This is a genomic window from Janthinobacterium sp. GW823-FHT06H09 (genome assembly GCF_058794735.1).
Genome location: NZ_JBXAHC010000011.1, coordinates 57590 through 169950 on the forward strand (window position 1 = coordinate 57590; position 112361 = coordinate 169950).

The 112361-nt window shown below is 63.3% G+C and carries 115 protein-coding genes (1 of these 115 cut by a window edge); 70 read left to right on the forward strand and 45 right to left on the reverse strand.

The window, feature by feature from the left end; genetic code table 11:
- Window positions 1–33: 33 nt before the first annotated feature.
- Window positions 34–4254 carry an ATP-dependent RNA helicase HrpA gene (gene hrpA, locus AC1Q6X_RS19565; protein WP_492498189.1) on the reverse strand — a complete coding sequence of 1407 codons (4221 nt, stop codon included), beginning with the start codon at window positions 4252–4254 and terminating at the stop codon, window positions 34–36.
- 57 nt (window positions 4255–4311) lie between these two features.
- On the opposite strand from hrpA, the gene argA reads away from it, so the two are divergent.
- Window positions 4312–5622 (forward strand): amino-acid N-acetyltransferase, encoded by a 1311-nt coding sequence (gene argA, locus AC1Q6X_RS19570; RefSeq protein ID WP_046685875.1) that lies wholly within the window; start codon window positions 4312–4314, stop codon window positions 5620–5622.
- Window positions 5623–5666: 44 nt separating this feature from the next.
- Here argA and kdsA read toward each other — a convergent pair whose 3' ends face one another.
- A complete protein-coding gene (kdsA, locus tag AC1Q6X_RS19575; protein WP_034750794.1) occupies window positions 5667–6512 on the reverse strand; it encodes a 3-deoxy-8-phosphooctulonate synthase in 846 nt (281 codons plus the stop codon).
- A gap of 219 nt (window positions 6513–6731) precedes the next feature.
- Between kdsA and AC1Q6X_RS19580 the strand changes: the two genes are divergently transcribed.
- Both AC1Q6X_RS19580 and AC1Q6X_RS19585 read left to right on the forward strand, forming a co-directional pair.
- Entirely contained in the window at window positions 6732–7004 is a 273-nt protein-coding gene (locus AC1Q6X_RS19580; RefSeq protein WP_034750797.1) for an oxidative damage protection protein, read from the forward strand.
- 171 nt (window positions 7005–7175) lie between these two features.
- Complete coding sequence (locus tag AC1Q6X_RS19585) at window positions 7176–7700, forward strand: DUF6622 family protein (protein WP_492498190.1); 525 nt, start codon at window positions 7176–7178, stop codon at window positions 7698–7700.
- A 36-nt stretch (window positions 7701–7736) separates the two neighbouring features.
- Here AC1Q6X_RS19585 and rpiA read toward each other — a convergent pair whose 3' ends face one another.
- On the reverse strand, window positions 7737–8414 hold the full coding sequence (rpiA, locus tag AC1Q6X_RS19590; RefSeq protein WP_492498191.1) for a ribose-5-phosphate isomerase RpiA: 678 nt from the start codon (window positions 8412–8414) through the stop codon (window positions 7737–7739).
- Between the two features lie 208 nt (window positions 8415–8622).
- Between rpiA and AC1Q6X_RS19595 the strand changes: the two genes are divergently transcribed.
- The 23 genes from AC1Q6X_RS19595 (at window position 8623) to AC1Q6X_RS19705 (ending at window position 28679) form a co-directional block, all read left to right on the forward strand.
- Entirely contained in the window at window positions 8623–8991 is a 369-nt protein-coding gene (locus AC1Q6X_RS19595) for a response regulator (protein ID WP_070222443.1), read from the forward strand.
- 2 nt (window positions 8992–8993) lie between these two features.
- Entirely contained in the window at window positions 8994–9620 is a 627-nt protein-coding gene (locus tag AC1Q6X_RS19600) for a chemotaxis protein CheC (protein ID WP_070222465.1), read from the forward strand.
- Between the two features lie 5 nt (window positions 9621–9625).
- Window positions 9626–10585: a GGDEF domain-containing protein gene (locus tag AC1Q6X_RS19605; RefSeq protein ID WP_070222467.1), complete on the forward strand. Its 960-nt coding sequence runs from the start codon at window positions 9626–9628 to the stop codon at window positions 10583–10585.
- Window positions 10586–10734: 149 nt separating this feature from the next.
- On the forward strand, window positions 10735–12402 hold the full coding sequence (locus tag AC1Q6X_RS19610) for a sensor histidine kinase (protein ID WP_139142972.1): 1668 nt from the start codon (window positions 10735–10737) through the stop codon (window positions 12400–12402).
- The gene (locus tag AC1Q6X_RS19615; RefSeq protein ID WP_070222441.1) at window positions 12399–13100 is read left to right on the forward strand and encodes a response regulator; all 702 of its coding nucleotides are present in this window, start codon (window positions 12399–12401) and stop codon (window positions 13098–13100) included. The genes AC1Q6X_RS19610 and AC1Q6X_RS19615 overlap by 4 nt, the downstream gene beginning before the upstream one ends.
- A 252-nt stretch (window positions 13101–13352) precedes the next feature.
- On the forward strand, window positions 13353–13499 hold the full coding sequence (locus AC1Q6X_RS19620) for a hypothetical protein (RefSeq protein WP_157814672.1): 147 nt from the start codon (window positions 13353–13355) through the stop codon (window positions 13497–13499).
- Between the two features lie 75 nt (window positions 13500–13574).
- Window positions 13575–13748 (forward strand): Flp family type IVb pilin, encoded by a 174-nt coding sequence (locus AC1Q6X_RS19625; RefSeq protein WP_070222439.1) that lies wholly within the window; start codon window positions 13575–13577, stop codon window positions 13746–13748.
- A gap of 94 nt (window positions 13749–13842) precedes the next feature.
- Window positions 13843–14016 carry a Flp family type IVb pilin gene (locus AC1Q6X_RS19630; protein WP_230520798.1) on the forward strand — a complete coding sequence of 58 codons (174 nt, stop codon included), beginning with the start codon at window positions 13843–13845 and terminating at the stop codon, window positions 14014–14016.
- Window positions 14013–15083: a phosphatase PAP2 family protein gene (locus AC1Q6X_RS19635; RefSeq protein WP_492498192.1), complete on the forward strand. Its 1071-nt coding sequence runs from the start codon at window positions 14013–14015 to the stop codon at window positions 15081–15083. The genes AC1Q6X_RS19630 and AC1Q6X_RS19635 overlap by 4 nt, the downstream gene beginning before the upstream one ends.
- On the forward strand, window positions 15080–15667 hold the full coding sequence (locus tag AC1Q6X_RS19640) for an A24 family peptidase (RefSeq protein ID WP_492498193.1): 588 nt from the start codon (window positions 15080–15082) through the stop codon (window positions 15665–15667). The genes AC1Q6X_RS19635 and AC1Q6X_RS19640 overlap by 4 nt, the downstream gene beginning before the upstream one ends.
- A 40-nt stretch (window positions 15668–15707) precedes the next feature.
- The gene (locus AC1Q6X_RS19645; RefSeq protein WP_070222435.1) at window positions 15708–16328 is read left to right on the forward strand and encodes a methyltransferase family protein; all 621 of its coding nucleotides are present in this window, start codon (window positions 15708–15710) and stop codon (window positions 16326–16328) included.
- A gap of 31 nt (window positions 16329–16359) precedes the next feature.
- Window positions 16360–17706, forward strand: coding sequence for a DUF8689 domain-containing protein (locus AC1Q6X_RS19650; RefSeq protein ID WP_230505643.1), 1347 nt, complete (start codon window positions 16360–16362; stop codon window positions 17704–17706).
- Complete coding sequence (cpaB, locus tag AC1Q6X_RS19655) at window positions 17703–18551, forward strand: Flp pilus assembly protein CpaB (protein WP_058049598.1); 849 nt, start codon at window positions 17703–17705, stop codon at window positions 18549–18551. Before AC1Q6X_RS19650 ends, cpaB begins: the two co-directional genes overlap by 4 nt.
- Before the next feature lie 22 nt (window positions 18552–18573).
- Window positions 18574–20175: a type II and III secretion system protein family protein gene (locus tag AC1Q6X_RS19660; protein WP_070289156.1), complete on the forward strand. Its 1602-nt coding sequence runs from the start codon at window positions 18574–18576 to the stop codon at window positions 20173–20175.
- A gap of 9 nt (window positions 20176–20184) precedes the next feature.
- Entirely contained in the window at window positions 20185–20469 is a 285-nt protein-coding gene (locus tag AC1Q6X_RS19665; RefSeq protein ID WP_070222427.1) for a hypothetical protein, read from the forward strand.
- A gap of 46 nt (window positions 20470–20515) precedes the next feature.
- Entirely contained in the window at window positions 20516–22066 is a 1551-nt protein-coding gene (locus tag AC1Q6X_RS19670; protein WP_492498194.1) for a pilus assembly protein TadG-related protein, read from the forward strand.
- 7 nt (window positions 22067–22073) lie between these two features.
- On the forward strand, window positions 22074–22541 hold the full coding sequence (locus AC1Q6X_RS19675) for a TadE/TadG family type IV pilus assembly protein (protein WP_492498195.1): 468 nt from the start codon (window positions 22074–22076) through the stop codon (window positions 22539–22541).
- Between the two features lie 10 nt (window positions 22542–22551).
- Window positions 22552–23070 carry a TadE/TadG family type IV pilus assembly protein gene (locus AC1Q6X_RS19680; RefSeq protein WP_492498196.1) on the forward strand — a complete coding sequence of 173 codons (519 nt, stop codon included), beginning with the start codon at window positions 22552–22554 and terminating at the stop codon, window positions 23068–23070.
- A gap of 36 nt (window positions 23071–23106) precedes the next feature.
- Window positions 23107–24258: a CpaE/TadZ family protein gene (locus tag AC1Q6X_RS19685; protein WP_492498197.1), complete on the forward strand. Its 1152-nt coding sequence runs from the start codon at window positions 23107–23109 to the stop codon at window positions 24256–24258.
- Window positions 24259–24311: 53 nt separating this feature from the next.
- Window positions 24312–25679, forward strand: a complete 1368-nt coding sequence (locus AC1Q6X_RS19690) for a TadA family conjugal transfer-associated ATPase (RefSeq protein WP_070222417.1) — start codon at window positions 24312–24314, stop codon at window positions 25677–25679.
- A 10-nt stretch (window positions 25680–25689) separates the two neighbouring features.
- The gene (locus AC1Q6X_RS19695) at window positions 25690–26664 is read left to right on the forward strand and encodes a type II secretion system F family protein (protein ID WP_492498198.1); all 975 of its coding nucleotides are present in this window, start codon (window positions 25690–25692) and stop codon (window positions 26662–26664) included.
- A 19-nt stretch (window positions 26665–26683) separates the two neighbouring features.
- Window positions 26684–27631 (forward strand): type II secretion system F family protein, encoded by a 948-nt coding sequence (locus AC1Q6X_RS19700; protein ID WP_070289152.1) that lies wholly within the window; start codon window positions 26684–26686, stop codon window positions 27629–27631.
- A 13-nt stretch (window positions 27632–27644) separates the two neighbouring features.
- The gene (locus tag AC1Q6X_RS19705) at window positions 27645–28679 is read left to right on the forward strand and encodes a LytR C-terminal domain-containing protein (protein ID WP_492498199.1); all 1035 of its coding nucleotides are present in this window, start codon (window positions 27645–27647) and stop codon (window positions 28677–28679) included.
- A gap of 8 nt (window positions 28680–28687) precedes the next feature.
- On the opposite strand, the gene AC1Q6X_RS19710 is transcribed toward AC1Q6X_RS19705, so the two are convergent.
- From AC1Q6X_RS19710 to edd, 3 genes are all read right to left on the reverse strand, one after another.
- Entirely contained in the window at window positions 28688–29200 is a 513-nt protein-coding gene (locus AC1Q6X_RS19710) for a Rhs element Vgr protein (protein ID WP_492498200.1), read from the reverse strand.
- Between the two features lie 62 nt (window positions 29201–29262).
- Complete coding sequence (gene eda / locus AC1Q6X_RS19715) at window positions 29263–29892, reverse strand: bifunctional 4-hydroxy-2-oxoglutarate aldolase/2-dehydro-3-deoxy-phosphogluconate aldolase (protein ID WP_071075891.1); 630 nt, start codon at window positions 29890–29892, stop codon at window positions 29263–29265.
- Window positions 29893–29895: 3 nt separating this feature from the next.
- On the reverse strand, window positions 29896–31809 hold the full coding sequence (gene edd, locus AC1Q6X_RS19720; RefSeq protein ID WP_492498201.1) for a phosphogluconate dehydratase: 1914 nt from the start codon (window positions 31807–31809) through the stop codon (window positions 29896–29898).
- A 337-nt stretch (window positions 31810–32146) separates the two neighbouring features.
- Between edd and pgi the strand changes: the two genes are divergently transcribed.
- Both pgi and AC1Q6X_RS19730 read left to right on the forward strand, forming a co-directional pair.
- On the forward strand, window positions 32147–33811 hold the full coding sequence (gene pgi / locus AC1Q6X_RS19725) for a glucose-6-phosphate isomerase (protein ID WP_492498202.1): 1665 nt from the start codon (window positions 32147–32149) through the stop codon (window positions 33809–33811).
- A gap of 14 nt (window positions 33812–33825) precedes the next feature.
- On the forward strand, window positions 33826–34722 hold the full coding sequence (locus AC1Q6X_RS19730) for an SMP-30/gluconolactonase/LRE family protein (RefSeq protein ID WP_492498203.1): 897 nt from the start codon (window positions 33826–33828) through the stop codon (window positions 34720–34722).
- 128 nt (window positions 34723–34850) lie between these two features.
- Here the strand turns inward: AC1Q6X_RS19730 and AC1Q6X_RS19735 are convergent, their stop codons facing one another.
- Entirely contained in the window at window positions 34851–35804 is a 954-nt protein-coding gene (locus tag AC1Q6X_RS19735; protein ID WP_070222400.1) for a chemotaxis protein, read from the reverse strand.
- Window positions 35805–35976: 172 nt separating this feature from the next.
- Between AC1Q6X_RS19735 and AC1Q6X_RS19740 the strand changes: the two genes are divergently transcribed.
- The 3 genes from AC1Q6X_RS19740 (at window position 35977) to AC1Q6X_RS19750 (ending at window position 38824) form a co-directional block, all read left to right on the forward strand.
- A complete protein-coding gene (locus tag AC1Q6X_RS19740) occupies window positions 35977–36270 on the forward strand; it encodes a hypothetical protein (RefSeq protein WP_162995756.1) in 294 nt (97 codons plus the stop codon).
- Between the two features lie 96 nt (window positions 36271–36366).
- Window positions 36367–37839, forward strand: a complete 1473-nt coding sequence (gene zwf, locus AC1Q6X_RS19745) for a glucose-6-phosphate dehydrogenase (protein ID WP_046685898.1) — start codon at window positions 36367–36369, stop codon at window positions 37837–37839.
- 130 nt (window positions 37840–37969) lie between these two features.
- A complete protein-coding gene (locus tag AC1Q6X_RS19750; RefSeq protein WP_034750862.1) occupies window positions 37970–38824 on the forward strand; it encodes an SIS domain-containing protein in 855 nt (284 codons plus the stop codon).
- Window positions 38825–38967: 143 nt separating this feature from the next.
- On the opposite strand, the gene AC1Q6X_RS19755 is transcribed toward AC1Q6X_RS19750, so the two are convergent.
- The 8 genes from AC1Q6X_RS19755 to AC1Q6X_RS19790 all read right to left on the reverse strand — a co-directional run bounded on the left by AC1Q6X_RS19755 (window position 38968) and on the right by AC1Q6X_RS19790 (window position 47443).
- Entirely contained in the window at window positions 38968–39432 is a 465-nt protein-coding gene (locus AC1Q6X_RS19755) for a DUF3304 domain-containing protein (RefSeq protein WP_492498204.1), read from the reverse strand.
- Window positions 39433–39530: 98 nt separating this feature from the next.
- A complete protein-coding gene (locus AC1Q6X_RS19760; protein WP_492498205.1) occupies window positions 39531–40118 on the reverse strand; it encodes a DUF3304 domain-containing protein in 588 nt (195 codons plus the stop codon).
- Window positions 40115–40315: a hypothetical protein gene (locus AC1Q6X_RS19765; RefSeq protein WP_492498206.1), complete on the reverse strand. Its 201-nt coding sequence runs from the start codon at window positions 40313–40315 to the stop codon at window positions 40115–40117. The genes AC1Q6X_RS19760 and AC1Q6X_RS19765 overlap by 4 nt, the downstream gene beginning before the upstream one ends.
- Window positions 40312–40932, reverse strand: a complete 621-nt coding sequence (locus tag AC1Q6X_RS19770; RefSeq protein ID WP_492498207.1) for a DUF3304 domain-containing protein — start codon at window positions 40930–40932, stop codon at window positions 40312–40314. Before AC1Q6X_RS19770 ends, AC1Q6X_RS19765 begins: the two co-directional genes overlap by 4 nt.
- Window positions 40933–40999: 67 nt before the next feature.
- Entirely contained in the window at window positions 41000–43165 is a 2166-nt protein-coding gene (locus AC1Q6X_RS19775) for a phospholipase effector Tle1 domain-containing protein (protein WP_492498208.1), read from the reverse strand.
- Between the two features lie 6 nt (window positions 43166–43171).
- Complete coding sequence (locus AC1Q6X_RS19780; RefSeq protein ID WP_492498209.1) at window positions 43172–43627, reverse strand: DUF3304 domain-containing protein; 456 nt, start codon at window positions 43625–43627, stop codon at window positions 43172–43174.
- Between the two features lie 38 nt (window positions 43628–43665).
- Window positions 43666–44595: a DUF4123 domain-containing protein gene (locus AC1Q6X_RS19785; protein ID WP_492498210.1), complete on the reverse strand. Its 930-nt coding sequence runs from the start codon at window positions 44593–44595 to the stop codon at window positions 43666–43668.
- 13 nt (window positions 44596–44608) lie between these two features.
- On the reverse strand, window positions 44609–47443 hold the full coding sequence (locus tag AC1Q6X_RS19790; RefSeq protein ID WP_492498211.1) for a type VI secretion system Vgr family protein: 2835 nt from the start codon (window positions 47441–47443) through the stop codon (window positions 44609–44611).
- Window positions 47444–47617: 174 nt separating this feature from the next.
- Here AC1Q6X_RS19790 and tal point away from each other — a divergent pair, with 174 nt between their 5' ends.
- Complete coding sequence (gene tal, locus AC1Q6X_RS19795; RefSeq protein ID WP_086140119.1) at window positions 47618–48553, forward strand: transaldolase; 936 nt, start codon at window positions 47618–47620, stop codon at window positions 48551–48553.
- Window positions 48554–48707: 154 nt separating this feature from the next.
- Here tal and AC1Q6X_RS19800 read toward each other — a convergent pair whose 3' ends face one another.
- Window positions 48708–49559: a hypothetical protein gene (locus AC1Q6X_RS19800; protein WP_121670240.1), complete on the reverse strand. Its 852-nt coding sequence runs from the start codon at window positions 49557–49559 to the stop codon at window positions 48708–48710.
- Between the two features lie 204 nt (window positions 49560–49763).
- On the opposite strand from AC1Q6X_RS19800, the gene AC1Q6X_RS19805 reads away from it, so the two are divergent.
- From AC1Q6X_RS19805 to AC1Q6X_RS19815, 3 genes are all read left to right on the forward strand, one after another.
- A complete protein-coding gene (locus AC1Q6X_RS19805; RefSeq protein ID WP_492498212.1) occupies window positions 49764–50837 on the forward strand; it encodes a patatin-like phospholipase family protein in 1074 nt (357 codons plus the stop codon).
- A gap of 122 nt (window positions 50838–50959) precedes the next feature.
- Window positions 50960–52693 (forward strand): methyl-accepting chemotaxis protein, encoded by a 1734-nt coding sequence (locus AC1Q6X_RS19810; RefSeq protein WP_070222396.1) that lies wholly within the window; start codon window positions 50960–50962, stop codon window positions 52691–52693.
- Window positions 52694–52859: 166 nt separating this feature from the next.
- A complete protein-coding gene (locus AC1Q6X_RS19815; protein WP_070222394.1) occupies window positions 52860–54035 on the forward strand; it encodes a tetratricopeptide repeat protein in 1176 nt (391 codons plus the stop codon).
- On the opposite strand, the gene hemW is transcribed toward AC1Q6X_RS19815, so the two are convergent.
- The 3 genes from hemW to rph all read right to left on the reverse strand — a co-directional run bounded on the left by hemW (window position 54032) and on the right by rph (window position 56755).
- Window positions 54032–55306, reverse strand: coding sequence for a radical SAM family heme chaperone HemW (gene hemW / locus AC1Q6X_RS19820; protein WP_070222392.1), 1275 nt, complete (start codon window positions 55304–55306; stop codon window positions 54032–54034). The two genes, AC1Q6X_RS19815 and hemW, sit on opposite strands and share 4 nt — an antisense overlap.
- On the reverse strand, window positions 55303–55887 hold the full coding sequence (gene rdgB / locus AC1Q6X_RS19825) for an RdgB/HAM1 family non-canonical purine NTP pyrophosphatase (protein WP_070222390.1): 585 nt from the start codon (window positions 55885–55887) through the stop codon (window positions 55303–55305). The genes hemW and rdgB overlap by 4 nt, the downstream gene beginning before the upstream one ends.
- 139 nt (window positions 55888–56026) lie before the next feature.
- Window positions 56027–56755, reverse strand: a complete 729-nt coding sequence (gene rph / locus AC1Q6X_RS19830) for a ribonuclease PH (RefSeq protein WP_492498213.1) — start codon at window positions 56753–56755, stop codon at window positions 56027–56029.
- 302 nt (window positions 56756–57057) lie between these two features.
- Here rph and AC1Q6X_RS19835 point away from each other — a divergent pair, with 302 nt between their 5' ends.
- Together AC1Q6X_RS19835 and AC1Q6X_RS19840 are read left to right on the forward strand one after the other, a co-directional pair.
- The gene (locus tag AC1Q6X_RS19835) at window positions 57058–57948 is read left to right on the forward strand and encodes a YicC/YloC family endoribonuclease (protein WP_070289142.1); all 891 of its coding nucleotides are present in this window, start codon (window positions 57058–57060) and stop codon (window positions 57946–57948) included.
- 3 nt (window positions 57949–57951) lie between these two features.
- On the forward strand, window positions 57952–58278 hold the full coding sequence (locus AC1Q6X_RS19840; RefSeq protein ID WP_070222386.1) for a hypothetical protein: 327 nt from the start codon (window positions 57952–57954) through the stop codon (window positions 58276–58278).
- Window positions 58279–58293: 15 nt separating this feature from the next.
- Here AC1Q6X_RS19840 and AC1Q6X_RS19845 read toward each other — a convergent pair whose 3' ends face one another.
- Window positions 58294–58704 (reverse strand): DoxX family protein, encoded by a 411-nt coding sequence (locus AC1Q6X_RS19845; RefSeq protein WP_071650226.1) that lies wholly within the window; start codon window positions 58702–58704, stop codon window positions 58294–58296.
- Between the two features lie 199 nt (window positions 58705–58903).
- Here AC1Q6X_RS19845 and gmk point away from each other — a divergent pair, with 199 nt between their 5' ends.
- The 3 genes from gmk to AC1Q6X_RS19860 all read left to right on the forward strand — a co-directional run bounded on the left by gmk (window position 58904) and on the right by AC1Q6X_RS19860 (window position 62169).
- Window positions 58904–59542: a guanylate kinase gene (gene gmk, locus AC1Q6X_RS19850; RefSeq protein ID WP_080753685.1), complete on the forward strand. Its 639-nt coding sequence runs from the start codon at window positions 58904–58906 to the stop codon at window positions 59540–59542.
- A 58-nt stretch (window positions 59543–59600) separates the two neighbouring features.
- Window positions 59601–59804, forward strand: a complete 204-nt coding sequence (gene rpoZ / locus AC1Q6X_RS19855) for a DNA-directed RNA polymerase subunit omega (protein WP_010400723.1) — start codon at window positions 59601–59603, stop codon at window positions 59802–59804.
- An 82-nt stretch (window positions 59805–59886) separates the two neighbouring features.
- Window positions 59887–62169 (forward strand): RelA/SpoT family protein, encoded by a 2283-nt coding sequence (locus AC1Q6X_RS19860; protein ID WP_099408924.1) that lies wholly within the window; start codon window positions 59887–59889, stop codon window positions 62167–62169.
- 100 nt (window positions 62170–62269) lie between these two features.
- On the opposite strand, the gene AC1Q6X_RS19865 is transcribed toward AC1Q6X_RS19860, so the two are convergent.
- Window positions 62270–62914, reverse strand: a complete 645-nt coding sequence (locus tag AC1Q6X_RS19865) for a transposase (RefSeq protein WP_492498214.1) — start codon at window positions 62912–62914, stop codon at window positions 62270–62272.
- A gap of 71 nt (window positions 62915–62985) precedes the next feature.
- Window positions 62986–63552 carry a transcription elongation factor GreB gene (gene greB, locus AC1Q6X_RS19870; protein WP_070222382.1) on the reverse strand — a complete coding sequence of 189 codons (567 nt, stop codon included), beginning with the start codon at window positions 63550–63552 and terminating at the stop codon, window positions 62986–62988.
- 115 nt (window positions 63553–63667) lie between these two features.
- Here greB and AC1Q6X_RS19875 point away from each other — a divergent pair, with 115 nt between their 5' ends.
- The 4 genes from AC1Q6X_RS19875 (at window position 63668) to AC1Q6X_RS19890 (ending at window position 68226) form a co-directional block, all read left to right on the forward strand.
- A complete protein-coding gene (locus AC1Q6X_RS19875; protein WP_070222380.1) occupies window positions 63668–64255 on the forward strand; it encodes a hypothetical protein in 588 nt (195 codons plus the stop codon).
- A gap of 17 nt (window positions 64256–64272) precedes the next feature.
- Entirely contained in the window at window positions 64273–65775 is a 1503-nt protein-coding gene (locus AC1Q6X_RS19880) for a sensor histidine kinase (protein WP_492498215.1), read from the forward strand.
- A gap of 30 nt (window positions 65776–65805) precedes the next feature.
- Window positions 65806–66453: a response regulator gene (locus AC1Q6X_RS19885; protein ID WP_034753998.1), complete on the forward strand. Its 648-nt coding sequence runs from the start codon at window positions 65806–65808 to the stop codon at window positions 66451–66453.
- Between the two features lie 201 nt (window positions 66454–66654).
- Entirely contained in the window at window positions 66655–68226 is a 1572-nt protein-coding gene (locus AC1Q6X_RS19890; protein ID WP_070222378.1) for a diguanylate cyclase, read from the forward strand.
- 59 nt (window positions 68227–68285) lie between these two features.
- Here AC1Q6X_RS19890 and AC1Q6X_RS19895 read toward each other — a convergent pair whose 3' ends face one another.
- Complete coding sequence (locus AC1Q6X_RS19895) at window positions 68286–68975, reverse strand: DNRLRE domain-containing protein (RefSeq protein ID WP_492498216.1); 690 nt, start codon at window positions 68973–68975, stop codon at window positions 68286–68288.
- Between the two features lie 576 nt (window positions 68976–69551).
- On the opposite strand from AC1Q6X_RS19895, the gene AC1Q6X_RS19900 reads away from it, so the two are divergent.
- The 8 genes from AC1Q6X_RS19900 to AC1Q6X_RS19935 all read left to right on the forward strand — a co-directional run bounded on the left by AC1Q6X_RS19900 (window position 69552) and on the right by AC1Q6X_RS19935 (window position 77475).
- A complete protein-coding gene (locus AC1Q6X_RS19900) occupies window positions 69552–71021 on the forward strand; it encodes a flagellin N-terminal helical domain-containing protein (RefSeq protein WP_492498217.1) in 1470 nt (489 codons plus the stop codon).
- An 84-nt stretch (window positions 71022–71105) separates the two neighbouring features.
- Window positions 71106–71468 (forward strand): flagellar protein FlaG, encoded by a 363-nt coding sequence (locus AC1Q6X_RS19905; protein WP_492498218.1) that lies wholly within the window; start codon window positions 71106–71108, stop codon window positions 71466–71468.
- A gap of 231 nt (window positions 71469–71699) precedes the next feature.
- Complete coding sequence (gene fliD, locus AC1Q6X_RS19910; protein ID WP_492498219.1) at window positions 71700–74375, forward strand: flagellar filament capping protein FliD; 2676 nt, start codon at window positions 71700–71702, stop codon at window positions 74373–74375.
- A gap of 21 nt (window positions 74376–74396) precedes the next feature.
- Window positions 74397–74843 carry a flagellar export chaperone FliS gene (gene fliS / locus AC1Q6X_RS19915; RefSeq protein WP_230502636.1) on the forward strand — a complete coding sequence of 149 codons (447 nt, stop codon included), beginning with the start codon at window positions 74397–74399 and terminating at the stop codon, window positions 74841–74843.
- 3 nt (window positions 74844–74846) lie between these two features.
- Window positions 74847–75173, forward strand: a complete 327-nt coding sequence (locus AC1Q6X_RS19920; protein WP_070222370.1) for a flagellar protein FliT — start codon at window positions 74847–74849, stop codon at window positions 75171–75173.
- A gap of 26 nt (window positions 75174–75199) precedes the next feature.
- Window positions 75200–76384, forward strand: a complete 1185-nt coding sequence (gene fliK, locus AC1Q6X_RS19925; RefSeq protein ID WP_492498220.1) for a flagellar hook-length control protein FliK — start codon at window positions 75200–75202, stop codon at window positions 76382–76384.
- A complete protein-coding gene (locus AC1Q6X_RS19930) occupies window positions 76377–76703 on the forward strand; it encodes an EscU/YscU/HrcU family type III secretion system export apparatus switch protein (protein WP_035821344.1) in 327 nt (108 codons plus the stop codon). Before fliK ends, AC1Q6X_RS19930 begins: the two co-directional genes overlap by 8 nt.
- 25 nt (window positions 76704–76728) lie before the next feature.
- Window positions 76729–77475 carry a flagellar brake protein gene (locus tag AC1Q6X_RS19935; protein WP_083287058.1) on the forward strand — a complete coding sequence of 249 codons (747 nt, stop codon included), beginning with the start codon at window positions 76729–76731 and terminating at the stop codon, window positions 77473–77475.
- A 139-nt stretch (window positions 77476–77614) separates the two neighbouring features.
- Here AC1Q6X_RS19935 and fliE read toward each other — a convergent pair whose 3' ends face one another.
- Window positions 77615–77956 (reverse strand): flagellar hook-basal body complex protein FliE, encoded by a 342-nt coding sequence (gene fliE / locus AC1Q6X_RS19940; RefSeq protein WP_070222365.1) that lies wholly within the window; start codon window positions 77954–77956, stop codon window positions 77615–77617.
- A 289-nt stretch (window positions 77957–78245) separates the two neighbouring features.
- On the opposite strand from fliE, the gene fliF reads away from it, so the two are divergent.
- The 13 genes from fliF to fliR all read left to right on the forward strand — a co-directional run bounded on the left by fliF (window position 78246) and on the right by fliR (window position 89563).
- The gene (fliF, locus tag AC1Q6X_RS19945) at window positions 78246–79961 is read left to right on the forward strand and encodes a flagellar basal-body MS-ring/collar protein FliF (RefSeq protein ID WP_070289137.1); all 1716 of its coding nucleotides are present in this window, start codon (window positions 78246–78248) and stop codon (window positions 79959–79961) included.
- Window positions 79954–80952: a flagellar motor switch protein FliG gene (gene fliG, locus AC1Q6X_RS19950; RefSeq protein WP_034754023.1), complete on the forward strand. Its 999-nt coding sequence runs from the start codon at window positions 79954–79956 to the stop codon at window positions 80950–80952. The genes fliF and fliG overlap by 8 nt, the downstream gene beginning before the upstream one ends.
- A 43-nt stretch (window positions 80953–80995) precedes the next feature.
- Window positions 80996–81697 (forward strand): flagellar assembly protein FliH, encoded by a 702-nt coding sequence (locus AC1Q6X_RS19955; protein WP_070222451.1) that lies wholly within the window; start codon window positions 80996–80998, stop codon window positions 81695–81697.
- An 89-nt stretch (window positions 81698–81786) separates the two neighbouring features.
- Window positions 81787–83103: a flagellar protein export ATPase FliI gene (gene fliI, locus AC1Q6X_RS19960; protein WP_227742184.1), complete on the forward strand. Its 1317-nt coding sequence runs from the start codon at window positions 81787–81789 to the stop codon at window positions 83101–83103.
- 32 nt (window positions 83104–83135) lie between these two features.
- On the forward strand, window positions 83136–83576 hold the full coding sequence (fliJ, locus tag AC1Q6X_RS19965; RefSeq protein ID WP_492498221.1) for a flagellar export protein FliJ: 441 nt from the start codon (window positions 83136–83138) through the stop codon (window positions 83574–83576).
- 19 nt (window positions 83577–83595) lie between these two features.
- Window positions 83596–84888 carry a flagellar hook-length control protein FliK gene (locus AC1Q6X_RS19970; RefSeq protein WP_492498222.1) on the forward strand — a complete coding sequence of 431 codons (1293 nt, stop codon included), beginning with the start codon at window positions 83596–83598 and terminating at the stop codon, window positions 84886–84888.
- 186 nt (window positions 84889–85074) lie between these two features.
- The gene (gene fliL / locus AC1Q6X_RS19975; protein WP_070220126.1) at window positions 85075–85587 is read left to right on the forward strand and encodes a flagellar basal body-associated protein FliL; all 513 of its coding nucleotides are present in this window, start codon (window positions 85075–85077) and stop codon (window positions 85585–85587) included.
- A gap of 6 nt (window positions 85588–85593) precedes the next feature.
- A complete protein-coding gene (gene fliM / locus AC1Q6X_RS19980) occupies window positions 85594–86580 on the forward strand; it encodes a flagellar motor switch protein FliM (protein ID WP_070220128.1) in 987 nt (328 codons plus the stop codon).
- 50 nt (window positions 86581–86630) lie between these two features.
- Complete coding sequence (gene fliN / locus AC1Q6X_RS19985; protein WP_070220130.1) at window positions 86631–87065, forward strand: flagellar motor switch protein FliN; 435 nt, start codon at window positions 86631–86633, stop codon at window positions 87063–87065.
- Window positions 87062–87640 (forward strand): flagellar biosynthetic protein FliO, encoded by a 579-nt coding sequence (gene fliO / locus AC1Q6X_RS19990; protein WP_492498223.1) that lies wholly within the window; start codon window positions 87062–87064, stop codon window positions 87638–87640. The genes fliN and fliO overlap by 4 nt, the downstream gene beginning before the upstream one ends.
- Entirely contained in the window at window positions 87630–88406 is a 777-nt protein-coding gene (gene fliP / locus AC1Q6X_RS19995; protein WP_070220134.1) for a flagellar type III secretion system pore protein FliP, read from the forward strand. The genes fliO and fliP overlap by 11 nt, the downstream gene beginning before the upstream one ends.
- 10 nt (window positions 88407–88416) lie before the next feature.
- Window positions 88417–88686, forward strand: coding sequence for a flagellar biosynthesis protein FliQ (gene fliQ / locus AC1Q6X_RS20000; RefSeq protein ID WP_034754044.1), 270 nt, complete (start codon window positions 88417–88419; stop codon window positions 88684–88686).
- A 16-nt stretch (window positions 88687–88702) separates the two neighbouring features.
- A complete protein-coding gene (fliR, locus tag AC1Q6X_RS20005; protein ID WP_070289132.1) occupies window positions 88703–89563 on the forward strand; it encodes a flagellar biosynthetic protein FliR in 861 nt (286 codons plus the stop codon).
- Here the strand turns inward: fliR and AC1Q6X_RS20010 are convergent, their stop codons facing one another.
- Window positions 89564–90217 (reverse strand): LysE/ArgO family amino acid transporter, encoded by a 654-nt coding sequence (locus AC1Q6X_RS20010; protein ID WP_070289131.1) that lies wholly within the window; start codon window positions 90215–90217, stop codon window positions 89564–89566.
- Between the two features lie 73 nt (window positions 90218–90290).
- On the opposite strand from AC1Q6X_RS20010, the gene AC1Q6X_RS20015 reads away from it, so the two are divergent.
- Window positions 90291–91193, forward strand: coding sequence for a LysR family transcriptional regulator ArgP (locus AC1Q6X_RS20015; RefSeq protein ID WP_492498224.1), 903 nt, complete (start codon window positions 90291–90293; stop codon window positions 91191–91193).
- A gap of 9 nt (window positions 91194–91202) precedes the next feature.
- Here AC1Q6X_RS20015 and AC1Q6X_RS20020 read toward each other — a convergent pair whose 3' ends face one another.
- The 13 genes from AC1Q6X_RS20020 to flgB all read right to left on the reverse strand — a co-directional run bounded on the left by AC1Q6X_RS20020 (window position 91203) and on the right by flgB (window position 104062).
- Window positions 91203–92462, reverse strand: a complete 1260-nt coding sequence (locus AC1Q6X_RS20020) for an MFS transporter (RefSeq protein ID WP_492498225.1) — start codon at window positions 92460–92462, stop codon at window positions 91203–91205.
- A gap of 48 nt (window positions 92463–92510) precedes the next feature.
- Complete coding sequence (locus AC1Q6X_RS20025; protein ID WP_070220143.1) at window positions 92511–92954, reverse strand: MarR family winged helix-turn-helix transcriptional regulator; 444 nt, start codon at window positions 92952–92954, stop codon at window positions 92511–92513.
- A gap of 168 nt (window positions 92955–93122) precedes the next feature.
- A complete protein-coding gene (flgL, locus tag AC1Q6X_RS20030; RefSeq protein WP_070220145.1) occupies window positions 93123–94364 on the reverse strand; it encodes a flagellar hook-associated protein FlgL in 1242 nt (413 codons plus the stop codon).
- 51 nt (window positions 94365–94415) lie between these two features.
- Window positions 94416–96383 (reverse strand): flagellar hook-associated protein FlgK, encoded by a 1968-nt coding sequence (gene flgK, locus AC1Q6X_RS20035; protein WP_070220147.1) that lies wholly within the window; start codon window positions 96381–96383, stop codon window positions 94416–94418.
- Between the two features lie 88 nt (window positions 96384–96471).
- Complete coding sequence (flgJ, locus tag AC1Q6X_RS20040; protein WP_099408912.1) at window positions 96472–97398, reverse strand: flagellar assembly peptidoglycan hydrolase FlgJ; 927 nt, start codon at window positions 97396–97398, stop codon at window positions 96472–96474.
- A 10-nt stretch (window positions 97399–97408) separates the two neighbouring features.
- Window positions 97409–98524 carry a flagellar basal body P-ring protein FlgI gene (locus AC1Q6X_RS20045; RefSeq protein WP_070220151.1) on the reverse strand — a complete coding sequence of 372 codons (1116 nt, stop codon included), beginning with the start codon at window positions 98522–98524 and terminating at the stop codon, window positions 97409–97411.
- Between the two features lie 2 nt (window positions 98525–98526).
- Window positions 98527–99177, reverse strand: a complete 651-nt coding sequence (locus AC1Q6X_RS20050) for a flagellar basal body L-ring protein FlgH (protein ID WP_070220153.1) — start codon at window positions 99175–99177, stop codon at window positions 98527–98529.
- A gap of 50 nt (window positions 99178–99227) precedes the next feature.
- Window positions 99228–100010 (reverse strand): flagellar basal-body rod protein FlgG, encoded by a 783-nt coding sequence (gene flgG / locus AC1Q6X_RS20055; RefSeq protein WP_070220155.1) that lies wholly within the window; start codon window positions 100008–100010, stop codon window positions 99228–99230.
- 60 nt (window positions 100011–100070) lie between these two features.
- Entirely contained in the window at window positions 100071–100814 is a 744-nt protein-coding gene (locus tag AC1Q6X_RS20060; protein ID WP_034787153.1) for a flagellar basal body rod protein FlgF, read from the reverse strand.
- 75 nt (window positions 100815–100889) lie between these two features.
- Window positions 100890–102437 (reverse strand): flagellar hook protein FlgE, encoded by a 1548-nt coding sequence (locus AC1Q6X_RS20065; protein ID WP_070312132.1) that lies wholly within the window; start codon window positions 102435–102437, stop codon window positions 100890–100892.
- A gap of 54 nt (window positions 102438–102491) precedes the next feature.
- A complete protein-coding gene (locus AC1Q6X_RS20070) occupies window positions 102492–103190 on the reverse strand; it encodes a flagellar hook assembly protein FlgD (protein ID WP_070220159.1) in 699 nt (232 codons plus the stop codon).
- Window positions 103191–103205: 15 nt separating this feature from the next.
- On the reverse strand, window positions 103206–103607 hold the full coding sequence (gene flgC, locus AC1Q6X_RS20075; RefSeq protein ID WP_034754081.1) for a flagellar basal body rod protein FlgC: 402 nt from the start codon (window positions 103605–103607) through the stop codon (window positions 103206–103208).
- 2 nt (window positions 103608–103609) lie between these two features.
- Window positions 103610–104062: a flagellar basal body rod protein FlgB gene (flgB, locus tag AC1Q6X_RS20080; RefSeq protein WP_070220161.1), complete on the reverse strand. Its 453-nt coding sequence runs from the start codon at window positions 104060–104062 to the stop codon at window positions 103610–103612.
- Window positions 104063–104252: 190 nt separating this feature from the next.
- Between flgB and flgA the strand changes: the two genes are divergently transcribed.
- From flgA to AC1Q6X_RS20100, 4 genes are all read left to right on the forward strand, one after another.
- Window positions 104253–104948 (forward strand): flagellar basal body P-ring formation chaperone FlgA, encoded by a 696-nt coding sequence (gene flgA, locus AC1Q6X_RS20085; RefSeq protein WP_070220163.1) that lies wholly within the window; start codon window positions 104253–104255, stop codon window positions 104946–104948.
- Window positions 104949–105059: 111 nt separating this feature from the next.
- On the forward strand, window positions 105060–105368 hold the full coding sequence (flgM, locus tag AC1Q6X_RS20090) for a flagellar biosynthesis anti-sigma factor FlgM (protein WP_034754089.1): 309 nt from the start codon (window positions 105060–105062) through the stop codon (window positions 105366–105368).
- A gap of 8 nt (window positions 105369–105376) precedes the next feature.
- On the forward strand, window positions 105377–105844 hold the full coding sequence (locus tag AC1Q6X_RS20095) for a flagella synthesis protein FlgN (protein WP_070220165.1): 468 nt from the start codon (window positions 105377–105379) through the stop codon (window positions 105842–105844).
- A 428-nt stretch (window positions 105845–106272) separates the two neighbouring features.
- Complete coding sequence (locus tag AC1Q6X_RS20100; RefSeq protein ID WP_070220166.1) at window positions 106273–106836, forward strand: FxDxF family PEP-CTERM protein; 564 nt, start codon at window positions 106273–106275, stop codon at window positions 106834–106836.
- 117 nt (window positions 106837–106953) lie between these two features.
- On the opposite strand, the gene AC1Q6X_RS20105 is transcribed toward AC1Q6X_RS20100, so the two are convergent.
- The 7 genes from AC1Q6X_RS20105 to flhF all read right to left on the reverse strand — a co-directional run.
- A complete protein-coding gene (locus tag AC1Q6X_RS20105) occupies window positions 106954–107811 on the reverse strand; it encodes a hypothetical protein (RefSeq protein ID WP_492498226.1) in 858 nt (285 codons plus the stop codon).
- 71 nt (window positions 107812–107882) lie between these two features.
- Window positions 107883–108245, reverse strand: a complete 363-nt coding sequence (locus tag AC1Q6X_RS20110; RefSeq protein ID WP_099408905.1) for a translation initiation factor Sui1 — start codon at window positions 108243–108245, stop codon at window positions 107883–107885.
- 71 nt (window positions 108246–108316) lie between these two features.
- Window positions 108317–109105 (reverse strand): flagellar motor protein MotD, encoded by a 789-nt coding sequence (motD, locus tag AC1Q6X_RS20115; RefSeq protein ID WP_070312174.1) that lies wholly within the window; start codon window positions 109103–109105, stop codon window positions 108317–108319.
- A gap of 5 nt (window positions 109106–109110) precedes the next feature.
- Window positions 109111–109857: a flagellar motor protein gene (locus AC1Q6X_RS20120; protein WP_046685945.1), complete on the reverse strand. Its 747-nt coding sequence runs from the start codon at window positions 109855–109857 to the stop codon at window positions 109111–109113.
- Complete coding sequence (locus tag AC1Q6X_RS20125; RefSeq protein WP_010400804.1) at window positions 109839–110570, reverse strand: RNA polymerase sigma factor FliA; 732 nt, start codon at window positions 110568–110570, stop codon at window positions 109839–109841. The genes AC1Q6X_RS20120 and AC1Q6X_RS20125 overlap by 19 nt, the downstream gene beginning before the upstream one ends.
- A gap of 45 nt (window positions 110571–110615) precedes the next feature.
- A complete protein-coding gene (locus AC1Q6X_RS20130) occupies window positions 110616–111479 on the reverse strand; it encodes a MinD/ParA family ATP-binding protein (protein ID WP_070220170.1) in 864 nt (287 codons plus the stop codon).
- Window positions 111472–112361, reverse strand: the 3' portion of a protein-coding gene (gene flhF, locus AC1Q6X_RS20135) for a flagellar biosynthesis GTPase FlhF (protein WP_070220172.1). Its footprint extends 439 nt past the window's final position; only the last 890 of its 1329 coding nucleotides appear in the window; its start codon lies beyond the right edge, outside the window; it ends in the stop codon at window positions 111472–111474. Before flhF ends, AC1Q6X_RS20130 begins: the two co-directional genes overlap by 8 nt.

Consider the following 112361-nt stretch of genomic DNA (forward strand, 5'->3'; position numbering starts at 1 on the left):
ATTACGCGCGCCCTGCGGACGCGCTAATCCGACCTACCGCTGCATCGATTCCCACACCTTCTGCAAACGCTTGGCAGACACGGGCATCGGCGTGCGCAATTCCTGCGCAAACAGCGACACGCGCAGCTCTTCCAGCATCCAGCGGAACTCGACCAGTTTCGGATCCGTGTTCTTGCCGGCCTGGCGGTCCTTGGCCTGGCGCAAGTACGGCGCGGCGGCCGATTGCCATTCGGCCATCAACTTGGTGTCGCGTGCGGGGTCGGCGCGCAGTTTTTCCAGGCGTACATTGATCGCTTTCAAATAGCGGGGGAAATGCGCGAGCTGCGTGTACTCGTTTTCCGTCAGGAAACGTTTATGCACGAGGCCCTGCAGCTGCGACTGGATATCGCTGGCCGCCGCTGCGGGAATATTTTGCAGCCGCTTGGGCAAGCCGTGAAATTCCGTCAGCACTTGCGACAGCAAACGGGCGATTTCATTGACCAGCAAGACCAGGCGCGACTTGCCTTCCGCCTGTCGCTTGGCAAACGAGGCGGCGTCCAGCGGCAGCGGATCTTGCAGGCAGGCGATGTCGAGCGCCTTGTTGATGATTTGCTCGCGCAACTCTTCCTGCGAACCCAGGGCCATGAATTGCATGCCCATCTGCTGCAAGCCGGGAATGCTTTTCTCGACGTACTTGATCTGCTCCTTCATTTGCAGCGCAAATAAACGGCGCAAACCGATCTTGTGCGTACGCGCGGCCACGGTCGGGTCGTCAAACACTTCCAGGTCGCAATGCGTGCCCTTGTCGACGAGGGCGGGGAAGCCGATCAGGGTCAGCTTGCCCTGCACGATTTCGAGCAGTTCCGGCAATTCGCCGAAGGTCCAGGCCGTCAAGCCCATGTGCTGCGAGACGGTGGCATTGCCTGACGCCGGCGCGGCCGCAGCGGCAGTAGCCGCCCCCTTGCCCGCAGCGGCGCCCTGGGCTTGCGCCTGCAGCCGCGACGCCACTTGCGCGCCCGCCACCTTGGCACCGGGCGTGCCCGTGCCGGAAACGCCCGACACTTCGGCCAGCTTCTGGAAACTCTGGCGCGCCTGGCCGCCGAATTCCGCCTGCAGGGTGGCCAGGTTGCGGCCCATGTCCAGTTGGCGGCCATGCTCGTCGATCACCTTGAAATTCATGAAGTGATGGGCCGGCAGGGTTTCCGGCTTGAAGTCCGTCGTCAGCACATTGATCGTGATCTGCGTGCGGATATCGAGGATGATGGCATCGATCAAATCACCGCGGCCGAACACGCCCGCTTCATGCACGCGCTCGCAGAATTTCGCCGCATAGTCAGGCAGCGGCACGCAGTGGCGGCGCAGCTTTTGCGGCAGGGATTTTAATAACAGATGCACTTTTTCCTTCAGCATGCCCGGCACCAGCCATTCGCAGCGCTCGCGCGGCAACTGGTTCAGCGCGTACAGGGGCACGCTCAAGGTCACGCCATCGCGCACGCTGCCCGGCTCGAAGTGGTACGTCAGGCCCATTTCCAGGCCCGTCACGGACATGGTTTTCGGGAACAGGTCCGTCGTCACGCCGGCCGCCTCGTGGCGCATCAGCTCTTCGCGGTTCAAATACAGCAGCTTCGGGTTCTCGCGCGTGGCCTCTTTATGCCACTTCTCGAAACCGGCGCCATTGCACACGTCCGCCGGCAGCAGCTTGTCGTAGAAGGCGGCGATCAGTTCATCGTCGACCAGCACGTCCAGCCGGCGCGATTTGTGTTCGAGGTTTTCGATATCCTTGATCAGTTTATGGTTATGCGCAAAGAATGGCGCGCGCGTGTCGAAGTCGCCGCCGACGAGCGCGTCGCGGATGAAGATTTCGCGCGCTTCTGGCAAGTTGAAATTGCCGTAGTTGATGCGGCGCTGGCTGTACACCACCAGCCCGTACAAGGTAGCGCGTTCGGACGCCGTCACCTGCGCCGAGCGTTTTTCCCAGCGTGGCTCGCCCCACGATTTCTTCAGCAGGTGCTCGCCCACTTTTTCCAGCCACTCGGGCTGGATCTGCGCCACGCAGCGCGCATACAGCCGCGTCGTGTCGACCAGTTCGGCCGCCATGATCCACTTGCCCGGCTTTTTCAGCAGCGAGGAACCGGGCCAGATATGGAACTTGATGCCGCGCGCGCCCAGGTAGCCGGCGCCCGGCTCGTCCTCGCCCTTGAAACCGATATTGCCCAGCAAGCCAGTCAGCAAGGCCATGTGCAGGTTGTCGTAGGTGGCGGGCGCTTCGTTCAGGCGCCAGCCCTGCTCCTTGACGATGGTCAGCAGCTGCGAGTGCACGTCGCGCCATTCGCGCAAGCGCATCTGCGACAGGAAATTCGTGCGGCAATTGTCCTGCAACTGGCGGTTGGTTTTCTTGTGCTCGATGGCGGACTCGAACCAGCGCCAGATCTTCAGGTAGCTGAGGAACTCCGACTTTTCATCGGCAAACTTCTTGTGCGCCTCGTCGGCCGCCTGCTGGTGCTCCATCGGGCGGTCGCGCGGGTCTTGCACGGACAGGGCCGAGGCGACGATCAGCACTTCCGTCAGACACGCGTTATCGAGCGCGGCCAAAATCATGCGGCCCACGCGCGGGTCCAGCGGCAGCTTGGCCAGCTTGTTGCCCAGCGGCGTCAGTTTATTGACTTCATCGACGGCACCGAGTTCCTGCAGCAGCTGGTAGCCGTCGGCCACCGCGCGCGCCAGCGGCGGCTCGATGAAGGGGAAGGTTTCCACGTCCGTCAGGTGCAGGGACTTCATGCGCAGGATGACGGCGGCCAGCGAGGAGCGCAGGATTTCCGGCTCCGTGAATTTCGGCCGCAGCAGATAATCCTGCTCTTCATACAGGCGGATGCAGACGCCATCGGCCACGCGGCCGCAGCGGCCGGCGCGCTGGTTGGCGGCCGACTGGGCGATCGGCTCGACCTGCAGCTGCTCGACCTTGTTGCGGTAACTGTAGCGTTTCACGCGCGCCAGGCCCGCGTCGACCACGTAGCGGATGCCGGGCACGGTCAGCGAGGTTTCCGCCACGTTGGTGGCCAGCACGATGCGGCGCGCATTGCTGGTCTTGAAGACCCGCTCCTGCTCCTCGGCCGACAGGCGGGCGAACAGGGGCAAAATCTCCACGTGCGGCGGATGGTGCTTGCGCAGCGCTTCGGCGCAGTCGCGGATTTCGCGCTCACCGGGCAGGAACACCAGCACGTCGCCGGAGCCGATGCGGCACAGTTCTTCCACGCCATCGACGACGGCATCCATCAGATCGCGCTTTTCGCGCGCGGCGGCGGTACGCTGGCCCGGCTTGTCGGCGTTCGCGCCGGCACCCGGCATGGCCACCTGTTCGCGCTCCACGGGACGGTAGCGCACTTCCACCTGGTACAAGCGGCCCGACACTTCGATCACGGGCGCCGGTTTTTCCGGCGTGCCGAAATGGCGTGAGAAGCGCTCGGCATCGATGGTGGCCGAGGTGATGATGATCTTCAGGTCGGGCCGGCGCGGCAGCAGCTGCTTCAGATAACCAAGCAGGAAGTCGATGTTCAGGCTGCGTTCGTGCGCTTCATCGATGATGATGGTGTCGTAGTTTTTCAACAACGGATCGGTCTGCGTCTCGGCCAGCAGGATACCGTCCGTCATCAGCTTGACGGACGCGCCACGGCTCAGGGTATCGGTAAAGCGCACCTTGAAACCCACGGTTTCGCCCAGCGGCGTGCCCAGTTCCTGCGCGATGCGCTTGGCCGTCGACGAGGCGGCGATGCGGCGCGGCTGCGTGTGGCCGATCATGCCCTTCTGTCCCCGTCCCAGTTCCAGGCAAATCTTCGGCAACTGCGTCGTCTTGCCGGAACCCGTCTCGCCCGAGACGATGATGACCTGGTTTTCCATCAGCGCCTTGGCGATTTCTTCGCGCCGGCCCGAAACGGGCAAGTCTTCCGGATAGGTAATCGGTGGCAGCGGATTGCGGAAGGCCTTTTCCGCCTCGCGCGCGGCGCGCGCTGCGTCACGGCTCTCGCGGCTCTCGCGCTCTTCGCGGCTGGCCTGGTCATTGCGCGGCGCCTGCCCCTCGCGCGGCGGACGCGGCGCGCGCTGCTGCTGTTGCTGTTTCTGCTGTTCCGCGCGCGGCGCTTGCGGCCTTTGCTGGCTCACGGGCGGGCGCTGGCGGCCCTGCGCGGGCGCGGGCGCGGCGGCAGGCGTGGCAACACCCCCGCTGGCGGGCGCATTTGCAACGTTGGAAGGAGGGGAAGACTTATTGCTGGCTGAAGACATTGTTTTTTTACAGGTATTTTAAGCGCGCACATCGCGCAGCGAATTATAATGCGCTTAATGGAAAACCCTACCCAATTCGTCCAATGGCTGCGCTCCGTCGCGCCCTACATCCACGCCTTTCGCGGCAAGACCTTCGTGGTCGCCTTCCCCGGTGAACTCGTCAGCGCCGGGGCGCTGCAGGTGCTGGCCCATGATTTGTCCCTACTGCATGCGCTGGACATCAATGTCACCGTCGTCTACGGCTCGCGGCCGCAGGTGGCGGAACAACTGGCCTTGCGTAACGTCGAAGGCCGCTTCCACAACGGCGTGCGCATCACGGATATCGCCGCGCTGGAATGCGCAAAGGAAGCGGCCGGCGAGCTGCGCCTCGATATCGAGGCCGCGTTCAGCCAGGGCTTGCCGAACACGCCCATGTCGCATGCGGCCATCCGTATCATTTCAGGCAACTTCATCACGGCGCGCCCGCTGGGCGTGATCGATGGCGTGGACCTGGAACTGACGGGCATCACGCGCAAGGTCGACGCCGAAACCATCCATTCCATCCTCGGTTCGGACGGCCTGGTGCTGCTCTCGCCGCTGGGCTTCTCGCCCACGGGCGAAGCGTTTAATCTCACCATGGAAGACGTGGCGTGCAGCGCCGCCATCGCCCTGCACGCGGACAAGCTGATCTTTATTACCGAAACGCCGATGATGGAAGACGCCACGGGCGTGGAAATCCGCGAACTGTCGTCGCACCAGGCCGAAGCCGTGCTGATGGCGGGCTTCCTGCCCGACGCCACGGCGTTCTACCTGAAGCATTGCGTCAAGGCTTGCCACAACGGCGTCGAGCGCTCGCACATCGTGCCGTTCTCGATGGACGGTTCGGCCCTGCTGGAATTGTTTACCCATGATGGCGTGGGCACGATGATCAGCCATGAAAACCTGGAAAGCCTGCGCCAGGCCACCATCGAAGACGTGGGCGGCATCATCAAACTGATCGAACCGCTGGAAGCGGACGGCACTTTGGTCAAGCGGGGCCGCGAGCTGATCGAGCGCGAAATCGATTATTTCTCCGTCATCGAGCATGATGGCGTGATCTTCGGCTGCGCCGCCCTGTACCCGTTCCCCGCGCAAAAGATGGCGGAAATGGCCTGCTTGACGGTCAACCCGGAAGTGCAAGCCCAGGGCGACGGCGAGCGCATCCTGAAACACATGGAAAACCGCGCGCGCGCCGCCGGCCTGAACAAACTGTTCGTGCTGACCACGCGCACCTCGCACTGGTTCAAGAAACGGGGCTTCGTGCCGGCCACCGTCGACGATTTGCCGAAGGACCGCCAGCATATGTATAACTGGCAGCGCAAGTCGCAGGTGTTGATCAAGACACTGTAAAACTGAAAAAGCCCGGCATGCCGGGCTTTTTCACATTGGGATCGTTATTTGATATTCAGCGGCGCAAACGACTTGACCAGATCGTCGAGCGCCTTCAACTGCGCCAGGAACGGCTCCAGCTGGTCCAGCGGCAAGGCGCTGGGGCCGTCGCAGCGGGCATTGTCCGGGTCCGGATGGGCTTCCAGGAACAGGCCGGCGATGCCGACGGCCAGGCCGGCGCGGGCCAGGTCGGCCACCTGCTGGCGGCGGCCGCCCGAAGCGGCGCCGCCGGGATCGCGCTGCTGCAGGGCGTGGGTGACGTCAAAGATGATGGGCAGGTCGTCGCAGGTCTTTTTCATGACGCCAAAACCCAGCATGTCGACCACCAGATTGTCGTAGCCGAGGCAAGTGCCGCGGTCGCACAGGATCAATTGGTCGTTGCCCGCTTCCTTGAATTTCTCGACGATATTGGCCATCTGGCCTGGGCTCAAAAATTGCGGCTTCTTGATGTTGATCACTTTACCCGTTTTCGCCAGCGCCACGACGAGGTCCGTCTGACGCGCCAGGAAGGCGGGCAGTTGCAGCACGTCGACCACTTCGGCCACCTGCTGCGCCTGCCATGGCTCATGCACGTCGGTAATCACGGGTACGCCGAACGCCGCCTTGACGTCCTGGAAGATGCGCATGCCTTCTTCCAGGCCCGGTCCCCGGTAGGAATGGATCGAGGAACGGTTGGCCTTGTCGAAGCTGGCCTTGAACACATAGGGAATGCCCAGTTTTTGCGTGACGCGCACATATTCTTCGCAGGCGCGCATGGCAAGATCACGCGATTCGAGCACGTTGATGCCGCCAAACAGCGCGAAGCTGCCGGTATTGCTGACATCGATGCCATGGACTTTCACTGAGGTCATAGGGATTCCATATTGGTTAATTGTTACTACTTGCTTGGAAGAGGCGCAGCCAGCGGCTGGCGCGATAAGGCATCTTACTAGCTAGGGCGGCGCAGATCAAATTTGATCATGCGCAAGGGCACGGCAAACGGCGTGTCGCCAGGCCGCGACGGCCCCGCGAGGGCAGGCGCAAAGTGCCTTATAATCACGCTTTATCTCTACACTGATTCAGGAGCACAGATGGCCCGCACGATCCACTGCATCAAACTCAACAAGGAAGCCGAAGGACTGGATTTCCCGCCGTACCCGGGCGAACTGGGCAAGAAGATTTACGAATCCGTGTCGAAGGAAGCATGGGCCGCCTGGCTCAAGCACCAGACCATGCTGGTCAATGAAAACCGTTTGAACCTGGCCGACGCGCGCGCCCGCAAATACCTGGCCACGCAGATGGAAAAGCATTTCTTCGGCGATGGCGCCGATGCCGCCATGGGCTACGTGCCGCCAACGGAATAAGTTTTATCGCTTGCCCGTGGCCGCCGCGTCACGGGCAGTTTCACCTGCGTTTCACGCCCTCCTCCGCCGTTTCACGGCACCGCCTCCCCGTTTCGTCGCACACCGCTCGCCGCCCATGCCGCCCGCTGGCACAGTACGTCCATCGACAACCTCACTCCAAAGGCGGACACCATGTTGCAGCACATCTTCAGCCACACTCCCCTCTACGTCTGGGCCATCCTGGGCTTCCTCGTCTACCGGGGCGTGCTGGCCAGCCGCGCACGCGAAGTGACCTTGCGCAAGCTGTGCATCATTCCCCTGGTCATGCTGGCCCTGTCCCTGAGCGGCGTGCAGGGCAGTTTCGGCCTGGCCGGCGTGGCGCCGTTCGCCTGGGCCGCCGGCGCCCTGGCCGGCGCGGCGCTGGCATGGACGCTGAGCGATGCGCGCAAGATCGTCGCCATACCCGAGCGGGCCAGCGTGCAGCACCCCGGCAGCTGGGTGCCGTTGATGCTGATGATGAGTATCTTTTGCATGAAGTATGCGGTGGCCGTGACCCTGGCCATCGCGCCGGCCTACGCCCATGCGACCGGCTTCATCGTGCCCGTCTGCCTCGCCTACGGCTGCTTCAGCGGCATCTTCCTTGGCGGCTTGCTGCGCACCGTGGCCGTGTACCGCCAGGCACACATGACAAGCGGCCCGCAAGGGGCCGCCGTGTAAGACAAGTGCAAATGCCGGCGAACGCCGGCTATCACCTTAGTACGCCAAAGTACGCACGCCTTCCGGCATGCCCAGCAAGCAAACGTTGGCACCGCGCACAGCGAACAGGCCAACGGCGATGACGCCGACGATCTGGTTGATCTGCTGTTCCAGCGCCACCGGGTCGGCGATCTGCAAGCCCAGCACGTCGATGATCTCGCCGCCGTTGTCGGTGATGAATGCTTCCGTGCTGCCAGGCTTCAGGCGCAAGCGGGGCGTGCCGCCCAGCGCGGCCAGCTGGCGCGAGACGGCGGCGCGCGCCATCGGCACCACTTCCACCGGCAGCGGGAAGGCACCGAGGGTCTCGACGAGCTTGGAGCCGTCGGCGATGCAGACGAACTGTTTCGCGACGGACGCGACGATCTTTTCGCGCGTCAATGCCGCGCCGCCGCCCTTGATCATGGCGCCGCTGGCCGTGATCTCGTCGGCGCCGTCGATGTAGACGGCGATCGACTCGACGTCGTTCAGGTCGAAGACGGAAATGCCATGACCGGCCAGGCGCGCGGCCGTCGCTTCGGACGACGCGACCGCCCCCTTGATGCGGTCCTTGATCTTGGCCAGTTCATCGATGAAAAAGTTGGCGGTGGAACCGGTGCCGACACCGATGATTTCACCGTCCACCACATAGTTAATGGCGGCGCGGGCTACGGCTTGCTTCAATTCGTCTTGGGTCATGGCAAAAAAAGGCTAAAGTGAGGAATGCCGCTATTTTAACGGATTGCCGGCCCGGCCAGCCGGCCATGATGACGGACCTGGCGACGGGATACAACAGGCAAGTGGAAAAGACTTGCCCCAAGGCAATTGCCCAGCCAATTACTCTCTATGCCCTCTAAAATATGCGAAAATGGAACGATTGACCGATATGACGTTTCAGGAATAGCACATGAATCACAGTAAGCAGGTACTTGTTGTCGATGACAGCCGGGTTTCACGTCTGATGTCGCATCAGTTCATCCTCAGCAAACATGCCGACTGGCAAGTGATTGAGGCGGCGACGGGTGAGGAAGCCCTGGAAAAAGTCAAGACTGTCAGCCCTGTGCTGATATTACTGGATGTCAACATGCCCGGCATGGGCGGTGTGGCGGCGGCGGAACAATTGCGCGCGCTGTGCCCCCAAACGCACATCGTTCTCGTCACGGCGAACGTGCAAAACGCCATCCGCAACCGCGCCATCGAACTTCGTGTCGGCTTCATGGAAAAACCGATCACGGAAACCCGCATCCACCAGCTGATCGAGTCACTGGGACTGTGAGCATGGTCAATCTCTCCGAACTGGAAAACGATGCCCTCGTGGAGATATTCAACATCGGGGTGGGCCATGCGGCCGCCGCGATGAGCGAGATCGTCAATGAAGAAGTCACCATGTCGGTGCCGTCGATCACTTTCCTGAACCGTGCCGATGCGGCTGCATTGCTGGGCAGCAAGAAGGATGGCGAACGCATCTGCGGCGTCAGCCAGCATTACGATGGCGCCTTCGCCACCGAAGCCATCCTGATGTTTCCCGAAGATAAAAGCCTGGAAATCGTGCGCCTGATGGTGGGCGACGCCATGCCGCTGCAGGAACTGACGGAGATGGAACAGGAAGCGATGAGCGAAATCGGCAACATCATCCTCAATTCCTGCGTAGGGACTTTGGCCAACCTGTTCGACAGCGAACTGCATGGCTCGCTGCCCCTGTACCACGTGGGTACCAGCGCGGAAATCCTGTCTTCGTTCGGCGGCCACGATGACGAGGCCGTCGTACTGATGCTGCATATCGACTTCGTGCTGTCCAAGCACCAGATCCACGGTTATGTGGCATTCGTGCTCGACCTGTCCGCCCTGCACGACCTGAAGCAGCAGGTCAGCCACTATCTGGCCAAGGTCCTGGGACAGGCGTGACGATCATGCCCGATGCCTTACACCGACTCGCCCTGCTCGAGAGCATACTCGGCGCCGTCAACCTGGGCGCCATCGTGCTCGACGAGCAGCACCGCATCGTGCTGTGGAACCACTGGATGGCGCGCCACTCGGCATGCCAGGCCGACGCCGTGCTGGGCCAGGATTTCTTCACCGTCTATCCGGAACTGCGCCACAAGCGCATCGATTCGGCCATCACCCAGGCCCTGCGCGACAATTTCCAGTCGCTGCTGTCGCAAACCCTGCACAAGGCGCCGTTTCCCCTGTACACGCATGGCGCGGCCGAAGGCCGGGAGCGCATGCAGCAGGCGATCGCCGTCACGCCGATCAATTTGCCCGATTCGCCGCGCCACTGCCTGATCCAGATCAATGATGTCACCATCGCCGTGGGCCGCGAAAAGCTGCTGCGCGAACAGACCATGGTCTTGCGTTCGCAAACCTTTGCCGACGGCTTGACGGGCATCGCCAACCGCCGCCACTTCGACGTGGCGATCGAGAAGGAAATGCGGCGCGCCATGCGCACGGGCAGCCCCCTGTCGCTGCTGATGATCGATATCGATCACTTCAAGGACTACAACGACCATTACGGCCACCAGCAAGGTGATGATTGCCTGATCCGCGTCGCGGCCGAACTGGCCGCCATGCTGCAGCGCCCCACAGACTTGCTGGCGCGCTATGGCGGCGAGGAATTTGCCGCCATCCTGCCCGACACGGACGCGGCGCAGGCGCTGCGCATGGCCGAGGTAATCCGCCAGCACGCGGCCGGACTGCGCATTCCGCATGCCAAGACGGGCAATGAGGTCAAGCACATCACGGTCAGCATCGGCATCGCCACCCAGCACCCGCAGCAGCAGCCGACCATCTCCGCCCTGATCGGCGCCGCCGACCGCGCCCTGTACCTGGCCAAGGGCGCCGGGCGCAACCGCGTGATGGTGCAGCCGCTGTAAAAAAAGCAACGCAGGGCAAAGGATTCCAGTAGACATCTTTATGGCGTGTGCGTAGACTCGTCATTGATTGCAGCAACAATAACAAGAATTTATCTGTGGTATCTATCCCTGCGCATGGCTCACCATGCGGGACACGGCCAGGAGCGCTTGTGAATCTCGATCCTCCCCTCAGATCCGGCTTGCCGGGTGCCGGCATGGATACGACCATGGTCAACGGCATGCGCCTGCTGCTGTCGAGCGCCACCTTGCTGACCCTGTTCATCGACCCCGAAAGCGCCGGCAAGCTGAGCAAGATTACCTGGCTGATCTTTTCCGCCTACACCATGCACAGCCTGCTGCTCTATGTGCTGGCCGTGCTGGGCTTCAGCCTGCCCCAGGACATCTTGCTGTACTGGCTCGACGTGGCCTGGTATGCGCTGATCGTGTTTTCCACCAGCAGCCACAACAATTTATTCTTCCTGTTTTTTTTCTTTGCCATCCTGACCTCGTCGTTCCAGCGGGGCTTCGAGGAAGGCGCGCGCGTGACCCTGGCCTCGGCCGGCCTGTTCGCCGCCACGGCCCTGTTCGGCGAATCGGATGCGGAGCTGTCGCGCCTGCTGCTGCGTACCACCTTCCTGCTGGCGCTCGGCTACATGATCGCCTACTGGGGCGGTTCGGCCATCACGCAGCGCAGCCACCTGGCGCTGCTGCGCGATGTCAGCCAGCTGTCCAATCCGCGCTTTGGCGTCGACCAGACCATTACCTCCGTGCTGGAAAAAACCCGCAGTTATTTCAACGGCCGCAGCTGCCTGCTGATCATGCAGGACAAGGGCACGCGGGTCTGGTCGCTGCGCAGCGTGCTGCAAACGGCAACGGGCGTCGTGCACACCAGCTCGCTCCTCAGCGATGACGCGGCCAGTCCCCTGCTCGCTTTCCCGCACGATAAAATCGCCTTGTACAACCAGCCCGCCGGCCGCTGGCTGCCGTGGACAGGCGGCGCGCGCATGCTCGATCCCGACAGCGGACGCTGGCTGCGGCACGACGACGCGGCAGGCGACCGCCTGGCCGAGCTGCTCGAAGCGCACGCCTTCATCAGCGCACCGCTGCCCCTGCGCAATGGCAAGGGCCGCATCTTCATCGTCTCCGCCACCAGCATGAGCAAGACGGACGCCCTGTTTCTCAGTCATATCGGCGCGCAGGCGTTTCCCGTCATTGAAAACATCGACCTGCTCGACCGCCTGGCGTCGCAGGCGGCCTCGCGCGAGCGCGAAAAGATCGCCCGCGACCTGCATGACACGGCCGTGCAGCCGTATATCGGCCTGCGCCACGGCCTGGCCGCCCTGCGCAACGAAGCCACGCCCGGCAACCCGCTGCTGCCCGAACTGGAAAAACTGATCATCATGTCGGGCCAGGTGATCGCCGACCTGCGCAGCTACGCGCGCACGTTCAAGAACGGCCAGGTGCAAAGCGAGCCGGAACTGCTGGTCGCGCTGCGCCGCCAGGCCACGCAGATCCGCGAATTCTATGGCATCGACATCGCCCTGCAAATCGAAGGCGACCTGCACATCAACGACCGCCTGGCGGCCGAGGTGTTCCAGATCGTCAACGAAGGCATGAGCAATATCCGCAAGCATACGTCGGCGCGCCACGGCGCCGTCAAGCTGACCTGCGTGCAGGGCGCGCTGCACATCAGCATCGACAACGAATGCGCCGCCGCGCACGTCCCCGATTTTCTGCCCGACTCGCTGGCCGAACGGGCAGCTGCCCTGGGTGGCACCGCCCGCGTCACGCATGGCATGCTGGGCAACACCTCCGTGCAGATCGAGATCCCCATATGAACGACTTACGCTACACGCCCCCGGCCAGCCATGTCATCAGCGTCATGCTGGTGGACGATCACAAGACCATGCTGTGGGGCCTGGAGCGGCTGATCGGCGGCGAGCACTCGGGCATGCGCGTGGTCGCCACGGCGTCCGACAGCGCCGAGGCGCTGGAGCAGGCGAAGGCGCTGCAACCGGATGTGATCGTGCTGGACCTGGACCTGGGCGGCATCAGCTCGCTGGCCATCCTGCCCGCGCTGGCGCAGTGCGGCAGCACGCGCGTGCTGGTGCTGACGGCCAGCCACGACCAGGCCGTCCTGGACCAGACGGTGCTGAAAGGCGCGCGCGGCATCGTCAGCAAGGATGCGCCGGCGGAGATGGTGCTGAAGGCCATCGAAAAGGTATACCAGGGCGAGCTGTGGCTGGAACACGCGATGCTGGGACGCATGCTGACGCAGCTGACCCAGCCCGGCGGCGGCTCGGCGCAAGCCATCGCCATCGCCAGCCTGACCCTCAAGGAAAGAAAGATCATCGCCGCGCTGGTGCACGGCAGCGGCACGCCGGCCAAGCTGCTGGCGGACCAGCTTTTCATCTCCGAACACACCCTGCGCAACCACCTGACGTCGATCTACCGCAAGCTGGGCGTATACAACCGCCTGGAACTGTACGCCTACGCCACCAAGCACCAGCTGGGCCAATTGCCGCCCGGCGCCTGACGCCGCCGTCCCCCGGCACGGCCACGGCCCGGCCGCGCACTCCCTCCGCCGCCCCCTTCGCCAGCCACCGGCCCGGCCTGCGCCCGCGCGCTCGCACGCCAGACTCGACCATGACAATTGTCACGAAAAAAACAAGCAATTCCTCCTTGCAATAAAAGGATGTTCTTCTGATGTAGATCAAGGTGCCAACTTCTATAGTGGTTTTACCGGAGTGCAAATCACCGCGCGGCCCACCACGACACGGAGCACAGCATGCGCCTTGACAAGTTTCTTCCGACAGCCCTGATCACCTATTTGCAGGGCAAGGAAAAGGCTGCGTTCTACCGCTATGCCCTGGTGGCGGCCCTCATGGCGGTGGTGTGCATCATCGGACTGCTCGCACTGGGCGAAAGCCCATGAGAGCGTAGCAACAGGAAGCAACACCGCCATGCCGTTTTACCCACCGCCGTAGCTTAACCACCACCAGGAGTTGTCATGAACCTCATCAAAAACTTTATCCGCGAAGAAGATGGCGTCACCGCAATCGAATATGGCCTGATCGCCGCCCTGATCGCCGTGGTGATCATCGCCGCCATCACCATCGTCGGCACGCAGCTGAAAAAAACCTTCAGCACCATCGGCACCAAGCTGACCACCGCCAATGCCTGACGCGGTGCCGTCCGGGCCGGCCCAGCGCCAGCCCGGACTACGCTTCCCCATACTCCCGGCACGCCCACCTTGATACCGCCTAGCGAGGCCCATCGTGAAATCTTTCTTCAGCCGTTTATCCGACGAGTCCGCCGTTACAGCGATCGAATACGCGTTGCTGGCGGGCCTGATCGCGGCAGTGCTGGTGGTCACGATCACCGTGCTGGGTGACCAGGTCAAGCTGCTGTTTGTCTACGTCAAGGACCAAGTGGTCCTGGCCCTGTCATGAACACCCTGCGCGCCTCGCTGCGCACCCACCGCGCCCTGCTGGTGATCGTGCTGCTGTACGCCGCCGCCACGACCTTGCTGGCCGGCGGCCTGCCCAGCGCATCGGAGATCCTCAACGTGCTGGCCGGCTTCTTCGTGGCCATCCTCACGGGTCCCGTCTTCATCCTGTGCGGTTACACCATCCACGTCATGGTGATGAAACGCCCGCACCGCCTGTGCCACTATCTGTACCACGATCTGCGCCGCTACCTGAGCAACGAACGCCTGCTGCACGCGCTGCCGGCCATGCTGCTGATTCCCGTCTTCGCCTCCAGCTTCACCGTCTTCAAGGGCGCCATTCCGCGCCTGCATCCCTACACCTGGGATGCCACCCTGTCCGCCTGGGACATGGCGCTGCATGGCGGCATGGCCCCATGGGAAAGGCTGCAGCCGCTGCTGGGCCACCCGCTCGTCACGGGCTTGCTCAACTTCAGCTACCACTTCTGGTTCTTCCTGTTCTACGCCATCCTGTACTGGCTGATCCTCGACACGCGCCGCCCGCTGCTGCGCATGCAGTTCCTGCTCAGCTTTGCGCTGACCTGGATCGCCCTGGGCAGCATCCTGGCCGTGCTGTTTGCCTCGGTCGGTCCCTGCTACTACGGCCACCTGCACGCCAGCGATCCGTATGCGCCGCTGATGGCCTACCTGCATGACGCCAACCAGCACGTTCCCGTCTGGGCCCTGCAGGTGCAGGACATGCTGTGGCAAGGCTATCAAAGCAAGGGCGCGAACGGTGAACTGGGCATCTCCGCCATGCCCAGCATGCATGTGGCCACCGCCGTGCTGATGGCCATCATGGGCTGGAAGGTCAGCCGCGCCGCAGGGATCGCCCTGTCCGCCTTCGCCGTGCTGATCCTGCTCGGCTCCATCCACCTGGGCTGGCACTATGCGCTCGACGGCTATGTGGGTGCGGCCGGCGCGGCGCTGGTGTGGCGCCTGGTGGGACGGCTGCTGGGCAGCCAGGCCGCGGCACCGGCCATGCACATGGCCACGGCGCCCTGCATGAGCAAGGAAGGACTGACGTCATGAACGCCCACCTGCCCATGCTGCTGTGCCTGGCCATGCTGGCCACCCTGCTCGCCAGCGCCCTGTGGCACGACCTGCGCACGCGCCGCATCCCGAACCGGCTGGTGCTGTGGGGCACGCTGACGGGGCTGATCCTCAACGGCTTCGTGCCATCGGGCGCCGGCCTGTTCGACGCCTCCTTCGGCGGCCTGGGACTGCTGCAGGCGCTGGCCGGCGCCGCCGCCGGACTGGCCCTGTTGCTGCCCATGTATCTGCTGCGCGCCCTGGGCGCCGGCGACGTCAAGCTGATGGCCATGTGCGGCGCCTTCCTCGGTCCCGACGCCGTGCTCGAAGCGGCCCTGCTGACCTTCCTGTGCGGCGGCGTGCTGGCCCTGGCCGCCGCGCTGGCCGGCCAGCGCCTGCGCCAGGTGCTGAAAAATACCTGGCACATGATGCTGGGCGCGCTGCTGCACAGCCTGGCCGGCGGCGCCGCCACGATCGCCGAACCGCCGCCGGCCACCGGCAAGCTGGCCTACGCCTTCGCCATTGCCAGCGGCACCGGCTTGCAGGTCTTCCTGCAATACACCCACCTGTGGAGCCTGCGCTGAAACGCGCCGCTCCGACGACCAGCCACCATAGGACCCGACCATGGACACCCTCGCCACCCTCTGCCACTCGCGCCACGCCAGCCTGTTCACCAGCATCGCCATGGCTTGCCTGTGGACGTTCTTTGCCAGCGCCCACGTGGTGGGATTCCTGCACAGCGGCGACTGGAGCTATCTGCTGTTCTGCGCCGCCGAAACCCTGGCCGCCCTGTTCTTCATCGTGCGTTCGGCCCCCGTCAGCGTCTCCACCGATGCGGGCGACTGGCTGCTGGCCATCGGCGCCACCTTCGCGCCCTTCCTTCTGTCCCCCGCCGACATGGCCATCTGGCCCGGCGCGCGCTACCTGCTGGCCGTCGGCAGCCTGCTGCAGATCGCCGGCCTGCTGTCGCTGAACCGCAGCTTCGGCCTGGTGGCGGCGCAGCGCGAGATCAAGACGGGCGGCGTCTACCGCGTGATACGCCATCCGCTGTATGCCAGCTACCTGATTTCCCTGAGCGGCTACCTGCTGGCCAACACTTCGCCCGCCAACACCGTCATCTATGTCGCGACGATGGGCATGATGGTGATGCGCCTGCTGCGCGAAGAGCGTTTCCTGTCCGCCGACGTGCGCTACCGCGTCTACATGCGCCAGGTGAAGTACCGCCTGCTGCCCTTCATCTTCTGATATCCGGCCATCCGAGCGAGGAGTATCCATCATGCCTGACACCTATCCAGAACGCAGCGACGGCGGCGGCGCCGAACCGGCGGCCAAGCGCGCGCCACGCACGGTCGAGGAAACGGGATTGCCCTTCCTGTTCCTGGTCGAACTGCTGGTCAAGATACTCTTCCTGCGCGGCCAGATCGGCCTGCCCGCCCTGTCGACGCACGTGAAACTGGGCGCCGGCGTGCTCGAACCGCTGCTCACCTTCATGCGCGCCGAAAAGCTGTGCGAAGCGCGCCGCAACGGCGGCAGCGGCACCGACGCCGACCTGTATTACCTGCTGGGCGACCAGGGCCGCCTGCGCGCCGCCGAATACATGCGCCGCAACGCCTACAGCGGTCCCGCCCCCGTCACCCTGGCCGATTACAGCAACCAGGTGCTGGCGCAAAGCGTGGCCGACATGCATGTCACGCGCGACGACGTGCAGCGCGAATTTCGCGACGTGGTGGCCAGTTCGGCCGTGCTCGACCAGCTGGGCGCAGCCATGAATTCCGGACGCGCCCTGTTCTTTCACGGCCCCGCCGGCAGCGGCAAGAGCTACCTGGCCGAGCGCCTGAACGGCTTGCTCAGCGGCGCCATCGCTCTGCCCCATGCCGTGATGGTCGACGGCGAAGTGCTGCCCTTCCTCGACCCCATGCTGCACACCCTGTCAAACAAAGGCCGCGTGCCATCCGACCCGCGCTGGGTGCGCGCCGAACGCCCCGCCGTGCTGACGGGCGGCGAGCTGACGCTCGACATGCTGGACCTGCAATTCGACCAGGGCACCCGCCTTTACCAGGCGCCGCCGCACCTGAAGGCCAACAACGGCATCTTCATCATCGACGACCTGGGCCGCCAGCGCTGCTCGCCCGTGGAACTGATGAACCGCTGGATCGTGCCGATGGCGCGCCACATCGATTACCTGTCGCTGCACACGGGCTACAAATTCCCCGTGCCCTTCGACGTCATCGTCGTGTTCTCGTCGAACCTGGCGCCGCAGCAGCTGGCCGACGATTCCTTTCTGCGCCGCATCGGCTACAAGATCCATGTGGGCCCCCTGAGCGCCTACCACTACCTGGCCGTGTTCCGCAGCACCTGCGCCCAGCTGGGCATCAATTTCGACGAAGCCTCCTACACCTACCTGCTGCACCTGCATAGCCTCTACAAGCGGCCCTTGCTCGCCTGCTATCCGCGCGACATCCTCGCGCAGGTCTGCGACCAGGCGCGTTATGAAGACCACCCGGCACAACTGTCTCCGGAAGTCCTGTTCTGGGCATGGCAAAACTATTTCGGCAGCGATAACGACCTCGCAAGCACACACACCGGACCGGCAGCGGTCCAGCACAAAGGGGAAGCAAAATGAGAAACGCACGCGCTCTGACGATGATGGCCATTGCGGTCATCCTGGCGTTCGCCGCGGTCATCGTGGCCGCGCGCTGGATCAATGCCCAAGCCTCGGGCAACATCAACAAGGTGGCCGTGGCCCAGGTCGACATCAGCCTGGGGGCGCGTCTCACGCCCGACATGGTGCGCATGGTCGACTGGCCATCGAACGCGCTGCCGCCCGGTGCCATCAACGATCCGAAACTGCTGGAAACGCGCGTCACGCGCACCAGCATCCAGCACGGCGAACCGATCATGGAAGGCAAGCTGGCGCCTCCCGGCACGCAAGGCGGCCTGTCGGCCGTCGTCGCCGAGGGCAAGCGCGCCATGACCGTGCGCGTCAACGACGTGGTGGGCGTGGCCGGCTTCGCCCTGCCCGGCAACTTCGTCGACATCCTCGTCAACACCCAGGGCGAAGGGGCCCGCAAGACGCCGGACCGCGATCCGAACATTTCCAAGATCGTGCTCGAACGCATCCTCGTGCTGGCCATCGCCCAGGAATCGAGCCGCGACGACACCAAGCCCAAGGTGGTCAACGCCGTGACCCTGGAGCTGACGCCGGACCAGGCTGAAAAACTCGACCTGGCGCGCAGCGTGGGCACCCTGTCGCTGGTGCTGCGCAATCAGATCGAGGACAAGCCCGTCAACACGGAAGGCGCCACCAAGTCCAGCTTGCTCGATGAAAAGGTCGCCATGGCCGCCCCCGCCGCCATGGTGCAAGCCAAGCCGCTGCCACGCCGCCGTCCCGCCGCCGCACCCGCGCCTCAGGCCGGTCCACGCGTCGATGTCATCAAGGGGCTGGAACGCAGCTCCCAACAATTCTAACCTGCACCAGAGGAGTCACGCCATGAGCACATATTGCACAGCAAGCGGAAGCCGGGTACTGAGCCTGGCGCTTGCCCTCGCCATGATCGGCGCCCTGGCGCCCCAGGCACGCGGCGAACCCGTCGCCGCTGCCGCCACCGCCGCCGGCACCGACACGGGCGCCGCCAGGAGCAGCCGGGCCGCCGCCCGGCCCAGGGCCACGCCGCCGCAAAGCGAATCGCGCGCCGGCCGCACCGAAATGGCGCCGCAAATGAGCCTGGCCGAAGGCAAGTCGACCCTGATGCGCCTGCCGTTCGCCGCCAGCCGCATGTCCGTCGGCGACCCGCGCATCGCCGACGTCATCCTGCTCAATCCCAACGAGGTGTACCTGCTGGGGCGTTCCGTCGGCACCACCAACCTGATCCTGTGGAACAAGAGCAATGACGCCACCATCATCGACCTGGCCGTCGGCATCGACAGCAGCAGCCTGCAGGCACGCATGGCCGAACTGTTGCCGAACGAAAAGATCCACGTCACGGTGGCGGGCGACACCCTGATCCTGTCGGGCATGGTCAGCGACGTCGTCAAGGCCGACCAGGCCCTGTCGCTGGCCAACGCCTATGTGCAGCGCAGCGCCCGCAGCGGCGCGGCCAGCTCCGGCGCCGCGCCAGCCGCAGGCGCGGGCGCCGCCGCTGCCGCTCCCGCCGCCACGCCCGATGCGGCCGCACCGCGCGTGATCAACCTGCTGTCGATCGCCGCGCCGCAGCAGGTGATGCTGGAAGTGAAGGTGGCCGAAGTGTCGAAGGTGCTGGTCGACCAGCTGGGCGCCAGTCTGGGCATCAACAAGACCATCGGCAGCTGGTCGTATTCGCTGCTGTCCAGCCTTCTCAGCAACAATCCCAGCGGCTTGAGCGGCGCCAGCAAGAACAACTTCTTCAACCTCGACGCGCAAAAACGCGATGGCCTGATCAAGGTGCTGGCCGAACCGAACATCATGGCCATCAGCGGCCAGGAGGCCAGCTTCCTGGCCGGCGGCAAAATCTTCATCCCCGTCAGCCAGAGCAACAATAACGGCGTGCCCACCATCACGCTGGAAGAGAAGGAATTCGGAGTGGCCGTGAAATTCACGCCCACCGTGCTCGATGGGGGGCGCATCAACCTGAAGGTGGCGCCGGAAGTGTCGGACCTGAACAAGGACGGCATCGGCATCACCGCCACCGGCATCTCGGCCACGGCCATCCTGCCCTCGTTCACGACGCGGCGCGCCACCACCACGGTGCAGCTGTTCGACGGCCAGAGCTTCGCCATCGGCGGCCTGATCAAGAACAACGTGACCAGCAATATCAAGGCCCTGCCAGGCCTGGGCGAAGTGCCCGTGCTGGGCGCCCTGTTCCGCAGCACGGACTTCCAGACGGACCGTTCGGAACTGGTCTTCATCATCACGCCGCACCTGGTCAAGCCGCTGCCGGCCGACTACAAGCTGCCCACCGACGGCTACATCCAGCCGACGCGCGGCGACATGTTCATGCAGGGAAAAATGGAAGGCAGCGCGCCCACTCCTGCTGCCGCCCCCGCAGCGCCGGCAGCGCCCATGCAGCCGCAAGCGGCCGCGCCCCAGTCCGCCGCCGGCTTCGACCTCAAATAGGAGAACACCATGAAAACCGCACATTGCCTGCCTTGCGCCACCCTGCTGTCGCTATTGCTGTTAGCCGGCTGCGCCGCCACCACCACGCCCGTGCTCGATTCGCACTTCGGCGAATCGGTGGCCCTGCTCAAGGCACAGCAGATCATGTATCCGGACGCCTACCGCAACATGGACCCCGTCAGCGGCATCGACGGCAAGGCCGGCGCGAGCGCCTACCAGCGCTACCAGAAATCGTTCGCCGCGCCGGAACCGCAGCCGAATGTCTTCACCATCGGCGTGGGCGGACGCCAGTAGGCGCCAGTTTCGCGACGCACTCCCCCCAGGCCACCAGGAGACAGCCATGAAGACCGCATTTCGCAGGCACGACAAGCAGCACGGCGCGATCGCCATCGTGCTGGGGCTGACCCTGGTGGTGCTGTTCGCCATGGGCGGCCTGGTGCTGGACCTGGGCCACCTGTACATCGCCAAGACGGAACTGCAGAACGGCGCCGACAGCGCCGCCCTGGCGGGCGCCGTGGAACTCAATCAAAGCGCCGCCGGCATCGACAACGCGCAGACGAAGGCCATCGCCATCGCGCAAAAGAACCGCTACGATTTTTCCACCGCGCTGACCATCACGGCCGCCAACATCAGCTTCGGCCCCAGCCCGGACGGTCCCTGGTCGTCCGGCGCCAGCGCCCGCACCAGCCCGCAAGGAATGACCTTCATCCAGGTCGACACGGGCAGCAAGACCTTCGCCACCTACCTGATGGGCATCGCCGGCATCGCCAGCACCAGCACCTCGGGCGTGGCCGTGGCGGGCCGCTTCGTCAACGACGTCACGCCGATCGGCGTGTGCGCCGTCGATCCGGCCAACAAGACGGCGCAATACACGTATCCGGCCGCGCCGGCCGGCACGGGCCTGACGGAACTGGTCGAATTCGGCTTTCGCCGCGGCGTCACCTACAACCTGTTCGGCCTCAATCCGCTGGGCGGCCCGTCCGATCCCTACCTGATCAACCCCGTCGACGCGCCGCCCGGCAGCTGCAGCGCCTCGCACGCGAGCGCCGCCTCCACCGCGCCCTTCATGTGCACGGGCAGCAGCGCCGTCATCACCAGCGGCACGGGCCAGGTCTACACGAACACGGGGCTGACGGCCTCGCTGGCCGCCTCGCTCAATTCGCGTTTCGACGACTACGGCGGGCCATCCGTGTGCGACCCCGCGACGGCGCCGCCCGACACCAACATCAAGGAATATCCGTGCGTGGGCGCCGCCTCGCCCTGCGCCGCCACTGCCGCCAACTCGCCGCCCACCGGCTGGATGCAGCCGGGCGCCAGCACCTTGCCCAGCCAGCAGCCGGTCAGCCTGGCCGGCAACAAGCCGAATTACCAGCTGCCGTCGGCCGGTCCCGTCCCGGCACCGTCGGCCACGTTCGCGCAGTTCGCCGGCTACGGCGTGCTGTGGTCCTACGGCCCCGCCTACCAAAGCAATGGCGCCACCCCGGCCAAGGCCGGCACGGCCTACAGCGTCGCGGACGGCAACGCCAACCCCATGTACAGCACGGCCAAGGCGAATTACTTCGACACGGCCAGCTACCCCGTCAGCGCCGGCGCCGGCTTTCCTGCCGGCACGCCGCCTGCGCCATACAACCAGACCAGCGGCCCCACGTTCCAGGCGCCATCGGTGGCCCATCCGGGCCAGCGCAACCGCCGCATCCTCAACGTGGTGCTGGTCGACTGCCGCACGGCGCCCGTCGGGCCGGCTTCGTGCGGCACCATGAACGCGGTGGGCATCGGCAAATTCTTCATGACGATGAAAGCCGATTTCAGCGGCGGCACCAAGCGCCTCGACGTCGAGTTCGCGGGCCTGATCGAGCCCGTGCCGAATTCCGAAATCAAACTCTACAAGTGAGGCGGCCATGCGCATCCACCTTTCCCCACTCAAACAGCGCGGCGGCGCCGCCGTCGAATTCGGCATCGTGCTGGCACTGCTGATCACCCTGCTGGCCGGCATCTTCGGCTTCGGCCGCGCTTTTTGGTACTACGACGCGCTGAACAAGGCCACGCGCGACGCGGCGCGCAACATGTCCGTCAAGGCCAAGGCCGGCATCGCCTCGCAGGGCGTGCCGGCGGCCAAACAGACGGTGGCCGATGCGGCCGTCAGCGCCGGCATCAGCGACTTCACCACGGCCAACGTGACGGTCACCTGCCTGGACGCGGCATTCAACGACAGCAACTGCACCGACGGCACGGCGCCGGGCGGCATCCGCGTCGAAGTCGTCAACTACACGCTGTCGGTGGGCCAGTACCTGCCCTTCGTGATCGGCGCGGCCAGCACCTATGCCACGCCGCTCGCACCGCGCACCACCATGCGCTACATGCTGTAAGGAGAACGCCATGCGCCACCGCCCTTCATCGTCTCCTCCAGCCGGGCGCCAGCGCGGCGCCGCCGCCGTCGAATTCGCCCTGGTGTCGCTGCTGTTTTTCACCCTGCTGTTCGGCATCCTCGAATTCGGCCGCATGCTGTACCTGTACAACACGGTGCAGGAAGTGAGCCGCCGCGCCGCGCGCGAAGCGGTGGTGCGCTGGATCGACCAGACGGACGCCGTCAAAACCCTGGCCCTGTTCGGCGGCACGGCCCTGCCGGCCGCGCCCGAACTGACGGCTGCCAACATCACCATCCGCTACCTGAACAAGAGCGGCGCCGAAGTGACCTTGCCGCCGACTGACCCGGGCGACAACCTGTCGGCCTGCGGCGACATCACGCGCACGGCCAGCTGCATCGACAGCGTGCGCGTATCGATCGACAACGTCAGCTACACGCCGATGGTCAGCCTGTTCGGCTTTCTGAATATCGCCGTGCCCGCCTCGGTGGTGGTCATGCACGCCGAAAGCCTGGGCTTCCAGATCAACTGAACGCCTTTACCGAATGCCTTTACCGGGGAGTACCAAGTGAATATCGTCATCGTCTCGAAGAATGAAGCCCAGCTCAAGCGGCTGACCCGTTTGCTGCGCGAACGCAGCGCGGCCGACCGCGTCTCGCTGCTGGCGAGCATACCGGATGTGTTCGACAACGGCGTCACGCCGGACTTGCTGCTGCTGGAGCAGGAGCAGACGGGCGAGGCGGAACTGGAGCGGCTCGAACTGCTGGGCGGGCGCCATCCGAACCTGGCCATCATCGTGCAATGTCCGCAGCAAAGTCCGCAATTCCTGCTGCGCTCGATGCGCGCCGGCGTGCGCGAAGTGCTGCAGCCCGACGACGACGCGGCCCTGTGCGCCGCCTTGCGCCGCATCGAGGACAAGCTGCAGAAACAGGTCACGCGCAAGGGCCAGGTGCTGGCCTTCGTCTCGTGCAAGGGCGGCAGCGGCGCCACCTTCATCGCCGCCAACCTCGGCTACGCGCTGGCCGCCGGCGAACAGCGCAAGGTGGCGCTGTTCGACCTGAACCTGCAGTTCGGCGACGCCGCCCTGTTCGTCTCGGACCACAAGCCGGCCACCACCCTGTCGCAGCTGTCGCAGCAGATCGTGCGCCTCGATGCGTCGCTGCTCAGCGCCAGCATGATCCAGATCACGCCCGCCTACAGCGTGCTGGCCGCCGCCGACGACCCGGCCCATGCGGCCGACGTCGAGGCCGACCATATCGACCGGCTGCTGACCCTGGCGCGCAGCCAGTACGACTACATCCTGCTCGACGTGGGACGCGGACTCGACCCCGTCAGCGTGCGCGCGCTGGACCGGGCCGACCTGATCTTCCCCGTGCTGCAGGCAACCTTGCCGTATGTGCGCGACGGCAAGCGCCTGCTCGACGTGTTCCGCAGCCTCGGCTACCGCGAAGACAAGGTCCGCCTGATCCTGAACCGCTATGCCAGCAGCGACAGCATCCGCGTGGCCGACCTGGAAGCGGCGTATGGCAAGCACGTCTACAAATCCATCCCCAACCACTATGAAGCGGTGGCGGCCTCCGTCAGCCAGGGCGTGCCCATTCTGAAGCTGACGCCGCACAACGCCGTCTCGCGCGCCCTGCAGGAACTGGCCGCCAGCCTGGCAGGCGAAACCCCGCCCGCCGCGCAAAGCTGGGTTTCGCGGCTGCTCGCGCGCGCCTGAGGCTCCAGCCTGATCCTCGAGCCTGATACCGCCCCACTCACCGGAGACCGACCATGACTGCCGAAAAACTCACCCTGCGGGACCGCCTGGGCTATGCCCAGGATGACGCCAGCCTGAATGACGATGCCGCGCACCAGGGCGCAGCGAGCCACAGCTACCAGCAGCTCAAGCACCGCACCCACCAGGCGCTGCTCGACCGCGTTGACCTGGAGGGCATGCAGCGCCTGTCGCGCGAGCAGATCCGCGAAGAGCTGAAAATCCTCGTCAGCGACGTGCTCACGGAAGACAATGTGGTGATCAACGAGCTGGAACGGCGCTCGCTGATCCGCGACATCCAGGACGAGGTGCTCGGCTTCGGCCCGCTCGAACCGCTGCTGGCCGACCCCGGCGTGTCCGATATCCTCGTCAACACCTACCGCCAGGTGTATGTCGAGCGCCATGGCCGCCTGGAGCTGAGCGACGTCTGCTTCACCGACGACGCCCACCTGATGAAGATCATCGACAAGATCGTCTCGCGCGTGGGCCGGCGCATCGACGAATCGAGTCCCATGGTCGATGCGCGCCTGCCCGACGGTTCGCGCGTGAACGCCATCATCCCGCCGCTGGCCATCGACGGCCCCGTGATGTCGATCCGGCGCTTCTCGGCCCAGCCGCTGCGCCTGGCCGACCTGCTGCTCAAGCACAGCCTGACGGAGGAAATGAGCACCACCCTGCAGGCGCTGGGCAAGGCCAAGGTCAACATCCTGATCTCGGGCGGCACGGGCAGCGGCAAGACCACCATGCTCAATGCGATTTCCGGTTTCATCAGCACGGCCGAACGCATCGTCACCATCGAGGACGCGGCCGAACTGCAGATGCAGCAGCCGCACGTGGTACGCCTGGAAACGCGGCCCGCGAACATCGAGGGCAAGGGCGAGGTAACGCAAAGGGCGCTGGTGCGCAACGCGCTGCGCATGCGCCCCGACCGCATCATCCTGGGCGAGGTGCGCGGCGCCGAGGCGCTCGACATGCTGGGCGCGATGAACACGGGCCACGAAGGCTCGATGGCCACCATCCACGCCAACACGCCGCGCGACGCGCTGACGCGGCTGGAAAACATGATCAGCATGGCCTCCGCGGCCCTGCCCGTGAAAGCCATGCGCCAGCAGATCAGTTCAGCCATCAGCGTGGTGGTGCAGGTATCGCGCCTGACGGACGGCAAGCGCAAGGTCACGTCGATCCAGGAAATCACGGGCATGGAAGGCGAGATGATCACCATGCAGGAAATCTTCACCTTCCGCCAGACGGGCATCGGCGAGGACGGCACGGTGCAGGGGCATTTCCATGCCAGCGGCGTGCGGCCGCGCTTCCTGGAACGCCTGCGCGCCTTCGGCATCAGCCTGCCGGAAACCCTGTTCGATCCCGCCCGCCAGTACCATTAAGGGGAGCATCATGGACTATCTCTATTACGTATTCGCCATCCTCACCTTCATCGCCGTGGTGCTGCTGATCGAGGGCGTGTACCTGGCATGGAACACCTCGCGCGGCCCGGAAGCGGAAAGGGTCGCGCGCCGCCTGCGCATCATGTCGGCCGGCGCGCATGGCGACACGAGCAGCTCGATGATCAAGAAGCGCCTGCTGAGCGACACCCCCGCCCTGCAGCGCGTGCTGCTCAGCGTGCCCCGCGTGCATGCGCTCGACCGCCTGCTCGAGCAGTCGGGCCTGAGCTGGAGCGTGGCCAGCTTCGCCGGCGTGATGCTGGCCACGGCCGGCGCCGCATTTTTGCTGCTCAGCTACCTCAGTGTGCCGTGGCTGCTGCTCCTGCCGCTGGTGGCGGGCGCGGCCCTGCTGCCGCTGCTGGTGGTCTTGCGCGCCAAGGCCAAGCGCCTGCAGCGCATCGAGCAGCAATTGCCCGACGCGCTGGATCTGATGGCGCGCGCGCTGCGCGCCGGCCACGCCTTCCCCACGGCCCTGAAAATGGTCGGCGATGAAATGAACGCGCCGCTGGCCGTGGAATTTCGCGCCACCTTCGACGAAGTCAATTTCGGCATCGCCATGCAGGACGCCCTGATGAACCTGGCCACGCGCGTGCCCAGCACGGACTTGCGCTACTTCGTCATCGCCGTGCTGATCCAGCGCGAAACGGGCGGCAACCTGGCCGAACTGCTCGACAGCATCAGCCGCATCATCCGCGAGCGCATCAAGCTGCTGGGACAGGTGCGCGTGCTGTCGGCCGAAGGCAAGCTGTCGGCCTGGATCCTGTCGCTGCTGCCCTTCGGCGCGGCGGCCATGATCCACCTGACCAATCCGCAGTTCCTGGAAATGCTGTTCGTCGACCCGGGCGGACGCAAGATGCTCGCCGGCGCCCTGGTGATGATGGTGTGCGGCATCCTGGTCATGCGCAATATCATCCGCATCCGCGTCTGAGCCCGCAAGGAGAACCCTCATGAATCCCGTGCATATCGCCTTTCTCGCCCTGCTCTTCATTGCCGTCTTCGGCACCGTGCTGGTGGCCATGCGCAGCTTTGCGCCCGATCCCTTGCGCCAGCGCATGGACAACGCCACCGGCAAGAGCGCGGCGGCGCCCGGCGCATCGGCGCCCAGCCCCTGGCTGGCGCGCATGGTGCGCCTGAGCGGCCCCCTGGCCAAACTGTCGCTGCCCGAGCAGGGCTGGGAAGGCTCCGTGATGCGCCGGCGCTTCATGAATGCCGGCCTGCGCCAGGCGTCGGCGCCCATCCTGTTCTTTTCCGCCAAGACCATGCTGGCCATCGGCCTGCCCCTGCTGCTGTTCCTGGGGCTGAGCGCCTCGGGCAGCCAGATGGCGGGCAAGGCGCTGCTGTTCTGGCTGCTGATCGTGGCCGCCATCGGCTACTACCTGCCCAATATCGTGCTGGCGCAAATGATCAAGCGGCGCCAGCGCGATATCTTCGAAAGCTTTCCCGACGCGCTGGACCTGATGACGGTATGCGTGGAAGCGGGCCTGGCCATGGATGCGGCGCTGGCCCGGGTGGCGGCCGAGATCGCCCTGAAAAGCGCCGTGCTGGCCGAGGAATTGCACCTGGTGATGCTGGAACTGCGCGCCGGCAACACCAAGGAACGGGCGCTGCGCAACCTGGCCCTGCGCACGGGCGTCGAGGATGTCGACGCGCTGGTGGCCATGCTGATCCAGGCCGAGCGCTTCGGCACCAGCATCGCCGCCTCGCTGCGCGTGCAGTCGGACCAGCTGCGCACCAAGCGCCGCCAGATGGCCGAGGAAGAAGCGGCGAAGATCGCCCTCAAGCTGCTGTTCCCGCTGATCTTTTTCATCTTCCCTTCGCTGCTGGTCGTCCTGATGGGGCCAGCCTTCCTGCAAATTTACCGCGTGCTCCTGCCCAGCATGGGCAGCGGCAGCTGACCGGAGAACCGCCATGCCACAGCACACCACCCTGATGCTCATGCTTGCCTGCGCCGGCCTGCTGCCCGCCTGCGGCCACCTGCCCGGTCCCGCCAGCCAGCACAGCCAGGCCAATCACGCCGCCCCGCCCCGGGCGCGCGGCGATGACAGCCCCGCCGCCCGCAGCGCCGCGTTCTGCAAGCTGGGCAAGCGCATGCAGGAACTGGGCGATCCGCGCGCGGCGATGGCCGCCTACCGCGAAGCGCTGCTGCTTGAGCCCGACTCGGCCGATGCACGCAATGGCGCCGCCGTGCTGCACGCGCAGCTGGGCCAGCTGGACACGGCGCGCACCATGCTGCAGGCGCTGGCGCAAGAAGCGCCGACGGCCCGGACCTACAACAACCTCGGCTACGTGCTGTACCTGCAGGGCGATTACGCCCAGGCGGCCAGCGTGCTGCGCCAGTCGCTGCAGCTCGACAATGGCCAGCAGCCGGCGCGCGCCAACCTGGATCTCACCATCGCGGCGCTGGCGCGCAGCATAGCGACGGTCGATGCGGCCGATGCCACCGCGGACGCCGTCGCGCCCGATCTGGCGCCGGCGCCCAAGCCGGCGGCACCGGCCAGCCGCCTGCAGCTGACGCAGTCGCAGCCGAATATCTTCACGCTGAGCTGGCGCGACACGCCCGTGGCGCCACGCGCCGCGCCGGCCGCCGTGCCCGCCCTGGCGAAGCAGGCGACGCCCCTGCCACGGCTGGAAGTCATCAACGGCAATGGAGAAACGGGGATGGCGGCGCGCATGCGCGGCATGCTGGGCGGCATGGGCATCAGCGTGCTGCGGCTGGGCAACCAGCGGCCGTACGGCATCCAGGCCAGCAGCATCGTCTACCGTCCCGGCCATGCGCAGGCGGCCGCCGCCCTGGCGCTGGCCTTGGGCGGCATGCCGCAACTGCAGGCGGCCGGCGACAGCGGCATCGGCGCGGGCGCCGACCTGCGTTTATTGCTGGGCAAGGATGCGGCGGCCAGCCTGCGCGCACCGGACGTGCGCCTGGCATCGAACACGGCACCGTAGGAGTGGCGTCAGCGTGGCAGCAGGCGGCGGTCGGCGGGGTCGATCAGGAAGCCCTGCAGGATATCCTGCAGCTGCGGCAGTTTCGCCACGTAGGCGGGAATGCCCAGCTGGCGCGCGCCGAAGTAGTGGGCAATGATGTCGCCCTGCTGCTCCATGTTGAAGTCGGACAGGACGCCGCCTGCCTGCGCATCGTAGCGGTAGGCGCGCTGGGCGATGTAGCCGCCGCGCAGCGCCAGCAGCACGCCATGCAGCAGCACGCCGTAGCCGAGCTGGTACTGCCACACGTGCACCATCTCGTGGATGAAGAACAGCTTGCCGCTGTTGCCTTCGCGGGAAAAATCGTCGCGGTACTGGGCCGGCATGAAGTGCAGGCTGCCGCGCGGCGTCATCGCCGTGTTCTGGTCCTGCAAGCCGAACGGCAGGAAGGAGCCGCGCACGACGCGCACGCGCGCGTAGTCGATGGCGCCCTGGAAGACGCTGCGGGCCATGGCGGTTTCGCCGATGGTGAGGGGGCGGCGCAAGACTCGCATAAGAAGAAGAGAAGAAAGCGCGGCAAGCGTAAAGCCTGCCGCGCCAGTACCGCTTAAGCCAATCGAAGACCGCTGGCAGCCTTGGCGATTTCCGTGATGCGGTCCCAGTTACCGGCCGCAATCGCGTCTTTCGGCGTCAGCCACGAGCCGCCCACACAGGCGACGTTCTTGCACGCCAGGAACTGCGACGCCGTCTCTTGCGAGATGCCGCCCGTCGGGCAGAACGTGATGTCCGGCAGCGGGCCGTAGATGGCGTTGAGCATGCCGATGCCGCCCGCCGGCACGGCCGGGAACAGTTTCAGCTGCTGGAAGCCGTTTTCACGCGCCGCCATCACTTCGCCTGGCGTCATCACGCCTGGCAGCAAGGGCAGGCCGCTGCTTTTCGCCGCCGCCACCAGGGCGCTGGTCAGGCCCGGCGAAACGCCGAAGACGGCGCCCGCATCACGTGCCTGGGCGAATTCCTCGGGACGGGTCAAGGTGCCGACGCCGACGATGGCGCCCGGCACGGCCGACATGGCGCGGATCGCTTCGAGGCCGTGCTTGGTGCGCAGCGTCACTTCCAGCACGCGGATGCCGCCCGCCACCAGCGCGCGCGCCAGCGGTACGGCGTGTTCAGGATCGTCGATCGCAATCACGGGGATCACGCTCGAGGTGCGCATAATTTCCAGTAGTGTCATGGTCATCTCTTATTTCCTAGCCAAAAAGTCTTCATCGGAACCCGGTACGGTATCGCCGACATTGTCGGCGTCGTGCAAGGCGACGGTGGTGGGAATCGGCGACGGCAGGCCGAAGGTGGTGGCACCTTCTTCCGCCGCGCTGACGGTGGAACGGAACATGGAAAACAGCTCGCGGCCCATGCCGACGTGGTTCGGCGACAGGTCGGCCGTGACCAGCGCACGCGCGTGCCAGACGTCGGCCGGCACCAGCGCCTCCAGTACGCCCGTAAAGGCGTCGAGGCGGATGATGTCGCCGTCGCGCACGAGGCCCAGGGGGCCGCCGGCGAGGATTTCAGGCGAGACGTGGATGGCGGCCGGCACCTTGCCCGACGCGCCCGACATGCGGCCATCGGTGACCAGCGCCACGTGGCGGCCCGCATCCTGCAGGTTGGCCAGCGCCGGGGTCAGCGCATGCAGTTCCGGCATGCCGTTGGCGCGCGGACCCTGGAAGCGCAGCACGGCGACGAAATCGCGGTCCAGCGTGCCGGCCTTGTAGGCGGCCATGAAGTCTTCCTGCGAATTGAATACCAGGGCCGGCGCTTCGACCGTGCGGTGCTGCGGCTTGACGGCCGACACCTTCATCACGGCGCGGCCCAGGTTGCCCGCCACCAGGACCATGCCGCCGTCCGGCGCGAAAGGATTGCTGGCCGGGCGCAGCACGTTTTCGTCGGCGCTGGCGGCCGGTGCATCTTTCCAGAAGACCTTGCCGTCTTCGCCGAGGAACGGCTCCATGCAGTGCGCGCGCAAGCCGTGGCCCAGGATGGTGTTGACGTCGTCGTGCAGCAGCCCCGCGTCCAGCAATTCGCGGATCAGATAACCGGTGCCGCCGGCCGCGTGGAAATGGTTCACGTCGGCGTCGCCGTTCGGGTAGATGCGCGTAAGCATCGGCACGATGGCCGACAGTTCATTGAAATCGTTCCAGTCGATGACGATGCCGGCCGCCTTGGCGATCGCCACCAGGTGCAGGGTGTGATTGGTCGAGCCGCCCGTGGCCAGCAAGCCCACGACGGCGTTGACGATACATTTCTCGTCGACGATATGGCCGACTGGCAAGTAGCTGGCGCTTTGCGCCGTGATGACGGCCGCGCGCTGGGCGGCGGCCCTGGTCAGCGCATCGCGCAGCGGCGTGTTCGGCGTGATGAAGGCGGCGCCCGGCAAATGCAGGCCCATCACTTCCATCAGCATCTGGTTGCTGTTCGCCGTACCGTAGAAGGTACAGGTGCCGGCGCCATGGTAGGCTTTCGACTCGCCTTCGAGCAAGTCTTCGCGCGTGGCCTTGCCTTGTGCATACAGCTGGCGCACCTTGGCTTTTTCCTGGTTCGACAGGCCCGACGTCATCGGACCGGCCGGCACGAAAACGGCCGGCAAGTGGCCGAAGTGCAGCGCGCCGATCAACAGGCCCGGCACGATCTTGTCGCATACACCCAGGTACAGGGCCGCGTCGAACATATTGTGCGACAGCGCCACGGCCGTCGACATGGCGATGGTGTCGCGCGAGAACAGCGACAATTCCATGCCCGGCTGGCCTTGCGTCACGCCATCGCACATGGCGGGCACGCCGCCGGCGAACTGGGCGACGGCGCCCACTTCGCGCACGGCTTGCTTGATGATCTGCGGGAAGCCTTCGAAGGGCTGGTGCGCCGACAGCATGTCGTTGTACGAGGACACGATGGCCACGGACGGCTTCTTGTACTCCTTCAGCGACAGCTTGTCGTTGGCGGGAAAGGCGGCAAAGCCGTGCGCCAGGTTGGTGCACGACAGGGCGCCGCGCTGCACGCCCTGGATGCGGGCCGCATCCAGATGCGCCAGATAGGCGCCGCGCGATGGCCGGCTGCGCGCGATGATGCGCGCTGTTACGGATTCGACTACTGGATGCAGCGCCATATGGATTTCCTTAAAAATGAGTATTTCGTGAAATTTTACTACAAAACGGTGAAGAAGAAGCACTCTTGCATGGGCCGACCACACAAATAAGCCACGGATTGCGGCGTATCAAGGCAAGCCCGGCAAATATCGCGTATCGGCAGCTGTCAACATAGCTCTTATATGGCACGGGTGCAATCACTAAAAAAAGCACAACAAAAATCGGCCTCACGTCACAAACTGTAGTGAAATTACGTTTTTCTGATGTATTATTCTCATACCAATGCCGGACCCGCTGTTCGCCACCACGAACGCGCCGCGCTCCTTTCAACCGAGACAAGCACCCAAGCCGACCGCCATGCGCCAGCCAGCACCTACTCCTGCCATCACCGCCACCGCCAGTTTCCAGTCCCTGCAAGCGCATAGCGCCAGCCTGCGCGAAGTGCATCTGCGCCAGCTGTTCGCCGCCGACCCCGCACGTTTCTCGACGATGACGGTCGATGCGGCCGGCCTGCTGCTCGATTACTCGAAGAACCGGGTCGACGCCACCGCCATGGCGCTGCTGATGGACCTGGCCCGCGAGCGCGGCGTGGAAGCGCAGCGCGAAGCCATGTTCACCGGCGAGAAAATCAATCTTACCGAACATCGGGCCGTTCTGCATACCGCCTTGCGCGCGCCGCGCGGCACCAGGCTGATGGTCGATGGACAGGATATCGATACCGACGTGCAAGATGTACTGCAGCGCGTCAAGGCATTTACGGACAAGGTCCGCAATGGCAGCTGGCTCGGCTACACGGGCAAGCCGATTTGCGACATCGTCAATATCGGCATCGGCGGCTCGGACCTGGGGCCGAAAATGGCGTGCCTGGCGCTGCGCTCGTATGCCAACCCGGGACTGGAAATGCACTTTGTTTCCAACGTCGACGGTCACGACATGGAAGCGACCCTGTCGAAAGTCGATCCGGAAACCACCCTGTTCATTGTTGCCTCGAAAACCTTTGTTACCGCTGAAACCATGCTCAACGCCAACACGGCGCGCGCCTGGTTCCTGCTCGAAGGCGAAGAAAAGGATCTGGCGCAACACTTTGTGGCCGTCTCGACCAACACGCAAGCCATCGTCGACTTCGGCATTTCGCCGGACAATATGTTCCCGTTCTGGGACTGGGTCGGCGGCCGTTATTCCGTCTGGTCCTCGATCGGCCTGGCCGTGGCCCTGTCCGTCGGTTTTGAATATTTCAGCGATTTCCTCGCCGGTGCGCATGCGATGGATCAGCATTTCCGCCAGGCGCCCCTCGAAGACAACATGCCCGTCGTGCTGGCCATGGTCGGCTTCTGGAACCGTCAGTTCCTCGATTGCGGCTCCGTTTCCATCGCACCGTATCACCAGGACCTGAGCCGCTTCGCCGCCTACCTGCAACAGCTGGACATGGAAAGCAACGGCAAGCGCGTCACCAAGGATGGCGTGCCCGTCGACGTGCCGACCGGCCCCGTCATCTGGGGCGATTGCGGCACGAATGCCCAGCACGCGTATTTCCAGCTGCTGCACCAGGGCACGGACATCACACCCATCGACTTCATCGCCGCCCTGCGCGCCACGCACGATTTGCCGGGCCACCACGATGCCCTGCTGGCCAACTGCTTCGCCCAGTCGGAAGCCTTCATGACGGGCAAGACGGCCGAGGAAGTGCGCCTTGACCTGCAGGCGCAGGGCTTGCCGGAAAGCGAAATCGAAGCGCTGGTGCCGCACAAGACTTTCCCCGGCAACCGCCCCAGCAACACCATTTTGATGGACCAACTGACCCCGACCACCCTGGGCGCCCTGATCGCCTTGTACGAACACAAGACCTTCGTGCAGGGCGTCTTGTGGAACGTCAACAGTTTCGACCAGTGGGGCGTGGAACTGGGCAAGGTGCTGGCCAAGAAAATCCAGACCGAACTGACGGGCGAAGCCCGTCCCGACCACCACGACAGCTCGACCAATGGCTTGATTGCCTTGGCGAAAGCCGCCAAGGCGGCGTATTAACTTAATTGAGGTTTATGAATATTTACGAAATCAAAGTAGTCAGCGACAAGGCCATGCAAGTGGGCGAATGCCCGCTCTGGCATGGCAAGGAAGCGGCCCTGTACTGGGTCGACATCGATGGCCGCGCCGTGCACCGGCTGCACCCGGCCAGCGGCAAGCATGCGCAGTGGACCATGCCGACGGAACCGTCGGCGCTGGCCATCAACGCCGGCGACGGCCTGATCGTCGCCCTGCGCAGCGGCTTTGCCCACCTCGACACGAAGACGGGCAGCCTGGCGCACATCGCGCCGGCGCCGTTCGACATGGCCACCACGCGCTTCAACGACGGCAAGGTTGACCCGGCCGGCCGCTTCTGGGTCGGCACGATTTTCGAGCCGCGCAACACTGACGCAGCAGAAATGTTCGTGCTGGAAAAGGGACAAGTGCGCAAGGTCTGGTCGGGCGGCATGACCGTGTCGAACGGCCTGGGCTTCAGTCCCGACGGGCGCACCATGTATCACTCGGATACCACCACGCACCGCATCGACCGTTTCGACTTCGATGCGGCCACGGGAGCCATTTCCGCGCCACAACCGTTCCAGCGCTTTTCCATGGACAAGAAAGCGTTCGATTACGGCGGGCGTCCCGATGGCGCGGCCGTCGACAGCGAAGGCAATTACTGGTCGGCCATGTTTGAAGGCGGCAAGATCTTGCGCTTCGCCCCCGATGGCCATTTGCTGGGCGAAATTACCGTGCCCGTGCGCTGCCCCACCATGGTGACGTTCGGCGGCCCCGACCTGCGCACCCTGTACATCACCAGCGCCAGCCACAACCGCTCGGCAGCAGAAATCGCCGACTACCCGTTGACGGGTCACGTGCTGTCCGTGCGCGTGGACGTGGCAGGCCAGCCGGAAACGCCTTACCAGGCGTAACACGGTCAGGTATGAAAAAGCGCCGGCACCCGCGAGGGTCCGGCGCTTTTTTAACGCTCACGTAGGTCGGATTAGCGGGGCAAGGCCCCGCGTAATCCGACAACAGTGTTGGCCATGGTGCCGTCGGATTACCGCGACAGCACCTTGCGGATGGTTTCCGCCAATTCAGCCGCCACGAACTTGGCCACATATCCATCGGCGCCCACGCCCTTGACGTGGTCTTCGTTGGTCGAGCCCGTCAGCGACGAGTGGATCACCACGGGAATGTTGGAGAAGCGGCCATCGTTCTTGATGTTGCGCGTCAGGGTAAAGCCGTCCATTTCCGGCATTTCCAGGTCGGTCAGCACCAGCGCGACCTTGTCTTTCGCCGTCTTGCCTTCCGTGGCCGCCTGGGCCGAGATCGCTTGCAGGCGCTCCCACGCTTCCTTGCCCGTCTTGGTCATGATGAAAGGCACGCCCATCGCTTCGAGGCCCTTTTCGATCAACGAGCGGGCCAGCGAGGAATCGTCGGCCGCGAGAATCACGGCGCCGGCCGGCAAGCGCACTTGCGGGCCGATGCTGTTTTCGTCCACGTCCGGGTCGCCCGACGGCAGCACGTTGCGCAGGATTTGCTCCACGTCCAGCACTTGCGCCAGGCGGGTCTTGTCCGTGTCGCCATCGAGGCGGGCGATGCTGGTGACGAGGCCGCCGCCGACGCTCGATTCGGCCGACAAGACCTGATTCCACTCGAGGCGCACGATTTCATCGACCTCTTCCACGGCAAACGCCTGTGTCGAGCGGGCAAATTCCGTCACCATCAGGATCTTCAAGCCGCTGCTCTTGCAACCGACCGCCATCGGCAAGTCGATCACGGGAACGATCTGACCACGGATATTGACCACGCCCAGCATGTGCGGGTGCGAACCAGCCACCGCCGTGATGGCCGGCATTTCCATGATTTCACGGACTTTGAACACATTGATGCCGAACAGTTCGCGGCTGGCCGAGTGATCACTGGTCCCCAGCTTGAACAGGAACAGTTCGAATTTGTTATTGCCTGTCAGGCTGGTGCGTTCATCGACATCTTGCTGCATTGAATTCATTGTGTCCCCTTGAGCCGTCTTGTAAAGTTAAGTCGCCCGCCCCTGATGCTGCGGACAGTGCGGACTGCACGTCGCATGGACGCCGGACGGCGGGTTTGGGGCATGGCCGGCGCTAACGGTGCAGTGTATATCGTACAACTTCATACAACCAATAGTTGCTATCGATTCGAGCTTGAATTATACGTTTTTTTACTTTCTTCAAAGCTACTTTACGCTGCCAACGGCGATCCTGACAGCATTTCTTGATTTCCTTGTTGCTACAGCGCAAATGATGACGGAGAGAATCGAAAATTTCCCTGGCAACCATGGTTGCTTTGCAAAGCCGATAACCAGCATGACGCTGCGCCGGCGCCGGCGAACGGCATATAATGGCCATGCCGGCATCGCAGGCAGGCATACCGGGCAAAATGGCGACGGCAGCGGATGGAATGTAGTAAAATTTCTTGCAATTGCCTGTTCTACGTAGTAAATTTACACCATCGATTATAGTAGCGACAGACTGGCACTTCCGGTCGGCTTTCTCCCCGCTCCGGCCCTTTTACTTTTGCGACGACACTCACTTATGGCACTTACCGATTTTGACCTGGTCCTGTTTGGCGGCAGCGGCGATTTAGCAATGCGCAAGTTGTTGCCTGCAATGTATGCGCGCGACGTCGCGAACGATTTGCCGCCGACGGCGCGCATCATCTGTGTGGGCCGCCAGGACAGCGGCCAGGATGCCTTCCTGAAAATGGTGGAGACCAATTCGCGTCCCCACATCAAGGCCAGCACCCTGAACGCCGCCACCTGGAGCAAGTTTTGCGCGCGCATCGTGTATGTGTCGCTCAACGCCAGCGATGCGGCCACGTACGCGCCGCTGGTCGAAGCGCTGCGCGGCGACGCCGACCTGACGCGCGTGTACTACCTGGCCACGCCGCCGCACCTGTTCGCCCTCATCTGCGACAACCTCGAAGACAACGGCCTGGTCACGCCGAATTCGCGCGTGGTGCTGGAAAAGCCGCTGGGCCGCGACCTGGCCAGCGCCAAGCAGATCAATGCCGAAGTGGGCAAGGTCTTCCAGGAATCGCAGATCTACCGTATCGACCATTACCTGGGCAAGGAAACCGTGCAGAACTTGCTGGCCCTGCGCTTCGGCAACATCCTGTTCGAGCCGCTGTGGCGCCGCGAATGGATTTCCGACGTGCAGATCACCATCGCCGAAAAGCTGGGCGTGGGCAACCGCATGGGTTACTACGACACCTCGGGCGCGCTGCGCGACATGCTGCAAAACCACTTGCTGCAACTGCTGTGCATCGTCGCCATGGAACCGCCGACCTCGATCGCGCCGGACGCCGTACGCGATGAAAAGCTGCAAGTGCTGCGCTCGCTGAAAAAATTCACACCGACCACCCTGGCGCAAAACATCGTGCGCGGCCAGTACCGCGCCGGCCACGTCGACGGCGCCACCGTGCCGAGCTACCGCGACGAACCCGATGCGCCGGAACATTCGCGCACCGAAACCTTCGTCGCGCTGAAGGCGGAAATCGACACCTGGCGCTGGGCCGGCGTGCCGTTCTACCTGCGCACGGGCAAGCGCATGGCCGACAGCCTGGCCGAGATCGTCGTGCGCTTCAAGCAAATTCCGCATTCGATCTTCAACCAGCCGACGTCGAGCTTCCAGCCGAACTGCCTGGTGATCCGCTTGCAGCCGGACGAAGGCTTGCGCATGAATTTGATGGCGAAAACCCCGGGCGACGGCATGCGTTTGAAACCGGCGGAACTGGAACTCGATTTCCGCGAATCGTTCAAGACCCCGCGCATGGACGCCTACGAGCGTTTGCTGCTCGACGTCCTGCGCGGCCAGCTGACCCTGTTCATGCGCGGCGACGAACTGGAAGCGGCCTGGGAATGGGTCGAGCCGATTCTCGACAGCTGGGAACAGAACGACAGCGCGCCGATTCCGTACACGGCCGGCACCTGGGGCCCGGCGGCCGCCAGCGCCCTGATCGGCCGCGATGGCTTGCAGTGGCGTGAAGAGGCCTTGCCAGAGGACTGAAGCCGTTAAGATTTGGCTTAACCCTGAACGGCGAAATACTGGGGTCGGACCCTGAGGGTCCGACCCCGGAACTTTGCTTTTGGGGTGAAAAGGACGCAAACTTACGGCATTACTGCCAGAAGATCAATCAATGCTACTCGATTCCATCCGCACCCAGCTCGATTCGCTCTCCAAGTCGGAGAAAAAAGTCGCGCTGGCCGTGCTAGACCAGCCCAACCAGACGGTCAGCCAGAACATCACGGCGCTGGCGAAAAGCGCGCAGGTGTCGGAACCGACCGTGGTGCGCTTTTGCCGCACGCTGGGCTATGACGGCTGGCATGAATTCAAGCTGAAACTGGCGCAGGGCCTGGCGCTGGCCATGCCGGGCGCGAACGAGCAGCCGGCGCAGGACGATCTGGCAGCCGACCTGGTGAATAAAATCTGCAGCCGCTCGATCAATACCCTGCTCGACCTGCGCAACAACCTGAATCCGGAAGCGATCCAGCGCGCGCTCGACATCCTGTCGCGCGCCAGCAAGATCGAATTCTATGGCCAGGGCACGTCGGGCATCGTGGCGGCCGACGCGCAGCACAAGTTCTTCCGTTCGGGCGTACCGACGGTCGCCTACAGCGACCCGAACATCCACAGCATCGCGGCGGCCCTGCTGCGCGGCGGCGACTGCCTGGTGGCCATCTCGCAGCGCGGCAACAGCCCCGCCCTGGTGCGCTCCGTGAAACTGGCGCGCCGCGGCGGCGCCGACGTTGTCGTGCTGGCCCCATCGGGCACGCCGCTGGCCGACCTGGCCACCGTGCTGATCCCGATCGACCTGGTCTTCAACACCGACCCCTACACGCCCATTTCAGCGCGCCTGGCCTACCTGGTGGTGATCGACGTGCTGGCCGTGGGCCTGGCCCTGCAACGGGGACCGGAATTCCGCAAGAAGATGCAGAATGCGCAAAAGGCGCTGCAGGAATTCGACATGCAATTCGATTCCTTCATCGGCTGATCCTCCATGGGCGCCAGCCACGCTGGAGCCGCTCCTTATCCGAACATCTCCATTGGACCAGGATGTCTCTTCCTTGATCTCACATGGGGAACCGGTACACGCGGCAGCCTTTGCATCGCAAGACCGTCCCATCATCCGTGTCTCTAAGAATTGGGATCCTTTGGTTTCCCATGGTGACGTATCGGATGAGTTTTGCTACCTCCTCCTGCATTGGACACAACCACTCTCACCTCGTCGTTGGGGAAAAAGTGCATATAGATATCTCCCGGCTCATCGTATTTTTCCACTTCCACCATTTTTTCTTTGACAATATGCGTATGTTCTTCCGGCATATCCCATCGCACCCGGACCATCATTCCCGGATACCATACCCGCGGGATGGATGCGCAGCAAACTTCGGCTCCCCCCGCTCCCCACCTGGCCATATTGGCCCCTCCCGCCCCATCAACCGATGCGGAATAAATATACTTCCCCGTATGGTTCACAATACCCACCTGCGCCGTCGCGGTAGTCCTTGGGCCGGCTTGCTCAACCTGCCTGGCCTTGAGGGCGCAGCCGCTCAGCAGCAAGGCCGTGCCAAGATACATAATCCATTTCATAATTTCCATTTTATAAATTAATAGCCAATTTAATTGATCAAGCGTCGACGGCTGAAGAAAAAATCAACAGGCAAAGGCGCGAAAAGGGATTTTTCCCGATGATCATATCAAGGAATATTCGCAGATTTTCCGGAATGAAGAATAGGATGATTTTTACTATCGCCGTCCACATTTGACACAACCACTCTCACCTCGTCGTTGGGGAAAAAGTGCATATAGATATCTCCGGGCCTATCATATTTTTCCACTTCCACCATTTTTTCTTTGACAATATGCGTATGTTCTTCTGGCATATCCCATCGCACCCGGACCATCATTCCCGGATACCATACCCGCGGGATGGATGCGCAGCAAACTTCGGCTCCTCCAGCTCCCCATCTGGCCATATTGGCGCCTCCCGCCCCATCCACCGATGCGGAATAAATATAGTTTCCCGTATGGTTGACAATACCCACCTGCGCCGTCGCGGTAGACCTTGGACCGGCTTCCTCAACCTGCCTGGCCTTGAGGGCGCAGCCGCTCAGCAGCAAGACAGTGCCAAGATACATAATCCATTTCATAATTTTATTTTCTATAAAAGCAAGCAGTTGAAGGTGCAAGCGCATGCAGCCGATCACGCAATCTTTAGCGTCCGGAAATGCACGATCCAAACGCGCCACATTGCTGTGCGAGTGAAACGACACATCCCGCTTCATATTATTGTTGGTGCCGTCGAAGAAGAAACCGAAAAACAGATTCGCATCGCATGAGGGGGAAAGCCTGGGTCAGGGCATTCACGAGCTTTGGCAGATTTAACAATTTCTTTCATCTCACCAATTCCGTCAAAAAAACGGTCATGATGAGACGGGTCAATTTTTTCAATGGAATAAATTTTTGACAAGAAGGCAGTCATGGATTTCCTTCCAGACTTTGGATGAGCTTTCTTTGGAATTCAATTATTTCTTGAGTCTCCTTTATGTCATCAACTGACATAACATTGACGTCACGCAACAATGTCCTTTCCAGCGTAAGTAATGTCGCTTTTTCCCTCTTCAATTTCTGCCTACGGCGCTCGTCCCGATACTCCTTCGTCGGCACCGGATACCCCTTGATTTTCCCAGGCCACTCCGGTCGGCTCGGTCCGTAATGTGACACCACGACCCCCACGCTGCCATCTTCATAGACGATCAGCCAGATATCGCCCGCCTTCCCATCCGGATACGGGGGAACACTGACCGTCTCGCGATGAAAGGTCGGGTCCGGGGACAGCTGATAGACCACCACCACCTTCAAATCCGCATGCCACTTTTCCGGCACGCTGAAGCAGCATATCGTGCCGCCTTGGCCATAAGGATCGATCGCATCGCCACCGCCGCCGCTGTTGGTATTTCCCGGATTTTCAACCGCGATGTAATTGACTTCGCGCGAAGAATAATTCAGCGCCTGAATGCTCGCGGCCATGGCGACACCGGGTAAACATGCGGCCAGCAAGAGGCATCGCCATAATTGTTGCTTGAGTAACATCATCATGATTTCATCGCTATCCATAAAACCGGCGGATCAGTCCACCCTGCTTCAACCGCGATGAAGTCACGCCCTATGCGAGCGCATTGATCCGCTCTGCAGAGCGCTGCTGCGCCAGGTAAATCTCTTCATCGAGTTTGGCTTGCGCAATATCCTGTGTTAAGTTTTCGCTCCACACCAATTCTTCGGGTGCATCTTTCGCCTGGATGCCGGCCGTCGGCATGCGCTGCAGTTCGTTTTCGTGCACGCTTTTCCGGAAGAAGCCGCTTTGCGGGTAATAGCCTCGGCGCAAGATATAGCCGCCACCCTCGCGCCGTGTATAGGTTTGCGTGGTGATCAGCCTGCTACGCATGTCGGCGCTGTCGGCATCCGTACGGATAGGATAGGGAGTGCCATACTGCGCTTCCTTGACCAGCGCTTCCTCTTCCGGCGTCAATGCTTCGCCATTCTTCTGTTTCAGTTGCGCAGCTTCGGTCTTTCGGCTGAGCTCATATACGCGTTTATAAAAGCCGTCTTTAGGCGGTTTATTGGCGAACGAGGCGATCCTGGCCCGCTTGTCGTATTCCGTCACTTCGCCAGCCATATAAAATCCGGCCAGGGAATCATGCACATAGTCGTCAAAAAAACGCATCACTTCGGGCGGCAGCGGTTTGGGGTGATCGAATATGTCGAGCGCAAATTCTTCCCATTTGTCCAAGGGCGTGTGGTTTTGAGCCCGATAATATTGCCAGTGGTTGATGCGCGCAATATCCCGGGCGCTGAACGGCTGGCCCTCATCGCCATGACGGAAGGCTTTGCGCGCGCGCAGCGCTTCCAGATCGCCTGCCAGCAAGCGGTTGTAGGACCCCAGATCCTCCCGCTCTTGCGCGTTGGCCGCCTTGAAGCTGGTCGTGGCTTCCAGTGTCTTGACGCGCACGGCGCGCCAGCGGTAATACAGTTGCATATGCTTGCTCAGCAAAGCACCTTGCTCTCCCAGCTCGGCGGTATATGCTTCCCAGGCGCTGGCAAGCTGCTGATTGATCTGAAAGTCATCCTGATCGCGAAGTTCCAGTTCGCTGAACGGTATCAGGGGCACCCCCTTGAGGCGCGCTTCCTTGAACATGTGCGCCAACGGAATTTGCGACAGCAAGGCTGCTTGTCCGCCGCGTCCCTTTCCCTGCTCGCCCGGACCATAGCCGCCTCCGACGTCGGAGTGCACGCCAGGAAAATATACTTCCTCGATTTTCCCTTCCAGGCGCGTGACGGGGAAATTCATGCGCTGCTCATGCGTGGCAATGCAATGCAGGCCGGCCTTGACGCAGCGAGGCAGCGGCTTGAGCAATTCATTGGCCCAGGCCCAATGGCCATCGAACATCGCGCCAGGTGCGATCGTGGTTTTCGCTACAGACGCCGAGCTGCCCACGGTTGCCACCGTGTCGAAGACGCCAAGAAAATTGATGCTAGCAGGGATGCCGGCAAACTTCTGCACCTCACCTTCGCGTGGCGTGAGCAAATCGGCAAACAGCTGGCAAAACGCCACCGCCTCGGCGGCGCCACGCGAAAAACCGAACACGGACAGGGTCAGCGATGGAATATGCGGTTTCGCTTGTGCCGCCATCGCCGCTTTGAGTTTTTCTATATGGGGAACGAACCAGTCAGAGTGGGTCATGAAACGCTCTCTTCCGGTTAGGGGGTGAGGTGCTTTATCGTGGCCTACGGCATTATCATAGATGCGGGCAAGTCGGCCAGCCTCATCTGATTCGTACAATAACTTGCCGCTAATAGTCCGATGAACGGCATTCACGACTTGCAGCAAGCCCCATATAATCCGGGGTTGCCCGCCTTTGGCAAATGCCTTGCCTTCATCCGATTCGGTTAGCTCTCCGATTTCTTTGAACGGAGTACCTACGCCTGGAATATAGTTTGAAAAATATCCACTCTGTTGCTTGTCATTTGGATATGTTAAAAAAAGGCGCGCCACATTACTGTGACTGGCATCTTCTGGCCTAAGTGGAATCTTAGTAATAGCAATGGGGACTTTCGTTTTTGCATCAATTACACCTGTACGCAAGCCGTTGCGATCCCGTTCCAGATTATTGTTCGTGCCGTCAAAAAATAGTCCCACATGTACAGCTATGCTGCATGGTGCATCTGATGCCGCGCCGCATGCAACTTGAGCGATTTTTGACTGTTCACTCGTGCCTGGATTTAAGAAGACATCGACAGGAACGGGAGCTTTGGGAGGCGGAACATTAATCATGATGAATCATTTTTTAAGTAATGGTTTACCCGTGTGTTGAATCGGGTGATCTTTTCCATATCCTGCATCATTCGACACAACAACTCTCACCTCATCATTCTCAAAAAAATGCATATAAATATCTCCTGGCCTATCATATTTTTCAATTTCGACCATTTTTTCCTTAATGACATCAGTGTGCCCTTCAGGCATATTCCACCGCACCAAGACATTCATTCCTGGATGCCATACGCGGGGAATCGATGTACAGCAAATATTTGCCCCGCCCGCCCCCCATCTGGCCATATTCCCCCCTCCGGCACCATCAACCGATGCGGAATAAATATACTTCCCCGTATGGTTGACAATACCCACCTGCGCCGTCGCGGTAGTCCTTGGACCGGCTTCCTCAACCTGCCTGGCCTTGAGGGCGCAGCCGCTCAGCAGCAAGGCCGTGCCAAGATACATAATCCATTTCATCATTTTTCCTTTTATAAAAGTAAGCAGTCGAAGAAACGAGGCTAGGCAGCCGAACGCGCCTGCCAGAAATCGTCGGGCAGCGTGTCGAGCTCGGACAGGTAATTCGCTCCCTGGCGCGTGCGCAGCAACAGGCTGGCCATTGCAGGATGCAAGGTAAAATCGTCGGCCAGCATCAAGGCCAGGGCGCTGAAATGCTGACGCTGGCCCGCCGCCTCGATGCCGCTGGCGTTTGCCACAAGCAAATGACGCGCCACGCGCGCGTGACACTCGGCCGGGGTGCCGGAATGAAACAGGTCCGGCTGCACATCATGCAGATTGGCCAGGATGGCATCGGCTTCGGCGATATCCACCAGGGCGGCAAAGGCGGTGTCGCCGAGGGGGAATTTATCAAATTCCGCAGGGGCGGGCTTGGCCTCTGCCGTGCCCTGCCAACTGACCAACGAACCATCGCGCCGCAGCGACCACCAGCGGTAGATGGGGCTCAGCAAATGCGCGGACTGCGTTTCAGTCAAGGCTGCCAGCAGGGCCGGCAATATGCGCGTATCGGCCCAGCGCACGGGCCATTCGACAGTGTCTGGCGTGATGGCAATCAAATAGGGGCGCAGATGCTGCTCCAGCTGGCCGATATCGAGCGTGCTGGCGATGATGCTGAGCATGGGCTTGCCTGCGCACAGCGAAAACAGGCGCTGCAGCCACGCAGCCTGCTCGCTGCTTGTCGATGGCGCCGCCATTAAATGCGGTGCGGCGCTCTTGAAGTTTTGCAGCGAGGTGTGCGCATACAGCGACTGGCGCCGCAGCCGGCTCGGGTAGCGCTTGGTGAAAAACTCCTCGTCGCAGGCGCCGTCGAGCAGCGCCAGCAGATACAGGGGCTGGCTGCCGTTCGCCACCGCCGCCTCCGCGCGCAAGGCCTGCAGTTGCTGCGCGATCAGCGCTGGAACTTCCGGGTCGTGAACATCGATGGCAAAGTACATCAGGATTCCTTTTCTAGGCCGCCGTGGGCGCGATAAACGGACTACCGCTACGCAACGCGGCCAGCAGACAAGCCTTGCACACGCTGGCAGGCAGCGCGGGCAATGGATAAGCGAGCCGTGTCGGCCCGATAAAACTCTTCCTGCCCGCATGCACCGTAATCTTGCCCGGGCACTGGATCGTGATATTGCCGCCCTCGATGGTGATATTCGCGCCGCCCGCCGTCGACAGGCGGATGCTTTTCGCCGCCGCCCAGTCCACATGCGCGTTGGCGCTGACGACATTGACCTCCTCGCGCGCCTGCACGTTGATCACGTCGGCCTGCGCCTGCACGTCGATAGATTGACTGGCTGCAATCATCTGCAGGCCGATATCGTTCTCGCCCGCCTTGACCACGCCGCCCAGCACGCCGATGGCCTGGCCCGCGTGCAGGCGCAGCTTGCCGCCGCTGGTCCATTGCGTGTCCTGCCCGCTCATCACGGTGACGGTTTCGCCGCTGGCCAGTTGCATGTCCTGCCCCGCGACAACGCCCAGCCCGGCCCGGGCCGCGATCGCGATGATGGCGTCCTTTGTGTGCGGCAACTGTTCATGCATGCCGAAAACGCTGGCCAGCAGCGCTTTCAAGGGCGCCGCCTGACCGTCGAGCGCGCTGGCGTTTGCTGCGCTGGCGCCGACATGGCTGGCGTAGGCCACCGTTTGATGCGTCTTGGCGGCAGCGCTGAAGGTTTCGCCCAGCATCACCGCCTGTTTCAACAATGCGATCCCGCCCGCATTGTCGCCGGCCGGATCGCGTTGCGCGGCCTCGTGCCGGAGCACATAGCTGCTTACCAGCAGGCCGGCCCTGGCGCGCACCGCGCCATACGCGTCGGTGCGCAGCTCGGCGCCGGCGCCGCGCAGGCTGCCACGGTAATTGTCGGCGCCGTGGATCAGGTGGCCCAGGTTCAGTTCGCTGGCCGCATGGCTGCTTTTCAGCTGGATGCGTCCCTGCTGGTCGGTGTCGTCGAACAGCAACTGGTTGTAACCGGCCGCGCTGCCCGCCTTGCCGAATTCCTTGCTGCGGATGCCCCATTGCGCTGCGCCATTGCGGTGCGCCGCGCTGCTGCCTGCGGCGCCATGCCACAGCGGACTGTTGCCGCCCGCCACATTGCCCTGGCCCGCGATGGCGTGGTCGTGCGCCGGCTGGAACACGCCGGCGTCGCTCTGATCGCGCGCCATGCCGCCCGGCGTGGGTAGCGTGCCGCCCTCGCCCTGGCCGTTGTACAGGGCGCCGACGATGACGGGCCGGTCGATATCGTTTTCCAGAAATTGCACCAGCACTTCCTGGCCGATGCGCGGCAAAAACTGGCTGCCCATGCCGCCGCCGGCGGCGCGCTGCGCTACCCGCACCCAGCACGTCGCGCCAGTCTCTTGCTGCCAGTGAAAGCGGATGCGCACCCGGCCCAGCTTGTCGCAGTAAATCTCATCGGCGCCGCTGGCCGCGTCATTGCCGTCGGCGCCCACCACGATGGCGCTCTGGCTGCCCAGGGCGGTCGGCGTGGCGTGCTGGCGCGCATCGCCGTCATCGTGCGCCGGACGCCACGGCATGCTTGCCTCGATCATCTCGATGCAGTTGGCGTAGCCGCTGGCTTGCGCCTGGGCGATCGCGGCGGCGACATCGGGAAACCCTGCGCCCCACTGCGCCACGGTTTCTTCCAGCAATTCCGGTATCGGGCCGAACAGTTCCGCCAGTCCTTCCAGCGCCGGCAGCGGCAGGTTGTTGACGCTGATGCTGGCCACGCGCAGCACGACATACTCGGGCGCGGCACCGTCGGCTGGCTGCAATGGTCCCTGCGTCAGGGTAAAACGCGTGCCGGCGCGCAGGGTGCGCACGGTCGAGCGGGCTTGCCACAGCTGGGCGCGCGCTTCGTGGGCCTGCATCTGCAAGCGGGCGTAGCGCTGCGCCTGGGCACCATTCGCATACCAGTACTGGCCCGGCGTATCGTAGCTTTCCAGCAGCGGCGCGTTCTTGCCGCCAAGCATCATATTCGTCGGCACGCTGGCGGCGACCGCCTTTTTCGCCTTGTAATCGTAGCTGAGCACGCTGCTCAGCCCCACCTGCAGGCTGCGCCGCGCGCGCAAGGCCTGCACGCTGTCGCCCGGCTCGCCCACGCGCGCGCCATGAAAGCGCAGCCCGCCGCCTTGCGCGCTGCTGGCGTCCTCGGGCGTGGCGCAAGCCTGGCTGCTATCGGCAAAAACGATCAGGGTCTGACCGTCAAACCGCCAGGCCAGCCCCTCTTCCGTCAGCAGGCGACGAATAAAATCGAAATCCGATTCGCGGTACTGGCAACAATAGCTGCGTTCGCCCGCTTCCTGCATGAACGACACGACCTCGTCGCTCCAGCGCCAACGCGCCGCCGGGGCATAAGACTGGAACACGGACTCGACGATCTCGATCACGGTCTTGTCTTGCCAGACGCGGCTGTTACGCACCTGGCCCAGCCGCCACAGCCAAGGCGTGATGCGCAGCCGGTAGCGCGCCAGGCCGCCATTGCTGCCCAGCATGGCCGCTGCGCTGATGTAGCCGGAAAATGGCGTGCGCGTGCCGTCGGCCAGGCTGACATGCAAGCTGGCAGGCTGGCCCAGCAGGGATGCCAGCGGCACATGGGCGCTGGTGGACAGGGCGATGATGTCGCGCGCGCCGACTTCCTGCAGCCGATCATCGCTGGCAAAGGCCTCGACCAGCAGGCCGCTGTCCTGGTCATCCTTGCCGATGGACAATGTATACAGGCGTGTCGCGCCGTTGAAGGCGGCCAATGCGCTAACGATATCTTGTGTCAAAAGATGCTCTTCATCTGGAGTGTGGCATCGCATATTGCTTATAAAAACAATGTGCAAATTAAACAAGTCCAGGCAATTATGCGCGAGTTCTTAAAAAAGCAAGATTCAATTGAACAAGTAATGCACAGACAAGACAATAGTGGGTCCCACCTGCGATGGATTCGGTACAATACTTCGGCAAGCCCCTTCACTCTTTCCCGTGCAGCCATGAACCAACTCGAACAACTGAAGCAATTTACTACCGTGGTGGCCGACACCGGCGACTTCCAATCGATCCAGGCCTACACGCCGCGCGATGCGACGACGAATCCGTCGCTGATCCTGAAGGCCGTGCAGAAGGATGAATACAAGCCGCTGCTGGAAAAGGCCGTGCGCGACCATCCGAACGCCTCGACCACCGAGATCATCGACCGCCTGCTGATCGCCTTTGGCGTGGAAATCCTGCAAACCATCCCCGGCCGCGTCTCCACCGAGGTCGATGCGCGCCTGTCGTTCGACACGCAGGGCACGGTGGCCAAGGGCCGCGACCTGATCGCCCTGTATTCGAACGCGGGCATACCACGCGAGCGCGTGCTGATCAAGATCGCCTCCACCTGGGAAGGCATCCGCGCCGCCGCCATCCTGGAAAAGGAAGGCATCCGCTGCAACATGACCCTGCTGTTCTCGCTGGCCCAGGCGATTGCCTGCGCCGAAGCGGGCGCCCAGCTCATTTCCCCGTTCGTCGGCCGCATCTACGACTGGTACAAGAAATCGACGGGCATCGACTACATGGGCGCGGAAGACCCGGGCGTGCAATCGGTGCGCCGCATCTACAATTACTACCGCAAGTTCGGCTACAAGACCGAGGTGATGGGCGCGAGCTTCCGCAACACGTCGCAAATCCTCGAACTGGCCGGCTGCGACCTGCTCACCATCAGCCCCGACCTGCTGCAAAAGCTGGCCGACAGCGATGCGCCGGTGGAGCGCAAGCTGAGCGCCGAAGCGGCGCCATCGACCAATATCGTGCAAATGTCGCTGAACGAAGAAGCCTTCCGCTTCATGATGAATGAGGACGCGATGGCGACGGAAAAACTGGCCGAAGGCATCCGCGCCTTCTGCGTCGATTCCGGCAAGCTGAAACAGATGATCGCGGCGCTGCGGTAATCGCATCATTACGACGGGCGAAAAAAAGCGGCGCCGTGCATTGCACGGACGCCGCTTTTTTTATTCTAGTCGTCCTCGTTGGCCTCAGGGCGACTGACGGCACCATTGCGAGCGGCCGCAAATCACGACGCGCAGCAGGTGCCGTCAGGCGTCATCAAGAGCAACGGAAGGTGGCCACGCCCTGGTAGTTGGCGCCATTCGCCAGCTGCGCCTTGTAGGCGGCGATCAGCAGATAGCGGCCAGCGCCGCCGTCGCCCAGCATCAGCTGCGCGCCCGTGCCATTCGACAGGTAACCACCGGTGATGCTGCTCGACGCGGCCGACGCCATGGTCGTCGAAGCCGATACCTTGCCCGTGCTGCCGCCGGCGCTGGCGTCGATGGCCAGCACGACCTTGGCGCCCGAGGCATCGAAGGACATGCTGGCAGTGCCGCTGGCCGTGCCGAAGTTGGCGGTCGACGAGACGCTGCTGCCGCCCGTATAGCTAGGCGCCGTGAACGTGCCCGCATCGCAGGTGAAGGTGCCGGTCGCTGGCAGCGCGGCGAGCACGTTATAGGCGACGTAATGCCCACTGGCATTGTTGCCGCTCAACGTAGTGGCGCCCGTACTATTGCTGAACGCGCCCTTGAACCAGCGTCCCTGCGCAAAGGCCGCGTCGCCGCTGATTTCGCGCGTCACGGCCGGGTTGCCGGTGAAGACGATGCCGCTGATCGTGCTCAGGGCGCCGGAGGCATCCTGTACCAGCGGGCTGGCCTTGCCACTGCTCTGCAAGCCGATCGACGTAAAGATGTAGCGGCTGTTGTCGCCATTGGCGAAACGGGCGCTGACGGCACCCGTGTTTTCGCCGGTGGCCGTTGGAACGACGGGAACGACGGGCGCCACCGGATCGGCAGGCTTGGCCGTATTCACGACAGCCGTCGTGTCGGATGGGGAAGACGAACCGCCGCCACCGCAAGCGGCGAGCGAAGCGGCGATCAGGGTCAGAACAAAAGCGTGATTCAGTTGCATACGATTCCAATAAAAAAAAGCAAGACATAAGGAATCCTTGGCACATGCCAAAAATTCAACGTCTAATATTATGCAACATTTCTCAATAGAATGGTTGCCTTAAAGAAATTTATTAATACTAACAATGTGACTATACCGAGCGCGTCTGTGCCGTGTCGCCGCGCTGGCGGTAAAATACCTGGCTCAGGCCGCCAGCGACTACTCATGCAATCACCGATCACCATCCGCCTGGGCCGCCGCGCCCGGGCGCGCATCGCCGAAAAGGGGGTGCGCGCCAGCGACATCGCCATCGTTCCCGCCGCCGCGGGCGGGCCGAAAGGCTTGATCCTGCACCAGCTCGATTGCTGGCTGTTCGGCGACTTCCTGGCGCAGGCGCCGCGCCCGCGCCAGTTCGTCGGCGCCTCGATCGGCGCCTGGCGCATGGCCGCCGCCGTGTTCCCCGACCCGGTGGCCGCGCAGCGGCGCCTGGTGCGCGAATACGTGGGCCAGCGCTATCCCGACAAACCCGATGCGGCGCACGTGAGCCGCACGTGCCGCGCCCTGCTCGACGCCGTCCTCGACGGCCAGGATGCGCAACTGCTGCGGCACGAGCGCCATAGCCTGTCGGTGCTGGCCGTGCGCGGCATCGGCGCGCTGGCGCAACCTGGCAAATGGCGCGACCGGCGCGGCTTCCTGCTGGCGGCCGCCGGCAACGCCGTGGCGCGCGCGCGGCTGGCCGCCTCGCTGGAACGCACCGTGTTCCATGCCGGACCGGACGGCGCCAGCTGGCTGCGCTCGCGCTTCGACGCCTTTCATTCGCATTTCGTGCCGCTGGCGCAGGACAACCTGCGCGACGCGCTGCTCGCTTCCGGCTCCATCCCGCTGGTGCTCGACGCGGTCACGGACATCGCCGGCGCGCCGCCAGGGCGCTACTGGGACGGCGGCCTGGTCGACTATCATTTGCACCTGCCCTACCAGCGCGAACCGGACCTGGTGCTGTACCCGCATTTTGCCGACCATATCGTGCCGGGCTGGCTGGACAAGACCATGCCCTGGCGCCGCGCGCGCCGCGGCGATGGCGCACTCGACAACATGATCCTCGTCTCGCCCTCGCCCGCCTTCGTGGCCAGCCTGCCCAACGGCAAATTGCCGGACCGGCGCGACTTCCCCCATTACGGCCAGGACCACGCGGCGCGCATGCGCGACTGGCGCCGCGCCATCGCGGAAAGCGAGCGCATGGCGGCCGCCTTCGCCCGCTGGGCCGAGCAGCCGGACTTGCGCCAGGCGGGCGATCTGTAGCACGGGCGTGGCTGCAACAGGCGCAAAGACAAGCGCGCTTTTCCCTCGCCTCTTGGTCACTTATCAGTGCATACTATGTCGCACAGGCAACCTTTAATCTCTCTGCGACAGGAGTTCCAACCATGCACGCCCTCTCCCACCTCCGTATCGGCACGCGCCTGGCTGCAGGCTTCGCGCTGGTGCTGCTGCTGTCCGTGATCTCCACCTCGTACGCGCTGTACAGCGCCAGCGTGAATGCCGAAGCGACGCGGCAAATGATGGAAAAGCCGCTGGCCAAGGAACGCCTCGTATCGGACTGGTACGTACTGATTTACTCGGCCATCGCGCGCACTTCGATGATCGCCAGGAGCACGGATGAAACCCTGTCGAACGTGTTTGCCGACACCATCGCCGACAGCACCAAGCAGGGCGGCGAGCTGCTGAAGCAAATCGAAACCCTGCTCGTCAGCGACGAGGAAAAGGCCATTTTCAAGGCGTCCATTGCCGAACGCGTCAAGTACCAGGATGCCAAGACCCTGGTGATGAATGCGCGCAAGGGCGGCAATGCGGCGCAGGCGGAAAGCGTCTACCGCGACAGCTTCGCGCCGGCCGCCGCCAAGTACCAGAACAACGTCAAGGCCCTGCTGTCGCAGCAGCGCCAGGCCATCGACGCCACGGCGCACGCCATTGAGGCGGCCAACGGGCGCAGCTTCACCCTGCTGCTGACCTTGTGCGCGCTGGTGGTGGCGCTGGGCAGCGTCTGCGCCTGGCTGATCACGCGTTCGATCACGCAGCCGTTGAAGGCCGCCGTGAAGGTGGCCGAAACGGTGGCCGACGGCGACTTGCGCACGCATTTCGGCACGCCTGCCAGCGATGAAATCGGCGACCTGATGCGCGCGCTGCACGGCATGAACGAGGCGCTGCGCAAGGTGGTGTCGGAAGTGCAGACGGGCACCAATGCGATCGCCACGGCGTCGGGCGAAATCGCCGCCGGCAACCAGGATCTGTCGGCGCGCACGGAACAGCAGGCCAGTTCGCTGGAAGAGACGGCGTCGTCGATGGAAGAATTGACCAGCACCGTCAAGCAGAATGCGGACAACGCGCGCCAGGCCAACCAGATGGCGGTGGCCGCCTCCGGCGTGGCCGAACGGGGCGGCGGCATCGTCAGCCAGGTGGTCGACACCATGGGCGCCATCGATACGGCCTCGACGAAAATCGTCGACATCATCGGCGTCATCGACGGCATCGCCTTCCAAACGAATATCCTGGCCCTGAACGCGGCCGTCGAAGCGGCGCGCGCCGGCGAGCAGGGGCGCGGCTTTGCCGTCGTCGCCACGGAAGTGCGCAGCCTGGCGCAGCGCTCGGCCGCCGCGGCGCGCGAAATCAAGACCCTGATCGGCGACTCTGTGGAGCAAGTCAACAACGGCACGCGGCTGGTGCAGCAGGCCGGCAGCACCATGGGCGAAGTGGTCGACAGCGTGCGCAGGGTCACCGACATCATGGCCGAGATCACTGCCGCCAGCGCAGAGCAAAGCATGGGCATCGACCAGGTCAACCAGGCCATCGCGCAGATGGACCAGGTGACGCAGCAAAATGCGGCGCTGGTGGAAGAAGCGGCGGCGGCAGCCGAAAGCATGCAGGACCAGGCGGCGCGCCTGGCGCAGGTGGCGGCCGGCTTCCAGCTCGAGCACGTGGCCACGGCGGCGCCGGTGCGCGCCGCGCGGCCGGCCAGGGCCGCCATCGCCACCACGCAAAAACTCGCGCCACGCCCGCCCCAGGCCAGGGCCGGCAAACCCGCAGCACCCAAGGCGGCCGGCGCCGCGGCGCGCAAAACGCCATCGCACATCGCCGGCGAGCAGGACTGGGAAGAGTTTTAAGCCCGAGGTTTTAAGTCTGGCGTTACACCCGCTTTCCAGCACCGTACAGGCGGCGGCAAGGCGCTTGAAACCATTTGACAGCGGCGCCAGGCGCGCCGATACTGGTTTCAGGTGGGACTGGCGCGCCACCGCGACATGAGACAGCCGGCGCCTCCAGGGAGAGACCATGCGCCCCTATCTTGTTTTCGCCGCTTGCTTCAAGCGCCTGGGCGCCGCCCTGCTCTGCGGCGCTTTGGCGGCCTGCAGCGTAGCACCGCCAGCCAGCCTGCCCCCCATCTTCAACGACGGCGATTTCGCGCCGGCCGCCGCCATCGACGCCAGCCAGGTCTTTGCCATCGACGAGACCATGCGCCAGTATGTGCGCACGCAAGTGCGGCGCGAAGCGCGCAACAAGAATGACCGCGCGGCCCTGTATGACGCCCTGTACGACAAGAGCAGGCTGAAACTCGAGTACGATGCGGCCATGACCCGCAATGCGCGCGAAACGTTCGCCGCGCGCCAGGGCAACTGCCTGTCGCTGGTGATCATGACGGCGGCGCTGGCACATGAAATGGGCTTGCAGGTGCGCTACCAGGAGGTGCTCGGCGAAGAAAGCTGGAGCCGCAGCGGCGACATGTATTTTGTCGCCGGCCACGTCAACCTGGTACTGGGCCAGCGGCTGGACGACAAATCCGGCAGGTACGATGCCAAGGGCATGATGGTGATCGATTTCCTGCCGTCCGCGGAGATAGGCGGCTACCGCACGCGAGAACTCGACGAAGCGACCGTGCTCGCCATGTACATGAACAACCGCGCCGCCGAAACCATGAGCGAGGGCCAGCTGAATCAGGCATACTGGTGGGCCCGGGCAGCGCTGCTGCAAGACCCCTCGTTCAGCGGCGCCTACAACACCCTGGGCGTGATCCAGTTCCGCCATGGCGACCTGGCGCAAGCGCGGCGCACTTTCGCCCATGCGCTGACGCGCACGCCGGACAACACGGTGCTGCTGTCGAACCTGGCGCAGGTGCTGGAAGCGTCCGGCCTGCCCGAAGAAGCGCTGCCGCTGCGCCGGCGCCTGCTGGCGCTGCAGCCGCAGCCGCCTTTCCACTACTTCAACCTGGGCAAGGCGGCCATGCAGCAAAACGATTACGTGCGGGCGATACAGCTGTTTTCACGTGAAATCGCGCGCGACCCGTACTACCACGAATTTCACTTCTGGCTGGCGCAAGCCTATGCGCGCCTGGGCCAGATGGAGCAGGCCGGCAAGCAGCTGGAACTGGCGATGAACAACAGCACCACGCGCAGCGACCATACTCTGTATGCGGCCAAGCTGCAGCGCCTGCGCGCCGTCACCACGCATTAATCCTCCAGGAACATCTGCTGCAGGTCATTCAGGAAGCACAATCCCCGTTCCGTCGGACGGATGACCTGGTGGTCGCGGTACAGCAAGCCTTTCGCTTCGGCCGCATTGAGCGGCTGCTCGATGGCGTTGAGGGCCAGGCCCGTACGCTCGGCGAACAGGTTCGGCGCAAAGCCCTGCGTCAGGCGCAGGGTATTCAACATGAATTCGAAGCCCATTTCCTCGCGCGCCAGTTCGCGCTCTTCCTGCACCGGATTACCGGCCAGTACCGCGTCCATGTAGGCGCGCGGCTGCTTGTAGCGGGCCTGGCGCAGCACGCGGTGCGGGAACGAAATCTTCGAGTGCGCGCCCGCGCCGATGCCGAGATAGTCGCCAAATTCCCAGTAATTGCGGTTGTGGCGTGCCTGGCGGCCCGGCTGCGCATAGGCCGACACTTCGTAGCGGCCATAGCCGGCCTGCGCGGCGCGCGCGGCCACCATGTCGGCGATATCGGCGCTCTCGTCGTCGTCCGGCAGCGCGGGCGGATACTTGGCGAACAGGGTGTTCGGTTCCAGGGTCAGGTGGTACAGCGACAGGTGCGGCGGCGCGAACGACAGCGCCGTCTCCAGGTCCTGCCGCGCTTCGTCCAGCGTCTGCGTGGGCAGCGCGTACATCAGGTCGAGGTTGAAATTGTCGAAGTTGGCATGCGCGATCTCCACCGCGCGGCGCGCCTCGTTGTCGTCATGGATGCGCCCCAGCGCCTGCAGATGGCGGCCATTGAAGCTCTGGATGCCGACCGACAGCCGGTTGATGCCGCTGGCCCGGTAAGACTTGAATTTTTCCGCTTCAAAGGTGCCCGGATTGGCTTCCATGGTGATTTCGCAATCGGGCTCCAATGGCAGCAGGGTGCGCACGTCCGACATCAGCCGGTCCAGGCCCGCCGCCGACATCAGGCTGGGCGTGCCGCCGCCGATGAAGATGGTGTGGATCTTGCGGCCCCAGATCAGCGGCAGCGCCATCTCCAGGTCCAGCCGCAGGGCCGCCAGGTATTCGGCTTCCGGCAGGTCGCCGCGCACCTCGTGCGAATTGAAGTCGCAATACGGGCATTTTTTCACGCACCACGGAAAGTGAATGTACAGCGACAGCGGCGGCAGGGCCGTCAGGTTGAGCGCGCCCGGCTGCAGGTACTTCAGGGCCGCCCCGGCCGCGCCGGAAATGCCTTCCTGCGGCGCGGGCCTGGCTGCCGACCTGGCGGCCGATTGGGCAACGGCGCCCACCAGTTTGATCGGGATCATCGCAGCTTTTCCACCAGCGCGCGCAGGGCCTGGCCGCGGTGCGACAGCGCGTTCTTTTCATCGGACGTCAGTTCGGCCGCGCACTTGCCCAGCGCGGGAATGAAGAAATGCGGATCGTAGCCGAAGCCGCCGTTGCCGCGTGGCGTGGCGATCATCTCGCCGTTCCAGCGGCCGTCGGCGATCACGGGCTGCGGGTCGTCCGCATGGCGCACATACACCAGCACGCAGTAGTAATACGCGGACTTGTCGGCATGCGCCTCGAGGTCGGCGATCAGCCTGGCGCTGTTGGCCGCATCCGATTTCGGCTCGCCCGCATAGCGGGCCGAGTACACGCCGGGCGCGCCGCCGAGCGCATTGACGCACACGCCCGAATCGTCGGCCAGCGCCGGCAAGCCCGTCAGGCGAGATGCGTGGCGCGCCTTTTGCAGGGCGTTTTCAACGAAGGTGTGGAACGGTTCGTCGCTTTCCGGCACATCGTATTCGCCCTGGGCGTGGACGGAAAAACCGATGGTCGAGAGCAGCTCGTTGAATTCCTTGAGCTTGCCGGCGTTGTTGGAGGCGAGGATGAGGCGTTGGGTCATGTCAGTAGTCCGGTTGAAGTGCCGACATTGTAAACCTTTTGCGCTCCCCTCACCCTGGCACGCCGCTGCCGAAAAAAAACGGCAGGTGCGGGCTTTTTGGCCGACGCAGCGGGCGAAGACATGTAAATTTATGTAAAGATTACATGCCGAGAGCTTGCTTTTGCAGGGCGATCAGGTCGGCGATGCCGCCCTGCGCCAGGTCCAGCAGGCGGTTCATGCCGGCGCGGTCAAAGGCGGCGCCTTCGGCCGTGCCCTGCACTTCGATGAAGTGGCCCGCTTCCGTCATCACCACATTCATGTCCGTGTCGCAGCCCGAGTCTTCCACGTAGTCGAGGTCCAGCACCGGCATGCCCTTGTAGACGCCCACCGAGATGGCGGCGACGAAGCTTTTCACGGGGATGGCGGCGATCGCGCCGCGCGCCTGCAGCTGGGAAAACGCGTCATACGCGGCCACCATGGCACCCGTGATCGAGGCCGTGCGCGTGCCGCCGTCGGCCTGGATCACGTCGCAATCGAGGTGCAGGGTGCGTTCGCCGAACGCCTGCAAATCGAAGGCGGCGCGCAGCGAGCGGCCGATCAGGCGCTGGATTTCCTGCGTGCGGCCCGACTGCTTGCCGCGCGCCGCTTCGCGGTCCATGCGCGTGTGCGTCGAGCGCGGCAGCATGCCGTACTCGGCCGTCAACCAGCCCTGGCCCTTGCCCTTCAGGAAGCCCGGCACCTTGTCTTCGATGCTGGCGGTACAGATGACCTTGGTGTCGCCGCACTCGATCAGCACCGACCCTTCGGCATGTTTGGTGTACTGGCGGGTGATGCGGATGGCGCGCAGCGCATCGACGGCGCGGCCGCTCGGGCGGGATTCGAATGTCATGGGGATGTCCTGTGTGATTGGGGTTGCGGCAGCGATTCTACCACCGCGCGCGCGCCCATTTGCAGCCATGCAACAGCGCAGGGCGCAATGGCGGGCGGCGCACACATGATCCCTACAATCCTGCCCCGCCAAACACAATTTTCTTTACAATGCCGTAAAACGCACACTATTCAGCAATTTTCAGGCCATCGGGCACTTCGGTCCTGTTTCGCGGCGCGGGCAGTATTGCCTGCGCTGGCTGATTAAGTGTATAAGTGACTGTATACAAGATCAAATCGGGGAATCCTTTGAGCATTTCAAGCATGACAGGCTACGCGGTTGCCACCAGCGAAGGTGCTGCAGGCACACTGACAATTGAAATCAAGAGCGTCAACTCACGCTTTCTCGACCTGCAATTCCGGATCAACGACGATCTGCGGGCCCTGGAACCTGACTTGCGCGCCGCCGTCATGTCCGCCATCACGCGCGGCAAAGTCGAGGTACGCCTGAGCTTTGGCCGCAAGGCTGCGACCGCCGGCACGCAGGCGCTGAACGTGCCCCTGCTGACCGAACTGGCGCGCCTGCAAAACGAAGTGGGCCAGCATTTTGTCTCCGCCCCCGTCATGACGGTGGCAGAACTGCTGCGCTGGCCTGGCGTCATCGAAGAAGCGCAAGTGGGACAGGAGTCCCTGCAGGCGGACGTGGGCGCGCTGACCCGCCGCACCGTGGCCGCCTTCGTCGACAGCCGCAAGCGCGAAGGCGCGGCGCTCGAAGCGGTGCTGGTGTCGCGCATCGAAGCGATGGAAGCCATCGTCAAGCGCATCACGCCCTTGATTCCGCAAGTGGTGGCGGCCTTCCAGCAAAAAGCCATCGAGCGCATGCAGGATGCGCTGGGCCTGGCCAGCCAGGGCTCGAATTCGGCCCTGTCGCGCCAGGACGCCATGGAACGCATCCGCCAGGAAGTGATCCTGTACGGCATCCGCATCGATGTGTCCGAAGAACTGGCACGCCTGTCGGCCCACCTGGGCGAAACGCGCCACATCCTCACCAAGGGCGGGCAAGTGGGCAAGCGCCTCGACTTCATGATGCAGGAACTCAACCGCGAAGCCAATACGCTGGGCGCCAAGGCCTCCGTCAAGGAACTGGCCGACGCCTCGATGGACTTGAAGCTGCTGATCGAGCAGATGCGCGAACAGGTGCAGAACCTGGAATAAACCATGACCGCACCACGCATCCTGACGCTCGCCAGCGTCACCCTGGCGCTGCTGGCGGCAGGCGCGCAAGCGCAACCTGCGCAGCAGCCGTCGCCGTATGCGGTTGAAGGCTGCGCCTCCGGGTGTTTCGCTCTCAAGGAACGCGGCGCCGCCATCTACACGGGCGCAGACGCCGCCTCCTACCGCATCTGCTCGCGCAGCAACCTGGGTGCGGAAGTCTCGGTCGACAGCGCCATCGTGCGCATCAGCAACCGCGACTGCACCGATGTGAATGGACGGGCCATCGTGCTCAATAGCGGCGAAATCGCCCTGGGCCGGCTGCCCCGCTGAGACAGGGCATGCAACTTACGCCAGGCGCGCTCCGGTGCGCGCCCTGTCGCTGGCGGCGATGACGACGCAGGCGACAAACAGCACGATGCTGTACTCCACGCCGCCGGCGCCATGCTCGCCCACGAACCAGCCCTTGGCCGCATGCACGATGACGATGCCGCCAAGGCAGATCACCATCAGGCCGGCCGCCGCCCAGCGCATGTATTTGCCGGCGATGAGCAAACTGCCGCAAACGATCTCGACGATGGTAATCGCCCACACGACAGCCAGGCCATAGATAAATCCCTTGTCTTCCAGAAAACCGGCAAAGCGGGGAATGGTGCCGTTGGCGATGCGCGTGATGGCGTGCGCCATGAACATCACGGCGATGGCCACGCGCAGCAACAGCATGGCCTGGGCAATACTGAGAAACGGGAAATTTTTCATGCGCACATCCTGTCGATAAAGAAAAAATATTCCAAATTAGATAACTATTTCTTCAGGATAACAAGCAAAAAATGCGCAGGCGCGGCGGCCAGGCGCATCGCAGGGCTGGCTCGCCGCCTTGCCTCTTGGTAAAATACCGAATTGGGCGGCGCCCATGCAAGCGCACACGCCGCCATCACACGCAAATGGAAAGATCCGCATGAGCCACCCTACCGCCTTCTCCGGCAGCCTGTTCGTGGTCGCCGCGCCATCGGGCGCCGGCAAATCGACACTGGTCAATGCATTGCTGGCGCAAGAGCCCGGCATCAAATTGTCGATCTCGACCACCACGCGCGCCCCGCGTCCGGGCGAGCAGCATGGCCGCGAGTACTATTTCACCACGGCGGAAGACTTTGTCGCGCGCGCCGACCAGGGCGAATTCCTGGAATGGGCGGAAGTGCATGGCAATTACTACGGCACTTCGCGCATCATGGTGGAACAGCAAATGGCCGCCGGCACCGATATCCTGCTGGAAATCGACTGGCAGGGCGCGCGCCAGGTGCGCAAGCAATTTCCCCGCGCGGCCGGCATTTTCATCCTGCCGCCATCGATCGATGCGCTGGAAGAACGCCTGAACAAGCGCGGCCAGGACGAGCCGCACGTGATCACGCGCCGCCTGCTGGCGGCCGGCGGCGAAATCGCACACGCTCCCGAGTTCGAGTATGTTATTATCAATGAAGAGTTTACGGTCGCTTTGTCCGAACTGAGCGCGATCGTGAGAGCGGCCCGTTGCCGGTTTGCGCAACAAGCGGCCCGCAACGCATCGCTATTCGCCCAGCTGGGCCTGCACGCAGAGTAAAAACGCTGCAACGGCACGCCAGTTCACACAGCACCACGCAAAAATTTTAGGAGTTACTATGGCCCGTATCACAATCGAAGATTGCCTGAAGCAGATCCCTAACCGTTTCCAGCTGACCCTGGCTGCGACCTATCGCGCACGTCAGTTGTTGCAAGGCCACACCCCAAAGGTGGAAGCCAAGGACAAGCCTACCGTCGTCGCACTGCGTGAAATCGCTGCCGGTAAAGTCGGCATCGAAATGCTGAAAAAGGTCCCGATGTAAGTGGGAACCCGCGTGCCGGAACAGTGCTGACCCCTGGTTCTACCGTATCCTTTATTCACACTGTGAAGCAACGCGACGTTTTATGAGTCTGACCCCAGCCGACACGACTTCCGCAGCACTGCCGCCCCTGGCCTCGCGCCAGGCGGCAAAATCGCAGGGCGCTTCCGCGCCCGGCGCCGGCACGTCCGGCAGCAACACCCCCGCAGTACCGCCAGCGCCCGCCCTCGGCGTGGCTTCCGTCAGCCATCTGGCCGACAAGCTGGCCGAATACCTGTCTCCCGCCGACCTGAAAAAAGTCAAGGAAGCCTACCGCTTCTCCGACGAAATGCACCTGGGCCAGATGCGCCGCTCGGGCGAGCCGTATATCTCGCATCCGATCGCCGTCGCCGAAATCTGCGCCGACTGGAAGCTCGACGCGCAAGCCATCATGGCCGCCCTGCTGCATGACGTCATGGAAGACCAGGACGTCAAGAAGGAAGAATTGATCGAGCGCTTCGGCGCTCCGGTGGCGCACCTGGTCGACGGCCTGTCGAAGCTGGAAAAGATCGAATTCCAGAGCCAGATCGAAGCACAGGCGGAAAACTTCCGCAAGATGCTGCTGGCCATGGCATCCGACGTGCGCGTGATCCTGATCAAGCTGGCCGACCGCCTGCACAATATGCGCACCCTGGACTTCATGACGGCGGCGAAAAAACGCCGCATCGCCAGCGAGACCATGGAAGTGTACGTGCCGATCGCGCACCGTCTCGGCCTGAACAACATCTACCACGAGCTGCAGGACCTGTCGTTCTCGCACCTGTATCCGATGCGCTACCGCACCCTGGCGAAAGCCGTCAAGGCGGCGCGCGGCAACCGGCGCGAGGTGGTCAACAAGATCATGGAAGCGGTGAAAAGCACCTTGTCCATGGCCGAGCTCGAAGCCGACGTCACGGGCCGCGAAAAGACCCTGTACGACATCTATAAAAAGATGCGCAGCAAGCATTTGTCGTTCTCGCAAGTGCTGGACGTGTACGGTTTCCGCGTGGTGGTGGGCAGCTTTGCCGACTGTTACGTGACCCTGGGCACCCTGCACAGCCTGTACAAGCCCATGCCGGGCAAGTTCAAGGATTACATCGCGATCCGCAAGCTGAACGGCTACCAGTCGCTGCACACGACCGTCATCGGCCCGTACGGCACGCCCGTGGAATTCCAGATCCGCACGCAGGAAATGCACCGCACGGCCGAGTCCGGCGTGGCGGCGCACTGGCTGTACAAGAGCGGCGAATCGAACCCGTCCGACCTGCAGCAGCGCACCCATGCGTGGCTGCAATCGCTGCTCGACATCCAGCAGCAGACGGGCGACTCGGCCGAATTCCTCGAACACGTCAAGGTCGACCTGTTCCCCGATTCCGTCTACGTGTTTACGCCGAAATCGAAGATCATCGCCCTGCCGCGCGGCGCCACGGCCATCGACTTCGCCTACTCGATCCACACGGGCATCGGCGACCAGACCGTGGCCGTGAAAATCAACAACGAAACCTCGCCCCTGCGCACCGAGCTGCACAATGGCGACATCGTGGAAATCATCACCGATTCCTCGTCGCGCCCCAGCCCGACGTGGCTGTCGTTCGTGCGCACCGGCAAGGCCCGTTCGGCCATCCGCCACCACTTGCGCACGATCAACCTGCCCGAATCGATCGCCCTGGGCCAGCAACTGCTGTCACAGGCGCTGCACACCCTGAACATCGACGCCGACCTGCAAGCGCCATTGGTCGAACGCCTGCTCAACGAATCGAGCGCCAATTCCATGGACGAGCTGTACGCGGACATCGGCATCGGCAAGCGCATGGCCACCCTGGTGGCGCGCCACATCTTCGGCTTGATCGGCGGCGAAGCGGCCAGCATGCCCGTGGAACACAATAGCGGCAGCGAACTGGACCCCGTCACCATCTGCGGCAGCGAAGGCGTCTCGGTGCAACTGGCGCCCTGCTGCCTGCCGATTCCGGGCGACCAGATCATCGGCCAGCTGCGCCGCGACCAGGGCTTGCTCGTGCACACGAGCGACTGCTCGCAAGCGAAACGCCAGCGCGCCAAGGAACCGGACCGCTGGATCGCCGTGCGCTGGGGAACCGAACTGAACCGCCGCTTCGACTGCCGCATCAAGGTCTTGATCAACAGTGAACGGGGCATCCTCGCCCGCGTGGCCGCCGAAATCGGCGAATCGGACGCCAACATCATCTATGTCGGCATGGACGAAGACAAGGACAACGTGCTCGACCAGCTGCGCTTCACCGTGCAGGTCAAGGACAGGGTCCACCTGGCCGCCCTGCTGCGCAATGTGCGCAGAGTGGCCGGCGTCAACCGCATCCTGCGCGAGCGTAACTGATTCACGCGGCAAAAAGCTGGGGTCAGACCCGCCGGGGGAATACGTCCCAATGGGACGTATTCCGATCGCGAAGCGACTGACCCCGGATCTCCGCTGCGGGCTACCGGTTCAGTTCCGCAACGCGTCGTAAAAACGCCTGATCCCCCACCGCAAATTCAGCATTGACTGCTTCTCGCAGTTGTCCGATGCAGTGATCGCCTAATTCATCCTGAAATAACGATTGGTATGTCTTTTGCCGCTCAAGCACATCACATCCAAGTTGCATATATAAAGAATGCGGAGACAGCAGATCATCATGCACGCCCTGCGCATTGCTTCGATAACTGGACCAGCAATATTGACCAGGCAATGCCACGATACCGGCCCTGACAGGGTTAAGTTCGATATAGCGCTGGCAAATCAATAAATAACGCTCGCCCTGTACCAGGCAAGATTTGTAGCGGCCCTCCCACAAACTGCCGGTGCGGCCATAACGCCAGTTGAAATACTGCACATAACGCTGGTTCAGCATTTTCATCAGCAGCGACAGGGACGTTGTGCTTTGCGTGGAAAGCAATAGATGCACATGATTATTCATCAGCACATACGCATGCAGATGGCATGGTGCAAGCGCCAAACAACTGTGCAGATAATCCAGATAACGCTGCTTGTCTTGCCCATCAAGAAAGCAGGCTTGGCGATTCACGCCACGTTGCACCACATGTAAGGGAACGCCGGGCAAGACGAGCCGAAGACGACGGGGCATGGCAACTCCTGATACCAACTGAATGGTCAGTGTGCCAGCGCGCGCCTCTGGCGTCCTGCGTCACCGCAAGCTTACCCCTCCCCCGGCGCCGGATACGTCACTTCCAGCAACTCCAGTTCCTGCTCGCCCAGCGGCGTGTTGAGGGTGATCACGTCGCCTTCGCGCGCCTTGGTAATGGTGCGGGCCATGGGCGAGACCCAGCTGATCTTGCCGTTCAGGGGGTCGAATTCGTCGATGCCGACGATGGTAATGGTGTGCGTTTCGCCGTCGCTGGTGCGGTAGGTTACCGTGGCGCCGAAAAACACCTGGTCGTTGCCATGGTGCACGCTGGGATCGACGATGGCGGCCAGGTCCATGCGTTTGGTGAGGAAGCGGATGCGGCGGTCGATTTCGCGCAGCCGGCGCTTGCCGTAGATATAGTCGCCATTTTCCGAACGGTCGCCATTCGACGCCGCCCAATGGACGATGCGCACCACTTCCGGACGGTCGACGTCGATCAGCTGCAGCAGTTCTTCCTTGATGCGCTGGTAGCCGGCCGGCGTGATGTAGTTCTTGGCGCCGGCGGGAATGGCCAGCGCCAGCGCGACCGCTTCTTCATCGTCGTCGTTGTCCGATTCTTTTACAAAGGCTTTATTCATCCGCCTATTGTAGCCCCGCCAGGAAGCCATGGGCACACCGGATGCGGGCGCAGGCGGGCTTTTTTGACGTATCATCGTGGCAATCGCGGCAAACGTGGGCCGCACACGGAGACGGATGAAAAAAATCTACAGAGTCAGGCGCTGGCTGTTCGCGCCGCTGGTCTACCTGGCCGCCATCTGCCTGCTGATCGAGGAATGGCTATGGGCGACGGGCGCGCGCATCATGCAGGTGGTGTCGCAATTTCCGCCCCTGCATGCGCTCGAAGCGTGGATCAAGCGCCTGCCCCCGTACTGGGCGCTGGCCATCTTCGTGCTGCCGGCCGTGCTGCTGTTTCCCGTCAAGCTGCTGGCCCTGCTGGCGATCGCGCGCGGCCATGCGTTTTCCGGCATCGGCGTGATCGTCATCGCCAAGCTGGGCGGCGCGGCCGCCGTCGCGCGCCTGTATTCGCTGACGCGCCCTACCCTGCTCAGTTTGCCGTGGTTTGCGCGCTGGCATGGCCTCTTCATGGAAACCAAGGACCGCTGGATCGCCCGGCTGCGCGCCACGCGCCCGTGGCGCCGTGTCAGCCGCCTGTCGGCCGCCCTGGGCCGCGCCCGCCGCGCCTGGTGGCAGCGCTTGCGCAAGGGCACGCCAGGGCGTCATAATTCCCGCCCAGCCAGGGTGCTGCGCCGCTTTGCCGCCTTCTGGCGCGCCCGCCGCTGATGAAGAAAGGCAACTCCATGCACGACACTCCCCGGCTGGCCCCCGCCCTGCGCGCGGCGGCGCCGGAAATCTACCTGTACGACGCGGCCAGCTTGCAATTGCTGGACGCCAACGATGCCGCCTGCGACAACTTGCAGTATGCGCGCAAGGAATTGCTGGCGATGATGCCCTTCACGCTGGCGCCGCAGCTCGACGCGCAGCAACTGGCCGCCGTGCTGGCCACTCTGGACGACAGCATCGGCGCGCAAGCCCGGCTGCACGTGCAGCAGCGGCGCCGCGATGGCAGCCTGTATTCGCTCAGCCTGCACCTGTCGCGCGCCCAGCGCCAGGGGCGCCCCCTGTTGCTGGCCGAGGGCGAAGACTTGCGCACGCCGCAGGCGACGGCCGCCGCCCTGGCGCAGGTGCAGTCGCGCTTCAACGCCATCGTCTCGAATACGCCGGGCCTCGTGTACCAGTTCTGCCTGCATGCGGATGGACGGGCGTCCTTTGCCTACCTGAGCGAAGGCTGCCAGGCCCTTCTGGGCCTGAGCCCGGCGCTGCTGCACGCGCGCCCGGAACTGTTTTACCAGTTGATCCTGGCCGACGACCGCGCCTCGTATCTGGAATCGATGCAAGCCTCGAAAAGCGCCTTGTGGAGCTGGAACTGGGAAGGCCGGATCTGGATCGATGCCTGGAAGGACGTCAAATGGATCAACCTGCGCTCGACGCCGCGCGCGCTGGCCGACGGCACGGTGCAGTGGGAAGGCATCATGACGAATATCACGGAAAGCCGGCTCGAACAGATCGAAGTGCGCCAGTCGCGCGCCCGCCTGGCCGAGCTGACGGCGCATATCGACAAGGTCAAGGAACACGAACGCACGCGCCTAGCGCGCGAACTGCACGATGACCTGGGCGGCAATTTGACGGCGATCAAGATGGCCTTAGCCATGCTGGCGCGCCGCCTGCCGCCGGACGACCCGCTGCTGCAGGAAAAGGCCGACTATGTCGATGCCCTGGTCGACCGCAGCATCGACGCCGTGCACCGCATTTCGCTGGACTTGCGCCCCTCCATGCTGGACCTGGGCCTGGTCGCCGCGCTGGACTGGCAAGTCAAGGAATTCGCGCGCCAGGCCGGCATCGAGTGCCAGTTCATTTCGAACCGCCAGCACATCGACCTCGAGCTGGACCAGGCGACCAGCCTGTTCCGCATCGCCCAGGAGGCGCTGACGAATATCGCCAAGCATGCGCAGGCGAGCAAGGTCAGCGTGCGCCTGGCCCGGCAGCGCCAGCATATCAGCCTGACCATCGCCGACAATGGCGTCGGCATGCGCCTGTCCGACCGCGCCAAGCCGCAGTCGTTCGGCATCCGCGGCATGGCCGAACGGGCCAGCGCGCTGGGCGGCAGCCTGAGCCTGATGGATGGGCCGGACGGCGGCACCATCCTGAGCATAAAAATCCGTCTGACCACCCCGCGAGAGGCGATAATAGCGACTGCAGCCAGTGCGCCCGCGCACAGCGGGCCGCCGCCAGACGCGGCCTAGTGGGTGAATTAGATAGGAAACAATGCAGTCATGAAAGAAAAAGCCACCATCCGGGTATTCATCGCCGACGATCACGCGATCGTGCGCGAAGGCTTGAAGCAAATCCTCGCCGACACGAAGGACATCATCGTGGCCGGCGAAGCTGAAAATGGCCACGACGCCATCAAACTGTTCCGCGGCTCGAAATGCCAGGTGTTGTTGCTTGACATCTCCCTGCCCGACCGCAGCGGCATCGAGGTACTAAAGCAGATCAAGAAGGAAAAACCGGAACTGGCCGTGCTGATGCTGTCCATGCACCGCGAAGACCAGTACGCCATCCGTTCGCTCAAGGCGGGCGCGGCCGGCTACCTGACGAAACAGAGCGCGCCGCGCGAGCTGGTCACGGCCATCCGGCAAGTGGCGCAAGGGTTGAAATACATCAGCGCCTCGCTGGCGCAGGAACTGGCCAACACGGTGGGCGAAGACCACGAAACGGCCTTGCACGACACCTTGTCGGACCGCGAGTACCAGACGCTGGTCATGATTGCCTCGGGCAAGGCGGTGGGCGCCATCGCCGAAGAGCTCAAATTGTCCGTGAAAACCGTCAGCGAATACCGCGCCCGCTTGCTGGTCAAGATGAAGCTCAAGAATAGCGCGGAACTGACGCATTACGCCATCCGCAACCAGCTGGTGGATTGACGGCAAAGTGGCATGCCCGCTGGCATCGGGCGAATTGACAGGACTTCTCCTTGCTTCTCGCACAATAAGTTCTTTGCCAACTCGCATATCATGAGGATAATGAGAAATATCTAAAAAGGCTGTGCCTACATGTCCAGTAAATTGCCATCCTCACCAGCAGGCGCTCCCGCTGGCGCCACGAATACCGCCGCCGCTGCGGCGATGAACCCGGCCGATATCGCCCGCGAAGCGTTTCGCCGCCTGGCCACGCGCCGCATCGCCCCCACGCCGAGCGCCTACCGCGATATCTACAATGAAATCGCGGGCATCAGCGAAGCGGCCGAGACGCCGGCTACGCCGGGAGCCGTGCTGGCCGCCAGCGCACCCACGGAGAGCGGCGCGGAAAACGTCCTGACGCAATTCGCCGCCAAGATGAGCGAATCGGCGGGCGAACTGGGCGACTTTGGCAAGCGTTTCCAGCGCGCCCTGAAAGCGCGCGACTGGGATGGCTATGCACGTACCCTGGCGCAACTGGCCGAGAAACAGGTCAAGAAAAGCGGCGGCATCGAATTGCCGCCCCTGCCGGACGGCGAACAGACGCGCACCCTGCGTGAATTGCTCAGCCGCACCCTGGGCTTTGCCGTCGCCACCTTGCTGACGGGCACGCCCGCGCTGGTGGAAGAGGCAGAGTCCCTGGGCGCCGCCATCAAGCTGGCCCACACGGAAGAAGCGCTGAACGAAGCGGCCCTGCGCCTGAAACAGCTGTGCTACCAGATCGAACTGAAAAGCGGCGACACGGCCGAGCAGCAGGAATTGCTGCTGCGCCTGTTCAAGCTGCTGCTGGACAACGTCAGCCAGTTGCTCGACGACGACAGCTGGCTGCGCGGCCAGGTCGACGCCGTGCAAAACCTGATCGCCGGTCCGCTCGACCAGCGCGCGCTGGAAGACGCCACGCGCAGCCTGAAGGAAGTCATCTACAAGCAAAGCCAGCTCAAGCACAGCCTGTCCGACGTCAAGCTGACGGTCAAGAACATGATGATGACCTTCATCGACCGCCTGGGGCAAGTGGCGGCCAGCACGGGCGACTTCCACGAAAAGATCGGCGGCTATTCGGAAAAGATCAGCCAGGCGGAAAATATCAGCGAGTTGAACAGCGTTCTCGACGAAGTCTTGCGCGAAACGCGCATGGTGCAGAACGAGGCCTTGCGCGCGCGCGACAAGATGGTGCTGGCGCGCCAAGAAGTGCAGGATGCGGAACAGCGCATCCACACGCTGGAAGCAAAGCTCCAGCATATGAGCGAACTGGTGCGGGAAGACCAGCTGACGGGCAGCCTGAACCGCCGAGGCCTGGACGACGTGTTCGAGCGCGAGACGGCCCGCTCGGACCGCCGCGGCACGCCGCTGTGCATCGCCATGCTGGACCTGGACGACTTCAAGCGCCTGAACGACACCTATGGCCACCTGGCCGGCGATGCCGCGCTGAAGCACCTGGTGAAAATCGTCAAGGAAACCCTGCGCTCGATGGACGTCATCGCCCGCTTCGGCGGCGAGGAATTCCTCATCCTGCTGCCGGAAACCACGGTCGAAGCGGCCTCATCGACGATGACGCGCCTGCAGCGCGAACTGACCCGGCATTTCTTCCTGCACGACAACGAAAAAGTCCTGATCACCTTCTCCGCCGGCGTGGCCCTGCGCCTGCCCAACGAAGACCAGGCCGAACTCGTCAAACGCGCCGACCGCGCCATGTACCAGGCCAAGCAGACGGGCAAGAATCGGGTGGTGGTGGCGGATTGAGTCAATTACCTCCGTTGGTGCCGCGGCAGCGGCACCTTCTCATCATTTGCTGACAATAACTAACCGCGCTGACGGCTACGCCAAGAACCAAGTACTTGAGAGAATAGAGTTTTCTGCAAGAGCAGTGTTAACAGTCCGATCAACATCATCGCATATGTTGATGGTTCCGGAACCGCCGAAGTCAACGTCACATTCAGTGACTTCTTCTCTTTAAAATAAGTAAAATCATCCGCTATCCGCCCCTCATTCTTCGACATGATCACAAAACTCATCGCTCCGGCATTTTTTTGATACTGCTGATTGGCGAAGTCAGTCATATCGATATAGATCGTGGAATTAATGCCGGTTTTGATTTTCCCCAGCAATGTAGTGTAATCGATAACTGGCGTTCCACCCCGGGTCAGCGTGCCGCCATCCCAGTCATTTGACATCGCCCATATTTGCAGGGGGGGTCCATTCATATAGCTCTGCCCTGGTGAGTACGATATTTCAAACAGTGCAGATGTCACGGAATTTCCGGCAACATATGCAGGCAAGCTGAACTTCTCATACATTCTGGCTACGCCTCCATTAAAAACATTCCCCGCATAAATCCCACTATAAAAATAGATATTACCGTTGCGCCCATTGCCGTAGACCGAAATATCTTCCATAGGCGCAATAACAACGGCTTTCGCAAAACTTTGCTGTGCAAATAATGCCTCCCCCAGTAATAGCAGCACAGAAAAAATAATCCTCTTACATTTCATACCAACTTCCTTCCTTTGAACATATCGAGCACATCGCATATATAATTAAAAATAAACCTCAATGATATTTGACGTCTTTAAACGAAAAAAATATCAAACATGATAAAAAAATAATTGTAACACTGGAAAGACCATTGGAAAATAATTAAAATCAAGAATATTAAACTCAGATGGATGAGCCAAGAAATTGGAGGATAGCTGCAGCCTGAACAAGAACAATTCCTGCCACATCCTGAAGTAGGTAAGCTGTAACAGCAAGACGCTGCCGTCAACGACCTGGACATGCAAAGAGGCTACATTTGCAACACTCCAGGAGATACGATCTGCTCATAGTCCTAGCCAGCCCAGCAAAATAAAATTATTTTTACCCTCAAGTTTTCTCAAACGCCGTCGTCTAGCGCGCAGTCAGGCACAAACTGAAGGGCTAAAAATTAAAATTTAAAGCTGTTTTCGCCATAAATTTTCCCGCAGAGCAACCGTTACCCTAAACAACAGCGGCTTGATTGTCCCGGAACAGCGGGGCAGGCCAAAGTGACTAGCACATAGCGCAATGTAGTACCTGTCTGGAGAATTATCATGGCTGCAGTAATTAACACCAACATCGCTTCCCTGAACTCGCAACGCAACCTGTCGACCTCGCAATCGGCCTTGAGCACCTCGCTGCAACGCCTGTCTTCCGGCTTGCGCATCAACAGCGCCAAGGATGACGCTGCTGGTCTGGCGATTTCCGACCGCATGACGTCGCAAATCCGCGGCATGACCCAAGCCACCCGCAATGCAAATGACGGCGTCTCGCTGGCCCAAACGGCCGAAGGCGCACTGTCGAGTTCGGGCGACATCCTGCAACGCATCCGCGAACTGGCCGTGCAATCGTCGAACGCCACCAACTCGTCGAGCGACCGTCAGGCGCTGCAAACCGAGGTTGGCCAACTGAGCTCGGAACTGAACCGTATCGCCCAAACCACCTCGTTCAACGGCCAGGCACTGCTCGATGGCACCATGGGTACGGCCAACTTCCAAGTCGGCGCAGATGCGAATCAGCTGATTTCGGCCAGCGGCGCGAACTTCCTGACGAACACCTACGGTAACAACCGTGTGTCGAACGACTCGACCGTAGTCAAGGCCACCACCAATGCCGATGCAGCCACCAAGGATATCAAGATTTCCGGCGCGCTCGGTTCGGCAACCTACAAAACTACTGCCGCCACGGAAACGGCCAAAGGCATCGCAGCCGGCGTGAACAAACTGACGTCGAGCACTGGCGTGACGGCAACGGCCTCCACCGAAGCCAACCTGGCACTGGGTTCGAGCGAAGCGTATTCGATCGATGTAAAAGGCGACAACGCCAACGCCGTGACCGTTTCGTTCTCGGTTGGCGCCGGTCAAACGGCCTCGGACTATGCCGCAGGTATCAACGCCTTTAATGCACAATCGGCAAAAACCGGCATTACCGCCGAATACGATGCCAAAAACGGCGGTATCAAGCTGAATCATGCCACCGGCGCGGACATCAACTTGGCCAACTCCGGCACGGTTGCCAATACGACGTTCGCCGTCGGCAGCTACAACCATACGACCAACGCAGTGGTAGCTGGCGTCACGCCTACGGCAGCCGCTGCCACGGCAGTCGTCAACGGCCACGTGACCTACGATTCGGATAGCAGCTTCGCCGTGACCGATGCTTCCGCATTTGCCACCGGCACGGGTGCCACGGGTGTATCGAAACTGAGCTCCGTTGCTGACATCGACGTCACCACGTTTGATGGCGCGCAATCGGCACTGAAAGTTGCTGATGCAGCCCTGGCCCGCGTCAACGGCCAACGCGCCCAGTACGGTGCTTTGCAATCGCGCTTCTCGTCGGCGATTTCGAACCTGCAATCGACCACGGAAAATCTGTCCTCGTCGCGCAGCCGCATCGTCGATACCGACTTTGCTGCGGAAACAGCCAGCCTGACCCGTGGCCAGATCCTGCAACAAGCCGGTACCGCGATGCTGGCGCAAGCGAACTCGCTGCCAAACGGCGTGCTGAGCCTGCTGCGCGGCTAATCTTCGATTAGCCTCGTAACATCGCAGGATTCAGGTTCCCCTGCCGGATTTTTTCGGCAGGGGAATTTTCACTAGGAGAACACCATGGCTATTGAGACGATAGGGGCCGCCTCTGCGTCCCGAATCGACAAGAGTTACACCCCGGCAGATACTACTCCCTCCCGCACGGCAACGGCCAACAGCATTGGCGTACCAACTGCACAGAGAAATGACCCGGAACCCAGTCGCGCGCAACTGGACCAGGCAGTATCGGAACTAAACCAGTCATCGCAAATCAAGACCCAAGGCCTGGAATTTGCCGTCGACGAAGATAGTCAGCGCACAGTGGTCAAGGTAATTGATCAAGAAACCAAGGAAGTCTTGCGGCAGATCCCGACAAAGGAAGCATTGGCGCTGGCCAAGGCCTTCGACTCGGCCAAAGGTTCCCTGATCAGCCAAAGTGCCTGAGGGATGAGCCTCTGCCCATATACGCCTGACAGTATCACCAGCATCCACACGACACCGGGGTCCGATAAGCTGCTTATCGGACCCCGTATTTTCATTGTACCAACGATAATTTTCCACACAATTCCTGCCACTTCCTTGCCCGAATTGAAAACAGCGCGGTAAATCCCCCTCTCAAGTCCTGATCGATTCTGCCGATAACAGCTTATATTAGTGTTTTCCTAGGAGCATGTAGTGGCCATCACACCAACCTTATCCTCTCCAGGCATCGGCAACAGCACGCTGGATGTGAATGCCATCATCGAGAAGCTGATGGCGGCGGAAGCTGTGCCACTGGGCACCTACGACAAGAAAACCGCCTCGTACCAAGCAAAGCTGAGCGCACTCGGCACCCTGAGCGGCACGATCAGCACCTTCCAGAATTCGCTTTCTTCTCTGAGCAAGACGGATAACTTCCGGGCCGTGTCGGCCACGCCGACCGATCCATTGATCCTGACGGCAACGGCCGGAGCCAAGGCCGTCGCTGGCAGCTACAACATCAACGTCAGCCAGATGGCGCAGGCACAGACACTGACTACAGGTGGCATGTCGAGCAAGCTGTCGAATATCGGCCTCGGCGCCAAAACGACTATTTCCTTCCAGCTCGGCTCGGTTGGTGGCGGTACGTTTGGCCTGGCCGGTACCAAGCTCGGTGGCAATACCTTGCTTACGGGCGTTAACAATGGGTCGCTGAGCATCAACGGCACGGCCATCCCCACCGATGCCACCACCAAGAGTGCGCGTGCGCTGGCCGAAGCGATCAATGCCAAGAGCAGCACTACTGGGGTCACGGCCACGGCGCAGCCGGTATCGTCCGACCCCGCCATGTTCAGCGGCTTTGGCAATGTCAGCACGGGCGCGGGCAGCAGTTACTCGCTGTCTGTTGGCGGCGTCGAGATTTTCGCGCAAGGTGAAAATACCGCAGCAGGCGCCGGCCTGACAGCTAGCAGCCTCGACACTACATTGGAGGGACCAAATGCCGTCTCGAACGCCTTGGCTGCAGCCAATATCACGGTCACCGGCAAGGCTGCGGACGGCACCTTGAAATTCACGCGAGCCGACGGTTCGAATCTGAACATTGAAGAAATCGTCACGGGCGATACACGCGGCGGTATCGGGCTTGCGACTGGCGCCGTCAATGACGGTTCCAATGTCACCGTCGCCAGTTCGGTCACGCTGGCGTCGAGCAACGCCAGCCCCATCATGATTGGCGGCAGCAACCCTGCCGCCGCAGGTTTAACCGCCGGCTCCGGCGGTGCTTACATGAATACCAACTTCACCCAGGACGGCAACCAGTCCACGGGATCGGTGGTGATCGATTCTAGCAACAATACCCTACAAGGTATTCGCGACGCCATCAACAATGCCGGACTGGGCGTAACGGCCAGCATTGTGTCGGACGGCACGGACAAGCCTTACCATCTGGTACTGGCATCGACCAAGACGGGGATCAGCTCGGCGATGAAAATCACGCTCAGCGGTAGCGACGGCCAGCCGGCCGACAGCGCATTGACATCGCTGCTGGCCTATGACCCGTCAGGCGTGCAAAACCTAAAACAAAACAGCGCCGCGCAAAATACGCAGCTCAGCGTCAATGGCATTCCCATTACCAGCAGTTCGAACAGCATCGACAGCGCCATCGAGGGCGTAACCATCAACGTGGCGAAAATCGGTTCGACCAACCTGTCGGTATCAAAAGATATTTCTACCGTCAAGACCAGTATCAATACCTTCATCAAGGCATACAACGAGTTGAATACGGCGATGGCGAAACTGACCTCGTACGATCCCGATACCAAGGCAGCTGGCTTGCTACTGGGAGATTCCACTGCTCTGTCCATCCAGAGTCAGCTACGCAAACAGATGGGTGCACCAATTACTGGTCTGACAGGCAACCTGAAGGCCCTGAGTCAGGTTGGTATTTCGTTTCAAAAAGATGGCAGCCTGAGCCTGGACACCACCAAGCTGGACAAGGCTATCGGCGAAAATTTTTCCGATGTGGCAGGCCTATTCGCAGCCCTCGGCAAAACCACCGACAGCACGGTGTCCTTTACCAGTTCTACCTCGGCCACCAAGCCAGGCACCTACGCACTGAACGTGACGAACATGGCTAGCCAAGGGACGCTGAAAGGCAATACCGCCCTGCCCGCCAGCACCGTCATTGGCAGTGACACCGTATGGAACGTAACCTTGAATGACAGCACGCCGGCGGTGGCGAAAAATACGGCAAAGGTCATCATTCCTGCGGGCAGTTACACCCCCACCCAGCTAGCCAGCCTGATCCAATCGTCAATCAATGGCATCAAGGCGTTTTCCGATGCCGGCTCCTCGGTGGCTGCCACAATCGATGGCACTGGCAAGCTCAGCGTTGCATCAGCCCGCTATGGTTCCGTCTCCAATATCGCCATTTCCAACGGCACAGGTACCCCGATCGACGGCCTGTTCGGAGGTGCCACGCCAACCGTCGGCACCGACGTGGCCGGCACCATCGGCGGACAACCGGTGGTCGGTTCCGGGCAGAGCCTGACTGGTGCCGCAGGCTCGCCAGCGGAAGGATTGAAAGTGGAAATTACCGGTGGCACCATCGGTGCGCGCGGTAATATCAGTTTCTCCCAAGGCTACGCTTATCAGTTGAACAATCTGGCCACGTCCTTTCTTGGCACGGGCGGCATGATCACCAGCCGTAGCAAGGGCCTCAACGAGAGCATCACGCAGGTGGCGGAGCAACGTCAGCGTTTCTCGGACAAGCTAAATAATATCGAGGCGCGCTACCGAGCCCAGTATTCACGACTGGACGTGACGCTGAGCAAATTAGCAACCACGCAAACCTATTTGACCCAGCAGCTGGCCGCCATCGCCGCCAACCGTTAAGCCCAATCGTCAGGAGAATATATGTTTGGAACCCAACAACGCGGCGTCAACGCCTATGCCAAGGTCGGCCTGGAAACGGGCATCGGCTCGGCCTCGCCGCACAAGCTGATCGTGATGCTGTACGACGGCGCCCTGGTGGCCGTGCTCAGCGCGCAGATGCACATGAAATCGGGCAATGTGCCGGAAAAAGGCAAGTCCATCTCGAAAGCCATCCAGATCATCGACAATGGCTTGCGCGCCAGCCTGGACAAGGACGCGGGCGGCCAGATCGCCGAAGGCCTCGACGCCCTGTATGAATACATGAGCGCGCGTCTGCTGACGGCCAACCTGCAAAACGACATTACCCTGCTGGAAGAAGTGCAGCGCCTGCTGACCGACCTGCGCGAAACCTGGAACGCCATCGGCGCCACGCCGGCCGCCATTCCCGGCGCCGATTTGAAACGTATGCCCAGCCTTGCGAGCGCCTGATCCATGATGACCCACCAAGAAGTCCTGACCACCTACGAAGCCATGCAGACCCTGACGGGCCGGATGGTGACCGCCGCCACCAACGCCGACTGGGACGAGCTCGAAGCGCTGGAACAGCGCATCAGCGCGCATGTGGCCGCGCTGAAGGCGAATGAAGAAAAAGTCGTGCTGGAAAGCGCCGGCCGCCAGCGCAAGGTCGCCCTGATCAAGCAGATCCTGGAAGACGACCGCAAGATCCGCGACCTGACCATGCCGTGGATGGCGCAATTGTCCAAGCTGATCAACAGCACGGGCACCGAGCGGCGCCTGGCCAACGCCTACGGCGTCTAAACGCCCACGGGGCAAGGCGAGCTATCATGTTGCCGAAGATGGATGCGATCGGCATGACGCCCCTGACCCCGGTCAAGCCCACGCGGGCTGCCGATGCCGTCGCCGACCCGCGCCAGGCCGAGTTCCAGCGCTCGCTGCAGGGACTGATCGGCAAATCCATGCAGGGACAAGTGCTGGCCCGCATGGGCGACGGCAGCTTTCTCGTGCGCGTGGCCGGCACGCCAGCCCGCATGCAGCTGCCCGCGGGCGCCCAGGCGGGCACGGAAATCCCGCTGACCTTGATTGGCATCAATCCCCGCCCTTCTTTTCAAATCGGCAATAACCGCGACCAGCCCGCCAGCGCCCTGCTGACCTATGCGGATGCGGACGCGGAAGCCGAGCCCGAGGCTGCCGACCTGCGCGGCCCCCAAGCCGGCGCCGCCCAGGCCGGCACGCGCGCCAGCAGCACGGCGGCCACCCTGCTCAGCCGCGCACCGCTGACGCCAGCCAATCTGCTGCCCGCCCTGGCCGGCGACACGCCTGCGCCGGAGCTGAGCACCACCGCGCGCGCCATCAGCACAGTGCTCAGCCAGGCGGAAAGCGTGCCCGGCGCGCCCCTGTCCCTGGTCGGCAAGACGCCGCTGATGGCCACGCCAAACGCCGCCCCGGCCCAGGTGGCCCAGAAACTGCAGGATGCCGTCGGCAGCAGCGGCCTGTTCTATGAATCGCATGTGGCCGAATGGGCCGAGGGCAAGCGGCCGCTGGCCTCGCTGTTGCTGGAACCGCAAATGCAGAAGGCGGCACAGGGCGACGTCGTCAGGACGGGCACCGACCTGGCATCGGCGCAACTGATCAATTTGCAGCTGCATACGCACGAACAGGCGCGCGTGCAGTGGCAGGGCGAAGCCTGGCCCGGCCAGAAGATGCAGTGGGATATCAGCCGCGATGCGCCGGAAGGACAGCAGCACGAGAGCCGTGACGCAGACGAGGAAGCGACGGCCTGGCGCAGCAATGTGCGCTTCCAGTTCCCCCTGCTGGGCGACCTGGCCGCGCACGTGGTGTTGCAGGGCGGCAGCGTGGCCATCCAGCTGCAAGCGGGCAGCGAAGGCAGCGCCGATACCTTGCGCCAGCATGCGGCGCGGCTGGAAGCGTCGCTGGCCGCGGCCGGATGGCCATTGTCATCGTTGACGATCGCCGGCAAGCCGCAGGCGGCTGGAGAAGACGATGCTTGACGACACCAAGCGCAAGGTGCCGCAGACAGCCGTTGCCCTCGCTTACCAGAGTGGCACGCCGGCACCCAAGGTGGTGGCCAAGGGCAGCGGCCTGATCGCGGACCAGATCATCAGCACGGCGCGCGAACACGGCGTGTTCGTGCATGAGTCGAAGGAATTGGTGGCGCTGCTGATGGATGTCGACCTGGACCGCCAGATTCCGCCCGGCCTGTATCGGGCGATTGCGGAACTGCTGGCCTGGTTATATCATATTGAATCTGCGAATGGCGGGCCGATTCCGCCGCCGCCCGACACCAGCGTCAACCTCACCGATACATAGACAGGCATCAATGCAAGCACATATTATGGATTCCGGTCTCGAAAACTGGCATGATTTTGAAGTGGAATCGCGGCGGGAAATCATTGCCTTGCTGCGCGGCATCAGCGAAAAGAACCAGCTGATCCGCATGCTGATCCACGGTGAGTCCGATGTGTGCGTCACGTCCATCCTGGAAGTCGATGCCGACCACAACACCGTCATCCTCGACCGTTCCGTGAACGCCGACCAGAACCGGCGCATGGTGGCCGCCACCGGCATTTCGTTTGAAACCTCGCTCGACAAGATCCGCATCCTGTTTGCCAGCGCCCTCGTGGAAGAGTGCAACCATGGCGGCACGCCCGCCCTGAAAATTGCCATACCTGAAACACTGATCCGCCTGCAGCGGCGCGAGTATTACCGCATGACGACGCCCGTGAGCAATCCCGTGCGCGTCTCGATTCCCCTGCCGCCCTCGCTGGGCGGCGCCGACACCCTGTTTCCGCTGGCCGACATCAGCTGCGGCGGCATCGCCATCCTCGACAATAAACTGATGCTGGGCGAGACCATCGGCAGGGACTATCCCGGTTGCCGCATCGACCTGCCCGACGTCGGCATCGTCACCGCGACTTTGCAAATTCGCAATTCGCTGGACATGACCCTGCTGAACAACAAGCTGAACCGCCGCCTCGGCTGCCAGTTCGTCGACCTGCCGCGCAGCATGCTGGCGCACGTGCAGCGCTATATAACGCGCCTTGAACGAGAACGCAATGCGCGCATGGCGGGGCTGGGTTAATTCAATCCAGAGTCAAAGCTTAACGTTTCGCAAAAGCGTAGCGAGCGGCGATGATTTGCGGCCGAGACGCGCAGCTGTGCTATAGCACAGCGAGCATCGCAGGCCGCAAAGCGCGCCGCGCAGTAGCTTTGGCGATACGTTAAACTTGCATATTCATGATCTCATGATATGCAGCAACTAATTTATTCCTTACCTGCACCGTCGCCTGGAATTCGATGCTCGACTTTTGCATCGATACCATCACGTCCGACAGGCTGACCTTTTCGTCACCCATGGTAAAGCGCTGGCCCAGCGCCGACGAAGCCTGTTGCGCGCCGCTCACGGAGTCCAGTGCGCTCTTGAAGGCATCGGCAAAATTCACCTTCGCCGCCGGCATCTCGGTCTGGATCGCCGGTATTTTCGCCTCCGGCCGCGTGGCCGCCGACTTCAGTTGCGCGATCATCGCCTCGATCCTGCTGCTATCGATACCGCCTGTTTTCACTTCGCCTCCCGATTCTGGTGTGCTTCATAACTGTTCCATGCCTGTTGCACCCAGAGAACAAAACCCTGGCTTGCAAGGCAACGACGGGTACAATAACTTCCGTCACATGTTGCCAGGGTTCCACAATACCAGCGCCAACGCCAGCCGCTCGGCCGAGCAGGCGGCAAAAGCGCCTTCTATTTGGACGATTGAAGCGCGTGACAGTGGCGGATAATTCTGCATATCGCCCCCTCCTCCAGTGGAAGCGGCCCCCACTCACTACCCAACATACGCGCCCCGGAAGGCAATCATGGCTGTAGCCGAAGAAATCGATGTGAACCGCATACCACCGGAACCGGCGCCTGGCCGCTCGCCCGTGGAGTCCGTGCAAGCTTTCGCCAAGACGCCGATGGGCAAGAATTTCCTGCGCGGTCTGGGCGTGGCGGCACTGGTTGCCATCGGCGTGGCCCTGTACATGTGGAACCAGCCGCCCGAGTACAAGGTCCTGTTTTCCAACTACACGGACCGCGACGGCGGCGCCATCACCGCATCGCTGGACCAGCTGGGCATCAAGCACAAGTTTTCCGAAGGCGGCGGCGCCATTCTCGTACCGTCCGAGCAAGTCCATGACGCGCGCCTGAAACTGGCCGCGCAAGGCTTGCCGAAGGGCGGCAACGTGGGCTTCGAGCTGATGGAAAACCAGAAGCTCGGTGTGTCGCAATTCCTGGAACAGGTCAATTTCCAGCGCGCCCTCGAAGGCGAACTGGCGAAATCGATCGAATCCGTGTCCGCCGTCGATACGGCGCGTGTCCACCTGGCGCTGCCCAAACCGTCCGTCTTCGTGCGCGAACAGCAAAAACCGACGGCTTCCGTGCTGCTGAACCTGCACCCGGGCCGCGGCCTGGACCAGCTGCAGGTGAGCGCCATCGTGCACCTGGTGGCGTCGAGCGTGCCGGAATTGCTGCCAATCAATGTCACCGTGGTCGACCAGGCCGGCACCCTGCTGTCGAACCAGGAAAAGGACAAGGACCGCGCCAACGGCATCAAGAGCCTGGACCCGAACCAGCTGAAATACGTGCAGCAATTGCAGCAAAGCGTGATCAAGCAGGTCGAATCGATCTTGCTGCCCATCGTCGGCGAAGGCAATGTGCGCGCCGAAGCGACGGCCGATGTCGATTTCTCGCAAAGCGAACAGGCGGCCGAAACTTACAAGCCGAACTCGCCGCCGGAAGCGTCCACCATCCGCAGCCAGCAAACGAGCGAATCGACGGGCGCCGGCAATGCCAACCCGTCCGGCGTGCCGGGCGCGCTGTCGAACCAGCCGCCAGGCGTGGCGACGGCGCCATTGACGGCCGAGGCGCCGGGCGCCCCGGCTGGCGCGCCGACGGCGCCGACACAGAAGGAATCGACGACCAATTATGAAGTGGACAAGACTGTGCGCTACGAGCAGAAATCCATGGGCGGCCTGCGCCGCCTGTCGGTGGCCGTCGTCGTCAACTACCGCCGCAGCTTCGACAAGGATGGCAAGGTCACGGTCAAGCCGATTTCCCCTGCCGAAATGGTCCAGATCAACAATCTGGTCAAGGAAGCAATGGGCTACAACAAGGAGCGCGGCGACAGCTTCAGCGTGGCCAACTCGCCGTTCGACGGCATCGACCGCGCGCCGGAAGGCAAGCTCGAGTGGTGGCGCGACCCGGCCAACTTGCCGCTGGCCAAGGAACTGGCGAAATTCCTCATCACGGCCCTGATCCTGCTGTACATCTTCATCAAGATCGTGCGCCCGATGCTGCGCCCCGTGATGCGCAAGATCGACGATTTCGGCGCTCCGCCGCCCGTCATCGAGCCGGAACTGGCCAAGGAGGGCGAAGAAAACGAAGTCCTGCTCAGCGAAGCGGAGCTGGAAGAACTGGAAGAAGATACGGCGCGCGGTTATCGCGAAAACCTGGCCATGGCCAGAAAACTGGCGCAGGAAGACCCGCGCGTGGTGGCCAACGTAATCAAAGCATGGATAGGCAATAATGACTGAGACAACGGGACTGCAAAAAGCATCGATCCTGATGCTGGCACTGGGCGAGAGCGAAGCGGCCGAGGTCATGAAATTCCTCGGCCCGCGCGAAGTGCTGAAACTGGGCGCCGCCATGGCCACCATGAAGGGCATCGCGCACGAGCAGGTGGTCGAGGTGCTCGGCGACTTCCGCGCGCAGACGGAACTCAATTCCACCGTCGGCCTCGATTCGGACGAATATATCCGGCAAGTGCTGACCAAGGCGCTGGGCGACGACAAGGCGTCCGTGCTGCTGTCGCGCATCCTGGGCGGCAAGGATGCCTCCGGCATCGAATCGCTGAAATGGATGGACTCGCAATCCGTGTCCGAGCTGATCCGCAACGAACACCCGCAGATCATCGCCACCATCCTCGTCCACCTGGAACGCGACCAGGCCTGCGAAATCCTCGGCCACTTCACGGACCGCCTGCGCAACGACGTGGTCTTGCGCATCGCCACCCTGGACGGCGTGCAGCCGGCCGCCTTGCGCGAACTCAACGACGTGCTGACGAAACTGCTGTCGGGTAACGAAAACATCAAGAAATCGTCGCTGGGCGGCGTGCGCGCGGCAGCCGAAATCCTGAACTTCATGAGCGGCGAGCAGGAAGGCTCCGTCATGGACAATATCAAGAACTACGACAACGACATGGCGCAAAAGATCATGGACGAAATGTTCGTGTTCGACAACGTGATCGATATCGACGACCGCGGCATCCAGCTGCTGCTGCGCGAAGTGCAGTCGGAAATGCTGATCATCGCCCTCAAGGGCGCCTCGCAGGAACTGCGCGACAAGATCTTCAAGAACATGTCGCAGCGCGCCGGCGAGATGATGCGCGAAGACCTGGAGTCGAAAGGCCCCGTGCGCCTGTCGGAAGTGGAATCGCAGCAGAAACAGATCCTGCAGATCGTGCGCCGCCTGGCGGACGAGGGACAGATTGTCTTAGGCGGAAAAGGCGAGGATTCGTTTGTCTAATTTGATTCCCAAAGAGCAGCAAACCGCCTACCAGCGCTGGGAAATGACCTCGTTTGGCGACGAGCGCCCCAGCGTGGTGGCGGCGCGCAAGCTGCTCGAACCCGATCCCGAACCGGAATTCGATCCATTTGCCGAGCTGCACGAGGAAGAGCCGGCCCCGCCGCTCGAATACCCGACGCAGGAAGAACTCGACGCCATCCGCGAGGAAGCGCGCGCCACGGCCTTCGAGGAAGGCCGCGCTGCCGGCTATGCGGAAGGCCACGCGGCCGGGCATGCCGACGGCCATGCCGAATCGTATGCACAAGGCAAGGCTGCCTCGGCCGTGGAACTGGCGCACTTGCAAACCATCGCCGTCGATTTCGGCACGGCCGTGCACCAGGCCGACGAACTGATCGCCAACGACGTGATGGAACTGGCCCTGCAGCTGGCCAAGGGCATGCTCAAGACCGCCTTGCCCGTGCGCCCCGAACTGATGCTGCCGATGGTGCGCGAAGCCATCGAATACTTGCCTGTGCTGCAACAACCGGCCTTGCTGATGCTCAATCCGGAAGACGCGCAAGTAGTACGCGACGGTATCGGCGATGAACTCGACAAAGGTGGCTGGCGCGTCATCGAAGACCCGTCCGTGGAACGCGGCGGTTGCAAGATCGACACGGCCAGCAACCAGATCGACGCGCAGGCATCCACCCGCTGGCAGCGCCTGACGCATGCGCTGGGCAAAGACCTGGACTGGCTGGCGCCGTGAGCGAGCCCGTCAAAGGCCCCACTGCCCATGCGGCGCGCTGGCGCGCCTACCTGAGCGATTGTTCGGCCGTGGTCGGCTTTGTCGAACCGATGCAAATTTCAGGCCGCGTCACGCGCGTGGCCGGCCTGGTGATGGAAGCCGTGGGCTTGCGCCTGGCCGTCGGCGCCGCCTGTACCGTGCCGCTGCCCAATGGCGGCCGGGTCGAGGCGGAAGTGGTGGGTTTTGAAGGCGACCGCCTGTTTTTAATGCCGCAAAGCGACGTCGAGGGCATCGTGCCCGGCACGCGCGTGTTTTCCGTCGAGCCGGCCATCCCCCGCCCCGGCAGCGTGGCACACCCGCGCCGCCGCCCCAGCGACCGCGCGCGCCACCTGCCCGTGGGGCCGCAACTGCTGGGCCGCGTGCTCGACGGCGCGGGCCGTCCGCTCGACCAGCTGGGCCCGCTGCACACGACCGACAGCGCCCCCATCAACGTACGCCCCGCCAATCCCCTGGGCCGCGCGCCCATCGTCGATACGCTCGACGTGGGCGTGCGCTCGATCAACGCGATGCTGACCGTGGGCCGCGGCCAGCGCATGGGCCTGTTCGCCGGTTCCGGCGTCGGCAAGAGCGTGCTGTTGGGCATGATGGCCCGCTACACGGAAGCGGACGTGATCGTCGTCGGCCTGATCGGCGAACGGGGCCGCGAAGTGAAGGAATTCATCGAGCAAATCCTCGGCCCCGAAGGCCTGGCCCGTTCCGTCGTCGTCGCCGCACCGGCCGACACGCCGCCGCTGATGCGCCTGCAAGGGGCCGCGTATGCGACGGCGATTGCCGAACATTTCCGCGATCAGGGGCAAAATGTGCTGTTGATCATGGATTCGCTGACCCGCTATGCCATGGCGCAGCGCGAAATCGCGCTGGCCATCGGCGAGCCGCCCGCCACCAAGGGCTATCCGCCATCCGTCTTCGCCAAGCTGCCCGTGCTGGTGGAACGGGCCGGCAATGGCGAGGAAGGCGGCGGCTCGATCACGGCCTTCTACACCGTGCTGACCGAGGGCGACGACCAGCAGGACCCGATCGCCGACTCGGCGCGCGCCATCCTGGACGGGCATATCGTGCTCAACCGCCGCCTGGCCGAAGCGGGCCATTATCCGGCCATCGACATCGAGCAATCGATTTCGCGCGCCGCCCACTCGATCACCACGCACGAGCACCAGCAGCAGGCGCGCAAGCTGAAACAGCTGTATTCGCGCTACGAGCGCAGCCGCGACCTCATCAGCGTGGGCGCCTACAGCGCCGGCACCGACCCCGTGCTGGACCAGGCCATCGCCCTGCATGAAAAGATCGAGGCGTTTTTGCAACAGCAAATCACGGAGCGGGTCAGCATGGATGAGAGCTTGGGGCAACTTACCGCTCTATTCGACTGATTAGGACTTGCAGAGCGGGAATATAATCAGCCATGGCTTCTCCTTTCCAACTTGCTACCCTGATCGACCTTGCCCAGCGCGAAACGGACGATTGCGCCAAGCGCCTGGGCGCGGCCCTGAAAGCGCTCGACGATTGCCGCCAGAAGCTCGACATGCTGTCCGGCTACCGCGACGACTATGCCAAGCGCTTCGAGGCGAGCATGAGCAACGGCATCACGCCCATGGCTTACCGCAACTTCCAGGCCTTCATGGTCAAGCTCGACAGCGCCATCCTGGGCCAGCAGCAAGTGGTCGAGCATGCGCAGACGCGCAGCGAGAATGAAAAGATGCGCTGGCAGCTGGCCGAACGCAAGCGCATGTCGTACACCACCCTGAACAACCGGGCGCAGGAACAGGCGCTGAAGCTGGAAAACAAGCGCGACCAGAAAGCAATGGATGAGCACGCGGCGAGACAAGCCTATTACAAACGCTAAGCAACACTGAGGCAGCATCATGCAAACCCAGCCAACACCGATTTCCCAGATCATCTCGCCAAACGCCACGCCCGGTGCCGCCAACCGCAGCCAGCCCTCCACCAGCGGCGCGGCGGGCGACTTCCAGCGCACCCTGAACCGCCAGATCGAGCAACGCCAGGCCAGCCGTAATATGGCGCAAGCACCAGCGCCGGCGCCGGCACGCCCCGCCAGCCCTGCGGCCGCGCCAGCACCCGCGACGCCGGCGCCCGCCAATGAAGCGAAGCCGGCGCAAGCGGGCACCGAACAGGCGGCCAGCAGCGAGCAGCCGCCCGCACCAGCTACCGAGGCGGCGCCCCCCGCCAACGGCGACAGTGACAGCGCCACGGCAGAGGCCAGCGTGCCCGCCGTTCCCGCGACGACAGTCACGCCGCCAGCCGATCCGGCCGCCGAGATGCTGGCCCTCGTGGGCAGCATCCAGCTGGCCATCCAACCGCCGGCGCCAGCCGCCAAGGCCGTGCCGGAACTGCCGGCGCGCGCCAGCGTCAAGGCCGACGGCAAGGGCCTGGCAACCGGGCCGTTACTGGCAGCCGGCCAGGGCAGCGGCAAGGCCGCCGCCACCGTCATCGCGCAAGCGGACAGCGGCGACTTTGCCGACAGCCTGGGCCAGGCCCAGGGCAAGGCGGCCGCCACACCAGGCGCCAGCGTGCCGGCAGGCAAGGCCGAGCCGGGCAAGCTGGCCATCGACGCCCAGCTGGCGGCCACCGCCAAGGCGGGCGCCGCCGTAGCCGAACCCATCCTCAAGGAAACGCCTGCCGACCTGAGCCGCCTTGCGGCCCAGTTGCAGCCGGGCGCGCTGCAGCAGGCCGCGGCCGCCGTGGCCGTGCCGGCCGACAAGCTGACGGGCCGGGTCGGCTCGCCGGCCTGGGACCAGCAACTGGGGCAGAAAGTCGTGTGGATGGCGGCCGGCGGCGACCAGAGCGCCACCCTGACCCTGAATCCGCCCGATCTGGGGCCCGTGCAGGTGGTCCTGACGGTCACCAATGACCAGGCCGATGCCGCCTTCATGTCGGCCCAGCCGGAAGTACGCCAGGCGCTGGAAGCGGCCATGCCGCGCCTGCGCGAAATGATGAGCGAAGCGGGCATCGCCTTCGGCAGCGCCACCGTCTCGGCCGGCACGCCGGAACAGCAAAACAACGGCGAGCGCGCCGCCTCGGGCGAACGCCGTGGCAATGGTCAGGGTGGCGGCACCTCCGGCGGCGAGATCGCCATCGCGCCGGCAGCTGGCGGCCGCAGCCGACCCAGCCTGAGTGCCGTGGATACCTTTGCCTGACGACAATTCGTCGTCCGCAGGCCACAGGCGCGCGCCTCGGCATAACTTTTCGTATAAAAACAGCGAGTTGAGGGCGCTTCCGCCCTCTTTTCACTGCATCCTTCTGCGCAGAATTTGCCGATAATGACATAATGGCGTCGTGATCCACTTCCATGCACCCGAGTACCATTGAAAGCAAATCCAAAAATGAAAGCAGATCCGAAAGCAGATGCAGGCCTGGCCCCCGCCGGCGCCTCGAAAAAGAAGCTTCTGATCATCGTGCTGGCCTCGGTGCTGGTGGCCGGCGGCATCGGCGGCGGTGCCGCCTGGTACTTCTTGCATGGCAAGGCCGATAAAGAAGAAGCGGCGCCGAGCAAGAAAAAACACGCCGCTTCCAAGGCAGGTCCGCCCGTTTTCGTTCCCGTCGATGCCTTCACCGTCAACTTGCAGCCGGAAAATGGCGAGCAATATCTGCAGATCGCGTTTACCCTGCAGGTGGGCAGTCCGGAAGAAATGGATAGCATCAAGCTGAACATGCCGAAAGTGCGCAGCCGCTTGTTGCTGCTGCTGTCCGGCAAGAAGGCGTCCGAACTCAATACCGTGGAAGGCAAGCAGCAGCTGGCGGCCGAAATCATCAATCAGGTGAACCAGCCGTTCGAGGACAAAGGGCCGGAACAGGACGTGACGGACGTATTATTTACCGCATTCATCATTCAATAAGCAGCCATGGCCGATAATTTCCTCTCCCAGGAAGAAGTCGATGCCCTTCTGAAGGGCGTCAACGGAGACCAGGACGACGCGCAGACGCCGGAAGATGTCACGGGAGTTCGTACCTACAACCTGGCAACCCAGGAGCGCATCGTGCGCGGCCGGATGCCGACGTTGGAAATTATCAACGAGCGTTTCGCCCGGCTGCTGCGCGTAGGCCTGTTCAACTTCCTGCGCCGCAGCGCCGAGGTGTCGGTCGGGTCCGTGCGCGTCTCGAAGTACAGCGAGTTCATCCGTAATCTGGTGGTGCCGACCAATCTGAACCTGGTGCACATGAAGCCGCTGCGCGGCACGGCCCTGATGGTCTTCGATCCGGGCCTCGTCTTCCTGCTGGTCGACAATCTGTTCGGCGGCGACGGACGCTTCCACACACGCGTCGAAGGGCGCGACTTTACGCAGACGGAGCAGCGCATCATCCTGCGCATCCTCGATATCGTCTTCGAGGCCTATACCAAGTCGTGGGAGCCGGTCTTCCCCGTCGAATTCGAATATATCCGTTCAGAAATGAACACGCAGTTCGCCAACATCGCCACGCCGAACGAGGTGGTGGTGGCGTCCACGTTTACGGTGGAACTGGGCTCCGTTTCCGGACAGATCCACTTCTGCATGCCGTATTCGATGATCGAGCCGATCCGCGATTCGCTGACCTCGAGCCTGCAGGGCGAGGCGCTGGAAGTGGACAAGCGCTGGATCCGCCTGATGACGCAGCAGATCCAGATCGCCGAAGTCGAGCTGGTGGCCTCGCTGGGCACGGCGCGCGTGTCGTTCGACGAGATTTTGAACATGAAGGTGGGCGACATCATCCCCCTGAATATTCCCGAACTGATCGCCGCCACCGTCGACGGCGTGCCCGTGATGGATTGCACGTATGGCGTGTTGAACGGACAATATGCGCTGAAAGTCGAAAAGTTGCTGGCGAATGCCGACAATATGAATAACCATTAAGAAATACCCGGATCGCGCTGCGGTCCGTATCCGTACAACAGGAGAAACACATGTCTGACAACCAAGACGACCAAAGCGCGGAAGACGATTGGGGCGCGGCCATTGCCGAGCAGGCCAAGGCGGAAGCCGAAGCGCTGCAGAACCAGGCCGCCACTACGGCCAGCGCGGCGAGCGCCGCCGTGTTCAAGGACTTTTCCAAGCAGGCATCGAAGTCGGAAACACACAACGATATCGATTTCATCCTCGATATTCCCGTGCAGCTGACGGTCGAACTGGGCCGCACCAAGATCGCCATCAAGAACCTGCTGCAACTGGCACAGGGTTCCGTGGTCGAGCTCGACGGCCTGGCCGGCGAACCGATGGACGTGCTGGTCAACGGCTGCCTGATCGCCCAGGGTGAAGTGGTGGTGGTCAATGACAAGTTCGGCATCCGCCTGACCGACATCATCACGCCTTCCGAACGTATCCGAAAATTGAATAAATGAAGCCTGGCCTGTTGATTTCCACCGTGCTGCCGCTCCTGGCGGCATGCAGCATTGCCCACGCGGAACCGGCAGCCGCGTCGGCGCCGGCGGCCAGCGCCGTCAGCGCTTCCGTCGCGGCCGCAAGCGGGACACCGCCCGTTGCCGCAGCAACGGTGCCGGCCACCTCGCCTGCCGCCGCCCTGCCCGCCATGCCGGCGGGTGCGCCCATGACGATGGCGCCGACAAGCTCGGCCGGCAGCCTGCTGCAAACCATCTTCGCGCTGATGTTCGTGCTGGCCCTGCTGATCGGCCTGGCCTGGTTCATGAAACGCTATGGCCCCAAGGTCATGGGCGGCAACAACAAGATGCGCGTCGTCAGCTCGCTCAACCTGGGCGGACGCGAACGCATCGTCCTCGTCGAAGTGGCCGACCAGTGGATCGTCGTCGGCGCCTCGCCCGGCAGGATCAACGCGCTGGCCACCATGCCGCGCCAGGAAGGCGAGTTGCCGCAACTGGCGACGGCGCAAAACGGCCCCGCGGCCGCCAATTTTTCCGAGTGGCTGAAACAGACCATCGAAAAACGCAATGGGAAATAAGCAGCAGATGGCGTGGTCCACCTTGAAGACTCCCCTGACCTGGCTGCTGGCGGCCGCCGCCCTGGCCCTGCCGCTGTGGGCGCTGGCCGAACCGGGCATCCCGGCCTTCAACAGCACGCCGGCGCCGGGCGGCGGCCAGAATTACTCGCTGCCGGTGCAGACGCTCATCCTGATGACGTCGCTCACCTTCCTGCCGGCGGCCCTCTTGATGATGACCTGCTTTACGCGCATCATCATCGTGCTGTCCCTGCTGCGCCAGGCCATCGGCACGCAATCGGCGCCGCCGAACCAGGTGCTGGTGGGGCTGGCCCTGTTTTTGACCCTGTTCGTCATGGGCCCCGTGTTCGACAAGATCTATACGGATGCGTATCAACCGTATCAGGAAAACAAGATCAGCATGCAGCAGGCGATGGACAAAGGCGTCGATCCCCTGAAAACCTTCATGCTCAAGCAGACGCGCCAGGCCGACCTGGCCCTGTTCGCCAAGATGTCGCGCTCGGCGGCCCTGCAAGGCCCGGAAGACGTGCCGCTGCGTATCCTCGTGCCCGCCTTCGTCACCAGCGAACTGAAGACGGCGTTCCAGATCGGCTTTGCCATCTTCATCCCGTTTTTGATCATCGACATGGTGGTCGCCAGCGTGCTGATGTCGATGGGGATGATGATGATGTCGCCGGCGACGATCTCGCTGCCGTTCAAGCTGATGCTGTTCGTGCTCGTCGACGGCTGGCAGTTGCTGCTGGGCTCCTTGTCCCAGAGTTTTTACTAGGGGAAGTACGATGACACCCGAAAGCGTCATGACCCTGGGCCGCCATGCGATGGAAATCACCCTGATGGTGGCCGCGCCCATGCTGCTCGTCGCCCTCATCATCGGCTTGATCGTCAGTATTTTCCAGGCGGCCACGCAGATCAACGAGGCGACCCTGTCCTTCATCCCCAAGCTGGTCGGCATCTTCGTCGCCATCGTCGTGGCCGGCCCGTGGATGCTGTCCGTCATGCTCGACTACATGCGCCAGGTGTTCACGGGCATCCCGAACCTGGTCGGCTAGTGCAGCGATTGTTGCCATGCTGACCCTGTCGAGCATCGAACTGAACACGTGGATCGCAGCACTGCTGTGGCCACTTAGCCGCATCCTCGGCCTGATCGCGGCCGCCCCCCTGTTCGGCAACGCGGCCGTGCCGGCCACCGTCAAGGTGACCCTGGGCGCGCTGCTGGCCATGATCATCGCCCCCACCGTGCCGGCCTTGCCTGCCATCAACCCGATGTCCCTGCCCGGCCTGCTGATCCTCACGCAAGAGATGCTGGTCGGGCTGGCCATGGGCTTTTCCATCCGCATCGTGTTTTCCGCCATCGAAATGGCCGGTGAACTCAGCAGCCTCACCATGGGCCTGGGCTTCGCCTCGTTCTTCGATCCGCAAACCAAGGGCAGGTCGTCCGCCATCAGCCAGTTCCTCGTCATGCTGGCCACCTTGATGTTTTTGACCGTCAACGGCCATCTGGTCTTGCTGGCGGCGCTGGCGGAAAGCTTCGTCAGCCTGCCGATTTCGTCGAGTCCCATCAGCGGCGGCGGTTTCCAGCAATTGGCGGCCTGGGGCGGGGAAATCTTCCGTTCCGGCCTGCAAATTTCGCTGCCCATCATCGCCGCCCTGTTGCTGACCAACGTGGCGCTGGGCATCTTGACGCGGGCCGCGCCGCAGCTGAACATTTTCGGTATCGGTTTCCCCGTCACCCTGGGCGTGGGCTTGCTGGTGATCGGCATGGTCCTGCCCTACCTGGCCACGCCGTTCCAGAACATGTTCCTGCGCGGCATAGAAACGGCGCGCTTGCTGCCGCGCGGCTTTGCCACGCGCGACCGGCCGCCGCCGCCGGCGCCGCCGCATCCCCTGCGCCCGGCAGCGCCGACGCCGCTGCCGCCCGCGCGCTGATCAGGGCTGCCAGCCCAGCGCGTGGCGCAACAGCAGCGCCGACAACACGAACATGGTCACGCCGATCAAGCCATCGAGCACTTGCCAGGCCCGGGGCCGCGCAAACCACGGCGCCAGCCAGCGCGCGCCATAGCCCAACGATGCAAACCACAGCAGGCTGGCCGCGCTGGCGCCGGCGATGAAGCAGCCACGCAGCGCGCCCGGTTGCTGGGCGCCGATGCTTCCCACCAGCAAGACCGTATCGAGATAGACATGGGGATTGAGCAAGGTAAATGCGGCCGCCTGGGCCAGGATGGCGCCCAGCGCCAGCCCGGCACCGCCTTCGGCCGCGCGCAGCTGCTGCGGCCGGCGCGCGCGCCGCAGCGCTTGCCAACCGTAGACGGCCAGGAAAACGGCGCCGCCCAATGCCAGCGCGCTGGCCAGCAAGGGGCGCTGCCCCAGCGCATGGGCCATGCCCAACACGCCGGCGGCAATCAGGGCCGCGTCGGCCAGCGCGCAAAACAGCACGATGGCGCCCACATGTTCGCGGCGCAAGCCTTGCCGCAAGACAAAGGCATTTTGCGAGCCGATGGCAACGATGAGTCCCAGGCCCAGGGTCAAGCCCTGGAGAAAGACGGAAAAAACGAGTGGGGTGGTGGCGGTCGAAAGTGTCATGCAGCGATCTTGCCAGCCGCACACAATGAAGGCAAACTACCTTTACTGCAGTAAGTTAAGGAAAACTTCATTCATGCTCGATTATGCCGCCCTCGCCGCCCTGGCCGCCGTCCTCCGCGAAGGCAGTTTCGAGCGCGCCGCGCGCGCCTTGCACGTGACGCCATCGGCCATTTCGCAGCGCATCCGCCTGCTGGAAGAGCGCGTCGGCTGCGCGCTGGTGATACGCGACCAGCCCTGCCGCGCCACGGAAACGGGACGGCGCCTGTGCCAGCACGTGGACCAGGTGCAGCTGCTCGAACAGGATTTGCAGGGCACCTTGCCGGCGCTGGCGCAGACAGCACTGGGCGTGTCGCGCGCCAGCGTGCCCGTCGCCGTGAATGCCGACAGCCTGGCCACCTGGCTGGCGCCCGCCATCGCCGCCTTTGCGGCCGGGCACCCGGTGCTGCTGCAAGTGGCCGTCGACGACCAGGACCATACGGCCGAATGGCTGCGCAGCGGCGCCGTGCTGGCCGCCGTCAGTGCCACGGCCCGGCCCGCATCGGGCTGCAACAGCCGCCCGCTGGGCGCCATGCGCTACCTGGCCGCCGCCAGTCCCGCCTTCCTGCAGCGCTATTTTGCCCACGGCGTCGGCGCCGCCAGCCTGGCGCTGGCACCCAGCCTCGTCTTCAATGCCAAGGACGAACTGCAGGCGCGCTGGGTGCGGCGCCTGTGCCACCGGCACGTGGAACTGCCGCGCCATGCCCTGCCTTCGTCGCATGCCTTCGTCACGGCCGCCCTGGCCGGCATGGGCTGGGGCTTGCACCCGCAGGCGCTGATCCAGCCGCATCTTGACAATGGCAGCCTGGTCGAACTGCTGCCGGATACCCCGCTCGATATCGCCCTGTACTGGCATACGGCGCACGCCGCCTCCGGCCTGCTCGACGGCTTGAGCGCAGCCATCGTGGCCGCCGCCCGCACGGGCCTGCTGCCGCCCTGACGGGCCGCCTCAATGCTGGTCGCTGCTGAATGCGAAGCGCCGGCGCCGCAGGTCGACGTTCAGGCGCAACTGGTGATGTTTGACCAGGTAGCGCACGCCGACGAAGGCTGCCGCCAGGCCAGACAGGGCACCGATGCCCAGCGCCCAGCGCGGGCCGAAGGTATCGGCCACCCAGCCCACGATGGGCGCGCCCAGCGGCGTGCCGCCCGCCGAGATCGCCAAAAGGATGGCCATCACGCGGCCCCGCATGGCGGGCGCCGTCGACAGTTGCACGCTGCTGTTGACGCTGGTGGTAAACGTTTGCGCGGCGATGCCGATGACCACCAGCATCATGCCGAACAGCCAGTAATTGGGCATCACGGCGGCCAGCGCGCAGGCCAGGCCGAACAGCGCGGCCGCGCCCAGCAGCAGGGCCAGGGTGGGCTGGCCGCGCCCCGCCGCCAGCAAAGCGCCGGCCACGGAGCCGCAAGCCATCACGGAACTGAGCACGCCATACTGGCCGGCGCCCGCATGGAAGGCCGTCACGGACATGGTCGAGAGGAAAATCGGGAAGTTCAGGCCGAAGGTGCCGATCAGAAACAGCATCAGCAGGATGGCCATCAGGTCGGGCCGCTGGCGCACGTAGCGGAAACCCTCGCCCAGGCTGGCGCGCGTGGCCTTGACGCGCGGCGCATGGCGCAGCAGTTCCACGCGCAGCAGCAACAGCGAACCGATCACGGCGGCAAAACTGACGGCGTTGATGATGAAGACCCAGCCGCTGCCGACGCTGCTGATCAACAAGCCGGCGACGGCCGGGCCCAGCATGCGCGCCGCATTGAACGAGGTGGAGTTGAGCGCCACGGCATTGGTCAGATCTTCCTCGCCGACGATTTCAGCCACGAAAGTCTGGCGCACGGGCGAATCGAAGGCCGTCACGCAGCCCAGCAGGAAAGCAAACACATACACATGCCACAGTTCTACCAGGCCGCTGATGCACAATATCCCGAGTCCCAGCGCCAGCAAGCCCATGGCCGCCTGCGTGCACAGCAGCAATTTCCTGCGGTCGAGCAGGTCGGCCGCCATGCCCGTCAGGGGCAGCAACAGCAGTTGCGGGCCGAATTGCAAGGCCATGACGATGCCGACGGCGCTGGCATTGTGCTGCGTCAATTCGCTCAGCACCAGCCAATCCTGCGCCGTGCGCTGCATCCACGTGCCGATATTCGACACGAGGGCGCCGCCGGCCCAGATACGGTAATTGGGAATGCGTAGCGAACGGAATGTGTTGTTCATCTGGGCGTGCGGGCTCCTTGCCGGGGTCGTGGTGAAAAATTCAGCGGATCACTCCGCCAAGCGTTTGAGTAAGGCCACCGCCTTGTCGAGCTCGGTGACTTCGGCCGGCGTGAGCCGGGTTTCGATGGTGCGCGCCAGCCAGTCTTCGCGTGCGGCGCGGCTCGCCGCGATCCAGGCGCGGCAGCTGTCCGTCAGGGTCAATAGCGTCTGCCGGCCATCGAGCGGATCGGGCGACCCCGTCACCATCCGCGCTTGCGTCAAGGCTTGCACGGTGGCGGCCATCGACTGGGGGCGCATGCCTTCGGCGCGCGCCAGGCTGCTGACGGTGGCGGGGCCGTCGCGCTCGAGACGGCTGAGCACAGACGCCTGCGACATGCTGACGTCCCCCAGGTGCGCCTCTTCGCGCAGGCGGCGGCGCAATTTGCCGACCAGGATGCGCAATTCGCCGGCCAGTTGCAGAACTTGTTCGTGGTCTTCTTGCGCGGTGGTCATGGTGGCCGTGTGGTGTATCAACAGACTCCACTATAACAGATATGCAGTTAGACTGCACAGTTTGCCTGCACATATTGCCAGAACAGCCAGATTCCGCGCGCAAAAAAGCCGGGGCGGGAGATGCACTCCCTGCCCCGGCTTGCCGGCCCATCCCGCGATGCCGGTGCGTCAGCTGATGTAATTGAACAGCGACAAGCCCGAGATCGAAGTGAACGATTTTTGCGCCGCCTGCAGGGTCACTTGCTGCTGGCTGAAGGTGGAAATGGCTTTCACCATGTCCAGGTCTTGCAGGTCCGACAAGGTGGTGGCGTACTGGATGTCGAGATCGTCGCCGGCGCTGTCGAGGTAATCGAGTTCCTTCATGCGGGAACCGACATCGGCGCGCACGGACAGCACATTGTCATAGGCCGTATCGAGGATATTGTGCGCGGCGTTCAAGCCGTTCGTCAGGCGCGCCTGGCCCGCATCGCCGCTGCCAGGCTGGCGCAGCACGCCGATCAGGTTTTTCACGGTGGTAAACAACGATTCCTTGGCGCTCGGCTCCAGGGTAAAGCTGTCCAGGTCGGCCGGCTTGCCCGTGATGTTCACTTGCTGGCCGTCGAAGGTGATGGCATCGCCCGCCTTGTAGGGGATGGGCACGGCAGGATTGGGCACCGTCTGGCCCAGGGTGGCGTCGGTGACGGTATAGGTGGTGACGGCGTCCGTTCCCGTGCCCGTGACCTTGAAGTCGATCGAGTACTTGTGCCCCGTCAATGCCGACGGGTCCGTCACCGTGCCGCCCGAAATCACGCCCGAGCCGCCGCGCGTGAAGTTGGCGGTAGCGGCGGCCGTCGTGAACTTGCCGTTGCCCGTCAGGTTGTTTTCAAACACGGTGGCGCCGGAATCGCTGGTGGCCAGGTAGCGCGCCGAACCCACCTGCAATTCGCGCTGTCCCTGGTCGCCCACATAGCTGGCGCCCGTCGGCGTCTGGCTGAATGGCTGGGTCGTGGATTTGTAGCCGGAAAACAGGTAGCCGCCCGCGCCGTCGGCCGTATTCGCGATGCCCAGCAAGTCGGTCAGCCGGCCTTCCAGCTCCCTCGCCAGGGTATCGCGGTCGACATCCTTCAGGGAAGGGTTACCGGCCTTGAGCACCAGGTCCTTCACGTCGGCGATCAGCGAGGTGGTGCTGGCCAGCGCCAGCTCTTCCTGCGACAGGAAGTTCTTCGCATTCGAACGGTTCGTCACGAACTGGGTGTTGATCGATTGCGACTGCGTCACTTCCAGCGCGCGCGCAGAGGCGATCGGATCGTCGGCCGGCGTCAGGTTGCGGCGGTTCGACGACAGCTGCATCTGCGTACGGTTCAAGGCGCCCTGCAGATTGTTCAGCTGCGAGCTGCCCTGGTCATAAATCATTCGTGTGCTGATGCGCATGATGCTGCCCTTCCAGAAAGCCGCCGCGCGCTATGTCGCGGCAAAAATTGATTAACGTCCCAGGCCGATGACCACGTCGAACAGGGTGCTGGCGATCTGCATGACCTTGCCGCACGCCTGGTAGGACTGCTGGTAACGCAGCAGGTTGGCCGCCTCTTCATCGAGGTTGACGCCGGAAACGGCCTGCTGCTGGGTGCTGACCTGCTGCAGCAAGGCCAGGCTGGCCAGGCCGCTCACCTGCACTTCGCGCGTCTTGTTGCCCACGAAGCTGACGGTTTGCGCATACGAACCCTGGAACGTGGCATTGCCGCCATCGAGGATATTCTTCGTCTGCAAGCCCGCCAGCAGCGCGGCATTGCGGTTGTCGCCCACGCCGCCCGTATTGGGCTTGATGACGAAGGTATCGCCCTGCGCCGGCGTGCCCGTCATGCTGACATTGATGCCGCCAAAGCTGAAGTTGTCGCCTTCCGTGTAGGGGATGTTCGCCGTGCCGGCCGGATAGGTCGTGGTCGCGCCATTCAAGCCCTTGACCGTCACCGCCTGGCCCGCCGGGAAACCCGTCAGCGAGGTGGTCGCCTTGTCATACGTCAAGGTCAGTGGACCGGTCAGGGCATTGCCCGGCGTCAGGTAGGCCTTGTCGACGGAGCCGGCGCTGAGCTTGCCGGAACCCGTATTGGCCACCGGCGCCGAGGTGGCGATCGGCGCGGCGGCCGCGATCTTGTTGCGGTCGGTGATCAGCACGTTCAAGCCGGCCGCGCCATTCGCCGTCGGCTTGATGACGTAGTTGTCGCCTTGGGCGGCCGTGCCCGAGATCGAGAAATCGACGCCGTCGATGGTTTGCGGCCCCGTTTGCGGATACGGATTGATGATGGTGTGCGTGCCGTCGGATTCGCGCGTTACCACATAGTTGCTGCCGTCGTATTTCAGGCTGTAATCGCTGGCCGTCAGCTTGGTCGGGTCGCTGACCTTGGCCGACAGCACCGTGGTGCTGCTGGCGTTGTTGCCGCGGTCGGCACCGATCACGGGGTCGGGTATCTTGAAAAAATCGCCGCCCATGGCGCCATTCAAGTCCTGGCCCAGCTTGTGCTGGTCGTTGAAGGTGCTGGCCAGCGCGATGGCGACCTTGCCCAGCGAGTTCTGGACATTGTCCAGCGTACCGCTGCGAAATTCCAGCAAGCCGCCCAGCGAACCGCCGGTCAGGGAACTGTCCGGCAGCACGGTGACGGTACTGCCCGTGACATAGCCCACCTCGATGCGGTTCGGGTCCGTCCGCGAAGGCGTGGCCGCCAGTTCGAAGCTGCGGTCCGCCACCACCAGGGGCTGGCCGGCGCCGATGGAAATGGTGACGGTATTGTTGGCGGCGGGCTGCACCGTCGCCTTCACATATTTGTTCAATTCCGTGATCAGCTGGTCGCGCTGGTCCAGCAGATCGTTGGGCTGGTTGCTGGCATCGACCGACAACTGGGAAATCGACTTGTTCAGCTCGGCGAGCTGCTTGGCATAGGTATTGATCACCGTCACATTCGACGTGATCTGCGAATTGACGCCGTCACCGATCTCCGTCAGGCGCGCGCTCAGACCCTGAAAGCGCGAAGCGAGCGAGCCGGCGCTCGACAGCAGCGCCTGGCGCGACGCGACCGACGAGGGATTCGAGCTGAAATCCTGCACGCCCTTGAAGAAATCCTGCATGGCGGGCGACAGACCGGCCGTGGGATCGGCCAGCAGATTGTCGATCTGGCTGATCTGCGTGTAATACGTGTCGAGCGCACTGGTCGCGCTTTGCGCGGAATTGACCTGAGTGGCCATGAAGCTGTCGTACTGGCGCTTGATCTGCGACACTTCCGTGCCCGTGCCGACAAAGCCATAGCCGGCATAGTTGGACTGCGACGTCTGCTGCAGCACCACCTGGCGGCTGTAGCCGGCCACGTTGGCGTTGGTGATGTTATGCCCGGTCGTCGACAGGCCCACCTGCGCTGCAAGCAAACCGCTCTTACCGATGCTGAGTAGATTCGAAGTCATGGTGTCTTATTGGTTACCGTCAAATGTATTTACGGCAGCCGCGGCGAAAACTTGAAGCGCGCGGCTTGCGCAGGGGACAGGCGGGGAATTAGCCGACCAGCGAATTTTTAATAATTTTTGTCAATTTGGCAGCGTAATTCGGGTCCGTCGCGTAGCCGGCCTTTTGCAAGCCCTGGGCAAACGTGCTGGCGTCGCCCGCGCTGGCCAGCACTTTTTCGTAGCGCTTGTTGTTGGTAATCAACTGCGCATAATCCTTGAAGCTGTCCGCGTAGCTGTCGTAGGCGCGGAATTTTTCCACCTTGCGCTGCGCCTTGCCATTTACATATTCCGTGGTGACGGCTTCCGTGACCTTGCCCTTCCAGTCGCTCGACGCCTTGATGCCGAACAGGTTGTGGCTGCTGCTGCCGTCGCGGCTGATGATTTCGCGCTTGCCCCAGCCCGTTTCCAGCGCCGCCTGGCCCAGCATGAACTTGGCCGGGATGCCGGTGGCGCGGCTCGCTTCTTCCGCATGCACGCCCAGCTTTTCCTGGAAGGCGCGCACGTGCGGCGCCTGCGTGGCGTTGGCCTTGTCGCTCAGGGTCTTGCCGGTGGCGGCGGCGCTGCCTGCACCCTCGGTCAGCGCGCCCTGCTGCTGGCGGAACGCGGCCAGGGCCTGCGCCATGCTCGACGAACGGGGCGACGGCGCTTCGGCGCCGTCGGCGGCCAGCGCCTGGTTCGACGACGACAATTGACGGATCAGCACGTCCGCCAGGCCCGTGCCCCGCTTGGCCAGGTTCTGGCTCGTCTGCTGGTCCAGCATCGAGGTGTACATCTTGCTCTGCTGGCTATCCATGATGCCGTCCTGCGGCGTGGCCTCGCGCATGCTTTTCATCATCATGTTGATGAACATGGCTTCGAATTGCGTGGCCGCCTCTTTCAGGGCGGCGGGGTCCTTCGCCTTGGCGGACTGGCGCAAGCCATCCATGCCCTTGACGTCATAGGCGGCGGTATTGCTGAGGTCGGTTTGGCTGATCATGGCGTGTCCATCAAATGATTTCGAGTTCGGCGCGCAGCGAACCTGCCGCCTTCATCGCCTGCAGGATGGCCAGCAAGTCTTGCGGCGAGGCGCCGATGGCATTCAAGGCCTTGACCACGTCGGACAGCGAAGCGCCGCCCTTGACCAGCATCACCTTGCCCGGTTCCTTCTTGATATCGATCTGCGCCGTCTGCGTGACCACCGTGCGTCCGCCCGACAGCGGCGCCGGCTGGCTCACCTGCGGCTCGACATTGATGGTGACGGACAGGTTGCCATGCGAAATGGCGCACGTTTCCAGCGTCACGGACTGGTTCATCACCACGGAACCGGTGCGCGCATTCATGATGACCTTGGCCGCCAGGCGGGCCGGATTGACTTCGATGCTTTCCAGCTGGCCCAGGAAGGACACGCGCTGGTCGCTGCCGCCCGGCGACTGCACCTGGATCACGCGCCCGTCCAGCGCGGCGGCCGTGCCGGCGCCGTAGCGGCTGTTGATGGCGTCGACCACGCGGCTGGCCGTGGCGAAATCGGTGGCGTTCAATTCCAGGCGGATCGTGTTGTTGGCGCCCAGCACCGAAGGCACGGTACGCTCGACCGTGGCGCCGCCCGAAATGCGGCCCACGCTCAGGTGATTGATGACGACGGAGCTGCCGGCCGCCTGCGCGCCCACGCCGCCCACCAGCACGTTGCCCTGCGCCATGCCGTACACCTGGCCGTCGGCGCCCTTCAATGGCGTCATCAATAAAGTGCCGCCGCGCAAACTTTTCGCATTGCCCATCGACGAGACCGTCACGTCGAGCAGCTGGCCCGGTTGGGCAAACGCGGGCAAGGCCGTCGTCACCATCACGGCGGCCACGTTTTTCAGCTGCAAACTGGTGCCTTGCGGCAAGTTAATGCCCTGCTGCTGCAGCATCGCCGCCACGCTCTGGATGGTGAATGGCGTTTGCGTGGTCTGGTCGCCGCTGCCGTCGAGGCCGACGACGAGGCCATAGCCCATCAGCTGATTCTGGCGCACGCCGGCGATGCTGGCCAGGTCCTTGATGCGCTCGGCCTGCGCCACGGGCGCCAGCAGGGAGATGGCCAGGCCGAAAACAGCGGCAAAGCGGGGGAAAGTAAAAGTGGCCATGATCAGAACGGCAGCAGGCTGAGGAAGAAGCGCGACGCCATCGAGGCCATTTCGGCGCGGTCGATCTGGCTGTTGGTGCGGTATTCGACGCGCGCGTCGGCCACCTGGGTCGATGGCACGACGTTGCCCGTGCCGATGGTATCGGGATTGACCATGCCCGAGAAGCGGATGAATTCCGTGCCCTTGTTCATGGCGATCTGTTTCTCGCCGGCCACGATCAGGTTACCGTTCGGCAGCACTTCAATCACCGTCACGCCGATCGTGCCGGAAAAGGTGTTGCTGGCGGACTGGTTGTCGCCGTCCGCAAACTTGGTGGCGCCATTCGCCGAGACGGTGCCGCCCAAACGGCCCTGCAGCATGCCTGGCGTGGAAAAGCCCACGCTGCCCGACTTGTTGCCGGAACTGGCGCCCGCCTTGACGGCGTTCGTGCGCTCGGTGATGGCGATCGTCATGGTGTCGCCCACGTGGCGCGCGCGGCGGTCTTCGAAGGCGGGACGGTAGGTCGACGGCTGGTAGATGGAGCCGTTGCTGACGACCACGGGTTCGGGCATCGGCGCGCGCGTGGTGGTCGGGTACTGCACGATCGAGGTGGGCGTGATGGCGCAGCCGGACAGCAGGACTGCGGACAACAGGGCGATGATGGGGTATTGCATGACGAACCTCCGCTGCCATCCGGCGGCGGATGGCATGACGACTATGAAAATTAAAGTTGCGACAATTTCTGCAGCATTTGATCGGACGTGGTGATGGCCTTGCTGTTGATCTCGTAAGCGCGCTGCGTCTGGATCATGTTGACCATTTCCTCGGCCACGTTGACGTTCGACGTTTCGATATAGCCCTGCATCAGCACGCCGGCGCCGTTGGTGCCCGGGGTGTTGGTCTGCGCCACGCCGGAGGCGCCCGTTTCCATGTACAGGTTTTCGCCCTTCGATTCCAGGCCGGCCGGATTGACGAAGGTGGTCAGCTGCAGCGAGCCGATTTGCGATGGTGCAACAGTGTCGGGCAAGGTGACGGAGACGGTGCCGTCGCGCGCCACGGTCAGGCTCAGCGCATTGGTCGGCACGGTGATGGCGGGCTGGATGACGAAACCTTCGGAAGTGACGAGCTGGCCGTTGGCATCGGTCTGGAAGGAGCCGTCACGCGTGTAGGCGGTGGCGCCGTCCGGCAGCAGCACCTGGAAAAAGCCGGTGCCGTTGACCATCACATCGCGTGAATTGCCCGACGCCTGGGGATTGCCCTGCGTATGGATGCGTTCGGTAGCCACGGTGCGTACGCCCGTGCCGATCTGCAGGCCCGATGGCAGCTGGGTCTGCTGCGACGATTGCGCGCCCGGCTGGCGCACATTTTGATACAGCAAGTCTTCAAACACGGCGCGCGACTTCTTGAAGCCCGTGGTGCTGACGTTGGCCAGGTTATTGGCGATCACGTCCATCTGCGTCTGCTGCGCTTCCAGGCCGGTTTTGGCAATCCAAAGGGAACGAATCATGATTTTTCTCCAATAACAGCGCTAGACTATTTCTATGTGACCATTATGCGGTGGTCCCCATCAATTCAAAGCGAGGATCTGGGTGGCTTTCGCCGCGTTATTCTCGGCATTCTTCAACAAGCTCATTTGCGTTTCGAACTGGCGCGCCAGAGCGATCATGCTGACCATGGAGTCGACAGGGCTGACATTGCTGCCTTCCAGGGCACCGGTGGTCAGCTTGACGGCCTGGTCGGCCTGCGCCACCGTGCCATCCTTCAGACGGAACAGGCCGTCGTCGCCGCGCACCAGTTGCTGCTCGGGCGGGTTGACCAGCTTGATGCGTCCCAACACCGTCGACGGGCCTGGCGGCACGTCCGTGGATATCGTGCCCACCGTACCGTCGCTGGCGATGGCCACCGTCACGCCGGGCGGAATGGCCATGGGGCCCGTATCGCCCTGCACCATCAGGCCCGACTGCGTCTGCAGCATGCCGTTTTCATTGAGCTTCAGGGCGCCGTTGCGCGTGTAGGCTTCGGAACCATCGGCCGACTGCACCGCGATCCAGCCGCCGTTTTCCACGGCCACGTCGAGCGCGCGGCCCGTGTGCTGCATCGGGCCTTGCGTGAAGTCGGAACCGACCGTCGAATCGACGACGAAGGCGCGCGTCGGCATCATGCCGTCGGCCACCACGGGCACGGCGCGGAACGAGTCGAGCTGAGCGCGGAAACCCGTGCTGGTGGCGTTCGCCAGGTTGTTCGCCGTGGTCGCCTGCTTGTCCAGGATGTGCTTGGCGCCGGAGCCGGCGGTGTAGATGAGACGGTCCATTTTTTATTTCTCCTGTTGCCTTCAACCCAAGGCAGAAAGCTGGGGTCAGACCCGGCGGGTCTGACCCCGGTACTATTAACGCAGGTTGACGAGTGTTTGCAAGACGGAATCCTGCGTCTTGATGGTCTGCGCATTCGCCTGGTAGGCACGCTGGGCCGTGATCATGTTGACCAGTTCCGCCGTCAGGTCCACGTTCGACACTTCCACGGCCGAGGCGCGCAAGTCGCCCAGGCCGCCCGAGCTCGGCTCGCCCGTCATCGGGCTGCCCGAGGTCGAGCTTTCCGCCCAGGCATTGTTGCCCAGCGGCTCAAGGCCATTCGGATTGGAAAACTTGGTCAGCACCACCTGGCCCAGGTCGCGCGTCTTGCCGTTGTTGTACTGGCCCTGGATCACGCCATCGGAACCCACGACGAAACGGTCCAGCTGGCCGGCCGCATAGCCATCGGCCACGGTGCGCTTTTCGCTGGTGGACGAACTGAGCTGGGTCGAATTGGTGAAGTCGACCTTGATCGCCAGATTCGCGTTCGCGCCGGTGGCGGGGAAGACGGGCAGGTTGACCGTCACCGGCAGGGTTTGCGGCGGCGTCAGCGCCAGCATGGCGGCCTTGTCCAGGCTGCCGACGCTGTTGAACACCAGCGACGCCGACTTCACGGCGGGCACTTCCGTCACCGCGGAGATCCTGCTGTCGATCTGGTCCGGCGTGAGGCTGGAATTGACGCCATCGGGCACGGCGCTGCCATAGGTGGCGCTGATGGCGGCCAGCTGGGCCGGGCTGGCGCCGGCCGCGGCGGCGGCGGTGCGTATGGCGACACCGGCCGCATTGCCATAGGCAACGGCGGCGGCCGTGATATTGGCGGGCACCAGCGGCACGGCCGTGACGGCGGCCTGATAGGCGGCGCGCGCGGCCAGCGAGGCGGCATCGGTTTGCGCCGCGGCGACCACTTTCGCGCTGGTGATTTCCTTGCCGTCAGTGGCCGTGTAGACATCCCAGGTATTGGTGCCCGTCTTGACGTAGAAATTGGACATGGTGTGGGAGTTGCCCAGCGAATCGTAGACGGGCACGGGGAATTGCTTGGTCCACGACTTTTGCTCGCCCACGGTGAACGGCACCACGGTCGGCATGGCCGAATTGGAATCGAGGTTGACCTGGGTATCGACCTTGGTGGTCGCCTGCGGCGCCATGTCGGACGGGTCGATCTGCAGCGGCACGGTGGCGCCGGCCAGGATCTTGCCGTTCACATCGGCCGGATAACCCGTCAGCTGGGCTTTCTGGGCATTGACGATGAAACCGTTCTTGTCGACCTGGAACTGGCCGTTGCGCGAGTACTGGATGGCGCCGTTCACGCTGGTGCGGAAGAAACCGCCGCCGTTGATGGCGATGTCGAGCGGATTGGACGAACTTTCCAGGTTACCCTGGTTGAACAACTGCGCCACCTGCGACACGGACACGCCGATACCGGGCTGGTTGCCGCCCACGCCATACAGCGAGTTGGCATAGATGTCGGCGAACTGCGCCTGCGATTGCTTGAAACCCACGGTGGCCGAGTTGGCGATGTTGTTACCGATGACGTCCAGCGATTTGGCGGCGCCGTTCAAGCCGCTCAGGCCTTGTTGGAAAGACATTGTGTTCTCCTGGTAGAAAATAGGGGTAGAGGGTCTACGCTACAAATGAGCGGCTTACAAAATCTGTTTCACATCGGCCATGGTGATACTGCCCACGCCCGGCACATTCAACTTCACGCCGCCGGCGCCCGTCGACACGCTGGCGACCGAACCGAACATCAGCGCCGCCGCATCGGTCAGCTTGGCGCCGCCCCGCTTGGCTTCCACCGAGAACGTATAGGCGCCGTCAGGCAGCACGATGTTCTTGCCGTCCTTGTCGAGCTCGGCCGTGGAGCCGTTCCAGCCCAGCGGCAAGGTACCCGCATCCTGCGGGCCCAGGTCGATGGAATGGACTTCCTTGCCCGTACTGTTGTAGATGGTGACCTTGACGCTGTCGGCCGGCGTCGCCAGATCCACGCCCAGCAGGGCCGCGCTCTTACTCAGGTTAATGCTCTTGCCTGCAGTCAAGACGCCGTGGCCGATGATATTGGCCGCCTGCATGGATTCGGCTTGCTGGTAGCTGGTCTTGAGCGTTTCCAGCGTGGTATTGAGCTTGTTGACGCCCGTCACCGTGGACAGCTGGGCCAACTGGCTGGTCAGCTGCGCATTGTCCAGCGGGTTCATCGGATCCTGGTTTTGCAGCTGGGTCACCAGCAGGGTCAGGAATTTGTTCGTTTCTTCCTCGACGCTGCCCTTCGCGGCCGTGGTCTTCTTCGGATTCATCGTCGCCATCAGGTCGGTGGTGACGGTTTTGCTCGTATCGATGGTTGCCATAATGGTCAGTCAGCCTTATTGGCCGATGGTGAGGGTTTTCAGGAGCAGCGACTTGGCCGCGTTCATGGTTTCCACGTTGGTCTGGTACGAGCGCGAGGCCGACAGCATGTTGACCATCTCGTCGACCGTGTTCACGTTGGGCATGGTGACGTAGCCCTTCTCGTCGGCCAGCGGATTCTTCGGGTCGTAGACCAGCTTCATTGGCGACGGATCTTCGATCACCTTCTGCACCTTGACGGCCGTGGCGCCGTTGGCCATGGGCACGGCTTCGAACACCACCTGCTTGGCGCGGTAGGCTTCGCCCGTGGCGCTGGTGGCGCTGTCGGCATTGGCCAGGTTGCTGGCCACCGTGTTCAGGCGCTGCGCCTGGGCGCTCATGGCCGAACCGGAAACATTGAAAATATTAAATAGCGACATGATTATTGTCCTCCCTGGATGGCCGTCAGCATGCCCTTGATCTGCGAGTTAAGGAACGTTACGGCCGCCTCGTAGCGGATGGCGTTATCGGCAAAGGCATTGCGCTCGAGGTCCATGTCGACCGTGTTGCCATCGACGGCGCCCTGGGCCGGCGCGCGATACAGCAGCGGCGTGCCGTCGGCCAGGGTCTCGACCTTGCCGCCCGTGCTGCCACCCACGGCGGCGGCGACGCCCTTGCCCGGCATATGCTGCGGCGCCGTGCCCTTCAGGGCCGGCTGCACGCCATCCTTGCGCGCCATCGCTCCCTTCAGCGCGCTGGCGAAATCGACGTCGCGCGCCTTGTAGTTGGGCGTGTCGGCATTGGCGATATTCGAGGCGAGCAATTCCTGGCGCGTCGAGCGCAGGCTCAGCGCCGTCTCGTTGAAGCGCATGTAATCGTCGAGTTTCCCTATCATGTCAGGCTCCGGAAAGATCTGCCACTGGCGCCTGAGATGGCGGAAGGATGGCGGTATAGTGATGACAGGAAACATAGTACGGCGCCCGCCGGCAAGACCATCGCCGGATCAGACCGTACTTTTACCCCTTAATCGTCGCTTCAAACGGGGCGGCGCGCACTATCATGGCACTATTCCAGAGGCCTATACCATGAAAACACCGCTTGCTTTCTTCTTCGCTCTTGCCGCCCTGCCACTGCTGGCGCAGGCGCAAAACGCCGGCCGGCAGACGCCGGAAGCGCTGCGCAACAGTGTGGAACAATTCCTGCAAGTGCAAAGCAACGGCTTGCCGGGCAAGGTGACGGTCACCGTCGGCGCCGTCGATCCGCGCCTGAACCTGGCCGCCTGCCCCGCGCCGCAAGCCTTCATGGCGCCAGGCGCGCGCGCCTGGGGCAAGACGACCGTGGGCGTGCGCTGCACGGCCCCCTCCAACTGGACCATCTATCTGCAGGCGAACGTGGCCGTCGTGGGCGACTATGTGGCCAGCGCCGTGCCGCTGGCACAAGGGCAAGCCATCGATGCCAGCCAGCTGGTGACGATGCAGGGCGACCTGGCAGCATTGCCGGCAGGCATCGCCACAGACATGGCCCAGGTCGTGGGCGCCAGCACGAATATTTCCTTGCCGCCAGGCACGCCGATGCGCCTCGACACCCTGCGCCGCAAGCCGGTGGTGATGCAGGGCCAGCTGGTGCGCGTCGTTTCCAGCGGCAACGGTTTCCAAGTGGCATCAGAAGGACGCGCCATCGGCAGCGCCGGCGATGGTCAGACGGTACAGGTGCGCACGCAGAGCGGCCAGCAGATCAGCGGCGTGGCGCGGGCTGGCGGCATGGTGGAGGTCGCCTTTTAAACTCGGATGGACAGCGATATTGTGGTCTTGCGCACTAAAGTTTCGGAAGAAGGTGCCGATAAAGACACATATCCCGGAGTTTTTTGACTTCGACCAGACGAGGATCACGCTGTGAAAATTACCGATAACACCATTAAAAGCAATCCCGGCCTGCCGGTGGCGCCCGCGAATACCTCGGGCGCCCGGAATGCCGAGAAAGCCCAGGCAACACCGACAACGTCGGACAATGTACGCCTGTCGCCGCAAGGACAGGCATTAGCGGCCAGTGCAACTGCCGGCAGCGGCGCCGTGTTCGACACGAAGAAAGTCGAACGCATCAAGCTGGCGATCGCCGACGGCCAGTTCCAGGTCAACTCTGAAAAAGTGGCGGACGGTCTCCTCGACACGGTCAAGGACTTGCTGCACTCACGAAATAGATAGGTTACCTCATGCAATCAGTGACTCCGTTTTCCAGCCTGCGCGACGAGCAACAGCTCATGACCACATTGCTGGCATTGATGAAAGAAGAACAGCGGCATCTGGTTGCGGCTGACATCGATGCAATCACGGAGCTCACGGCCCGCAAGACGGCGCTCGTCGGACAATTGAGCCAGCTGGCGGCGCAACGCCACCAGGCGCTGGCGGCGGCGGGCTTCACGGCCGCCGAAGCGGGCATGGAAGACTGGCTGGTCAGCACCAGCGACGCCGAGGCGGCGCCCCTGTGGAAAGCCCTGCTCGAGACGACGCGCGAAGCGAAGGAACAGAACCGGCTGAACAGCCTGCTGGTCAACAAACACATGCTGCACACGCAAGGCGCCCTGAACGCCATGCGCCCCACTGCCCAAAGCGGCAATTTCTACGGCCCCAGCGGCCAACCGATGGCAAACACGGCCAGCCGGCGCGTCGTCATCGGCTAAGCGCCTCCCGTCTTCCCCCAGCGCAGGCAACAGCAGCGACAAGTACAGCAATAAGCCATTGCTGCACGCCTGACGCCGTCCCGAACAGCGGCCCCATATCACGACCATCCTGCACATCACCGCCGCGCCGCCCCTCCAGGGAGGCTGCGGCGGAGCCGGCATGCCCGCACTCCCGCCACAACGCCGCACACAGAAACAACAGCGCCCCCCCCTTCACGCCCACACATTTGAGCACGCTCAAACTTGAGGGGAATGATGACTATATGCTAATCCCTAGCATACGCCGCACCAATACATGGTGGGACTTTCCTCGCCGACACGAACATCATTCCCGCAGGCATAGCTAATCCATTGCACGCGTCCGGCTTGCGCTTTTGCGCTGCGCCATGACGCACACCACTTCAACTGCAAGTACACAGGAGCATGATATGAACTCTCTCTCAGTAACCAAGGCTGGCGCGGCGCTGCTGCTCGGCTGCACCCTGCTGGCGCCAGCCGCGCAGGCCGAGACGCAAGCCGTGTTCTACAACCATCTCGTATCGACGGCCGTGGTGGCCACGCCGCTGCTGGCGCAAGACACCTTGTTCGTCGACACCTTCACGACGGAGCGCGGCTCGCTGCTGCAAACGACCACGTTTACGGTCGGCAGCGGCGTGCAATCGTTCACGGGCAACGCCGCCTGGCTGGTCACGGGCGCCAGCGAATTCGGTCCCCGCCTGACTGGCGTCAACATTGACTTGTTCGACTCCAGCAACAACCTGGTGCAATCGGATACGTTCACGGGCGTACTGGGCAGCTTCGCCCATTCCACCTTCAACGGCCTGCTGGGACCTGGCACCTATACCCTCGTAGCAAGCGGCCTCGGCGTGCGTGATTCCGTGCTGGACATTTCCATCACCACGGCCGTGCCCGAACCGGAAACCTACGGCATGCTGCTGGCGGGACTGGGTCTGATCGGGTATAGCGTACGGCGCCGCAAGACGGCTGCCTGACCCGCACCCGGCGCCTGCAAGCACTGCCGTAGCTGGCAGACCTGGCGCCGGTGCGGCGACGCCATGCACGGACTGGCCTATGCACGGGCCAGCCTGCGCAGGGGCTGGTCTACGCACTCAACCGTGCGTGTGCCGGCCCGTATGCTGACGGAATTTCGCGGCGATGCCATTCGCCTTGATCAGGGCGGCGGCCTGCTGCTCGGGTGTCAACTCGTTTTGCAGCCAGTGCCAGTAGCTGTCCTGGTAGGGATTCGTGGTGCCGGGCGTGAGGATGTCGTCGTAGACCATGCGCAGGGCCAGCAGGTAGCCATACGCTTGCGGCGCGTCTTTCTGCACCACATCGCCATCGCGCAGGTAGGCCATCATCAGGGTCGACACGCTGGTCAGTTCCGCCTCATCCGCCTGCGCCGTCAGCTGGGCGATGGCTTGCCGCTTCCATGCCTGCACCAGCGGATCATCGGGACGGTTGCGCAGCGCGCTGCGGTCGCCGAACGGACCTTCCGACAGGAACAGGGTAGCCGCGCCCGGTACGCCGCCTTGCGCGGCAGTGGCCAGGTAGCCGAGGCGGTCCTCGCGCTGGCGCTGCGTCAGACCCGCGCACAGCTGCTGCTGGGCGGTTTTTTCTTCCACCGTCATCTCGCGCCCCAACTCGAATTCCATCCCCGGCAAGCGGTTTTCGCGCTGGAAGACGATGCAGTCGTCGATCAGGTTGTAGGCCGCATACGCGTCCTCCGGCTTGCCGCTGGCGCCCAGGCGTTCGAGCCGCTGTGCCAGGGACACGACAACGGGCGCGGCATCGGCGACCGGGGTGGCGTCGATATTCAAATACGACGCCAGGCTGCGTCCCGCCGGCGCGCTGGCGGCAGCGGTGGCGCCAGCGTCCGGCGCGCCGCCATCGGGTGCGGGCCAGTACACGAGCGCCAGCACTGCCGCGATGGCAGCGGCGATGGCAATACCGCTCAGTTTGCTGTTCATATGAGGTCGCGCATAAAAGGAAATGCACGTTACCACAGGCGCACGGCAGCAGGCCGCACGCCTCCGCACGCTCAGCCGCCGGCCTTTTTCGGCTGGTGGCCCAGCTTGGCCAGCGCCGCCATCACCGTTTCGACATGGTCGCCCTGCACTTCGATCACGCCATCCTTGACCGTGCCGCCCGAGCCGCATTGCGTGCGCAGCTGCTTGCCCAGCAGGGCCAGCGCGATGGCGTCCAGCGCCAAGCCCTTGACCACGGTCACGCTCTTGCCGCCGCGGCCCTTGGTCTGGCGCGACACGCGGACCACGCCATCGCCCGCCGGCGCCGTCTTGGCTTGCGCCTTGCACGCGCATTGCGCCAGCGGCTGGCGGCAGGCAGGACACATGCGGCCCGTTTCAGTGGAATAGACGAGACCGCCCAGGGAGCTGCTTTTCATGATGGAGAGATAATAGGGAGAAATAAAAGAAAGATGGGAAAGATGGCCGCGCTTGTAGCAAGCGGCGGCGTTCAGTTGACGGGAACCGGTGCCGGCGCCACAGGCGCCGTCGGCACTTCCGTCACCGTTTCCGGGATGCCCGAGAGGATCGTCACGGCGACCCGGCGGTTGCGCGCGCGCCCTTCCGGGGTTTCATTGGGCGCCACGGGGATATTGTCGGCGTGGCCCACCGCCGTCAGGCGCGACGCCTGCACGCCGCTGGCGATGAACAGGCGCACCACGGCGCTGGCGCGCGCGGCCGACAATTCCCAGTTCGAGGCAAAATTGGAATTGCTGATCGGCTGCACGTCCGTATGCCCTTCCACCTGCACGTCGTGCGTGTCATCCTTGAGCAGCACGGCGACGGCGCGCAGGGCCTGGTCCGATTCCGCCGTCAGGCGCGCCGCGCCCGGGTCGAACAGCACGCTGGCATTGATTTCCACGCTCACGCCGCGGCTCGTCTGCGTGACCCGCACCTTGCCTTCCTTGACCAGCGGCGCCAAGGTGGAAGTGAGGTCCTGCGCCAGGCGCGTCATGTGTTCGCGCTCGCGGCGGATGGCTTCCGTGCGGCGTTTCAGGGCGGGGTTCGGCAACGGGATCGCCTGCGGCGCTTCCATGATGATGGGCGGCGCGCCCTTTTCCAGGCTGAAGGCCTGGCCGATGGCGTTCTGGAAGACGCGGTACTTGCCTTCGTTGACTTGCGAAATCGCGTACATCACGACGAAGAACGCGAACAGCAAAGTGATGAAGTCGGCATACGAGATCAGCCAGCGGTCCTGGTTGTCCGGTTCCTCGTCATACTTCCTGCGCGCACGCCGCATCATGATCAGTGCTCGTGCAGCAGGCTGGACACGCGCTCTTCGATGATGCGCGTATGGTCGCCCGTGGCGATGTCGTACAGCACGGCGGCCGTGATTTCATACTGCAGCACGCGGCGCGAGACGATGGCCTTGAGCTTGTTCGCCACCGGCAGGAACAGCAGATTGGCCAGGCCCACGCCATAAATCGTGGAAACAAAAGCCACGGCGATGCCGCTGCCCAGTTTGCTCGGGTCGGTGAGGTTTTCCATCACGTGGATCAGGCCCAGCACGGCGCCCAGGATGCCGATGGTGGGCGAATAGCCGGCCGCCGATTCCCACACCTTGACGGCCTGGCGCTCGGCCATTTCGTAGGCGGAAATTTCCACGTCGAGCAGCTGGCGCAGCTTGTCGGGCGCGATGCCGTCGACGATCATGCGCAAGCCCTTGGCGTTGAAGCGGTCGGCCGTGTTTTCCATCAGCCGCTCGAGCGCCAGCGGGCCGTCGCGGCGCGCCGTCAGGCTCCATTGCCCGATATCGCGCGCCAGCGCCGCGCGCGTGTCGGCGGGCGGCAGGAAGACCCAGCGCAGCATTTCCAGGCCGCGGACAAAAGTGCGCAACCGCGTCTGCAGCAGCACGGCGCCGAAGGTGCCGATGATGACGATGGCAAAGGCGGCCGGCTGCAGCAGGGAGGCCATCTTGCCGCCTTCCAGTGCCTGGCCGACCAGCAGGCCCGCCAGCGCCAGCGCCAGCCCGATTACGCTGGACCAGTCCACGCCTGCTCCCTCAAGGTTGCGCGCAGGCGCGCGACGGCCTGGGTATGCAGCTGCGAGACGCGCGATTCGGATACGCCCATCACCGCGCCGATCTCCTTCAGGTTCAGCTCTTCTTCGTAATACAGGCCCATGAGTATTTTCTCGCGTGGTGGCAGCGCGTCGATGGCATCGATCACGGATTGCCGGAAATCGGTATCGAGCAGGGAACGCAAGGGGTCGCTGTCCTCGTCCACGCAGTGGCGGTCGAGGAAGCTGTCATTGCCGTCCGGGTCATGAAAGTCTTCGTAATACACGAGCTGGTGGCCGCCGCCGTCGCCCAGCATTTCCTGGTAGTCGGCCAGCGACATCTTGAGCAGCTTCGCCACTTCCGATTCCGTCGGCGGATGGCCGAGGCGCTGCTGCAAGGTGCTCATCGCCTCCTCGATCTTGCGCATGTTCTGGCGCATGCTGCGCGGCAGCCAGTCGCTGGTGCGCAATTCGTCGAGCATGGCGCCGCGGATGCGCAGCACGGCATACGTCTCGAACTGCGCGCCATGCGTCTCTTCATAGCGGCTAATGGCATCGAGCAGGCCGATCATGCCGGCCTGGATCAGGTCATCGACCTCGACCGAAGGCGGCAATTTCGCCTTCATATGGTGCGCCAGACGCTTCACCAGCGGAATGTGCTCCGTCAGCAAATAGTCCTTGTTCGATTTCCCTTTGACCGTGTACATAGGCTGCTTATTGTTTTCTCATCTTATCTGGTGCTGCGGTTCGATTCAGGCGCTGAACTGGTGCGGGCTCCCCGTCTGGTACAAGGTGCCGCCAAGCACCGGCGCCGCCGAACGGGCCAGCCGCTCGGCCAGTCCGCGAAACGCCACCGAGGCGCCCGCCAGCGGAAACGCATCGACCACGCTGCGGCCCAGGCGCGCCGCGCGGTGCAGATATTCATCGGCAGGCACCGACCCCATCGAGGTCAGCTTCACGGCCAGGTAGCGGCTCGCCGCCTGTGCCATATTATCGTATACCACTTTTGCCTCGGATTCGGAAGCGCCCGTGACGAGAATGCCGAACGGACGGCGTCCCAGTTCCTGGCTCAGGCGCTTGATCAGGCAGTACGCCGCCTTGATCGAGGTGGCGCTGGTCGACACTTGCACCACGATATCCGACGAGGCCATCAAGGGCACGGGGAAGCAATCGCCCTCGTCGGCCACGACGCCGTCGACCAGCACGATGCCGCTCTGGCGCGCCAGCACCTCGAAAGTCTTGCCCAGGCGGCGCAATTCGTCCTCGCCCGCATAGTCCATGCTGTCCATCAGGTGGTTGCGCGCGCCCAGGCTGGCCACGCCGAAGCCTTGCGGCACCTGGTGGATGACCTGGTTCAGGCCGCACTGCTGGCGCGCCACGTCGCGCAGGCTGGCGCCGTGCGCCAGTCCCAGCCGTGCAGCCACGCCATCGCTGCCGCCGCTGGCGTCAAGCAGCAGCACGTCATTGCCGCCATAGGCGAGCGAAGCGCCCAGGTTGACCAGCATGGCGCCCTTGTCGTCCTGCGGCGTGGCCGAGAGGAACGTCATGACGCGCGGCTGCGGGCCGGCCAGCATGCGGCGCAAGCCTTCGGCCTGGTCGAAATCGAAATTAGCCAAGGTGCACCCCGCGCGCTTCATTGTTGCGGGCGGCCGCCTGCGCCATCAGGAGCGGCAGTTCGGCGTCGGAAAACTGCGTGGCCGCCGAGTCGCGCTTGAGCTTGAAGGCGCGGTCGATCAGGTAGCCGCGGTCGGCCAGGTACAGGTCTTCCGGCACGCGCTGGCCGTTCGACACATAAAACAGGTTCAGCTTCTGGCGGATCACCACGTCGAGCACGTTGCCGATCGACGCCGCTTCATCGAGCTTGGTCATGATGCAGCCGGCCAGGCCGCTGCCCTGGTAGGCGCGCACTACTTCGTTCAACGTTTCCTGCGTCGCCGTGGAGTTCAGGCACAGCAAACGCTTCACGTCGGCGCCGGCGCCCGACAGCATGGCCACCTGTTCCGTCACCATCTGGTCGCGCTGGCTCACGCCCACGGTATCGATCAGCACCGTGTGCTTGTTCTTGAGTTCCTTCAGGGCGATGCGCAAGTCCGCTTCGTCCTTCACCGAATGCACCATCACGCCGAGGATCTTGCCGTAGATGCGCAGCTGTTCGTGCGCGCCGATACGGTAGGCGTCCGTGGTGATCAGGGCCAGCTTTTCCGGGCCGTGGCGCATCACGCAGCGGGCCGCCAGCTTGGCCGTGCTGGTGGTCTTGCCGACACCGGTCGGGCCGACCAGCGCGAACACGCCGCCCTGCTCCAGCATGGCGTCTTCATTGGCGACCGTGTTCAGGTTGCGGCTCAGGACGGTCTTGATCCAGCGCATGCTTTGCGCGCCGTCGAGGCCGGCGGGCAGCTTGTCGATCAGGTAGCGCGCCAGGCTGGCCGAGAAGCCGGCCGCCAGCATTTCGCGCAGCACGACGGCTTTTTGCGGCTCGCGCTGCTGCGTCGAACCCC

Bases quoted from the DNA above. Each gene is read 5' to 3' on its own strand.
- fliJ (WP_492498221.1), top strand. From the start codon at position 83,136: ATGGCTTCTCCTTTCCAACTTGCTACCCTGATCGACCTTGCCCAGCGC.
- rdgB (WP_070222390.1), bottom strand. From the start codon at position 55,887: ATGACCCAACGCCTCATCCTCGCCTCCAACAACGCCGGCAAGCTCAAG.
- AC1Q6X_RS19660 (WP_070289156.1), top strand. From the start codon at position 18,574: ATGAGCACATATTGCACAGCAAGCGGAAGCCGGGTACTGAGCCTGGCG.
- AC1Q6X_RS19750 (WP_034750862.1), top strand. From the start codon at position 37,970: ATGCTACTCGATTCCATCCGCACCCAGCTCGATTCGCTCTCCAAGTCG.
- cpaB (WP_058049598.1), top strand. From the start codon at position 17,703: ATGAGAAACGCACGCGCTCTGACGATGATGGCCATTGCGGTCATCCTG.
- flgK (WP_070220147.1), bottom strand. From the start codon at position 96,383: ATGACTTCGAATCTACTCAGCATCGGTAAGAGCGGTTTGCTTGCAGCG.
- AC1Q6X_RS20010 (WP_070289131.1), bottom strand. From the start codon at position 90,217: ATGACACTTTCGACCGCCACCACCCCACTCGTTTTTTCCGTCTTTCTC.
- AC1Q6X_RS19800 (WP_121670240.1), bottom strand. From the start codon at position 49,559: ATGCAACTGAATCACGCTTTTGTTCTGACCCTGATCGCCGCTTCGCTC.
- AC1Q6X_RS19880 (WP_492498215.1), top strand. From the start codon at position 64,273: ATGCACGACACTCCCCGGCTGGCCCCCGCCCTGCGCGCGGCGGCGCCG.
- AC1Q6X_RS19805 (WP_492498212.1), top strand. From the start codon at position 49,764: ATGCAATCACCGATCACCATCCGCCTGGGCCGCCGCGCCCGGGCGCGC.
- AC1Q6X_RS19955 (WP_070222451.1), top strand. From the start codon at position 80,996: ATGACCTCGTTTGGCGACGAGCGCCCCAGCGTGGTGGCGGCGCGCAAG.
- AC1Q6X_RS19875 (WP_070222380.1), top strand. From the start codon at position 63,668: ATGAAAAAAATCTACAGAGTCAGGCGCTGGCTGTTCGCGCCGCTGGTC.
- AC1Q6X_RS19815 (WP_070222394.1), top strand. From the start codon at position 52,860: ATGCGCCCCTATCTTGTTTTCGCCGCTTGCTTCAAGCGCCTGGGCGCC.
- AC1Q6X_RS19765 (WP_492498206.1), bottom strand. From the start codon at position 40,315: ATGACTGCCTTCTTGTCAAAAATTTATTCCATTGAAAAAATTGACCCG.
- greB (WP_070222382.1), bottom strand. From the start codon at position 63,552: ATGAATAAAGCCTTTGTAAAAGAATCGGACAACGACGACGATGAAGAA.
- flgB (WP_070220161.1), bottom strand. From the start codon at position 104,062: ATGATAGGGAAACTCGACGATTACATGCGCTTCAACGAGACGGCGCTG.
- AC1Q6X_RS19885 (WP_034753998.1), top strand. From the start codon at position 65,806: ATGAAAGAAAAAGCCACCATCCGGGTATTCATCGCCGACGATCACGCG.
- flgL (WP_070220145.1), bottom strand. From the start codon at position 94,364: ATGCGCATCAGCACACGAATGATTTATGACCAGGGCAGCTCGCAGCTG.
- fliG (WP_034754023.1), top strand. From the start codon at position 79,954: ATGACTGAGACAACGGGACTGCAAAAAGCATCGATCCTGATGCTGGCA.
- hrpA (WP_492498189.1), bottom strand. From the start codon at position 4,254: ATGTCTTCAGCCAGCAATAAGTCTTCCCCTCCTTCCAACGTTGCAAAT.
- AC1Q6X_RS19865 (WP_492498214.1), bottom strand. From the start codon at position 62,914: ATGCCCCGTCGTCTTCGGCTCGTCTTGCCCGGCGTTCCCTTACATGTG.
- motD (WP_070312174.1), bottom strand. From the start codon at position 109,105: ATGCGGCGTGCGCGCAGGAAGTATGACGAGGAACCGGACAACCAGGAC.
- AC1Q6X_RS19625 (WP_070222439.1), top strand. From the start codon at position 13,575: ATGAACCTCATCAAAAACTTTATCCGCGAAGAAGATGGCGTCACCGCA.
- AC1Q6X_RS20025 (WP_070220143.1), bottom strand. From the start codon at position 92,954: ATGACCACCGCGCAAGAAGACCACGAACAAGTTCTGCAACTGGCCGGC.
- AC1Q6X_RS19785 (WP_492498210.1), bottom strand. From the start codon at position 44,595: ATGTACTTTGCCATCGATGTTCACGACCCGGAAGTTCCAGCGCTGATC.
- AC1Q6X_RS19970 (WP_492498222.1), top strand. From the start codon at position 83,596: ATGCAAACCCAGCCAACACCGATTTCCCAGATCATCTCGCCAAACGCC.
- fliS (WP_230502636.1), top strand. From the start codon at position 74,397: ATGTTTGGAACCCAACAACGCGGCGTCAACGCCTATGCCAAGGTCGGC.
- hemW (WP_070222392.1), bottom strand. From the start codon at position 55,306: ATGATCCCGATCAAACTGGTGGGCGCCGTTGCCCAATCGGCCGCCAGG.
- fliF (WP_070289137.1), top strand. From the start codon at position 78,246: ATGGCTGTAGCCGAAGAAATCGATGTGAACCGCATACCACCGGAACCG.
- AC1Q6X_RS19680 (WP_492498196.1), top strand. From the start codon at position 22,552: ATGCGCCACCGCCCTTCATCGTCTCCTCCAGCCGGGCGCCAGCGCGGC.
- AC1Q6X_RS20110 (WP_099408905.1), bottom strand. From the start codon at position 108,245: ATGAAAAGCAGCTCCCTGGGCGGTCTCGTCTATTCCACTGAAACGGGC.
- pgi (WP_492498202.1), top strand. From the start codon at position 32,147: ATGCGCCAGCCAGCACCTACTCCTGCCATCACCGCCACCGCCAGTTTC.
- AC1Q6X_RS19860 (WP_099408924.1), top strand. From the start codon at position 59,887: ATGAGTCTGACCCCAGCCGACACGACTTCCGCAGCACTGCCGCCCCTG.
- edd (WP_492498201.1), bottom strand. From the start codon at position 31,809: ATGGCGCTGCATCCAGTAGTCGAATCCGTAACAGCGCGCATCATCGCG.
- AC1Q6X_RS20100 (WP_070220166.1), top strand. From the start codon at position 106,273: ATGAACTCTCTCTCAGTAACCAAGGCTGGCGCGGCGCTGCTGCTCGGC.
- AC1Q6X_RS20065 (WP_070312132.1), bottom strand. From the start codon at position 102,437: ATGTCTTTCCAACAAGGCCTGAGCGGCTTGAACGGCGCCGCCAAATCG.
- AC1Q6X_RS19665 (WP_070222427.1), top strand. From the start codon at position 20,185: ATGAAAACCGCACATTGCCTGCCTTGCGCCACCCTGCTGTCGCTATTG.
- AC1Q6X_RS19930 (WP_035821344.1), top strand. From the start codon at position 76,377: ATGCTTGACGACACCAAGCGCAAGGTGCCGCAGACAGCCGTTGCCCTC.
- AC1Q6X_RS19640 (WP_492498193.1), top strand. From the start codon at position 15,080: ATGAACGCCCACCTGCCCATGCTGCTGTGCCTGGCCATGCTGGCCACC.
- AC1Q6X_RS20095 (WP_070220165.1), top strand. From the start codon at position 105,377: ATGCAATCAGTGACTCCGTTTTCCAGCCTGCGCGACGAGCAACAGCTC.
- AC1Q6X_RS19690 (WP_070222417.1), top strand. From the start codon at position 24,312: ATGACTGCCGAAAAACTCACCCTGCGGGACCGCCTGGGCTATGCCCAG.
- AC1Q6X_RS19810 (WP_070222396.1), top strand. From the start codon at position 50,960: ATGCACGCCCTCTCCCACCTCCGTATCGGCACGCGCCTGGCTGCAGGC.
- AC1Q6X_RS19605 (WP_070222467.1), top strand. From the start codon at position 9,626: ATGCCCGATGCCTTACACCGACTCGCCCTGCTCGAGAGCATACTCGGC.
- kdsA (WP_034750794.1), bottom strand. From the start codon at position 6,512: ATGACCTCAGTGAAAGTCCATGGCATCGATGTCAGCAATACCGGCAGC.
- AC1Q6X_RS20050 (WP_070220153.1), bottom strand. From the start codon at position 99,177: ATGCAATACCCCATCATCGCCCTGTTGTCCGCAGTCCTGCTGTCCGGC.
- AC1Q6X_RS19650 (WP_230505643.1), top strand. From the start codon at position 16,360: ATGCCTGACACCTATCCAGAACGCAGCGACGGCGGCGGCGCCGAACCG.
- AC1Q6X_RS19730 (WP_492498203.1), top strand. From the start codon at position 33,826: ATGAATATTTACGAAATCAAAGTAGTCAGCGACAAGGCCATGCAAGTG.
- AC1Q6X_RS19585 (WP_492498190.1), top strand. From the start codon at position 7,176: ATGTTGCAGCACATCTTCAGCCACACTCCCCTCTACGTCTGGGCCATC.
- AC1Q6X_RS19595 (WP_070222443.1), top strand. From the start codon at position 8,623: ATGAATCACAGTAAGCAGGTACTTGTTGTCGATGACAGCCGGGTTTCA.
- AC1Q6X_RS19790 (WP_492498211.1), bottom strand. From the start codon at position 47,443: ATGCGATGCCACACTCCAGATGAAGAGCATCTTTTGACACAAGATATC.
- AC1Q6X_RS20125 (WP_010400804.1), bottom strand. From the start codon at position 110,570: ATGTACACGGTCAAAGGGAAATCGAACAAGGACTATTTGCTGACGGAG.
- AC1Q6X_RS19580 (WP_034750797.1), top strand. From the start codon at position 6,732: ATGGCCCGCACGATCCACTGCATCAAACTCAACAAGGAAGCCGAAGGA.
- fliR (WP_070289132.1), top strand. From the start codon at position 88,703: ATGCTGACCCTGTCGAGCATCGAACTGAACACGTGGATCGCAGCACTG.
- AC1Q6X_RS20070 (WP_070220159.1), bottom strand. From the start codon at position 103,190: ATGGCAACCATCGATACGAGCAAAACCGTCACCACCGACCTGATGGCG.
- fliN (WP_070220130.1), top strand. From the start codon at position 86,631: ATGTCTGACAACCAAGACGACCAAAGCGCGGAAGACGATTGGGGCGCG.
- rpiA (WP_492498191.1), bottom strand. From the start codon at position 8,414: ATGACCCAAGACGAATTGAAGCAAGCCGTAGCCCGCGCCGCCATTAAC.
- AC1Q6X_RS19845 (WP_071650226.1), bottom strand. From the start codon at position 58,704: ATGAAAAATTTCCCGTTTCTCAGTATTGCCCAGGCCATGCTGTTGCTG.
- AC1Q6X_RS19675 (WP_492498195.1), top strand. From the start codon at position 22,074: ATGCGCATCCACCTTTCCCCACTCAAACAGCGCGGCGGCGCCGCCGTC.
- eda (WP_071075891.1), bottom strand. From the start codon at position 29,892: ATGACCATGACACTACTGGAAATTATGCGCACCTCGAGCGTGATCCCC.
- AC1Q6X_RS19770 (WP_492498207.1), bottom strand. From the start codon at position 40,932: ATGATGATGTTACTCAAGCAACAATTATGGCGATGCCTCTTGCTGGCC.
- AC1Q6X_RS20060 (WP_034787153.1), bottom strand. From the start codon at position 100,814: ATGGACCGTCTCATCTACACCGCCGGCTCCGGCGCCAAGCACATCCTG.
- fliI (WP_227742184.1), top strand. From the start codon at position 81,787: ATGCAAATTTCAGGCCGCGTCACGCGCGTGGCCGGCCTGGTGATGGAA.
- tal (WP_086140119.1), top strand. From the start codon at position 47,618: ATGAACCAACTCGAACAACTGAAGCAATTTACTACCGTGGTGGCCGAC.
- AC1Q6X_RS20105 (WP_492498226.1), bottom strand. From the start codon at position 107,811: ATGAACAGCAAACTGAGCGGTATTGCCATCGCCGCTGCCATCGCGGCA.
- AC1Q6X_RS19780 (WP_492498209.1), bottom strand. From the start codon at position 43,627: ATGATGAAATGGATTATGTATCTTGGCACGGCCTTGCTGCTGAGCGGC.
- fliP (WP_070220134.1), top strand. From the start codon at position 87,630: ATGGGAAATAAGCAGCAGATGGCGTGGTCCACCTTGAAGACTCCCCTG.
- zwf (WP_046685898.1), top strand. From the start codon at position 36,367: ATGGCACTTACCGATTTTGACCTGGTCCTGTTTGGCGGCAGCGGCGAT.
- AC1Q6X_RS19600 (WP_070222465.1), top strand. From the start codon at position 8,994: ATGGTCAATCTCTCCGAACTGGAAAACGATGCCCTCGTGGAGATATTC.
- AC1Q6X_RS19615 (WP_070222441.1), top strand. From the start codon at position 12,399: ATGAACGACTTACGCTACACGCCCCCGGCCAGCCATGTCATCAGCGTC.
- AC1Q6X_RS19760 (WP_492498205.1), bottom strand. From the start codon at position 40,118: ATGAAGCGGGATGTGTCGTTTCACTCGCACAGCAATGTGGCGCGTTTG.
- AC1Q6X_RS19670 (WP_492498194.1), top strand. From the start codon at position 20,516: ATGAAGACCGCATTTCGCAGGCACGACAAGCAGCACGGCGCGATCGCC.
- AC1Q6X_RS19695 (WP_492498198.1), top strand. From the start codon at position 25,690: ATGGACTATCTCTATTACGTATTCGCCATCCTCACCTTCATCGCCGTG.
- AC1Q6X_RS19705 (WP_492498199.1), top strand. From the start codon at position 27,645: ATGCCACAGCACACCACCCTGATGCTCATGCTTGCCTGCGCCGGCCTG.
- AC1Q6X_RS19835 (WP_070289142.1), top strand. From the start codon at position 57,058: ATGACAGGCTACGCGGTTGCCACCAGCGAAGGTGCTGCAGGCACACTG.
- flgG (WP_070220155.1), bottom strand. From the start codon at position 100,010: ATGATTCGTTCCCTTTGGATTGCCAAAACCGGCCTGGAAGCGCAGCAG.
- AC1Q6X_RS19735 (WP_070222400.1), bottom strand. From the start codon at position 35,804: ATGAATTCAATGCAGCAAGATGTCGATGAACGCACCAGCCTGACAGGC.
- rpoZ (WP_010400723.1), top strand. From the start codon at position 59,601: ATGGCCCGTATCACAATCGAAGATTGCCTGAAGCAGATCCCTAACCGT.
- AC1Q6X_RS19775 (WP_492498208.1), bottom strand. From the start codon at position 43,165: ATGATTAATGTTCCGCCTCCCAAAGCTCCCGTTCCTGTCGATGTCTTC.
- AC1Q6X_RS19635 (WP_492498192.1), top strand. From the start codon at position 14,013: ATGAACACCCTGCGCGCCTCGCTGCGCACCCACCGCGCCCTGCTGGTG.
- AC1Q6X_RS19620 (WP_157814672.1), top strand. From the start codon at position 13,353: ATGCGCCTTGACAAGTTTCTTCCGACAGCCCTGATCACCTATTTGCAG.
- fliO (WP_492498223.1), top strand. From the start codon at position 87,062: ATGAAGCCTGGCCTGTTGATTTCCACCGTGCTGCCGCTCCTGGCGGCA.
- flgA (WP_070220163.1), top strand. From the start codon at position 104,253: ATGAAAACACCGCTTGCTTTCTTCTTCGCTCTTGCCGCCCTGCCACTG.
- AC1Q6X_RS19935 (WP_083287058.1), top strand. From the start codon at position 76,729: ATGGATTCCGGTCTCGAAAACTGGCATGATTTTGAAGTGGAATCGCGG.
- flgC (WP_034754081.1), bottom strand. From the start codon at position 103,607: ATGTCGCTATTTAATATTTTCAATGTTTCCGGTTCGGCCATGAGCGCC.
- fliQ (WP_034754044.1), top strand. From the start codon at position 88,417: ATGACACCCGAAAGCGTCATGACCCTGGGCCGCCATGCGATGGAAATC.
- AC1Q6X_RS19905 (WP_492498218.1), top strand. From the start codon at position 71,106: ATGGCTATTGAGACGATAGGGGCCGCCTCTGCGTCCCGAATCGACAAG.
- AC1Q6X_RS19700 (WP_070289152.1), top strand. From the start codon at position 26,684: ATGAATCCCGTGCATATCGCCTTTCTCGCCCTGCTCTTCATTGCCGTC.
- flgJ (WP_099408912.1), bottom strand. From the start codon at position 97,398: ATGATCAGCCAAACCGACCTCAGCAATACCGCCGCCTATGACGTCAAG.
- fliM (WP_070220128.1), top strand. From the start codon at position 85,594: ATGGCCGATAATTTCCTCTCCCAGGAAGAAGTCGATGCCCTTCTGAAG.
- AC1Q6X_RS19895 (WP_492498216.1), bottom strand. From the start codon at position 68,975: ATGAAATGTAAGAGGATTATTTTTTCTGTGCTGCTATTACTGGGGGAG.
- AC1Q6X_RS20045 (WP_070220151.1), bottom strand. From the start codon at position 98,524: ATGGCCACTTTTACTTTCCCCCGCTTTGCCGCTGTTTTCGGCCTGGCC.
- AC1Q6X_RS19645 (WP_070222435.1), top strand. From the start codon at position 15,708: ATGGACACCCTCGCCACCCTCTGCCACTCGCGCCACGCCAGCCTGTTC.
- AC1Q6X_RS19755 (WP_492498204.1), bottom strand. From the start codon at position 39,432: ATGGAAATTATGAAATGGATTATGTATCTTGGCACGGCCTTGCTGCTG.
- AC1Q6X_RS19920 (WP_070222370.1), top strand. From the start codon at position 74,847: ATGATGACCCACCAAGAAGTCCTGACCACCTACGAAGCCATGCAGACC.
- AC1Q6X_RS20015 (WP_492498224.1), top strand. From the start codon at position 90,291: ATGCTCGATTATGCCGCCCTCGCCGCCCTGGCCGCCGTCCTCCGCGAA.
- rph (WP_492498213.1), bottom strand. From the start codon at position 56,755: ATGACATTCGAATCCCGCCCGAGCGGCCGCGCCGTCGATGCGCTGCGC.
- gmk (WP_080753685.1), top strand. From the start codon at position 58,904: ATGAGCCACCCTACCGCCTTCTCCGGCAGCCTGTTCGTGGTCGCCGCG.
- AC1Q6X_RS19890 (WP_070222378.1), top strand. From the start codon at position 66,655: ATGAACCCGGCCGATATCGCCCGCGAAGCGTTTCGCCGCCTGGCCACG.
- fliK (WP_492498220.1), top strand. From the start codon at position 75,200: ATGTTGCCGAAGATGGATGCGATCGGCATGACGCCCCTGACCCCGGTC.
- argA (WP_046685875.1), top strand. From the start codon at position 4,312: ATGGAAAACCCTACCCAATTCGTCCAATGGCTGCGCTCCGTCGCGCCC.
- AC1Q6X_RS19900 (WP_492498217.1), top strand. From the start codon at position 69,552: ATGGCTGCAGTAATTAACACCAACATCGCTTCCCTGAACTCGCAACGC.
- AC1Q6X_RS19840 (WP_070222386.1), top strand. From the start codon at position 57,952: ATGACCGCACCACGCATCCTGACGCTCGCCAGCGTCACCCTGGCGCTG.
- AC1Q6X_RS20020 (WP_492498225.1), bottom strand. From the start codon at position 92,462: ATGAACAACACATTCCGTTCGCTACGCATTCCCAATTACCGTATCTGG.
- fliL (WP_070220126.1), top strand. From the start codon at position 85,075: ATGAAAGCAGATCCGAAAGCAGATGCAGGCCTGGCCCCCGCCGGCGCC.